The 115343-nt window shown below is 38.5% G+C and carries 101 protein-coding genes and 2 pseudogenes (1 of these 103 cut by a window edge); 21 read left to right on the forward strand and 82 right to left on the reverse strand.

The window, feature by feature from the left end; all coding sequences use genetic code 11:
- The 9 genes from ACIQZI_RS16040 to treP all read right to left on the reverse strand — a co-directional run.
- The coding region (locus ACIQZI_RS16040; RefSeq protein ID WP_403074638.1) for a hypothetical protein at positions 1 to 317 on the reverse strand (317 nt) is incomplete at its 3' end.
- Positions 318 to 416: 99 nt separating this feature from the next.
- Positions 417 to 773 carry a DUF3992 domain-containing protein gene (locus ACIQZI_RS16045; protein WP_403074640.1) on the reverse strand — a complete coding sequence of 119 codons (357 nt, stop codon included), beginning with the start codon at positions 771 to 773 and terminating at the stop codon, positions 417 to 419.
- Between the two features lie 88 nt (positions 774 to 861).
- Entirely contained in the window at positions 862 to 993 is a 132-nt protein-coding gene (locus ACIQZI_RS16050) for a hypothetical protein (protein ID WP_403074642.1), read from the reverse strand.
- Positions 994 to 1056: 63 nt separating this feature from the next.
- The gene (locus ACIQZI_RS16055; protein WP_403074644.1) at positions 1057 to 2520 is read right to left on the reverse strand and encodes an aminoacyl-histidine dipeptidase; all 1464 of its coding nucleotides are present in this window, start codon (positions 2518 to 2520) and stop codon (positions 1057 to 1059) included.
- Positions 2521 to 2810: 290 nt separating this feature from the next.
- Positions 2811 to 3329, reverse strand: a complete 519-nt coding sequence (locus tag ACIQZI_RS16060; protein ID WP_062184387.1) for an LURP-one-related family protein — start codon at positions 3327 to 3329, stop codon at positions 2811 to 2813.
- A 123-nt stretch (positions 3330 to 3452) separates the two neighbouring features.
- A complete protein-coding gene (dacB, locus tag ACIQZI_RS16065) occupies positions 3453 to 4934 on the reverse strand; it encodes a D-alanyl-D-alanine carboxypeptidase/D-alanyl-D-alanine endopeptidase (RefSeq protein WP_403075203.1) in 1482 nt (493 codons plus the stop codon).
- 372 nt (positions 4935 to 5306) lie between these two features.
- Complete coding sequence (gene treR / locus ACIQZI_RS16070; protein WP_062185089.1) at positions 5307 to 6002, reverse strand: trehalose operon repressor; 696 nt, start codon at positions 6000 to 6002, stop codon at positions 5307 to 5309.
- Positions 6003 to 6131: 129 nt separating this feature from the next.
- The gene (gene treC / locus ACIQZI_RS16075; protein WP_403074647.1) at positions 6132 to 7811 is read right to left on the reverse strand and encodes an alpha,alpha-phosphotrehalase; all 1680 of its coding nucleotides are present in this window, start codon (positions 7809 to 7811) and stop codon (positions 6132 to 6134) included.
- 372 nt (positions 7812 to 8183) lie between these two features.
- The gene (gene treP / locus ACIQZI_RS16080) at positions 8184 to 9626 is read right to left on the reverse strand and encodes a PTS system trehalose-specific EIIBC component (RefSeq protein ID WP_403074649.1); all 1443 of its coding nucleotides are present in this window, start codon (positions 9624 to 9626) and stop codon (positions 8184 to 8186) included.
- Between the two features lie 993 nt (positions 9627 to 10619).
- Between treP and ACIQZI_RS16085 the strand changes: the two genes are divergently transcribed.
- Positions 10620 to 11171, forward strand: coding sequence for a 3D domain-containing protein (locus ACIQZI_RS16085; RefSeq protein WP_403074651.1), 552 nt, complete (start codon positions 10620 to 10622; stop codon positions 11169 to 11171).
- A gap of 329 nt (positions 11172 to 11500) precedes the next feature.
- Entirely contained in the window at positions 11501 to 12412 is a 912-nt protein-coding gene (locus ACIQZI_RS16090; RefSeq protein WP_403074653.1) for a ketopantoate reductase family protein, read from the forward strand.
- Between the two features lie 104 nt (positions 12413 to 12516).
- Here ACIQZI_RS16090 and ACIQZI_RS16095 read toward each other — a convergent pair whose 3' ends face one another.
- The 4 genes from ACIQZI_RS16095 to ACIQZI_RS16110 all read right to left on the reverse strand — a co-directional run bounded on the left by ACIQZI_RS16095 (position 12517) and on the right by ACIQZI_RS16110 (position 17573).
- On the reverse strand, positions 12517 to 13488 hold the full coding sequence (locus ACIQZI_RS16095) for a PfkB family carbohydrate kinase (RefSeq protein ID WP_403074655.1): 972 nt from the start codon (positions 13486 to 13488) through the stop codon (positions 12517 to 12519).
- Between the two features lie 21 nt (positions 13489 to 13509).
- A complete protein-coding gene (locus tag ACIQZI_RS16100) occupies positions 13510 to 14979 on the reverse strand; it encodes a glycoside hydrolase family 32 protein (protein ID WP_403075207.1) in 1470 nt (489 codons plus the stop codon).
- Between the two features lie 52 nt (positions 14980 to 15031).
- Positions 15032 to 16468, reverse strand: coding sequence for a sucrose-specific PTS transporter subunit IIBC (locus ACIQZI_RS16105; protein ID WP_403074657.1), 1437 nt, complete (start codon positions 16466 to 16468; stop codon positions 15032 to 15034).
- A 118-nt stretch (positions 16469 to 16586) separates the two neighbouring features.
- Positions 16587 to 17573: a LacI family DNA-binding transcriptional regulator gene (locus ACIQZI_RS16110; RefSeq protein ID WP_403074659.1), complete on the reverse strand. Its 987-nt coding sequence runs from the start codon at positions 17571 to 17573 to the stop codon at positions 16587 to 16589.
- Between the two features lie 355 nt (positions 17574 to 17928).
- Between ACIQZI_RS16110 and ACIQZI_RS16115 the strand changes: the two genes are divergently transcribed.
- Positions 17929 to 19347 carry an NAD-dependent succinate-semialdehyde dehydrogenase gene (locus ACIQZI_RS16115; RefSeq protein ID WP_403074661.1) on the forward strand — a complete coding sequence of 473 codons (1419 nt, stop codon included), beginning with the start codon at positions 17929 to 17931 and terminating at the stop codon, positions 19345 to 19347.
- 127 nt (positions 19348 to 19474) lie between these two features.
- Here ACIQZI_RS16115 and ACIQZI_RS16120 read toward each other — a convergent pair whose 3' ends face one another.
- From ACIQZI_RS16120 to ACIQZI_RS16140, 5 genes are all read right to left on the reverse strand, one after another.
- Entirely contained in the window at positions 19475 to 20398 is a 924-nt protein-coding gene (locus ACIQZI_RS16120) for an SDR family NAD(P)-dependent oxidoreductase (protein ID WP_403074663.1), read from the reverse strand.
- A 49-nt stretch (positions 20399 to 20447) separates the two neighbouring features.
- Entirely contained in the window at positions 20448 to 21023 is a 576-nt protein-coding gene (locus tag ACIQZI_RS16125) for a TetR/AcrR family transcriptional regulator (RefSeq protein WP_403074665.1), read from the reverse strand.
- Positions 21024 to 21549: 526 nt separating this feature from the next.
- A complete protein-coding gene (locus ACIQZI_RS16130; RefSeq protein ID WP_403074667.1) occupies positions 21550 to 21726 on the reverse strand; it encodes a hypothetical protein in 177 nt (58 codons plus the stop codon).
- A gap of 129 nt (positions 21727 to 21855) precedes the next feature.
- Positions 21856 to 22218 carry a P-II family nitrogen regulator gene (locus ACIQZI_RS16135; RefSeq protein ID WP_403075210.1) on the reverse strand — a complete coding sequence of 121 codons (363 nt, stop codon included), beginning with the start codon at positions 22216 to 22218 and terminating at the stop codon, positions 21856 to 21858.
- A 17-nt stretch (positions 22219 to 22235) separates the two neighbouring features.
- On the reverse strand, positions 22236 to 23450 hold the full coding sequence (locus ACIQZI_RS16140) for an ammonium transporter (protein WP_403074669.1): 1215 nt from the start codon (positions 23448 to 23450) through the stop codon (positions 22236 to 22238).
- Between the two features lie 268 nt (positions 23451 to 23718).
- Here ACIQZI_RS16140 and ACIQZI_RS16145 point away from each other — a divergent pair, with 268 nt between their 5' ends.
- Positions 23719 to 25140, forward strand: coding sequence for a TerD family protein (locus tag ACIQZI_RS16145; RefSeq protein WP_403074671.1), 1422 nt, complete (start codon positions 23719 to 23721; stop codon positions 25138 to 25140).
- Between the two features lie 93 nt (positions 25141 to 25233).
- On the opposite strand, the gene ACIQZI_RS16150 is transcribed toward ACIQZI_RS16145, so the two are convergent.
- From ACIQZI_RS16150 to ACIQZI_RS16195, 10 genes are all read right to left on the reverse strand, one after another.
- Positions 25234 to 25476, reverse strand: a complete 243-nt coding sequence (locus ACIQZI_RS16150) for a helix-turn-helix domain-containing protein (protein WP_062184432.1) — start codon at positions 25474 to 25476, stop codon at positions 25234 to 25236.
- A 41-nt stretch (positions 25477 to 25517) separates the two neighbouring features.
- Positions 25518 to 26333 (reverse strand): HAD family hydrolase, encoded by an 816-nt coding sequence (locus ACIQZI_RS16155; RefSeq protein WP_403074674.1) that lies wholly within the window; start codon positions 26331 to 26333, stop codon positions 25518 to 25520.
- Positions 26330 to 27451: a cysteine protease StiP family protein gene (locus tag ACIQZI_RS16160; RefSeq protein ID WP_403074676.1), complete on the reverse strand. Its 1122-nt coding sequence runs from the start codon at positions 27449 to 27451 to the stop codon at positions 26330 to 26332. Before ACIQZI_RS16160 ends, ACIQZI_RS16155 begins: the two co-directional genes overlap by 4 nt.
- Complete coding sequence (locus ACIQZI_RS16165) at positions 27441 to 28865, reverse strand: phosphoribosyltransferase family protein (RefSeq protein WP_403074678.1); 1425 nt, start codon at positions 28863 to 28865, stop codon at positions 27441 to 27443. Before ACIQZI_RS16165 ends, ACIQZI_RS16160 begins: the two co-directional genes overlap by 11 nt.
- Positions 28810 to 30006, reverse strand: a complete 1197-nt coding sequence (locus tag ACIQZI_RS16170) for an HpcH/HpaI aldolase/citrate lyase family protein (protein WP_403074680.1) — start codon at positions 30004 to 30006, stop codon at positions 28810 to 28812. The genes ACIQZI_RS16165 and ACIQZI_RS16170 overlap by 56 nt, the downstream gene beginning before the upstream one ends.
- A 759-nt stretch (positions 30007 to 30765) precedes the next feature.
- On the reverse strand, positions 30766 to 31344 hold the full coding sequence (locus ACIQZI_RS16175; RefSeq protein ID WP_403074682.1) for a TerD family protein: 579 nt from the start codon (positions 31342 to 31344) through the stop codon (positions 30766 to 30768).
- A gap of 203 nt (positions 31345 to 31547) precedes the next feature.
- On the reverse strand, positions 31548 to 32126 hold the full coding sequence (locus tag ACIQZI_RS16180) for a TerD family protein (RefSeq protein WP_403074684.1): 579 nt from the start codon (positions 32124 to 32126) through the stop codon (positions 31548 to 31550).
- A 233-nt stretch (positions 32127 to 32359) separates the two neighbouring features.
- Positions 32360 to 32971: a TerD family protein gene (locus tag ACIQZI_RS16185; RefSeq protein ID WP_403074687.1), complete on the reverse strand. Its 612-nt coding sequence runs from the start codon at positions 32969 to 32971 to the stop codon at positions 32360 to 32362.
- 89 nt (positions 32972 to 33060) lie between these two features.
- Positions 33061 to 34155 carry a toxic anion resistance protein gene (locus ACIQZI_RS16190; protein ID WP_062184454.1) on the reverse strand — a complete coding sequence of 365 codons (1095 nt, stop codon included), beginning with the start codon at positions 34153 to 34155 and terminating at the stop codon, positions 33061 to 33063.
- A gap of 129 nt (positions 34156 to 34284) precedes the next feature.
- Positions 34285 to 35907, reverse strand: a complete 1623-nt coding sequence (locus tag ACIQZI_RS16195) for a YceG family protein (protein WP_403074690.1) — start codon at positions 35905 to 35907, stop codon at positions 34285 to 34287.
- Between the two features lie 243 nt (positions 35908 to 36150).
- Between ACIQZI_RS16195 and ACIQZI_RS16200 the strand changes: the two are divergent.
- Positions 36151 to 36684: pseudogene (locus tag ACIQZI_RS16200) on the forward strand (TerD family protein); the annotation flags it as partial.
- 54 nt (positions 36685 to 36738) lie between these two features.
- Entirely contained in the window at positions 36739 to 37443 is a 705-nt protein-coding gene (locus tag ACIQZI_RS16205) for a vWA domain-containing protein (RefSeq protein WP_403075213.1), read from the forward strand.
- Between the two features lie 379 nt (positions 37444 to 37822).
- Here the strand turns inward: ACIQZI_RS16205 and larA are convergent, their stop codons facing one another.
- The 3 genes from larA to ACIQZI_RS16220 form a co-directional block, all read right to left on the reverse strand.
- Positions 37823 to 39085 (reverse strand): nickel-dependent lactate racemase, encoded by a 1263-nt coding sequence (larA, locus tag ACIQZI_RS16210; protein WP_403075216.1) that lies wholly within the window; start codon positions 39083 to 39085, stop codon positions 37823 to 37825.
- A gap of 153 nt (positions 39086 to 39238) precedes the next feature.
- Positions 39239 to 40363 (reverse strand): 2-keto-3-deoxygluconate permease, encoded by a 1125-nt coding sequence (locus ACIQZI_RS16215; protein ID WP_403074693.1) that lies wholly within the window; start codon positions 40361 to 40363, stop codon positions 39239 to 39241.
- A 15-nt stretch (positions 40364 to 40378) separates the two neighbouring features.
- Complete coding sequence (locus tag ACIQZI_RS16220; RefSeq protein WP_403074696.1) at positions 40379 to 41521, reverse strand: glycerate kinase; 1143 nt, start codon at positions 41519 to 41521, stop codon at positions 40379 to 40381.
- A 145-nt stretch (positions 41522 to 41666) separates the two neighbouring features.
- Between ACIQZI_RS16220 and ACIQZI_RS16225 the strand changes: the two genes are divergently transcribed.
- A complete protein-coding gene (locus ACIQZI_RS16225) occupies positions 41667 to 42758 on the forward strand; it encodes a CdaR family transcriptional regulator (protein ID WP_403074698.1) in 1092 nt (363 codons plus the stop codon).
- A 109-nt stretch (positions 42759 to 42867) separates the two neighbouring features.
- On the opposite strand, the gene ACIQZI_RS16230 is transcribed toward ACIQZI_RS16225, so the two are convergent.
- From ACIQZI_RS16230 to ACIQZI_RS16255, 6 genes are all read right to left on the reverse strand, one after another.
- Positions 42868 to 43908: an ATP-grasp domain-containing protein gene (locus ACIQZI_RS16230; RefSeq protein ID WP_403074700.1), complete on the reverse strand. Its 1041-nt coding sequence runs from the start codon at positions 43906 to 43908 to the stop codon at positions 42868 to 42870.
- Positions 43909 to 44119: 211 nt separating this feature from the next.
- A complete protein-coding gene (locus ACIQZI_RS16235; protein ID WP_403074703.1) occupies positions 44120 to 44317 on the reverse strand; it encodes a hypothetical protein in 198 nt (65 codons plus the stop codon).
- Between the two features lie 35 nt (positions 44318 to 44352).
- Entirely contained in the window at positions 44353 to 44979 is a 627-nt protein-coding gene (locus tag ACIQZI_RS16240; RefSeq protein WP_403074706.1) for a TetR/AcrR family transcriptional regulator, read from the reverse strand.
- A 360-nt stretch (positions 44980 to 45339) separates the two neighbouring features.
- On the reverse strand, positions 45340 to 46707 hold the full coding sequence (locus ACIQZI_RS16245) for an FAD-dependent oxidoreductase (RefSeq protein ID WP_403074708.1): 1368 nt from the start codon (positions 46705 to 46707) through the stop codon (positions 45340 to 45342).
- 274 nt (positions 46708 to 46981) lie between these two features.
- Complete coding sequence (locus ACIQZI_RS16250; protein WP_403075219.1) at positions 46982 to 48724, reverse strand: ABC transporter ATP-binding protein; 1743 nt, start codon at positions 48722 to 48724, stop codon at positions 46982 to 46984.
- A 22-nt stretch (positions 48725 to 48746) separates the two neighbouring features.
- Complete coding sequence (locus ACIQZI_RS16255; protein ID WP_403074710.1) at positions 48747 to 50495, reverse strand: ABC transporter ATP-binding protein; 1749 nt, start codon at positions 50493 to 50495, stop codon at positions 48747 to 48749.
- 657 nt (positions 50496 to 51152) lie between these two features.
- Between ACIQZI_RS16255 and ACIQZI_RS16260 the strand changes: the two genes are divergently transcribed.
- Entirely contained in the window at positions 51153 to 51710 is a 558-nt protein-coding gene (locus ACIQZI_RS16260; RefSeq protein WP_403074712.1) for a nitroreductase family protein, read from the forward strand.
- A 56-nt stretch (positions 51711 to 51766) separates the two neighbouring features.
- On the opposite strand, the gene ACIQZI_RS16265 is transcribed toward ACIQZI_RS16260, so the two are convergent.
- Together ACIQZI_RS16265 and ACIQZI_RS16270 are read right to left on the reverse strand one after the other, a co-directional pair.
- A complete protein-coding gene (locus tag ACIQZI_RS16265; protein WP_403074715.1) occupies positions 51767 to 52747 on the reverse strand; it encodes a sensor histidine kinase in 981 nt (326 codons plus the stop codon).
- 14 nt (positions 52748 to 52761) lie between these two features.
- Positions 52762 to 53460 carry a LytR/AlgR family response regulator transcription factor gene (locus ACIQZI_RS16270; protein WP_062184494.1) on the reverse strand — a complete coding sequence of 233 codons (699 nt, stop codon included), beginning with the start codon at positions 53458 to 53460 and terminating at the stop codon, positions 52762 to 52764.
- A 165-nt stretch (positions 53461 to 53625) separates the two neighbouring features.
- Here ACIQZI_RS16270 and ACIQZI_RS16275 point away from each other — a divergent pair, with 165 nt between their 5' ends.
- Positions 53626 to 54378 (forward strand): ABC transporter ATP-binding protein, encoded by a 753-nt coding sequence (locus ACIQZI_RS16275; protein ID WP_403074719.1) that lies wholly within the window; start codon positions 53626 to 53628, stop codon positions 54376 to 54378.
- Entirely contained in the window at positions 54368 to 55525 is a 1158-nt protein-coding gene (locus tag ACIQZI_RS16280; protein WP_403074722.1) for an ABC transporter permease, read from the forward strand. Before ACIQZI_RS16275 ends, ACIQZI_RS16280 begins: the two co-directional genes overlap by 11 nt.
- 57 nt (positions 55526 to 55582) lie before the next feature.
- Here ACIQZI_RS16280 and ACIQZI_RS16285 read toward each other — a convergent pair whose 3' ends face one another.
- From ACIQZI_RS16285 to ACIQZI_RS16310, 6 genes are all read right to left on the reverse strand, one after another.
- Positions 55583 to 56725 carry an ABC transporter permease gene (locus ACIQZI_RS16285; protein WP_403074725.1) on the reverse strand — a complete coding sequence of 381 codons (1143 nt, stop codon included), beginning with the start codon at positions 56723 to 56725 and terminating at the stop codon, positions 55583 to 55585.
- Positions 56722 to 57918, reverse strand: a complete 1197-nt coding sequence (locus ACIQZI_RS16290) for an ABC transporter permease (RefSeq protein WP_403074728.1) — start codon at positions 57916 to 57918, stop codon at positions 56722 to 56724. The genes ACIQZI_RS16285 and ACIQZI_RS16290 overlap by 4 nt, the downstream gene beginning before the upstream one ends.
- A 10-nt stretch (positions 57919 to 57928) precedes the next feature.
- Positions 57929 to 58864, reverse strand: coding sequence for an ABC transporter ATP-binding protein (locus tag ACIQZI_RS16295; RefSeq protein WP_403074731.1), 936 nt, complete (start codon positions 58862 to 58864; stop codon positions 57929 to 57931).
- A 143-nt stretch (positions 58865 to 59007) separates the two neighbouring features.
- Positions 59008 to 59676 carry a response regulator gene (locus ACIQZI_RS16300; protein WP_403074734.1) on the reverse strand — a complete coding sequence of 223 codons (669 nt, stop codon included), beginning with the start codon at positions 59674 to 59676 and terminating at the stop codon, positions 59008 to 59010.
- On the reverse strand, positions 59673 to 60875 hold the full coding sequence (locus tag ACIQZI_RS16305) for a histidine kinase (RefSeq protein WP_403074736.1): 1203 nt from the start codon (positions 60873 to 60875) through the stop codon (positions 59673 to 59675). Before ACIQZI_RS16305 ends, ACIQZI_RS16300 begins: the two co-directional genes overlap by 4 nt.
- Before the next feature lie 110 nt (positions 60876 to 60985).
- Entirely contained in the window at positions 60986 to 62353 is a 1368-nt protein-coding gene (locus ACIQZI_RS16310; RefSeq protein WP_403074738.1) for an aspartate kinase, read from the reverse strand.
- A gap of 381 nt (positions 62354 to 62734) precedes the next feature.
- On the opposite strand from ACIQZI_RS16310, the gene ACIQZI_RS16315 reads away from it, so the two are divergent.
- Together ACIQZI_RS16315 and ACIQZI_RS16320 are read left to right on the forward strand one after the other, a co-directional pair.
- Positions 62735 to 62917 carry a hypothetical protein gene (locus ACIQZI_RS16315; protein WP_403074741.1) on the forward strand — a complete coding sequence of 61 codons (183 nt, stop codon included), beginning with the start codon at positions 62735 to 62737 and terminating at the stop codon, positions 62915 to 62917.
- 65 nt (positions 62918 to 62982) lie between these two features.
- Positions 62983 to 63114 (forward strand): FbpB family small basic protein, encoded by a 132-nt coding sequence (locus ACIQZI_RS16320; protein WP_082675147.1) that lies wholly within the window; start codon positions 62983 to 62985, stop codon positions 63112 to 63114.
- Between the two features lie 190 nt (positions 63115 to 63304).
- Here the strand turns inward: ACIQZI_RS16320 and deoC are convergent, their stop codons facing one another.
- From deoC to ACIQZI_RS16385, 13 genes are all read right to left on the reverse strand, one after another.
- On the reverse strand, positions 63305 to 63982 hold the full coding sequence (deoC, locus tag ACIQZI_RS16325; RefSeq protein ID WP_062184523.1) for a deoxyribose-phosphate aldolase: 678 nt from the start codon (positions 63980 to 63982) through the stop codon (positions 63305 to 63307).
- 64 nt (positions 63983 to 64046) lie between these two features.
- Positions 64047 to 65348, reverse strand: coding sequence for a pyrimidine-nucleoside phosphorylase (locus ACIQZI_RS16330; RefSeq protein WP_403074745.1), 1302 nt, complete (start codon positions 65346 to 65348; stop codon positions 64047 to 64049).
- 325 nt (positions 65349 to 65673) lie between these two features.
- Positions 65674 to 66285, reverse strand: a complete 612-nt coding sequence (locus tag ACIQZI_RS16335; RefSeq protein WP_062184529.1) for an AmiS/UreI family transporter — start codon at positions 66283 to 66285, stop codon at positions 65674 to 65676.
- Between the two features lie 103 nt (positions 66286 to 66388).
- Positions 66389 to 67570: a NupC/NupG family nucleoside CNT transporter gene (locus ACIQZI_RS16340; protein WP_403074748.1), complete on the reverse strand. Its 1182-nt coding sequence runs from the start codon at positions 67568 to 67570 to the stop codon at positions 66389 to 66391.
- Between the two features lie 124 nt (positions 67571 to 67694).
- The gene (locus ACIQZI_RS16345; protein ID WP_062184536.1) at positions 67695 to 68096 is read right to left on the reverse strand and encodes a cytidine deaminase; all 402 of its coding nucleotides are present in this window, start codon (positions 68094 to 68096) and stop codon (positions 67695 to 67697) included.
- A 621-nt stretch (positions 68097 to 68717) separates the two neighbouring features.
- Complete coding sequence (locus ACIQZI_RS16350; RefSeq protein ID WP_062184539.1) at positions 68718 to 69662, reverse strand: DNA-binding transcriptional repressor DeoR; 945 nt, start codon at positions 69660 to 69662, stop codon at positions 68718 to 68720.
- 1014 nt (positions 69663 to 70676) lie between these two features.
- Positions 70677 to 71012 (reverse strand): iron-sulfur cluster biosynthesis family protein, encoded by a 336-nt coding sequence (locus tag ACIQZI_RS16355; RefSeq protein ID WP_403074753.1) that lies wholly within the window; start codon positions 71010 to 71012, stop codon positions 70677 to 70679.
- 245 nt (positions 71013 to 71257) lie between these two features.
- Positions 71258 to 71452: a hypothetical protein gene (locus ACIQZI_RS16360; protein ID WP_403074755.1), complete on the reverse strand. Its 195-nt coding sequence runs from the start codon at positions 71450 to 71452 to the stop codon at positions 71258 to 71260.
- A gap of 350 nt (positions 71453 to 71802) precedes the next feature.
- Positions 71803 to 73524, reverse strand: coding sequence for a thiol reductant ABC exporter subunit CydC (gene cydC / locus ACIQZI_RS16365; protein ID WP_403074758.1), 1722 nt, complete (start codon positions 73522 to 73524; stop codon positions 71803 to 71805).
- Positions 73521 to 75254: a thiol reductant ABC exporter subunit CydD gene (cydD, locus tag ACIQZI_RS16370; protein WP_403074761.1), complete on the reverse strand. Its 1734-nt coding sequence runs from the start codon at positions 75252 to 75254 to the stop codon at positions 73521 to 73523. The genes cydC and cydD overlap by 4 nt, the downstream gene beginning before the upstream one ends.
- 129 nt (positions 75255 to 75383) lie before the next feature.
- On the reverse strand, positions 75384 to 75485 hold the full coding sequence (cydS, locus tag ACIQZI_RS16375; RefSeq protein ID WP_400626655.1) for a cytochrome bd oxidase small subunit CydS family protein: 102 nt from the start codon (positions 75483 to 75485) through the stop codon (positions 75384 to 75386).
- A gap of 11 nt (positions 75486 to 75496) precedes the next feature.
- The gene (locus tag ACIQZI_RS16380; protein ID WP_403074765.1) at positions 75497 to 76510 is read right to left on the reverse strand and encodes a cytochrome d ubiquinol oxidase subunit II; all 1014 of its coding nucleotides are present in this window, start codon (positions 76508 to 76510) and stop codon (positions 75497 to 75499) included.
- A gap of 15 nt (positions 76511 to 76525) precedes the next feature.
- A complete protein-coding gene (locus tag ACIQZI_RS16385) occupies positions 76526 to 77857 on the reverse strand; it encodes a cytochrome ubiquinol oxidase subunit I (protein WP_403074768.1) in 1332 nt (443 codons plus the stop codon).
- Between the two features lie 683 nt (positions 77858 to 78540).
- On the opposite strand from ACIQZI_RS16385, the gene qoxA reads away from it, so the two are divergent.
- From qoxA to qoxD, 4 genes are all read left to right on the forward strand, one after another.
- Positions 78541 to 79461: a cytochrome aa3 quinol oxidase subunit II gene (gene qoxA, locus ACIQZI_RS16390; protein ID WP_403074771.1), complete on the forward strand. Its 921-nt coding sequence runs from the start codon at positions 78541 to 78543 to the stop codon at positions 79459 to 79461.
- Positions 79462 to 79531: 70 nt separating this feature from the next.
- Entirely contained in the window at positions 79532 to 81478 is a 1947-nt protein-coding gene (qoxB, locus tag ACIQZI_RS16395) for a cytochrome aa3 quinol oxidase subunit I (RefSeq protein WP_049679796.1), read from the forward strand.
- Positions 81478 to 82074 (forward strand): cytochrome aa3 quinol oxidase subunit III, encoded by a 597-nt coding sequence (gene qoxC, locus ACIQZI_RS16400; RefSeq protein ID WP_062184562.1) that lies wholly within the window; start codon positions 81478 to 81480, stop codon positions 82072 to 82074. The genes qoxB and qoxC overlap by 1 nt, the downstream gene beginning before the upstream one ends.
- A gap of 1 nt (position 82075) precedes the next feature.
- Complete coding sequence (gene qoxD, locus ACIQZI_RS16405; protein WP_062184565.1) at positions 82076 to 82357, forward strand: cytochrome aa3 quinol oxidase subunit IV; 282 nt, start codon at positions 82076 to 82078, stop codon at positions 82355 to 82357.
- A 135-nt stretch (positions 82358 to 82492) separates the two neighbouring features.
- Here the strand turns inward: qoxD and ACIQZI_RS16410 are convergent, their stop codons facing one another.
- A complete protein-coding gene (locus tag ACIQZI_RS16410; protein WP_403074779.1) occupies positions 82493 to 82726 on the reverse strand; it encodes a hypothetical protein in 234 nt (77 codons plus the stop codon).
- Positions 82727 to 82958: 232 nt separating this feature from the next.
- Between ACIQZI_RS16410 and ACIQZI_RS16415 the strand changes: the two genes are divergently transcribed.
- The gene (locus tag ACIQZI_RS16415; RefSeq protein ID WP_403074782.1) at positions 82959 to 83174 is read left to right on the forward strand and encodes a hypothetical protein; all 216 of its coding nucleotides are present in this window, start codon (positions 82959 to 82961) and stop codon (positions 83172 to 83174) included.
- Here the strand turns inward: ACIQZI_RS16415 and ACIQZI_RS16420 are convergent.
- The 5 genes from ACIQZI_RS16420 to ACIQZI_RS16440 all read right to left on the reverse strand — a co-directional run bounded on the left by ACIQZI_RS16420 (position 83152) and on the right by ACIQZI_RS16440 (position 88670).
- The gene (locus ACIQZI_RS16420; RefSeq protein ID WP_403074785.1) at positions 83152 to 84363 is read right to left on the reverse strand and encodes a S1C family serine protease; all 1212 of its coding nucleotides are present in this window, start codon (positions 84361 to 84363) and stop codon (positions 83152 to 83154) included. The two genes, ACIQZI_RS16415 and ACIQZI_RS16420, sit on opposite strands and share 23 nt — an antisense overlap.
- 171 nt (positions 84364 to 84534) lie before the next feature.
- Positions 84535 to 85416 (reverse strand): aldose 1-epimerase family protein, encoded by an 882-nt coding sequence (locus tag ACIQZI_RS16425; RefSeq protein WP_403074788.1) that lies wholly within the window; start codon positions 85414 to 85416, stop codon positions 84535 to 84537.
- Between the two features lie 167 nt (positions 85417 to 85583).
- A complete protein-coding gene (gene yidA / locus ACIQZI_RS16430) occupies positions 85584 to 86396 on the reverse strand; it encodes a sugar-phosphatase (RefSeq protein WP_403074790.1) in 813 nt (270 codons plus the stop codon).
- Positions 86397 to 86566: 170 nt separating this feature from the next.
- Positions 86567 to 87973, reverse strand: a complete 1407-nt coding sequence (locus tag ACIQZI_RS16435; protein ID WP_403074793.1) for an ATP-binding protein — start codon at positions 87971 to 87973, stop codon at positions 86567 to 86569.
- On the reverse strand, positions 87963 to 88670 hold the full coding sequence (locus ACIQZI_RS16440; RefSeq protein ID WP_403074796.1) for a winged helix-turn-helix domain-containing protein: 708 nt from the start codon (positions 88668 to 88670) through the stop codon (positions 87963 to 87965). Before ACIQZI_RS16440 ends, ACIQZI_RS16435 begins: the two co-directional genes overlap by 11 nt.
- A 541-nt stretch (positions 88671 to 89211) precedes the next feature.
- On the opposite strand from ACIQZI_RS16440, the gene ACIQZI_RS16445 reads away from it, so the two are divergent.
- Positions 89212 to 90675: an RNA-guided endonuclease InsQ/TnpB family protein gene (locus ACIQZI_RS16445; RefSeq protein ID WP_403074799.1), complete on the forward strand. Its 1464-nt coding sequence runs from the start codon at positions 89212 to 89214 to the stop codon at positions 90673 to 90675.
- A gap of 351 nt (positions 90676 to 91026) precedes the next feature.
- Positions 91027 to 91785, forward strand: coding sequence for an inositol monophosphatase family protein (locus ACIQZI_RS16450; protein WP_403074801.1), 759 nt, complete (start codon positions 91027 to 91029; stop codon positions 91783 to 91785).
- Positions 91786 to 92163: 378 nt separating this feature from the next.
- Here ACIQZI_RS16450 and ACIQZI_RS16455 read toward each other — a convergent pair whose 3' ends face one another.
- The 8 genes and pseudogenes from ACIQZI_RS16455 to ACIQZI_RS16490 form a co-directional block, all read right to left on the reverse strand.
- Positions 92164 to 92802, reverse strand: a complete 639-nt coding sequence (locus ACIQZI_RS16455; RefSeq protein WP_403074804.1) for an HD domain-containing protein — start codon at positions 92800 to 92802, stop codon at positions 92164 to 92166.
- A 114-nt stretch (positions 92803 to 92916) separates the two neighbouring features.
- Positions 92917 to 93840: a LysR family transcriptional regulator gene (locus ACIQZI_RS16460; RefSeq protein ID WP_403075221.1), complete on the reverse strand. Its 924-nt coding sequence runs from the start codon at positions 93838 to 93840 to the stop codon at positions 92917 to 92919.
- Positions 93841 to 94028: 188 nt separating this feature from the next.
- Positions 94029 to 94306: pseudogene (locus ACIQZI_RS16465) on the reverse strand (FMN-binding negative transcriptional regulator); the annotation flags it as partial.
- A 20-nt stretch (positions 94307 to 94326) separates the two neighbouring features.
- The gene (gene paiA, locus ACIQZI_RS16470) at positions 94327 to 94845 is read right to left on the reverse strand and encodes a spermidine/spermine N(1)-acetyltransferase (protein WP_403074807.1); all 519 of its coding nucleotides are present in this window, start codon (positions 94843 to 94845) and stop codon (positions 94327 to 94329) included.
- A 25-nt stretch (positions 94846 to 94870) separates the two neighbouring features.
- The gene (locus ACIQZI_RS16475) at positions 94871 to 95323 is read right to left on the reverse strand and encodes a MarR family winged helix-turn-helix transcriptional regulator (protein ID WP_403074809.1); all 453 of its coding nucleotides are present in this window, start codon (positions 95321 to 95323) and stop codon (positions 94871 to 94873) included.
- A 638-nt stretch (positions 95324 to 95961) separates the two neighbouring features.
- The gene (locus ACIQZI_RS16480; RefSeq protein WP_403074812.1) at positions 95962 to 97122 is read right to left on the reverse strand and encodes a DUF4317 domain-containing protein; all 1161 of its coding nucleotides are present in this window, start codon (positions 97120 to 97122) and stop codon (positions 95962 to 95964) included.
- Between the two features lie 807 nt (positions 97123 to 97929).
- Positions 97930 to 98571 carry a hypothetical protein gene (locus ACIQZI_RS16485; RefSeq protein WP_403074815.1) on the reverse strand — a complete coding sequence of 214 codons (642 nt, stop codon included), beginning with the start codon at positions 98569 to 98571 and terminating at the stop codon, positions 97930 to 97932.
- Positions 98572 to 98731: 160 nt separating this feature from the next.
- Positions 98732 to 100072, reverse strand: a complete 1341-nt coding sequence (locus tag ACIQZI_RS16490; RefSeq protein ID WP_403075224.1) for an alkaline phosphatase — start codon at positions 100070 to 100072, stop codon at positions 98732 to 98734.
- A gap of 535 nt (positions 100073 to 100607) precedes the next feature.
- Here ACIQZI_RS16490 and ACIQZI_RS16495 point away from each other — a divergent pair.
- On the forward strand, positions 100608 to 102017 hold the full coding sequence (locus ACIQZI_RS16495; RefSeq protein ID WP_403074818.1) for a YcdB/YcdC domain-containing protein: 1410 nt from the start codon (positions 100608 to 100610) through the stop codon (positions 102015 to 102017).
- Between the two features lie 189 nt (positions 102018 to 102206).
- Here ACIQZI_RS16495 and ACIQZI_RS16500 read toward each other — a convergent pair whose 3' ends face one another.
- The 7 genes from ACIQZI_RS16500 to ACIQZI_RS16530 form a co-directional block, all read right to left on the reverse strand.
- Positions 102207 to 103547 carry an MmgE/PrpD family protein gene (locus tag ACIQZI_RS16500; protein WP_403075227.1) on the reverse strand — a complete coding sequence of 447 codons (1341 nt, stop codon included), beginning with the start codon at positions 103545 to 103547 and terminating at the stop codon, positions 102207 to 102209.
- 19 nt (positions 103548 to 103566) lie between these two features.
- Positions 103567 to 104322: an amino acid ABC transporter ATP-binding protein gene (locus ACIQZI_RS16505; RefSeq protein ID WP_403074821.1), complete on the reverse strand. Its 756-nt coding sequence runs from the start codon at positions 104320 to 104322 to the stop codon at positions 103567 to 103569.
- A 5-nt stretch (positions 104323 to 104327) separates the two neighbouring features.
- The gene (locus tag ACIQZI_RS16510) at positions 104328 to 104999 is read right to left on the reverse strand and encodes an amino acid ABC transporter permease (protein ID WP_403074824.1); all 672 of its coding nucleotides are present in this window, start codon (positions 104997 to 104999) and stop codon (positions 104328 to 104330) included.
- A 24-nt stretch (positions 105000 to 105023) separates the two neighbouring features.
- Positions 105024 to 105821, reverse strand: a complete 798-nt coding sequence (locus ACIQZI_RS16515; RefSeq protein WP_403074827.1) for an amino acid ABC transporter substrate-binding protein — start codon at positions 105819 to 105821, stop codon at positions 105024 to 105026.
- Between the two features lie 12 nt (positions 105822 to 105833).
- Positions 105834 to 106373 (reverse strand): GNAT family N-acetyltransferase, encoded by a 540-nt coding sequence (locus ACIQZI_RS16520; RefSeq protein WP_062184617.1) that lies wholly within the window; start codon positions 106371 to 106373, stop codon positions 105834 to 105836.
- 80 nt (positions 106374 to 106453) lie between these two features.
- Positions 106454 to 107779: an LLM class flavin-dependent oxidoreductase gene (locus tag ACIQZI_RS16525; protein WP_403074831.1), complete on the reverse strand. Its 1326-nt coding sequence runs from the start codon at positions 107777 to 107779 to the stop codon at positions 106454 to 106456.
- A gap of 397 nt (positions 107780 to 108176) precedes the next feature.
- Positions 108177 to 110885: a GTP-binding protein gene (locus ACIQZI_RS16530; protein WP_403074834.1), complete on the reverse strand. Its 2709-nt coding sequence runs from the start codon at positions 110883 to 110885 to the stop codon at positions 108177 to 108179.
- 579 nt (positions 110886 to 111464) lie between these two features.
- Between ACIQZI_RS16530 and ACIQZI_RS16535 the strand changes: the two genes are divergently transcribed.
- Positions 111465 to 112394, forward strand: a complete 930-nt coding sequence (locus ACIQZI_RS16535) for an aldo/keto reductase (RefSeq protein ID WP_403074837.1) — start codon at positions 111465 to 111467, stop codon at positions 112392 to 112394.
- A gap of 709 nt (positions 112395 to 113103) precedes the next feature.
- Here the strand turns inward: ACIQZI_RS16535 and ACIQZI_RS16540 are convergent.
- From ACIQZI_RS16540 to ACIQZI_RS16550, 3 genes are all read right to left on the reverse strand, one after another.
- Entirely contained in the window at positions 113104 to 113859 is a 756-nt protein-coding gene (locus ACIQZI_RS16540; protein ID WP_403074839.1) for a sugar phosphate isomerase/epimerase family protein, read from the reverse strand.
- A gap of 120 nt (positions 113860 to 113979) precedes the next feature.
- Complete coding sequence (locus ACIQZI_RS16545) at positions 113980 to 115035, reverse strand: Gfo/Idh/MocA family protein (RefSeq protein ID WP_403074842.1); 1056 nt, start codon at positions 115033 to 115035, stop codon at positions 113980 to 113982.
- A gap of 3 nt (positions 115036 to 115038) precedes the next feature.
- On the reverse strand, positions 115039 to 115343 hold the 3' end of the coding sequence (locus ACIQZI_RS16550; RefSeq protein WP_403074844.1) for a Gfo/Idh/MocA family protein. Its footprint extends 706 nt past the window's final position; the window shows 305 of its 1011 coding nt (coding positions 707-1011); the start codon falls outside the window, past its right edge; the stop codon is at positions 115039 to 115041.

The following is a 115343-nucleotide window of genomic DNA, read 5'->3' on the forward strand; positions in this document are numbered from 1 at the left end:
CCCGTTGACCCTGTTGCTCCCGTTCCCCCTGTTACTCCCGTTGGCCCTGTTACTCCTGTTGCTCCCGTTGGCCCTGTTACTCCTGTTGCTCCCGTTGGCCCTGTTGCTCCTGTTTCTCCCGTTGCTCCCGTTCCCCCTGTTACTCCCGTTGGCCCTGTTACTCCTGTTGCTCCCGTTGGCCCTGTTGCTCCCGTTGCTCCCGTTAGTCCCGTTACCCCTGTTGGCCCCGTTGATCCTGTTACTCCAGTTAGTCCCGTTATCCCTGTTGGTCCTGTCACTCCTGTATTGCAGCCAGATGAAAAAATTTGCGCACACATAATAACGCTCTCTACTTTCTAATAATTTTCCAAATTGATAGATTCCAGAATATACAGTCAAAGGGGACAAAATTTCATCCTCCTTTCACTCTCTTGAAATCAGAACTTATAGTTTAACGAGAAAGATACTTTAACATTTGCTGTTGAACCTACTGGAGTTCCTCCTGCTCCTACGATTCCAATTGAATTTATATCATTCATAGTAATGGACCTAGCCTCACCTGGTTCGACAATAAATCCGCCAACTGGCGTTCCATTTACCGTAAGGGAAGCTGTTGGTGCAACCCCAATCGTCCCATTATTCTCTACCATAATTGTTCCATTAATGACAAATGTAGTAGCATCATTCCAAAGATCTATAGCCGTCCCATCTGTATCATCTAAAACAATCGTAAAACATAATGCATCATTCACACCTACAATCTGATCATTACAGCAATTTCCTATCTGTGCCACTATTAGTCTCCTCCTACATAAATGAATATCTATGATCATGTTATGTTCTGCTTATATTTAGGGTTGGACTTTTAAGACGGATTGTGAATTATTTATCTGCCGAAACTTCACCATCATTTACTTTTATTGCTGTTGAATCTATGATAAGAATGGTTTTAAAAAAGGCTATGTTATATAACGCTGTTGATTTTCGGCTCATTTTAACAATATTGTTTAACATATGCCTAAAAATAAGAAAAGCCCTCCAATTCAGAGGGCGCCTTTCTAACTATATTTTTCTGCTTTAGCCAAGTGTATTCATTTCTTCGAGTACAAAAAGCAAGTATTCCCACGTACGGATTGTGGATGGAATGCTAAGATGTTCATTTGGCGTATGGACATCGAACATATCAGGACCGAAAGAAATGGCGTCTAGGCCTGGAATCTTCTCAGTAAAAACGCCGCATTCGATACCGGCATGGATAGCAATGATTTCTGCTTCTTTTCCATATCTCTTTTCATATACTTTTTTACACAGGTCACGAATGGCCGATTCTGAATGATATGCCCACTCAGGATAGTCTCCACTCGTTTCAACCTTGCCGTCTACAGTCTGTGCAATGACCTTTACTTGATTTAAAATATGCTCTTTTAAGCTTCTTACCGAACTGCGAATTTCATTTAGAAAGTATATTTCCGAATCGGTTGCCGTGATAACACCTAAATTGGTTGAAGCCACAACTAATCCGTTAATATCCATACTCATACTTTGGATGCCAGATGGTGTTAACATAATTGCTTGTACAATCCGTTCACACGTTTCTTTTGAAAATACTTTTTCTTCTAGGGAGGATTTTTCAAGATTTACATATACACCTGGGTCAGCAGCTTGTAATTCATTTTTCAACAATCGATTCCACTCAGCTATTTTCTTTGTTAACTTTTCAACAGCCTCTCGTTCAATTACAAGAATGGCCTCTGCTTCCCGAGGAATGGCATTTGGCTTCAAGCCGCCATCAATTCCACTTATTGTATATGCAATTTCATTGGATATGTCATATAATATGCGACCCAGCAATTTATTGGCGTTTCCTCTTTCCTTATCAATTTCCATGCCAGAGTGTCCGCCGCGCAGTCCCCCAATGGTTAGACGATATGAATCGGCAGCTTTAGGGGCAGCTTCCCAGTTGATTGGAAGACTTAGCTTCCCACAAATCCCACCAGCACTGCTAACAAGCAGTTTGCCCTCTTCTTCAGAATCAAGGTTGAGGAATACTTTCCCTTTGAAGTGCGTTGGGTCAACAGAAAGTGCCCCTTTCATTGTCGTCTCTTCTTCTGTCGTAATAACTACTTCTAGAGCAGGATGGGCGATATGATCAGCATCTAATAAAGCAAGTGCATAGGCAACCGCAATTCCATTGTCTGCTCCTAAAGTTGTCCCGTTCGCATACAACATATCGTTCTCGATTCGTAATTCTATTGGATCTTTTTCAAAATCATGGACCGTTCCTTTATTCAGTTCGCATACCATATCCATATGTCCTTGGAGAATGACCGTTGATGCATTTTCATAGCCTTTAGAAGCTGGCTTTTTAATCATGATGTTGAGCGCTTCGTCTTGTACGACTTCAAGACCCCGCTCCCGCGCAAAACCGGCTAAATAATCGCTGATTTGCTTTTCATTTCCGGACCCTCTCGGAATGTTCGAAATCTCCTTAAAAAAATAAAATACCGGATTTTCTATTAATTGTTCTACCGTTTGAAACATATGTATCATCCCTTCTAGACAGATATACTACAATTTGCTTTATGTACACATATTTTTTTCTACTCAAACTTCGTACCCAAATATATGGAAGTAACATTTGAGCCTGTAAGATCATAGCAAGAAAAAAACTCCAAAGCACCACATTCTTTAGTATTGGCTTTTTAGTCAACACGTTGAAGATTACAGATTCACCTATTAATATTGCAGAAGAGAATGTTTCTTGGCAAATTTAGAGAGAGAAATGTAGTATCTCGATGCTATGACCATCCCTCTCTTACAGCCTGGCATCATTACGTAGCACCACCGCTATTCGCCGCCGCGCTGTTATTCCGTTTTATGATCGCATTCACTCCCATCACGACCGCAATCCATTCCAAAGCCGGCATGGATTCCTCATATGAGCTCAAGCGATACGCCGCAGATGAGAAAAATCCGCTCACTTTCTCAAACTTGGCTACAAGCTTGGATTGACTATCAAAGATCTCATATTGGTGGGAAAAAGCTTCAGACTTAATCTCATACACTCCCCGTTCGCCTGCGTTATATTCATATTTTTTGGAGAAGAAAGCAAATCTTTGACGCAATTCTCCGAGCTCATTTTGATGATAATCTGTTACGAGCCATCTATTACGAAGTGTTCGGAACTTTCCACTAACACTGATGCTTCCTGTCTGATTCAACACATCTACACTTGAAGAAAAAGCACTCTTTAAATCCAATTCGCCCACTTGTGTCTTATTCTCATCATAAATAATGGTTTTTCCTGAAGAGAAAAAGTTATCGTTAAAGTATAAAGTTTGATTATCCATTCTGAATCCCCCTTCTATCTATTAATTACGGGTAACTCTTGAAAGGGTTTCTAATTCATTTTCTAACGGTTCAATTGTCACCCTGTTCCCCACGTCAAGATAACCCGGCACGCCGGGGCAAACTTATTCTTGCTCCGCTAACAGGACTACAATATCATCTTGTATTTTTGTAATGGAATCTCCGTCAACGAAATTATTGAATAGGATTGAGAAAATGAAACGTTCGCCGCTTTTCGCTGTAACATAACCGGAAAGAGCACTCGTCGCTGTCAGCGTACCCGTTTTCGCCTGGACATTTCCTGCTGCAAAGGTATGATTCATCCGATTCCTCAGTGTGCCGCCAATGAACCGGTCACTATCGCCTGCCACAGGCAATGAATGTACGAAAGCCGGATACCAACCTTCTGCTTGAACGGCATAGAGTAATTTCGTAAGTTCATTGGCCGGGATTAAATTTATTTGCGATATACCCGAGCCATCGCGAAGTTTGAGAGATGCAGGGTTCATCCCGAGCGATTGAACGGTGTTTTCAACCACTTCAAGCCCTTTTTCGAAGCTTCCCTCACCATGAATGACTTTGCCCATCTCCTTTACCAAATGTTCAGCATGTGCATTATTGCTCAATTTCATGAAAGGGACGAGCAACTGAGCTAACGGCATTGAGTCATGCGTTGCAAGCAATTTTGCCTGAGTTGGTACTTTTCCTGCTTTTACATACCCAACATGTTTAATTCCTTGGGCTTGCAGAGCATGTTGGAACACGTGAGCCGTATAAACAGTTGGTTCCCATACTGCTACCCATTGTCTCGTCCGACTAGATTTAACAGGGATCGTTCCAGTTATCGTAATGGTGTTACTATGATGCTCACGAACGATTTTGATCTCTTTTTCCCCATCTTGCGCCACCGTTTCGGCCAGATTAACGATTTTGACATATTCTGTTTGCGGCGTGACTTTCACAGTCGCTCCCTCACCTGCCTTCATTTCTGGAGTCACATCAACAATGACTGTACCAGAATCATAATCTTTATTCGGCGCTATCGTTAATGCGGAAATGGCTGCACCGTAATATTCGCTTTCATCGCTCCAAATCATATCGGCCGAATATCGTTCACGATCATACCAAGTATCATCACCAATCACGTTGCCGACAACCGTTTTAATTCCTTTATTCTTAATCATCGTAGCTAGTGTTTCTAGATCCGCCTGAAGTAATGTTGGATCCCCTTTTCCTTTAATGTACAAATTACCTGACAAAACATCACCATTCATAACTCCATCTGTCAAAAGTTCTGTTTTAAACACATAATTTTCACCAAGCGTTTCCAGTGCTGCTGCAGCTGTCAGCAGTTTCATATTCGAAGCTGGGTGCAGCCTAATATCTCCACCAGTTTCATAGACAATCTCACCAGTTTCTGAAGAGCGGATACTAATGCCTGAAATGGCTCCAGATAATTTTTCATTTGCTAAAAGTTGGTGAAGTTGTTGCTCGAATGTACTACCACTCGTAGCTAGAACAGGCCCGTTAGCCTGCTTCACATCTTGAACCAAAGTAAACATGAATACAAACAGAACAAGTACACAAATCTTAATTTTACTTTTCAAATTCATCCCCACCACCTTATTTTTCATACTTCCTGTTTAGGTGAATCCCGCTAATAGAAGTTTTATATGTAGCTTTCTCGAAAACCACTTAATTTCTTTAATACAAGTCGTACCACTGTTTGTATGAAGGTTTATATTCAATAGTATTCCTTCACTACCTCTTTATATTATGTGGAAATTCACATACGAATAACAACATGTTCACATTCTTTTAAGTGCCCCAAAAATAGAGTGTGATGAGCTCTTGGATGTTAAGTTGTTGCAGGGTGTACATCGTTTAAACAACAAAAAACACATGACTCATTCATTATGAAAAGCCATGTGTTCATGTATACAATTTAATTATTACAACTTTAAAGTAACCTTGTAACTTTATTTCCTTCTAGCAAAATCGACAAAACGAAATTTATCTGGACGATGGCGGGATTCGGTATATTGAATCATGCTGGCATCATCCAAGTACACATAGTTTTTGACAACTACGATATTATGAAAACCTTCCAAATCTAAATAGAGGCGATCTTCCTTTGACGGTTCTTCTATCGTTATTTCTTTTTTTGCAAAAGAGATTGTGAGTCCTAATTCTCCTTCAAGATATTCATATATGGAATCTTGGCAAATTTCTTTCGTAAGGGTGGGGACAAACTTTTCAACGAGAAATTCCTTATCTAAGATAATTCGCTCACCATCAATTTCTCTGACACGATTAACTTTCCAAATTAGCTCATCTTTTCCAAGCTTCATTTTATGGTTGAGGTCGTGATGCGGCTTTATTTTTTCAAGCTCTTCAACAAAGGTTTTTGCACGCTGACCCATTTTTTTCGAAAGCTCTTTAAAGCTGACGAGTCCTGAAATCGGGAAGTCAAACTTTGTCACATCGAGAACGATGGAACCTTTCCCCTGTACTTTATGAATATAGCCTTCTTCAGAAAGCATCTTCAATGCCTTGCGAATGGTTTCCCTTGATGCTGAATACGAATCAGCTAACTCATTTTCCGACGGTAGCATTGCACCGCCTGCGATTCGACCATCTCTAATTTGACCTGCAATATCTTCATATATTTTCATGAATTTATTCTGTTTCACCCATTATCACCATTCTCATTTGATTCTGGGGAAACAGCCTATACATCCCCGATTGATTCAACTAATCATGCACATTAGGATAAATATCCCTACTGCTGAACTTTCATTTTATCATTTCTTTTTCAAATGATAAACAAAGGATTCGTATGGCCCAATTTTCATATTTGCAGCTAGATTAGGGGCATTCTCTACATTTGAAAGCAACATCTCATTTTGATAATCACTCAATTGTTCAGAAATGATAGATAGATTAGCCGTTTCTCCATAAAAATTATTGATCACAAGTAACCGTTCATTTTCTAACACTCGTTCGTATACAAAAAGTTTAGGATGATTTTCCTCAAGTAAACGGTACTCCCCATCCGTAATAATTGGGTATTGTTTACGCAGTGCAATTAATTTTTTGTAATGATAGAAAATCGAATCCTGATCCTTCATCGCCTTTTCTGCATTGATCTCAGAATAATTGCAAGCAACAGGAATCCAAGGCGTACCCGTTGTAAAACCTGCTTGAGATTCATCGTTCCATTGTACAGGGGTCCGGGAATTATCCCGTGACTTTTCTTGAAAAATCGTAAGGACCTCTTCTTCTGTCCGACCTGCCTCTTTCATGATTCGATAATGATTAAGGGTTTCGACATCACGGTATTGCTCAATATGATTAAACTTCGGATTCGTCATGCCAAATTCTTCACCTTGGTAAATATACGGGGTACCTTGCATCATATGGATCGTTGTCGCAAGCATTTTTGCAGATTGCTTGTGATACGTACCATCATCGCCATAGCGGGAAACGATTCGGGGTTGGTCATGATTACACCAGAATAATGCATTCCAACCACCACCGTGCTGCATTTCAGTTTGCCAGGTTGAGAGGATTTTTTTCAATGCAAAAAAATCAAAATCACCAATTGCCCACTTCTCACCATTCGGATAATCGACTTTTAAATGATGGAAGTTAAACGTCATGCTTAATTCTTTGCGGTCGGGATTGGAATAATAGATACAGTCTTCAATCGAAGTCGAGGACATTTCACCGACTGTCATACTATCATAATGTGACAATACTTCTCGATTCATTTCCTGTAAAAACTCATGAACCCGAGGTCCATCTGTATAAAATTTCCGACCATCCCCTGGAAGTATGGAGCCGTCATCATCTGTGAAGCTTTGATCTTTAGAAATCAAATTAATGACATCAAGTCGGAAACCGTCAATTCCTTTTTCAAACCAAAAATTCATCATTTGATAGATATCTTGACGAAGCTTTTGATTTTCCCAGTTTAAATCTGCTTGTGCCTCATCAAAAAGATGAAGATAATATTGTTTCGTTTTTTCATCATACTTCCAAGCAGGTCCTCCAAATTTAGACAGCCAATTATTCGGCTCACCATTATCTTTCGGATCTTTCCAAATATAATAATCACGATATGGACTATCAAGCGATGCCGCAGCTTCCTTAAACCACTTATGCTCAGTAGACGTATGATTGACAACAAGATCCATAATCACTTTAATGCCTAAATCATGCGCTTTTTCTAGGAGTTCATGGAAATCTTCCATCATTCCATACTCTTCATGTATGGAATAATAATCACTAATATCATAGCCATTATCACACTGCGGAGATTGATAAATCGGAGTTAGCCAAATCACATCAATGCCAAGATTTTTTAAGTAATCAAGTTTCTCGATAATTCCTTGGATATCGCCAACACCACTTCCAGTCGTATCATTAAAACTCTTCGGGTATATTTGATAAACAGTAGACTTTCTCCACCATTCGTTCATTGTGAACACCGCCATTTCTAGGTTGTCATTGTTTTGTAAGTAAACTAAAAAGGTTATCTCAGGAAGGGTCTGACCCCACACTCTATACACGATTATTGTGTTTTAGTGCTAGGTCTGACCCTTTATAGGACATTCTTATTTTAAAAGAAAGGAGTAACCAATGATTAGCTCCTTTTGTATGAAGGACATGGGGACGGGGCTTCGCGACTTACTAATATAGCAATCTATTTATCAGGTATACTGATTTTATCGAGAAAGCATCCAAAATTCCGGCTCCGCACCGCCACCATTGAGACTAGGTGAGTGTTGTGTGCTACATGATACATCCTTCATAGTAAATGGTGGCGTTTTAACGCCATATTTGTTTTGTATTCAAGCTTTTAATGAACGGGATTTCTTAAAAGATATTTTTCCTGTATTTGTTTTAGCGAAAACGATGGTTAACACAAACGGGATGACAATGGCAACAACCATTGCTAGTGCAAATACGACCATATGCTGAGCCTGGATAGACAGGATACCTGGGATTCCCCCAACACCGATTGAGTTAGCCATCACATTGCTACCTACTGAAATGACTGCGGCAACTAAAGATCCAATCATCGCCGCTAAAAACGGAAAACCATATTTTAAGTTAATACCGAACATCGCTGGCTCCGTTACGCCTAAGTAACAGGAAATGGCAGCTGGAATGGATACTTGCTTTTCCTCTTCATTTTTGCGATTAATGAAAATCATAGCAAGCACGGCAGATCCTTGAGCAATATTAGATAAGGCAATCATCGGCCAAAGGTTTGTTCCGCCGAGCTCACTCATAAGCTGTAAATCAATTGCGTTCGTCATATGATGTAAACCGGTGATGACGAGAGGTGCATAGATAAATCCAAATACAGCTGCAAACAACCAGCCAAATGCCGAAGTTAATCCTGAATAAACGATATCAGAAACCCAAGAACCAATTTGCCAACCGATTGGACCAAGAACAATATGGGCAAGTAAAACCGTTGGCACTAATGATAAGAACGGAACGACAATCATTGAAATCGAATTTGGAACTACTTTACGTAACTTTAATTCTAAAAATGAAAAGACTAGACCTGCTAGAATGGCTGGAATGACTTGAGCCTGATAACCGATCATCTCGATTTGCGCAAAGCCAAAGTCCCAGAAAGGAATTTCCGTAGCTTCCGCAACTCCATATGCATTTAGAAGCTGAGGCGATACAAGCGTAATCCCTAGGACAATTCCAAGGATTTGCGAAGCCCCCATTTTTCTTGCAACGGCCCACGTAATTCCAACCGGTAAGAAATGAAATATAGCTTCACCAATCAACCAAAGAAAGGCGTGTACACCCGACCAAAATTGAGATACCTCGACTAATGTTTTGGTCCCATCTTCTAAAAGCTTAATATCCCCAATCACATTTCGAAAGCCAAGAATTAACCCTCCGACAACGAGAGCCGGAATTAATGGAGTAAAAATATCAGCTAGATGGGAAATCATTCTTTGTAAAAGATTCATATTTTGCTTGGCAGCGACTTTTGCTTCTTCTTTTGATGTATCACTGACACCTGCCATTTTGATAAATTCATTATAAAAGGTTGAAACCTCATTGCCGATAATGACTTGAAACTGACCTCCCTGTGTAAATGTTCCTTTTACAAGCTTAATCTCCTCAATTTGATCAATATCCGCTTTTTCAGGATCATTTAACACAAATCGCATTCTTGTCGCGCAATGTGTTACAACAGAAATGTTATCACTGCCTCCGATATGTTTCAAAAGATCTTTTGCTGGTTCTTTGTATTTGCTCAATCTTTTCTCCCCCTAACTTCCTGGTATAAGTTCACTTATAACAAGCTTCTCATAACTTGTATATACATATATTGATCACGCTTTCATATTAACTTGTATATACATCTATGTCAACGATTTTTTAAACCGTTTTCATTCTCATGAAAAAATTCGTAGCAAAATCAATAGATTATAGAAAATACCCGATTTCGGGTCGTTTCCCTCAAAAGCAAAATGTGAAAAAGGCATTTTGCCATTCGGAATTGAGAATATGCGCGGGAATGAGGGGTTTTCAAGCCAGAAATGAGATTTGCACGCCAAAACGGACACTTTTCGAGCCGCAATCAAAAAATAGATATCAAAACGAGTTTTACTAAATTGAAAGTTACGTTGGTATCTGATCTATTCTATCAACTTCTTCTTACGGCACAATATTCCTAAGCAGATTGTTCATTGACAACTGAACATAGGAGGTTAGTACGAGGAAGGCTTCGTACCGTAAAATGTTCCAGCTAAAACTAACAGCCGAGGTACACAACTGTGTGAACCCAATAAGCTGAAAAAAGAAGTCCCAACGGCAAGACCAATGGGATAGAGGGGGTGGGTGTTTATAGCACACCACGATGTCAACGCAACGTACGTTAAGCGTTCAGAAATGTTCGATACGTTAGAACCCCCCACTTCAAACTTTTGTTAGAAAATGTAGTGGCGGGAGTATCGATCAGCGTATTACATATATAAAATGCTAACTAATTAGCGAAGTTATTTGTCGAAATATTTAGTTTAATTTCACAACAACTAATAACCGCCTCCCTCTAACCTCTTACAAATTCGGAAAAATCCATGCTTTATCGCGCTTTTTCTACCTAATTCCATGGAAAAATAATCTGTAATATTACAAAAAAACTAGATTTGTCTCTATTTTGTAACATAATTACTATTAGAATGAAATATAGCTGTCATACTCTCCTGTTATGCTAAGGCTATTAAATTTTAACAAAGGAGACTATCATTTTGAAAAAATATCTAGTCTATCTAACAGCTACGTTTTTTCTAGTATTTGGGTTTTCCGGCGTTGCATCGGCGAGTACATATGAAGTCAAAAAAGGCGATTCACTCTATAGCATAGCTAATAAACATAAAGTAACAGTTAAGCAAATTACAACTTGGAATAATCTAAAGAGTACTACAATCAAACCGAAACAAATTTTAACAGTGTCAGCGACGCAAACACAAGCTAAGAAAGTTCAAGTCAAAGCAGCAACGCAAAACACATATAAAACCATGACCATTAAAGCGACTGCCTACAGTGCAGATTGCAAAGGGTGTAGCGGAATCACATCAACTGGATTGAATTTAAAGAAAAACCCATCACTTAAAGTGATTTCCGTTGATCCTAAAATCATTCCACTTGGTACGAAGGTTTATGTCGATGGATATGGATATGCCATCGCAGCTGATAAAGGCAGCGCCATTAAAGGGAAAAAGATCGACGTATTTATGCCATCAAAAAAACATGCACTCAATTGGGGTGTAAAAAACGTAAACATTCGAATTTATAATTAACGGAAAGAGGATGTCTATAAACATCCTCTTTTTTGTATGAAGGACGCGGTGACGGGGCTTCGCGACCTACTCATATAGCAAAACTACTTTGCAGATGAGGCTGTCCCATAACAAAGGGTCACCCGCTTCAAAATCCGGCTCCGCACCGCCACCATTGTGATTAGGTGAGTGTAGCGTGGTAAATGGTGACGCTTCAACACCATATTTGTTTTGTATATTTGGAAATTAGCTTTTTTTTACAATTTCGCACTTTACAAATCCTATAAATGATAAGATAAAGAAGCTTGGATCGTTTCAAGCTTGAAATAATAAAAGCGGGGTGCTTATCTTTGAATATCGTAATTATTGGTGCAGGCGCAATAGGGGCTTATTATGGTGCAAGGTGGCAAGAAGCAGGTCAACATGTACAGTTTCTCGTACGTGAAAATCGAGCAAGGCTTTTGAGTGAGAATGGTTTATATATTACTAGTTCACACGGTAATTATGTGTTTAATGACCTTCATTTCACAGACAACCTGAATGGGCTAACAGACCCCGATCTCGTCGTCCTTGCTGTTAAAGGCTACCATTTACAGGGAACCATTCCTGTCCTTAAAGCGTTAGTCGATAGGGGTGCTAAAGTGATCCCTCTATTAAACGGACTTGAACATATCGCCATTCTTCAAGAAGAGTTAGGTGAAGAAGCTGTAATTGGCGGCAGTGCATACATCATTACAACACTGGATGAAAAAGGGCATGTTGTCCATACGAGCAGCAGCCATGATTTTTTATTTGGGCCTCTCCACCCCTCTCAGCAAACTATTTGTAGAGAACTTGAAGAAATTTCACACAATGCCATTATGGATGCGCACTACTCTAAAGACATTATGCTCGAATTATGGAAAAAATATATATTCATTACCGCCTTCTCAGGGGTCACGACAGCAACCAACTTTTCAATTGGAACGATACGGAAATATCCCGATACATTCAAACTCATTCACCAAGTACTTCTAGAAATGAAGGAGCTCGCGAATTCAAACGGAGTCGCTATTAATGAGGAACACGTCGCTCAATTTATGAAACAATTCGATAGGCTTCCAGAGGAATCCACCTCATCCATGCATCAAGATCGCCGTAAAGAACACACTCTAGAAGTCGAGCACCTACAAGGCGGAGCACTTCGGCTTGCAGAAAAAGTGGGAATCCAATTACCCGTAACCGAGCAACTATATCGGCAAATTAAACCGTTTGAGAATTAACTAATCATTCAGAATATATAAAAGAACAAGGTGCATTCGTTTGAAACATGCACCTTGTTCTTCTTGATTTTGACTCAATTACAAACCTCTTATCTTAAAAACAATTACCCTTTAGTCACGAGTTCCATGATTTGTTCTTTTGTAGGTAGAGAACCAATGGCTCCTTTTCCCGTCGTCGTAAGTGCACCACAAGCATTTGAAAATGCAAGAAGCTCCTTGTGATGCTTCCTTGAGAATTCCTCAAGCTGAGATGGTTTTATTCCATTTTCTAATAAAATCTGTAGGAATGCGCCAATAAAAGCATCACCTGCTCCAGTCGTATCCTGAACATTTACAGAATACCCCTTTGAAGTATAAGAAAAGTCTCTGCCATAAAGAGTAGCACCCACAGCACCTTTCGTATAGATGACCACTTTAACATGACCCCTAAAGAGCGAAGAAATAGCTTCACTTTCATCTTCAAGCCCTGTAACGAAAGCTAATTCTTCATCAGATATCTTGATTATATCCGCCATGGGGATAAATTCTCGAATGGCTTCTCTGCATGCTTCTGGACGATCCCATAATGGCAGCCTCACATTCGGGTCAAAGCTGATAAGACTTCCTTTTGCCTGTGCTTGTTTGATCGCTTTTTTATGCGCATATTTCATTGGACTTTCCACTAAATCGACAGAGCAAAAATGCAAAATATCTCCTTCTGAAAACCACTCTTCTTCAATTTCAGATTCTGAGAATAACAAATCTGCGGAAGGTTTACGGTAAAATGAAAAATCTCTTTCGCCATCTTCACGCAACGAGACAAATGCTAATCCAGTATTCGCTTCTTTCGTTGTTAATAATTTGTCCGTCCTAACACCTGCTTCTTCCAATTGATTCCTCAAAAAATCACCAAAAGCATCATCGCCCACTTTACTGATCATATGGGCAACACCGCCAAGCTTCGCTACTGTTGCTGCAACATTTGCAGGTGCGCCACCGGGAGCACGTTCGAATGAAACAACCTCCCTTAAGGATAGCCCCTTTTGGAGTGGAATAAAATCAATTAATACTTCACCTATTGAATAAAGTGACCCCATTTTAAAGCCCTCTCTTTCTACTTATATCTCCCATTTTTCAACCGTTATTTCCATACTTCCCTGATTGGCAAAGAACCGAATGTCTTGACCATCTGCTTCTGGGAAAATCCGAGATGTAAAGACTTCCTCACCGTCGTTGATAAATATTTCTACGGAAGAAACGTCAACAAAAAGATGAACCGTTACTAATTCGGAATCCAATGAACAAGCACGTCTTGTTCCGTACTCGATCCCGACAACCTCTCCAGAAAGACTTCTATCTAGAAGTACTCTTTTACGCTTTGCTTCGTACGTCAGCACTGTTTTCGTTGTATCATTTGCGCGAAATTCAATACCGAATTCTGCAGCATCAAGCTTTGCTATCTTTATTTTCATTTCAAAAGCAGTTCCAGTCACCCCCTCAAAGGATTTGCTTTCATTCTCAATATGTGCCTGGATCTCTATCTTTTGTTTCCTTAATGCTTGCAGTTCTTTAACTGGCGTTTGAATTAGTTTTCCATTTTGAATCGATAATTCTCTAGGAATCGTCAGACAATGGGCCCAGCCATTTTTATCTGTCGGATAATCAATCTCCGGTAATCCCATCCAGCCGATTAGTATTCTTCGACCATTCGGGCCTATCATTGTTTGTGGAGCATAAAAATCAAATCCTCGATCAAGCTCTTTAAATGTTCCATGACGAAACTCCCTGCTCGCCACATCCAATGTTTCACCAATCAGATAACCTGATTGGTAGATGTTTTGAAATTCGTCATCCTTTGGTTCAATTCCTTGTGGGGAAAAGATAAGCACACCAGAATGGTCTAGTTCAAAATAATCTGGGCACTCCCACATATAACCGAAGTTTGGCAGATCTGTTTTCAATTCCCCTTCAAGCTTCCAGGTTTTCATATCCGGACTGCTATACAGAAGGACGGTCCCTGTCAAATTTTCACGTTGCGCACCGATAATTGCACAAAAACCTGCCTCTTCCCTCCATACCTTAGGATCACGGAAATGCTCTGTATATCCCTTTGGTGGCTTAGGAATTACTGGGTCTTTCCACTTTGAAATTTCTCCATATTGGTTCATCACAGCGATGCATTGCGAAGGATACCGTCGCCAATTTTCATCACGTTTATTGCCGGTATACATCAGATAAAGCTCACCATCCCGCTCTAATGCACTCCCAGAATAAGCACCATGTGAATCAAAATCTTGATCAGGACGTATCGCAGGTCCTTCATCAATCCAAGTAACAAGATCAGTAGATTTCATATGATACCAATATTTTACCCCATGAACCGGACCTAGAGGGAACCATTGGTAAAACACATGATAATATCCGTCCAAATAAGCCAAGCCATTTGGATCATTCATTAAACCGATTGGAGGTTGAATGTGGAATGTTTGTCTAAAAGGGCAAGCATGAACCGTCTCTATTAGACTTGCTATCTCTTCTGGCGTTGCTTCCTCTAGTCGGCGGTAGCGTTGTTCTCTCGTCCACATAATCGTTCACTCCTCATTATGAAATAGTGGAAAACCCGTGGCTCCCAGTATTGTATTACGATGTAGTTACCCCATTTTTCTTTGTATCACGTTTCCCCAGAATAATTGTCACAGCAAAAGCAACCGCAAAAGTAATGACCATCGCTATAATATAGAATGTGATCGTTCCAGGCTTAATTGAAATAATCCCTGGAAGACCAGCTGCTCCCAAAGCAATCGCCTTTACTTTAAACAATGCAATAAAAGCAGAACCTACCGCCGCACCTACAATCGCTCCAAAAAAAGGATATCTCAATTTCAAGTTTACCCCGAACATTGCCGGTTCTGTAATTCCTAGTAAAGCCGAAATACCTGCGGCAGATGCGACTCCTTTTAACTTTGCATTCGTCGTTAGCAATAATACAGCCAAAGTAGCAGCTCCCTGCGCCACATTGGACATGGCAGCAATCGGGAAAATAAACGAGCCTCCTGTTTTGGCTACATCAGCGAGTAACTGCGTTTCAACCGCGATAAAACTATGATGCATACCAGTAATAACAATCGGTGCATATAATAGACCGAATAACCCACCGCCAATAAAGCCAGCTGAATCATATAACCATACAAGTCCATCTGTCACTGCATTACCAGCACTTCTTGTTAATGGTCCAACTAAGATAAAGGTAAGAATTCCTGTAATAAAAATCGAGAGCAATGGCGTGACCAAATTATCAAATACCGATGGAACTCGTCTTCTTAAGAATGTTTCAATTTTAGCTAAAATAAAAGAGGAAACGAGTACAGGCAATACGGTTCCTTGATAACCAACCTTTTCAATTTCAAAGCCAAATATCTTCCAAATTGGCACTTCCCCACTTGCTACAGCGCTCGCGTACCCATAACCATTCAGCAAATCCGGATGGACCATTAACATCCCTAAAGTTGCACCTAAATACGGATTACCACCAAACCGTTTCGTCGCAGAGAAGCCGATTAATATCGGTAAAAAGACAAAAGCAGCGTTTGCAAATGTATTAATAAGTGCAGCAAGGTCCGCCATGTTTGGATATGCTTCAATTAATGATTTTCCTTCAATGAAGAAATCAGGTGCTGTTAATAAATTATTCAATCCCATTAACAAGCCGCCAGCTACAATTGCGGGAATAATAGGTACAAAAATATCCGAAAGCATTTTCACAAATCGTTGTATGGGGTTCATTTTCTTCGACCCTGCACTGCTTACTTCACTCGTTGACATATCAGAAAGCTCTGTTAATTTAGCGAAATCTTTGTAAACTTCATTAACAATTCCAGGTCCTAAAATAATCTGATATTGACCACCGGTAGAGAATGTGCCTTTAACAATTTCCATTTCATCTAGCTGTTTTTGATCAATTTGACTTTCATCGTTCACGACTAACCTTAACCTCGTCGCACAATGAGCGGCCGCTGCTACGTTTTCTTTCCCACCAAGTGCTTCTAAAATATCTTTTGCGGTACTTTTGTAATCCATTTTTTTCATCACCTTTGAGCGAATTGTGGAACCGGTTCCAAACACCCGTAAAAAATAGTAGTGTTTAGAACTCGTTCCAAACACATTGTTTGGAACCGGTTCTAAACGAAGTATAAGATCAATTAATTATTTTGTCAACGCTTTCTCGTTTGATTATTTCATATTTTGAGAATATAACTCGATCTATTTCTTCTTTGTTTACCAATTTTACGATATTTTTTGCAGCAATATTACCAGCTTCTTTATAAAAAAACTTAGCTGTTGTAATACTAGGATGGATCAAATCCGTTACTTCATACCCCCCAAATCCAGTAATTGAAACAGCCTTTGGAACTTGTAACCCACTCATATAGGCAGCTTTTAAAGCACCTAGAGCTATATTATCAGTCGCACAAACAATGATACTTGGATTGTACTGCTTAATAATTTCAAGAGTTTTATGAATCGCATCTTCACTCTTAAAGCTTGTCTCAAAATATTCCACTTCAATATCTACCTTATTTGCCATCGCAGACATAAATCCTTCTCTACGTTTTACCCCTACTGCGATATCTTCCTTTGTAACGCCTAAATAGGCGATTCTAGTATGTCCTTGTGAAAGAACGTATTCCCCTAATGAATGGGCAGCTTGATAATCATTATGAATCAAGCTATGAAATTCTTCATTTTCTTGGCCAACAAGTAAAATCGGTACCTTTATTTCATGCAAAGCTTTAATATGTTTCTCGGTAACCATAGTTGCCAATAAAATAATGCCCGCCACCTTTTGCTGGGCTAATATATAAATATTTTCAATTTCACGGTCCAAATCCTGACTTGTGTTAGAAATAATTAACTGATATTCCAAATCTCTTAGCTTCTCATCAATGCCAATCAAAGTTTGTGAAGTCGCGTAAGAATCCAATCGGGGAACAATCGTCCCAATAATATTCGTTTTCTTCGCTTTCAAGCTTTGGGCAAATTTATTTGGGGAATATCCTGTTTCTTGAACCATTTTTTCAATTCTTTTCACCGTTTCCTCACTCACAGATCCACCGTTTAAGTACCGTGAAACTGTACTCTTAGCCACACCCGCCATTTTTGCAATATCAGCAATCGTTACCATTTACCCAACTCCATTTTATACAAATCTTCCATTATTATAACAAATGTAGAATGAAGGATGTACCCATTACTCGAATAACCACATCACCCCCAGCCTTTCTTGTATTAGGATCTTAAGAAAAAGGATAACTCATACTGATGTCGAATTATCAACTTACGAAAGTCGTTACATATCGCTTTCACCCCAGTAAATCTGAAATCGCCATTGACATTCAATCTTGATTTTCAGCTTTACATTCATTCTCACATTGCTGATACGCTTGCACTATTTTTTAACTCAAACAAGAAACTTAAACACAGTTTTATTGTTATGCTTAAGAAGCACGACTTTTACTTACTGAATGGAGGTTGCACGTATGAAACATTATGGAATATTTGTGAACGGCGAATGGTCAGATTATGGCTTAGATAAAATTGAAGTAAGGAATCCAGCTACCAATGAAGTGATTGCCACTGTTCCAAACGGAGGCGCGGATGAAGCAAATAAAGCAACAGATGCAGCATACGACGCTTTTAAAGGATGGGCTGGACTGTCTGTTTATGAAAGGTCTGAGTTGATTTGGAAATGGCATCACTTAATAGAAGAGAGTAACGCCGAGCTTGGGTACACCATGACAAGGGAACAAGGAAAGCCGTTAAAAGAAGCGATTGGGGAAATTTCCTATGCAAATGGATTTTTATCCTGGTACGCAGAAGAAGGCAAACGAGTGTATGGAGAAACCATCCCAGCAACTCAGGCTAATAAGCGATTATTCGTGTCCAAGCAGCCCGTTGGTGTCGTTAGTGTGATCACTCCTTGGAACTTCCCAGCTGCTATGATCACAAGAAAAGTTGCACCAGCACTTGTGGTTGGCTGTACAGTTGTCATCAAACCATCAGAATTAACACCGCTCACCGCTTTAAAATTGGTTGAGCTAGCAGAACAGGCAGGAATTCCAAAAGGCGTCATTAATGTTGTAACAGGAGATGCAAATGCAATTGGAACTGCCTGGATTGAAGATAATCGAGTCCGTAAGCTTACCTTTACTGGATCAACAAAAGTCGGCAAAATTCTAATGAGAGGCGCAGCAGATACAGTCAAGAAAATCTCCCTTGAACTTGGTGGACATGCGCCAGTTATCGTTTTGGAGGATGCCGACTTAGATAAGGCCGTCACAGGCGTCTTGAACTCTAAATTCCGAAACGCAGGGCAAACTTGTGTCTGCGCAAATAGAATCTATGTACATGAATCCATTCATGACGATTTTATTGAAAAATTAGTCGCCAAAGTGGGAGCTCTTAAAGTAGGTAACGGACTTGAAGAAGGTACTGATATTGGACCGCTTATTAATCAAAACGCCGTCGATAAAGTATTAGCGCATATTGAAGATGCCATCAAGCAAGGTGCCAAACTAGAAACAGGTGGAACGGCAGCAAACGGACTCTTCCTCAAGCCGACCGTTTTAAGCAATATCGATGACTCTATGCTTTGTATGCAAGAAGAAACATTCGGACCACTTGCACCGATTGCTTCCTTCAAAACAGATGAAGAAGCGATTACACGCGCGAACCAGTCCATCTATGGACTAGCAGCTTACGTCTTCACCGAAAACATTAGTAGAGGCATTCAAATCACAGAAGCTCTTGAATTCGGTATCGTCGGCTTGAATGATGGGGTGCCGTCAACTCCTCAAGCACCATTTGGCGGTTTTAAACAAAGTGGTTTAGGTCGCGAAGGCGGACATCAAGGGATAGAAGAATATTTGGAAGTGAAGTATATTTCGTTAGGGTTGTAATAGACTAGCTCAAGCTAAATTGGTCACAGCTTGAGCTTTTTACGTTTATTCAAGGGGTTAAACTGGGACACTTCACATTTTCTATTTTGAAAATGTATCACTAGACGCCAAAGTATCTCCATTTCTGTTATTGAGTAATACTTTCTAACGTTTTTTGAAACCCTTCTTTATATGGCGTCCTTGGAATGTGACCTATTTCTCTCTCATATTTTCCACCGTCTAATACGACTGGATCTTCGTTTAAGTAAAACATTTCAACCATTTCCCTCATACCAGGGTCAAACACTCCAAGTAGTCGAATCATATTTTTAGAAACGGTGGAAACCTTTTTCTCATACCCCGTCAACTCTCTAACAAGTTCGATGATCTCCTTTCCAGTAATGGTGCTCGTGCCCGGAATATTCCAATGCCCTCCTTCAAAGCGGTCTTGCATAGCCAATTCACAGACGGCCTTCGCGCCATCCGGTGTATAAATATATTCTCGTGGGATCGTTTGATCGCCGACAAACTGGGCTTTTTTATCTTTCATTATCGCTTGAAACATATAATCCAGCAATGTGTTTTCAGCATGAGGTCCATAGAAGTCTGGAAAATGTGCGATCAACATCGGCACACCGGAATCCTTTGCCATCGAATTCAACTCCAGACGAATTTTTCCTTTTTTCGTATGGGGATCCTTCCTTGTCGTTTCAGCTACCAAGGTACCGAGATTTCTTCCGTAAGCATAGATATTGTCGACAATTACAAGCTTTGTTCTCGTTTTTTTGACCGTATTAAGAATATTTTTCATAAGAATGGGCTGTTTATCCTCCCATTCCTGATAAGGTATATTAATAGAGTGAAAAACAATGTCTGCATATTCCGCGGCCCGACTTATTTGTTCTTCGTTAAAGACATCACCTTGAACAAGTCTTACCTGATGATTTTTGAACAATTTATTTAGCTTCTCTAGGTTTCTAGCAAAAGCCGTAACCTCGACTCCCCGCTCCAGTAATTCATACACAATTGCGCTCCCCATGCCACCCGTCGCTCCCAATACAAGTGCCTTCATTATTATCCCTCCTCTTAATGAACCAACGGTCAATAAAATGTTAAAAAAATTAGCGCTGCAAAATTGTCCGTAAAATGACTTCTACATGTGTTTCAGCCATGATTTCCACCTCAGAATAAGGCTGTCTATTTCTACAATAGACTGAAACAAATCCATGGAGCGATAGAAAAACAGACCACGTTTCTTTAATCGGTATGCTCCTATTGCTCAATTGAAGCAGCGCTTCTGAAAATTGCCGATAGCTTTCACTTGGTTCCTGCTGCAGAAAGCTTTGAACCTCTTCATCTCTCGTTAAAAACATAATTTCATAATGATTAGGATGATCGAGACCAAATTTTATAAATCTTAGAAATAAATCTCTGATTTTTTGATGATTATCAGCTTCACTATTCATCACTTTCGCAATCTCGTGATTCAGTAAGGAAAAGTCCAGCGATACAAGACTGTAGAAGATTTCCGCTTTATTTTTAAAGTGATAATAAAGCGCCCCGTGTGAATATCCAAGATTTTGTGCTATTTTTCTCATCGATACATGCTGATAACCTTGCTCTGCAAATAAGTCTCTCGCCGTGTCCATAATCATTTCTTTTGTTAATTCATTATCCACTGCTTTTCTTGGTGACATAGTCTTCTCCTTTAATTGACCGATGGTTAATTAAAAGTTTATCTAGATTCTCACCGATTGTCAATATATTCTAAAAAAAGATGATGAAACGCAATTCTGTCGTAGTGACTACATCCGCCAATACTACTCATCATATTTGTCACTGATACACGAGTCGAATTTCAGAATTACCTTCAGTTATGTGACCGATGACCACGCTCTGATAAGTAAACTCGAATTTGGTTAGTAACTTTACTTAGATGGTTAGTAAATATTTGAAAGTGTTTAGTAATTTTGCATAGTTGGTTAGTAAATTGTAAAAGTGGTTAGTAAACTTGCTTAGTTAGTTGGTAAGGCGATAATAAATTCCAGATTTCGAATATAACATTGAAAAAAATTCAGTTGAATTTTAGTTTCAATCCCTTTCCCTTAGTTTTCAAACAATTGAAGATTTATCCTGGCGTTCACTTCTAAACTATAAGCATCACTGAAAATTTTGATAAAAAAACATCCCTATCTATGGATAAGGATGAAAAACTAGTTGGATTTAATCTTTCTCGGATATTTGGCACCTTTGCTTAAAAAGAAGTAACAAGTCTTCTAAATTTCTCAAAGGTAAATTCATTAAATAAGAATGGTCAGCAGGTTGATAAATATTTTCCGAAATAAGAGTATGAATGATTTTCTCCTTTCTGGCTTTGACGATTTTTTCAAGCCTTCCCATTTAAGAAATTCCTCCTATCCATGCATTACATCTCATCCGATCTGCTGAATACGTTTCTTAGTTTGTTTTCATCCTGTTTAAACGAATTATCAGCGGGAAAGAAGTCCCTCTCACTGTTAGCAATTCACTTCATTGCTCATTTTTCAATGCAGCACGACCTTCTTCACCAGTACGGATTTTAATCACATTGGCCAGTTCATAAATAAAAATTTTTCCATCTCCTGGTTTACCTGTATTGAAGTTTTTCCTTGCAAGGTCGATTACTTGCTGTACTGGTACCTCACAGACAACGATTTCAATTTTGATTCGGTCATGCAGGCTGATTTCACGAGTCACACCACGATAGGTTTCCTTATACCCCTTTTGCAACCCGGCCCCTTTGACTTCTGCGACCGTAATCCCACTGACGCCGATTTTAGCCAACTCCTGTTTGAACACTTCGAATTTCTCTGGCCTAGTAACAATTTCAATCTTTGTTAATACATCTCCCATCATATAGCCCCCCCTTTTTAAATGGATTCGTGGTATGCCTTTTCTCCGTGTAAAGAAATATCCAGACCAAGCGTTTCATCTTCTTCATTCACTCGTAGCGGTACTAAGTAACTAATTACTTTAGCAATGATAAATGTAAGCACCGCTACGAAAATGTAGGTTGCGACGATTGCAATCAGCTGTTTCCAAAATAAATCGAAACCCCCATACAGCAATCCGTTTGCTCCTCCTGGATTAACAGAGGTTGTAGCGAATAAGCCAGTTGCAATCCCTCCCCATGTGCCACCTACTCCATGAAGACCAAACGCGTCAAGTGCATCATCGTAACCAAGCTTTCCTTTTAAATAAGAAACACCCCAGAAACAGACAGCTCCACCAACTAAGCCAATAATAATAGCGGCAGGCACTGTAACAAAGCCACAGGCAGGTGTAATTGCAACTAACCCGGAGATTGCTCCCGATAATGCACCAAGCATCGTAGGCTTTTTATTGCACACATACTCAATTGCAAGCCAGCCAAGAATGCCAGCTGAAGCAGCAACTGCCGTGTTTACAAAAACGACCATGGCTACTTCATTAATCGTCAAAGCGCTTCCGACGTTAAAGCCATACCACCCGAACCAGATTAATGTTGCACCTAAGAATGTTAGCGGCAGATTATGGGGTGAGTTTTCACCTGACAATTTACGTTTTCCGAGCATAATCGCTAATACGAGACCCGTAACACCAGAGGAAACATGAACCACATTACCACCTGCGAAATCCAATGTTCCAAGCTGAGCTAACCACCCACCGCCCCATACCCAATGAGCTAGTGGAGCGTATACTAGCAACGACCAAAAAATTGTGAACAGTAAGAATGCTGAAAATTTCATGCGCTCAGCGACCCCTCCAGCAATAATAGAAACGGTTATTACAGCAAATGTCATTTGGAATAACATGAACAAACTGTGCGGAATCGTATCACTGTAAGGTCCAGGCTCAAACCCAACCCCTTTCAATCCAATCCAATCTAAACCTCCAAAGAAAGCATTTCCCTCTGAAAAAGAAAGCGAATAGCCGATTGTAACCCATAAGATTGAAATGACAGCTAGCGGCATATAACTATGCATCGCAGTGTTTAATACGTTTTTACTTTTTACCATTCCTCCGTAAAAAAGTGCAATCCCTGGAGTCATAATCCAGACAAGCATGGTTGCCACAAACATAAATACTGAATCTGCTAATTCCATTTTTTCTCCCCTTTATAAATGTTATATCACCTAACATCTTGTGTTATATTTAATATCATATTAAATAAACTAACAAAAAGTCAACTGAATTTTATAAATATTCAAAATAAATGTTAGATTAATTAACATTATGTTTTATCCTTTCCAAACAAGATAACAACTTCAACCTTTGACGTATCAGGTTATTAATACATTACACTGTTAGGCTTTTGTGGTACGATAATAGTAATATTTTCAAAATGATAAACTTTTAAGGAGCGTGTAATCGATGGGTGTAACGCTAAGCAAAGGTCAAAAGGTAGACTTAACAAAAGCCCATCCAGGCCTGCAACACGTTGTTGTAGGACTAGGATGGGATGTCGGCAATTTTGGAGCTAGCTATGATTTAGATGCATCAGCCTTTTTAACTGGTGCGAATGGTAAAGTAGCGAGCGATGCAGATTTTGTTTTCTATAACAACCCTTCTGGAGGGAATGGATCTATTCTATATAGCGGAGATAACCGGACAGGTTCAGGTCATCAAGATGATGAACAAATTCAAATTGATTTGAACCTTGTACCGCAGACGATCCATCGTATCGCATTTACAATCACGATCCATGATGCGCATATGAAGCAACAAAACTTCGGACAAGTTGCCAATGCTTATGTAAGAATTTTTAACACACAAACATTTGAGGAATTAATACGGTTCGAACTTGGCAGAGACTTCACAGTAGAAACCGCCATCGTTGCAGCAGAATTGTATCGTCATAACGGAGAATGGAAATTCAATGCCATTGCAAGTGGTTTTCAAGGTGGATTATCTGCTTTATGTAGAAACTTCGGTGTGAATGTGGATGATGCACCAACTCCCACTCCAATTGTTCAACAACCTTATCAACAGCAGCCTATCCCTTCGCAACAACAGCAACAAGGGTTTGGCAATCAGCAAGGTGGATTTGGCAATAGCAATACCAATACATACGGTCATCAGCCCCAACATCAACAGCAACCAACCTACCAACCTCCTATGCAAAATCAAGCGCAAAGAGGTGGAGCCTCACAGCAATACGGTAGCGAAGAGCTGCAATGCCCACGTTGCCATTCAACCAATGTTAGAACTGGACAAAAAGGATTCGGACTCGGTAAGGCAGCAGTTGGCGGGTTAATTCTCGGTCCAGTCGGGTTGCTAGGCGGATTCATTGGAAAAAACAAATTGAAACTTACTTGTAACAGTTGCGGCAATTCATGGTCACCAAATCAAACCGATTATTCCGAATGGGCCGTGCAACAAAAGCGGAAAGCACAGGATTTATTCGCTCGATACAAAAGTCAGGATGTGTTAGACGCCATCGTCGCAGGATGTGCACTTGTTTCCATGGCAGATGGACACCTAGATCCATCCGAGCGCCAGCAAATGATTGATTTTGTCAATCAAAGCGAAGAATTACGCGTCTTCGATACAAACAAAGTGATCACACAATTCAATAACTTTACTCAGAAAATCGAACGAGATATGATTGTCGGTCGCGCTGAAGCCTTCAAAGCATTAGGCCGCGTCCGAACAAAACCGGAAATCGCTCGTCTTATCGCAAGATATAGCATAGCGATTGGGTACGCAGACGGTAACTTCGACGCGAACGAACAGCGCGTTGTCAGCGAAGTTTGCCGGGAACTTGGTCTTAATCCAGCTGAATTTCTTTCCTAACAAAAAAAGCATGAACATATTAGTCATAAAGAAGCTGGACACCATAAAAAAGACAAACGGAAGACTCTATCCAAAGAGTCTTCCGTTTGTCTTTTACTCATACTTAGATTTCCAACTATCGAAACTTGCTTGAGTTTTCTTTTCACCAAATACCGCATACATCCCTTCACGAGTAACCACCCATGATGTTCCGAATTTACGAATAGTTCCGTGGGGGAAATCATGAATTCTCCTTCTTAACGTCGAAGAGTCAATGCCCCATTCCTTGCACGCTTCACTTGAGCTCAATATGTTTCGACTATCTAAGTTTGGTTGTTTTTTAAATAAGTTAATCATCCAGCAAGCACCTTCTCGATTGGCATTTTATACAAAAGCGATTACGAAAGCTCTTTATAAATATGCATAACCTGATTCAATATATCTTCAGCGGCTAAGATTCCTTTTTGCCCTGTTCGGTGAATCGTTCTTTTCACCGCCGAATTCCCCATTTCACTTAGTTCTCCGTGGATAGGGGATATTGCATAGTCCGCAACTTCAAGCATAGGCAGATCAAGTAGCGAATCCCCCGCCGCTGCCACAAATTGTCGATTGCTTTTTTCTTTAATATAAGCGACTGCATCCCATTTATTCACCGCTTTTGGTACAAAATAAAGCTTGCGACCTTGCAGTGACATTTTCCAACCTTGTTGATCGATTACTTCTTTGAATTGCATTAATTCATCCAGCGGAACCAAGTCACGTTCAATCAAACAATAATGGAACAGTTCATCTGCCGTATGTTGGGAATGAACCCACTCATCGTTAGCTATTTCACTAAAATGTTCAAGGATCTTTTCTCCACTTAACGCCTCATTTTCTAGCTTCATTTTAATTTGTCGTTGCCACTCTTCATCTACTTTACCTTTCACAAGAATATTTCCACCATTGCTTGTCACAGCAAAAGGCGGTACAATTTCCTCTTGGAATAGAGTAATATATTGAAACTGTTCTACCGTTCTTGTTGTAACCGGAAGAAACATCATCTTGTGAGCAACTTCTTTTAATAATTCAATTGCAGCTAAGGTCATATAGGAGATTTCCCGTTCACCGCGTTTTTCAACAACACGCATCGCGGGCGCAGAACGATCTTCACTAAGCCTCATCGAACGGATTGAGTAAATTAATGTTTGATCTAAATCACTCGCAAAGATCATAGCTTCTCCTTCAACGACTTAATTAGTCCGCAACAAGTATATGACATTTCTGGATACTCTTCAATCGGAACACCACGATCTTTAGCCAGCAGAATAATATGCTTTAATCGCTGATCATTTCGATTTTTCACAAGTATCTTCCAAGGAACCCTTCGTAATAAAACACGAGTTGTTTCTCCAACACCAGGCTTTATATGATTTATATCATCGATTGAAAAATCAACTTGTATCTTTCTCACACAAGCCTCTCCTGACCAATTCGGAGCTGTGTGCATCAGACGAATTTTCTCAAGATGAGTTTGAATATCTGGCTCAACTCTAGGAAACTCTTTAACGATGGTAGCAATAAATTCATTGGATACATCTTCTTCTTCAAGATGACGATAATATTTTGCACCATGAAAATCCTGATCAGAAATATACGCTTTATTATGAACTGTACGGCTTACAAGACCTGACACAGTTGAATTCAGACAAGCACTCGGGATCAAGAAATCCTCTCTTGTCCCATAAATTTCAGAACAATAACCTGGGTCAGCTAACACGGCAAGACCGTCATCCAGATTATAGCCAAACTTGTCATTCATTTTTTGGCAAGCTTTTGCTAATTCAAGGCTGATCGCACCTTTACCCGTCCACCCATCAATAAATTGAATCTGACGATCTGGATGATTCTCTTTAATATAACGAATTGCCTGCTCATCAATTCCTTTACCACGGATGATAGAAACACTATAATGTGGCACATCCAAGTTATAAGCAAATGATAAATAACGCTTAATGAGGATGCCAACCGGCGTACCTGCTCTTGCTAAGGATACAAGTATTAGATTCCTCCCTTTTTTCGCAAGAATTCCTTCTGTCACTACACCTATTGCTACCGCCATTTTCTGTGCATATTCTACCAATGCTTTTTGATACACTTTCATGTATTCAGATGTCGGCTTGTATTCAATCGGCAACATTTCAGAGTAATGAACACCAGATTGAATCGCTTCTTCCCGGTCCTCCGTTCCCTGTTCCTCCATGACTTCACTTAGATCTTTTAATAGAAACGTCACATCTTCAGGTGGATAACTGCCCATTGGCGTAATTGTAAAGTTCTGTTTAATCGGCATGACCTTCTCCTTCTACTTTAGAATTCATGGTCACCACAAAGAGCCTCTTTGCACCGACTTGTTTGATCTTTTCTAATAAAGATTCCAGGCGAACCTCTTCTACTTCGCGCTCGAGGAATAGATAGATGTCTTGGTAGCTCTTATATGGGATATTGTAAAAATAATTTATGACGCCTGAATCGTCTGGATTCACAAAATCAAACCCATTTGTCACAGCATACCCTTCTTTATCAATTCGATGAATCGGACTTCTCGTCGTTGATTGACAGAAGACATCATTGCCCATATATGAAGCGATTTTCATTGGAAGATACATAAATTCACCCGTCCCTAGACAGAGCGTTTTTCCGCCAGAACGAGTTTGCTTAAGACCCACTCCCACATGAAATGCATAATCATCAATACTCGGGCGATCCCTTGATGATATTCCGTTAAAACGTCCTGTCATTCCGGAATAAGGAACTTGATTCACAAATCCTTCACTACTAATAGATACATACGCAACATCATCAATCTGTTTAAAGCTCTCATATTCTGATAGATTGATAGGATGGATCTCCGTTTCAACAGCAGCACCAGAATGGGCATATTCATAGTAACCTTCCGTATCAACAGGATTTCCATCTACTTCGATCCTACCTGCCAATAATGTTGCGGTTCGAATGCGGATCCCCAGCTTTTCTTCTAATTCCGCGTACGCTGCTTTGTTTGCTTCTGAACGCCAATCCAAAAGAGACAAGACGACATACTCTTTTCGAGGATATGCAGCATGAATGGATTCTATAATATTTAATGCTGTTTTCCCTGTTGTAATTTCATCATCAACAAGAACGATTGGGCCATCTTTTTGCAACAACTCTTTATTTCCATAGCACGCTTGCTCAGTCGCATGAGAATGTTCTTCTTCAAACTCTATGCTCGACTCTAACCCGACAATTTGTTCTCTTGTAGTATGAAGATAATGGGCATTATTAAATAAATCAAACACACTATGCCCAAGTGCTGTCGCAGTCTCCGCAAAGCCGATGAAAAGTGTTTCATCAGGTAAATGAAATGGGTTGTCCATGAGAGAATGGTAGATTTCTTCTTGCCTATTTCCTGATAACAACGCTTCTATCACAGCTTTTCTGCCTTCTATTGAATGGGTATGCACCGTCTCTAAATAACGCATCGCTAATAACGCACCACTTAACAAAGAAGTAACCGGCGCTACCGGGATATGCTTGCCAAGGATTTTACTAACAAACAGAAAGCCACGTTTCTTATTTTTCCGGGCTGCCATTTCGAATAAAAAGTCTAAAGGAAGATTATAAGGATTTTCCGTTACTTCAACTGTTACAGCTAAAGAATCTAATATATTAAATATGGATCTGTTCTTGCTCTGTGAGTAAATCAATGTATGAGCATTGTTCATGATACACCCCGTATATTTTCGCTTTGCTAACGATTTTTATTGCCCAATTATAATGGGGCTTCATTTCATTCATTTTATTGGAAAATTGACTTTTCAGTACACCTGATTCTCCACCAATTCCCTCTAATATACTAATAGCATCCATATATTCTTCGTAGGAAACAACAGAAAACGCGTGAACAGGCTTTATATGGGTCGGATGAATAACCGTTTTCCCAGTAAGTCCATTGTTTTTGTCCAGCAATATTTCCTGAATCAACCCATCCAAATATTCATTTAAAAATTCTTTACGAATCGATAAGCCTTCTTTACCAAGACTGTTCGTAAAAGGGGTTTGGCGAAGCTGTGGCTTAAGCACTCGTTCCTCTTTATAAAAGTACTCCCATACAGGCCCTGACACAACATATTCTTTTTCACTTCGGCCAAATACATTCACGATATCAGCAATACAATCTCTGACGACCGAAATATCATAAATCGTAGAATCACTACTTCTTCTTATCCCATACAATCCACAAAAGTCAGTAGCTCCCATCCGGACATTTAAGATGCAATCATAATTTTCATCAAGCAGCTTCTTAATGCTTAATAATGAAGCTATTCTCGATTCTTTATAAATAACTTCAGCCGATTCAAGAATCGGCATCCCATATAATCGAATACCATATTGCTCATTTACATCGCGAAGAGCCGCAATGTAGCCCGCCCCATTTTCTGCTGTGAATTTTGGAAACACAAAGCCAGTTAGCACATGTATCGAGCTACCAAGATGCTCTGCTACATATCTCATTTGCTTTTCACTTCTCACTCGAATAAAAATGATTGGCAGTTCATCCATCGAAAATAATCCTGATTCAATCTGCATATGAAGCTGCTGAAGCTGAGCAATAACATTCATCTCTGCCTGATAGACTTCATGATCACTTACAGCATCTTCAAGACAAAGGACCATAGACACTAAACCATCATGCTTCTGTTTAACTATATCAGCGCAAATATTCGGACGAGTGCCAGGCATATACAAGCAAGCTCCAAGCGTAAGTGCCAGCAATTCTTTCTCGCTGTCTTTAGAAAATTCTATCGGCGTTCGATAAAAGATTTTCTCCACGCGATCCTTTGTTAAATAATTAAAATGCTTCAAACTTCTACCTCCTATTACGAAAAACCGTCACCGGTGTAAGGTTAGATATATAGTGAGACTCAATCAGCGGCGGGTTTCTTCAACCCTCGCTGACTGTTAGTCCCGTTCTAGTGTTGCTAATACCTACACTTCTTCGATTCCTACTCCTCTAATTCTTGAGGTGGGGGTCTTACCGCCCGTTAATGCGGGATTAAAAATTATTGAAAAAATGTATCCTTTATTTTCACTTAAGACTAGCATAAGACAAGCAAGAAATAGGGAGAGTTGTTTTGTTTTCTCTCCCTATTTCTTGTTTGTCTTAAGAGCGAAAAATTCTATTAGTATAAGACGGTCGACTAAGATTCGCACGTCCCTTTGTCTTCATCGACATATCTCGCATCCTTTGTTCCAAGAAATTTGGGATTAAACTACGAAGGAAATCTTTGCCAACATCTCGTGATCTTTCAGTAAAAGAATCGTTAGCTACATCCCTGCAGGCCTCAGTAAGCTAGCAATTTGCGCCAGACATAAAATATATGAAAAACCAATACTTTATTACTTTTACGAAAACCGCAACTACTCCATTCAGCCACACCAGGAACTTCAATCAATAAGTAGTTTTATTGCGAGATAAATAACGAAAAGGGAAACACAAATGTGTTCACCCTTTTGATATTTGGAACAATTATGAATGTACTATTACTTGTTCATCGTAATTTCTAGAACGGAAGGTTCTTAAAGTTACGATGACAAAATCGTTAAATGATATCTATGTATCCTTTAAACAGATAAACCGTAGTTTTGACATAATGAAGCCAAGCCACCTGAAAACCCACTGCCAATTGCATTAAATTTCCAATCAGAACCATGACGATATAATTCACAAATCACGACTGCTGTTTCAATCGAGAAATCTTCTCCAAGATCATAACGTAAAACTTCTACATTTGTATCTTCGTTTACAACGCGCACAAATGCATTAGACACTTGACCAAAGTTTTGGCTTCGTTGATTCGCATCATGAATTGTAACCGTGATTGCAATTTTATGGATATTTGCAGGAACTTTATTAAAGTCTATTTTGATCTGCTCATCATCCCCATCACCTTCACCAGTACGGTTATCACCCGTATGCAGAACGGAACCACTAGGGTCTTGCAAATTATTATAAAAGATAAAATCAAGGTCGTTGGTGCATTTATCATTCTGATCAACTAAAAATGCTGAAGCATCAAGATCAAAATCAAAGCCCCCAGTATATTTATTCGTATCCCAGCCTAGACCAATAACAGCACGTGTCAAACCTGGGTTTGTTTTCGTTAAATCAATTCGTTGCCCCTTTGATAATGAAATGGACATCAACATCATCCCTTCTATTTCCCTTAAAGATTATCGTGGGTGTGCCAAAAGGGTCTGACCTTGCACTCTATCCACAGTATCCAGTAGTAAAACACCAGATAAAGTCTATATGTAGTAGTTGCGGGGTCTGACCCTTCCATTGGACATCCTCAAATCAATAGAAACTCTATCTTCTACGAGCTTATTTAAAAATTCACTAAAAGTTATACAGATAAACCATAGTCAGTTACAAGTGCAGCCAATCCGCCTTGGTAGCCACTACCAATTGCATTGAACTTCCACTCGCCAGCGTGACGGTATAATTCCGCAACAACAACCGCTGTTTCAATCGAGAAATCTTCTCCAAGGTCATAGCGAATGAGTTCTGAATTACCTTGTTCGTTCACAACACGCACGAACGCATTCGATACTTGACCAAAGTTCTGACTGCGAGCTTCTGCGTCATGGATTGTAATCGTAAAAGCAATCTTTTCAACCTCAGCTGGTACAAGGCTTAAGTCGATTTTAATTTGTTCATCGTCTCCATCACCTTCACCTGTAAGGTTATCTCCTGTATGTACGACAGAACCGTTACCGCCTTGAAGATTGTTAAAGAATACAAAATCTTTTTCAGAACCAACTTTCCCTGAAGCGTTTAGCAAGAATACAGAAGAATCTAAATCGAAGTCGTTTCCCCCATCATATTTGTTTGTATCCCAACCTAAACCAATTACTAAATTTTTAAGTCCTGGATTTCCTTTTGTTAAATCTACTTTTTGTCCTTTGCTTAATGAAATCGCCATAATTATTTTCCCTCACTTTATTAGATTTATTTTGTATGAAGACATGGGGACGGGGCTTCGCGACTTACTAATATAGTCAATTTACTTTGGAGATATACTTCCTTTATTAAGAAATTACTCCAAAATCGGGCTCCACACCGCCACCATTGTGATTAAGCAAACGTAACCTGCTTAATGATAGACCTTCATGGTAGATGGTGGCGTTTTAACGCCATATTCGTTTTGTAAAAAAGTTACGCATACTTGTTTGCAATCTCAGAAATAGATGTGTCTTTAGTTCCGTCTCCGATTGCATTAAATTTCCACTCACCGTTATGACGGTAGATTTCTCCAACAAATAATGACGTCAATCCCGCATAGTTATCTGTCAAGTTAAAATGGATTAATTCTTGACCATTTGAATTATCCACCAAGCGGATAAAAGCATTTTGAATCATTCCGAAATCTTGTTTTCGTTGTACACAAGCATAAATATTCACGACGAATACAAGCTTTTCTATACTAGGAGAAACACGATTTAAGTCGACGATGACTTGCTCATCATCCCCATCACCATCTCCTGTTGTGTTATCGCCTGTATGTTTTACACTTCCATCCCCACTTGTTTTATTACCAAAGTAGATCAAGTTGTTTTTATTCGTTAATTTCTCGTTCTTGTCCAAAAGAATGACAGAAGCATCACAGTCAATGCTCGGAGTACTTCCACCACCAAACAATCCTCCTAAAAGGCCTTTTGGCTTCCCTGAACTTACTGGGTCCCATCCTAAACCTACTGTAATGGATGATAAACCGGCTCTGCCTTTTGTAAGATCTACCTTTTGCCCTTTTTGTAACGAAATCGCCAACAGAAACACTCCCTTACCGACTCACGCCAGCGTGTTTTATTTAATTGTATTGTATCATCATTCTTCCATTCGAACAAATAATAATACTCTTAACTTTTCAATTGTCTTGTTTGAAATTTTTCTTTCAATTCGATTAAACGTTTTGTACCTTCTTCACGTGTTCGTTTATTTTCATCTTCAATTTTCTTTGTTTCTTCTAATCCATTAATAATAATGTTCCATGACTCTTCAATCGTTTCAATTTTGATACTTGGCGCTCCCGCAAGTCGTGCAATCTCTGTGCTTTGTGATGAAATATTTTGTGCATTTCGCACGAGCATTTCATTCGTTCTGCGATCAAGCTCACTCATTGAATCAGCAACAAGCTTTTGACGTTTTGCAGATACCGCCTGAATTAATCCGTTTTTGAAAATTGGAATCGTTGTAACGAAAGCAGAATTAATTTTTCCAATTAGCTTTGTGTTGCCTCTTTGAAGCAATCGGATTTGTGGTGCTGTCTGCAAAGCAACCATCTTTGCCATTTCCAAGTCATATACCCGTTGTTCAAGCGTTTCAATACCATTTCGCAGTGTTTCTAATTCCATTGCTGCAATCTGGTCTCCCGATGTAGCTCTTGCTTCAAACTGCGGCAATAATGTTGCTTTCAATTCCTCTGCCTTCATCGCACCTGCAACACCATATTTTTCAAGAGCTAGGTAGAAATTAAAGTTTTGTTCATACATTTGTTCTAGCGTGTTTGTTGACGTCACCATCTCATTTTGGTACTTAGAAATTTCAACGTAAATCTTATCAATTTCGCCGCCCATTGTTTGGTATTTCCCAAAAATCTTATCGATCACTTTTCCGCCTTTTTTGAATAGTTTCCCAAACAAACCCTTCTTCTCTTCGGCAAAATCCTTCCGATCAAACTGATCCATAACCTTACCAAGCTGCTTTAATAATTCACTGGAATCTTCCATTGAACTGGCCTTCATCGTCCCTAAAATCCGGTCAGAGAACTTCGAAATCTCAACAGCTGGCTCTTTCCCGAACTCCAACAATGAAATCTGATTTTTTACATCAATCTGCTGAGCCAGCTTCTGCACTTCGGGTTCCTGACGAAGTTTGAGTTTAATTTCCTCCGTTTTATTAAGTGACAGCTGGTTCGTATTCTCATCAAGTATTTCTGTACTATTAACCTGCATTCTTTATCCCTCTTTCTTACGTATCTTTTGTGAAAAAGGGGCGGGGCTTCGCAAAATCAACTCGCACCGCCACCTTCATAAGTTGACACAGTTTATAGAACCTTAACGTTTTAGTTTTAGAGCAGGTGCTCATTGATCTTTTTTGAAAAAACGACGCCATATCGGTATCTTTGGTTCTTTATATTCGTAATTGAATTCAAACTGATCCATTAAATGTACATCATAATACTGTTCATCCATGTATTGCTCTATGTCTCTAAGACCTGATGGATTAAGAAGAATGATATCAAACCCCAACTCATTTAACAAAAGCAATAGCGCCGCATCGGAACGTGCTAATCCATTTCCGGAACCACTATTGTATAAAATAATTCTTGGAACGAACTGTGGATAATCAAATTTAAGTAATAAACTAACAATAGACTCAGGCAAGACCGTAAGCTGGGTAAATAAATACAATTTGAGATCCGCTATCGTCTCATGATGCTCCAGAAGAAGCTTCGGATTCGCACAAACTCGTGAAATTCCTGCAGCAAGCGCTTCTTGGACACCAAGTGGTAGTTGCTTTAATTTCCACCATACGCTATTGATCATTTTTTTAGGGTCTAGTACTCCATTATCTAAAAGTGCATGCTGATAATGATAGAGGTAATTACCATTGATGCTGTTTGTAAAAGGAAAGTAACGGATAAACAGCGATAACTCGCCGCCCTTTAGCTCCTCAATTTTCCCCCAATACTCACTCCTATTCGTTGTCACTCCTGATACTTTCGCAAAAAGGGATGGAACATGCACTTCATTTCCTTCAATATAAAAGTTCGGTCTAATGAATGCTCTTTCCCTGCTCATTAAAAATAATTCATCATACGTTGTTTTTAGTGTGATGGAGACAGGGTAATGAGAACGATACTGCCATGGCTTAAATATTGGCGTCTCTTCAGTATGTAGAATCCGCTCAATTTCCTTAGATGCCTGATAGGCAACTGTTGCCTTACGAACCGGACGCTGCGTTGGAAAAGATCTCGGTTCTTTTTTCACTTGAAAATCCTGAACAATCATTTGCTTCCGTTCTGGATCTAGTTCTTTGAAGATATCAGACCCAAGTGGATGGAATATTAATAAATCAAGGCCTAAATGTAGAATGAATGATAAGAAATAAAGTTCGCTTTTCGTTGCGTCACCATACCATAAAACAACTGGAACCTCTTCCCCATCCAGTTTACTAAGGATTTCATCAACATGGTTCCAAAGCCATTTAATTAAATCGCTAATCACTCTACGAAAATCAGGATGCTTAAATCCTGAATCATGTTGTTCGACAAATCGGGATAAAGTTTTATTGAAGCTTTCACGTATATGTCGATGAATCGAAGGATCTTCATGAGACGGAATAAGCTGTCTCCCTTCAAGAAAAGCGATAAAGCGATTAACGGAAAGCTGTTCACTTTGGTTTATTTGTAGCACTTCTTGAAGTGCCTGAAATTTCTCGGGATCATTTTCTTTGTTTAAACGGTCATTCCAGACGTATACATGAGGGTTTTGGGATAATGTAAATAATGTCAGATAATAGTCATCCTCATCTCGGGGAATACCTAAGAAACGAGCCGCCACTTGTCCAAGGCTAATGAAGGGTTCACCGCTTTGATGATTATCTCTTTCCGAGCGTTTCTTTTCGATTAATTGTTTCCATTCATCTTCTGTAAAATCGATCAATACCGGATTGATCTTTGCGTATTGACCAAATGCACCCACTGACAAATCTCCTTTCAAAGAAAAGCGCTAAGTTCTTTGTTCAACCTACGCATGCCTGCCAATTCGGATGACAAGGCTTTAAGGATCTAGGCTGTCAAAAATTACTGAAAAACTCCTGTTTCTATTATAACGTATTTGCCAGCAAAAGGTTTCATCGAAGTTGCTGATTTTTGGATATATTTGTATCAAACAAATAACTAGTTCAGGTACAATGAAAAAAGAAATATTGAAGGATGTGTTCTTATGCTTACTTTAGTTAAAGGCCAGAGATTGAATTTGAGTAAACAATACCCTCTCACGAAAAAATGGCGCATCACCGTAGCTTGGGATCTTTCCATGCCTTTGAATCGTAACCTATATGATGTAGACGTATCCGTATTTATGTTGAATGATCAGCGGAAAATTCCGCTTGAAGAGTATTTTATCTTTTATAACCAGCGAGAATCTCCGGACAAGTCTCTGATCATGGCCAATCAAATGCCAAACAATGCCGAACAACAAATTACCATTCATCTTCCCTACATAAAAGACGACATTCATGAAATCCTATTCGTCGTAACCATACATGATGCTGTTGAAAAAAATCAAAGTTTCCAGCATTTTCGTTCCATCAACATGACCATTGAGGACTTTGACACAAACGACACCTTATTTTCCTTTACTGAAAATCAGTTTTATGACGAAACAGCCTTTGAACTTGGTCAATTATACAAAAAAGAGGGTGACTGGCGTTTTAATCCAGTTGGCAGAGGATATAATGCCGGGCTTCAGGAATTCTTGGATCTTTACCATGTAGAAACCGATGAGACTCCTGATTCTGAGCCCGTTCAAATAGCTGAGCCGTTAAAACTCACTAGTTTTGACCTGCTCAAGAAGAAAGTCGATATCGTGTTGGAGAAAAAGGCATTACAGAAAGGAATTGCCCGAGTAGGCGTGGTCCTTGATATATCAGGTTCGATGCGCAGGCTTTACCAAAACGGCACCGTTCAAAACGTCATTGAAAGGCTCCTTGCATTAGCAACCCGCTTCGATGATGACGGCGTTTTAGATGTGTGGATTTATGATAATGAATTTACAAGGATGCCCTCGATTACCGAGAATGATTTCTCCAATTATATCGACCGCGAAATCCTTTCTAATCCACACGTAAAAAAATTCGGTGCCAACAATGAGCCGCCGGTTATGAGAGACGTATTACAAAAGTACTTAGTTGAAGAAAAAAGTAAACTACCAACCTATTTAATTTTCATCAATGACGGTGGCGTTAAAAAGGCAAGTCGCAAACAAGACAATGTTCCAAAAGTATTAATTGAATCATCCACTCAGCCCTTATTCTGGCAATTTGTCGGAATTGGCAACGGAAACTTTGACGTCCTCAGAAAACTCGATGATTTAGAAGGCCGCTTCATCGACAACGCAAACTTTTTTCAAATTGTTGATATCGAAAATGAAAGTGATAATGATTTGTATCATAAATTACTCAACGAATTCCCGTTATGGATGAAAGAAGCGAGAACCAAGCATGTAATTAATTAAGTGCAATAAGAAGAGGGCGAGTAAGTTTAAGCAGAATCACCGGACTTGATGCGTGCTTCCCCCCACCTTTTTAACCATTGCGAGCTGGAATTCAAATTTGCGTGCCGATTTTCAAATTTGCGCGCCAGATCGGTGGGCTTGCGCGCCGGAACCAACACTTTCCGAGCGAGAATGGAGATTTGCACGCCGGGGCCACTTTTGTCGTCTTAGATCGAAATTACTAATAAAACAACTCTCTCCTGATTACGCTTTTTTATAAACTATATGTAGTAATTACGGGGGATGTTATAGGACATCCCCTTATATGAGTACTTTACTTATAATTATTTATAAAGAGTATACCAGTTCTCTTTCTTTACCATGTTATCCCGGCCTCACTTTACTCTTCTACATAGGGAATCGTGAGTGGACCCATTGGCAAAACAGCTACTGACATATCATCACCATAAATCTGTTTTAATTCCTCTAACGTTTGTTCAATATTATGCGAGCTTTTTAGCATGGCCCCGTTCACCTGCTCATCCGTAAGTTTGGAATAAACGTATACATCTGCCCACACTTGTATCACTGTTTGTTTTTGAACTTGCCATTGATCAAACATCTTAAAATTAGGACTGTTTATCAAATCTAATAGCTCTTGAGGACTTTTCGCCATGTCAAAAATCTTCGAATAGTTGCCGTGGCTCGGAAGCCCATCCGAACATTCGGAAGCAATAATAATTGTACCTCCTTTTTTTACGATTTTATGCGCGGCGCTCATCCCCTTCACCGCTTGGTAAAGATTCTGATCAAGAGGGTAGCCTGAATTTGATGTAATGACTACATCAAATCGCTCGGCACACTGTATCATCGCATGTTCCTTAACAAACACACACCCTTTGTCATGTGCTTCGTACAATTCACCGGCAAATACAGCAGTTATTTCTTTGTCTTTATTTAAAGTGACGTTCAACATGAAGTCTGGTTTGCACAGTTGATTTATTTCACGCGTCATGTCTTGAACAGGATTGTTCTCCATGTTTCCCCATGTAGCTTGGGGGTCCCCGATCATTCTTGCATTATGAAATGTCATGATTGTCTCTATCCCAGCAATCCCTGGCATAATACCTTTTGGTCCCCCAGAAAAACCAGCAAAAAAATGGGGTTCAATAAAGCCCGTTACAATCCGAAAATCAGCTTCGACATACTCTTTATTTAAATAAACATCACAACCAAACTTGCTCTGCCCCAAATTAACTAGCGTTTCTTTATCATGACAATTATTGTTAATGATCCGAATATTGTCTACGACCCATTCGCCAAGCATCGAAACAAACTCTTCCCTTGTCTGGTCCCGGTGAGTACCAGTGCCGTTTATTATGACAAACTTCTCTAGTGGAACATGGTTCAATTCCTCAATCAGCCAAGGTACTAGTTTATGATTAGGTGTAGGTCTTGTAATATCACTGATAACGATTGCGACAGTATCCGTCGCTTTAACGGTCTCCTTAAGAGAGTGAGCACCTATTGGATGTCTAAGAGCATGTGTAACCGCCTCTTTTTCTTCCTCAATTCCTGGTAGATGGTTTGGTTCAACCAAGAATATATCATCAGGCAACTCAAGTAACAATCCATCTTTTCCGTACAATAAATTTGTTTTCATATCCATTTCCTTTCCCTGTAAAAATAAGAGTTTCAAAGTAAACATTCAAAAGAAGAGGGTCTTTAAGTAAAAGACAAGAGGGGGTTAGAGCAACCCCACATCTATCTTATATACAGTTCAAGATTTCTAAGTCAGCCGCTTTTAAACATCCTCTTAATGGATAGATGATTGAGTCGCTTTGTTGATGTCATTATTTAGGCCTACCTCTTCAATCGTCCCATCGATCCCACGTTTCTTTTGATATTTATCTACTAAAATAACAGCGATTGGACATAAAATTGCCGTTGTTAACGTAGCAATTGAGATTTGCGCGGTAGCAACGTTTACGATACTGGCATAGCCAGCAGCCTCCGCATTACTCATCATGCCAGAACTTGCTGCAACTGCAGATGCAGCTGCTATCGCTGCCGGGGTAGCTGCGGCATTTCCTGCTGTGGATGCTTCAGCAACAGGACCAATATAACTTTTTTCTTTGAATAACTTGAATACTAGAATGCCAGTCGCAGCAGTAAGCACAGTTGTTAAAATACCGATTGTGAGGCCTGCAGCGACAACGGAAGGGTTGAAGAAATTAGCAAGGTTCATCCCCGCCCCTAAAGCAAAGGCGAAGAAAGGAACAGGCAGGATTTCACCCGGTTTTAAAAAGGCTCGGATTTCAGGATCTAAATTCCCAAGTAACATCCCTAAACCAATTGGCAGTAAAACAGCGATAAATGCAATAACTGGAAAACTAGAACCTAATAAACCTAGAGACATTAGAGTGAGAAACGGACCATCGTTTAAAGATAGGACCGACACCGCGCCAACATCCGAACGGTTTCCATACTGACCCGTTAAGGCTACATACATTCCACCGTTTCCATTTGTCATAGCGGCAATAATAGCCAAGGTAGACAATCCAAGAATCCCATTCATTGGATCGAAAAAGATGCCAAATAGTAGTCCTATTGTAAGACCTGTTAAATATTTTGAAGATGTGAGCAAGACACCTTTCTTAAGCGCTCGCCCTCCCACTTTCAAATTCATCTGGCTTCCGGCACAGAAGAGAAAGAGTGCAATTAATACGAGTGAACCATTTTTAAATAAAGCTTCCGAAAACCCACCGATTCGTAAAAATTCATAAAATCCCTCTGGTGTTTCGGCGACTCCAAGCTTCTTCAAGAAATTCATGACAACAGGGATATGCATTTGATCAATCGTGTTTAGTAGCGCCCCAAACAAAAGAGGAACAACCATTAACCCACCCGGAACTTTTTCTATCGTTTTTTTTATTTTCATATGCCAAACCACCCTTTATCCATTTAGTTGATTATAAAAAAATGAACGAATAACTTGCTCTGAACAATGTTCTAATAATTCACTTGCACGTTCCATTGCTTCACTCAGCATCATCGGTTGATTAATAATACTGTTCACACTCACTACCCCAAATGGATATAAAGTTTCAACGCCAGGTCCAATAGATCCTGCCAGAATGATAGAGGGAATTCCTTGTGATTTAGCGGCTTGTGCTACTCCCATTGGTGTTTTTCCAGATGCTGTCTGAAAGTCAACCTGACCCTCTCCAGTAATCACAAGATCCGCCCCGATAAGCGCTTGCTGTAATTTCGTATATTCAATCACAATGTCGATCCCTCGCCTCATTTCAGCAGGAAAGAACGCTTGAAAAGCTCCGCCAAGGCCTCCGGCTGCCCCAGCACCTGGTCGGTTATGAAGATGGATTCCTGTGACTTTTTCCACTTCATTTGCAAAATGGGCTAAACATTGATCCAACATTTTTACATCTTCTAAAGTCGCTCCCTTCTGTGGGCCAAAAACAGAAGAAGCCCCATCTGGTCCAATGAATGGATTCTGTACATCGGAAGCTATTAGAAAATTCCTCGCTTTAATTCTTTTATCAAATCCACTCATATCGATTGAGTGTATCCGGGCTAATTCAGCTCCACCAAAGGAAATCTCCTTCTCTTCTTCATCTAAAAGCTTCATCCCTAGAGCCTGTAACATTCCAGCTCCTCCATCATTCGTAGCAGAGCCGCCTATTGCTAAAATGAAAGATTGAAACCCATCATCTAAAGCTTGCTTAATTAATTCTCCAGTTCCATAAGTAGTTGTAAGTCTTGGATTAAGCTTGTCAGAGGTAATGTGTGCAAGTCCGGATGCAGACGCCATTTCAATGACACATGTTTCTCCATCACCTAATACGCCGTATTCAGCTTCCACCGCTTCTCCGAATGGCCCAGTAACGGATACATGCTTTCTGCTACCGCCTGTAGCTACAACCAATGTCTCCATCGTCCCTTCACCACCATCAGCTATAGGCAGCAAGACAGTTTCTGCAGCAGGAAATGCCTTTTTAATGCCTTTTTTGATAGAGTTGGCTGCTTCTACTGCACTTAAACTACCTTTAAATGAATCTGGTGCTATAACGATTTTCATAATCCCCCTCCTTTTAAGAAAACGCTTTCATTTTCTAGTTAAATTATAACTGAACTTGACTATTAAAAGCTTCATGTTTAACGTATAAAATACGAGGTTAATTTTCCGAATATTTTGTTCGTAGTAACTAAAACGGGGAGGAATTATGTTAACAAGGAGTATTGCTCATACAATTGTTAAGGAAACTTCGATACGACTTAACCGAAATATTAATATTATGAATGATTCTGGTATTATCATCGCTTCCCGTGATGTTGAGAGAATCGATGATATTCACGAAGGAGCACTTCACGTTTTAAAAACCGGACAGACACTAATAATATCCTCTAATCAGAGTGTCTCTTGGAAAGGTTCTCACCCTGGTATCAACCTCCCTATTGTTTTTCATGACAAGATTGTTGGAGTCATCGGCATTACAGGTAATCCAGATGAAATGGCTGATTTAGGGGAATTAGTAAAGATGACAACAGAGTTAATGATAAAGGCTGAATATATGGCTTCCCAGATGGAATGGAAGAAACGGACAAAAGAAATGATCATTGAAGAATTATTAAAAATTCATCCCTCCTTTGATCAGATTCGTCGTGGTCTTAATTTACTTGGCATTACCTTGCATCCGCCATACAATTCCCTTGTCATTCAAATGGCTGAAGGTACGATTACGAATCATACTATTGTTGAAAAGATAGAAAAAATACTAGGTGAGAACAGCGGAATTGTTGGTTTTATTAACACGAATCGAATCTTTTTGGCTTTTTCCAACCAAACAGAAATGATGGTTAATCAAAGAATTCGGGAAATTTATCATGCATTAAAAAAACGGCAGCTAACATTTCGCCTAGCATTCAGTATTCCGTTTGATTCCCTAAATAGGTTCAGTCAATCCTATCAAGATTGTGATCTAGCACTTGCAATCAGTGATCCTTCTGAAGAGATTATCTCTTTTGCTGACATTGAGCTCAAAGTTTTAATTCATCAACTGAATCGATATGAATCTGAAAGGTTTTACCAAAGAGTCATGACGAAAACACTCATAAAATATGCCGACACTCTTGAAAGTTTTTTTAAAAATAACTTTAACATCCAACAAACCGCGGATGAACTATTTATCCATAGAAACACCTTGATTTATCGTTTGAAGAGAATTGAAGAGGAAACCGGATATAATCCTAAACACTTCAAAGATGCCATCACTTTACAGCTTGCGATTTGGATATCACACAAAATGAAGAATTAAACAAAGTGGATCTTATTTAATGACTCCATTTCGAAAGAACAGGAAGAGGGTATCCCAAAAAGAAAGGTTCTGGCCTTTCTTTTTGGGATACCCTTTTCTTTATATAGAATTAAATAGCTTTTTTCATCTGCCCATCTGCTAAAATAACGGCATTCTCAATATGGGTAGCTCTTATATCGAATACTGGCTTGTCTACTTGTGCCTCACCTGTTAATAACAATTTCACGGCAAGATAAGGGAAGTTTACCCCTGAAAGCGTTGAAATGTGTAAACCACCTGACATACGCGGATTAATTTCTAAAAGCTTCGGAATGCCTTGATTATATTTTACTTGTACATTATACACGTACGGAATGTTGTAAATGTCATGAATCGACTGGGCTAATTGGAGTAGCTCAGGTACTTCCTCAAGCTCACGAATCCTTCCCCCCGCTTTCTTACGAGGTACAGCTGCAAGAAGTTCTCCTCCATAAGCCAGGCAATCAATGCTATATTCAAAATCAGCCAAATATTCCAATACCATTAATGATTGAAAAGAAGGTTCTGTTGACAAAATTTTATAGGCTTCAGTAAACGAAATTTTATGTGATACATTACCAAATAAATCTTTCAACCCGTCCTCTTCATCTTTAATTACTCTGAATCCTTCACCGCCCCTACCGTCAACCGGTTTGAGGCAGACCGTTTTCCCACTGCTATGTAATTGATGGTATGCTTTTGCAAATTGCTTAGCGGTTGTTACAATATGATAGTCCGGTATAAATTTCGCTAATCCATTTTTCTCGAAAGATTCATAGAGCTTTCCTTTATCCGATATTGTCTCCATTAACAAATAATCATGAATCACTAAGACGCGCGTCCCTACCTCATCGAATCGTTTAAGCTGCTTCGAGATTTCCAATGCGTGCTGATATGGTATGAATACATCAATCTGATTCTTTTTACAAAAATTAACACAATATTGGATATACGCTTCGCCATCTATGTCAGGCTCCGTTTCTGAATGGTCACACACATGAAAATACACCGTATTTGAATTAGAATGCGTCCCGAAAATCTCGAACTCCATTCCATCAGGATTATTTTTTATCGCTTCAATAAAATGATACGCTGTCGAAAACCAGCGATTGAACCAAATTCTTTTCTTCATCTAATATTTCCTCTCTTACACTTATTAGGCATCATTATGATATAGTTTTACCATTTTCATAATAATTTATTCTATAATTCTCCAAGAAAGCTTTTCTCCACAAAAGCATGGATGCCGATTTAATGGTAAGAAACGATTTACACATGTATCTGATGTACAAAAGGTTTATCCCGGTTTAACCTCCCACTGTCCCACTGATTGAAGTTCCACTTTATTTTTTATTCCCTTTCATCATTTGCGAACCGATTGCACCAACTATTAAAATGATAAATGAAATGATATTCGTGTCTTTAAAAAAGGTTGTAAAGGGAACATTCAGAAATAAAAACACAGCCGTCATAATGCGTCCTACTAATAAGACAAGCCCGATTACTAACATCCAATTAAATAGTTTCTCTAAAAAAACCATCGAATTCCCCTTTATTATTTATTTAATAACTTCCCTCATCCAGTCGCTTTTTGTACAATTTTAATTAATTCATTACTATATGTTTCTAAATCTACTTTTTGAGTATGGTTTGGATGAACCATCATGTATTCTCCAATTGCTCCTTGAATCATATTCGCCATGACATGGATATTAAACGCACCAAATTCTCCTTTTTCTTGGCCCTCACGTAAGATTTCTCGAAGTTCATGCAAAATGACATCATCTTCTTCTTCATCATTTAATTTATAATACGGAATATTTTCTGGTGTTCTTGCATTGAAAATAATTTCTAATAAAGCTGCATTATGACTAGGGTGAGTGCCTTGATAAGCCAAACTAGATTCGATAAACACATGCAATTTCTCTCGAGGGGTGCTTTCCATTTGTACTCGAGTAAGTATGTAAGTCGAAGAACTTTCAACCAGCTTCATAAGAAGTTGATTCATTAAATCACTTTTATCAGAAAAATGATAAGAAATTAATGCTGTACTAACACCAGCTGTTTTTGAAATTTTTGACAAACTTGTCTTCACATAGCCTATTTCATCGAGCGTTTTAATCGCTGCCTTAATGATTTGCTCACGTCTTGCTTCTGCTATAAATGACTGGTTTCCCTCTACAGGTGGCTTATTTTCATTCACAAAATATCTCCTCACTTTTGTTCACAAGATCAGGAATCAAAATAAATACTTCTGATAAATATTAATTGATCGTTTAATTATTTATTTGATTAATCAATCAAAGAATATCATAGGTGATGAGACAAGGGCAAATAAAGTAAATCTTCAATCAGTAGGGAGTTCTTCATCCCCCACTGATTGAAGTTTTACTTTTATTAGACTCATCTTTTACAACAATCTTCGACTTGCCTGTATAGAATAGGGCCTCTTGGGATGTACCGACTTACGATTCAATGGTTTCATCGGATCTTTTCGTAGAACCAATCCATTAATTATCTAAATTTTCGATCAATTTTATAATCATTTTTTATTCTAAATTGACTATACAAGTTCATCAAACAAGTAATTAAGGCTTTCAGTCATCGATGGATGGGTATAGATTTGATTTTTCAAAGTATAATAAGTATCTCTCGTATCCATATTATATTTAATTAAATTTATGATTTCATACGATTCTGCACAAAAAAGAGCTGCACCCAAAATTTTATCTGAATCTTTCTCAACAATTACTCGTAACATTCCTTCAGTTTCACCTATTAATTTCGCCCTTGGAATATCAGCCGCTGCCAAAGTAAACAGATCGAAGTTCAGATTTTTCTCTGTTGCTTCTTTTTCAGTCAAACCAATTCTGGATAGAGGAGGGTCAATAAATACCGAATAGGGTAGATATCCTCTTTTCTCTTGGTTATATTCCTTTCCTCCAGTTAATTGATCCGCTACGATTCGGTAATCATCTAAGGAAACATACGTAAATTGTGGTCCACCCTTCACATCACCGATCGCAAAAATATGAGGTGTAGATGTTCGCAACTGATTATCGACAACAATCTCTTTTCGCTTACCCGTTTTAACGCCTGCTTTTTCCAACTGTAAACCATCGGTGTTTGGCTTTCGACCTGTTGCCAGTAATATAGCGTCAGATTGAAAAATTCTTTCAGATTTTTCCTTCGTAAACTCGATAACTAGTTGATCTCCTTCTACTTTTTTACTTTGTGCTTGTAGATAGATTTCGATCCCTTTCTTTTCCAATGTCTCTCGAACAGCTTTAGCGACATTTTCATCCTCTTTTGGCAGGAATGTGTCCCCTCGATCAAAAATGCGGACTTTGGAGCCAAAATCTGCATACATTGAAGCAAATTCCAAGCTGATATATCCACCGCCAATAATGGATAAAGTTTGTGGCAATCTTTCTTCATTAAGAAGTGTATCGCTCGTATATACAACCGGGTTATTCTTAATGCCAACAATATCAGGAAGAACTGGCGTTGCACCTGTATTAATAATAATCGTTTCCGCTTTTATTTGAATCATTCCATTTTCTTGTTCGACAGAAAGAGTATGTTCATCAACAAATGAAGCAAATCCATCAATCACTTCTGCCACTTCCGATTTATTCACTTTTTTATAGTTGCCAAGACGCAATTTATCGATAAATTCCTTCTTACTTACCATCACAGAAGCATATGCCTTTGCTTTTTCGTCCCACTCTTGATTTTTATGAACTTGTAATTTTTTCGCTTCATGAATCAAATATTTGGTCGGAATACAAGCCACATTAATGCATGTCCCTCCATACATTTTCTTCGATTTTTCAACTACCGCAATTTTCCTCCCCCGTTTACCAAGAAAGGATGCCAGTGTTTTCCCACCTTTACCGAATCCAATAATAGCCACATCATATTGTTTCATTTAAACTCTCTCCTTTCCTTTTTCGCACTCTTTCTTACTATTCCCCTAATAATAAGAACCACAAATGTGATTGTGTATTCTAAACTAGATTCTCGCTCCCAAAAACATCCTTTCAGTCAACTGATCGTGCTTATACATCAATACCCACATCCTCCATAAATAAACGGTTCATTTTCTTAACATGTATGTTTTATATTTAAGTTTAACGCATGGAATACGTATAAAAAAAGATGACTCAACTAGGGATTTCTCCCGTTTAAGTCATCTTGTCAACTTAATTTGCCGTGTCTTCCAATTGTCGGTTGTAGAGTCCATAGTAAAATCCTTTTTCCTGAAGCAATGAGCTATGTGATCCTTTTTCAATAATTGCACCGTCTTTTAGTACAAGGATTTGGTTTGCTTTTTGAATCGTATTCAATCGATGTGCAATGACGAAACTAGTTCTTCCTTTCATTAGTCGTTGCAGGGCTTCTTGGATCTTCACTTCAGTAATCGTATCAATACTGCTAGTTGCTTCATCTAAGATTAAAATGATCGGATCAGCCAAAATCGCTCGAGCAATGGAAAGGAGCTGCCTTTGTCCTTGACTGATTCCGCCTCCGTCTTGCATCAGCTTTGTTTCATACTGATTCGGGAGCTTCATAATAAACGAGTGAGCATTTGCCTGTTTAGCAGCGTTCAGTACTTCTTCGTCGGTTGCATCCAGTCTGCCATAACGGATATTTTCTATGATCGTTCCTTGGAATAGGAACGAATCTTGCAAAACAAAGCCCATATGCCGACGTAAACTCGACCGCTTTACGTGTTGAATATCATGACCGTCGACAAGAATACTGCCGCTGTCTGGATCATAAAAACGAGATAGCAAATTAATAAGGGTTGTTTTTCCTGCTCCAGTCGGACCTACAAGTGCAATCGTTTCTCCTGGAGATACGCCAAAACTTACATCATGTACAGTATTCCCTGACTTTTCATAGGAAAAAGAAACAGACTGAAAGGCAACGTGTCCTTCTACAACGCTCAACTCTTCCGCATCCTTCTCATCCCGTTCTTCAATCTCTTCATCTAAAATTTCAAATACACGTTCAGCCCCTGCAACAGCAGATAACAATGTATTAAATTGGTTAGCTAAATCATTTAACGGCCGAGTAAATTGCCTAGAATACTCGGTGAAAATTACGATGGTTCCAATTGAAATTTGCCCTTTTAATGCCAGATACCCGCCAAATCCAGCAACAATGGCAAAGCTGAGGTTATTGAGCATATTCATTAGTTTCGGGATAAACCCGGAATAGGCTTGAGCCAAATAACCTGACTGCTTCAATTTTTTACTACGTTCAATAAAGTCCTCAATCACTTTATCTTCTTGCGAAAAAGTTTTCACGATTCGTTGTCCAGAAATCGTTTCCTCAATAAATCCATTTAAAGAGCCCAGATTTCGCTGTTGTTCTTTAAATAATTTTCCTGTCCGTCCTGTAATCCATCTCATTCCGTAAAACATGATGGGTACGATGATGAGCGTTAACAAGGTTAATAACGGACTAAGCCAAAGCATAACTGCTATCGTCCCACTTAACGTCAGGACACTTGAAAAAATTTGAATGACCGAGCTGTTCAAAGTCGAACTGACATTTTCAATATCATTGGTTACTCGACTCATTAGTTCACCATGCTTGCGGTGGTCGAAAAATGGAATCGGCAGTTTATGCAAATGCCCAAAAAGCTGTTGTCTCATCTGATAAACTGAATCTTGAGCGATGCCGATCATCCAGTAGTTTTGTAGCCAAGTCGATAGTGAGTAAAACACGTAGACGATAAATAAGCCTATAAGCATCATTGTTAATCCGTTAGACTTTTTCATTACAATAAATTCGTCAACGGAGACGCCTACTAAATACGGACCAAGTAGCCCCAACCCTGAGCTCACCACGACCATGAATAACACGAGAAACAGCATCGTTTTATTCGTTTCCAGATAGCTCCAGATCCGTTTAACGGTCCCCATCCAATTTTTCATTTTCACTTTTGATTTCTTATCATTATGATGAGTGGGAGGTACTCTTTTCAACGGTCAGTCCCTCCTTTCCCATTTGAGACAGCACAATCTGCTGATATAATGAATGACTAGCCACAAGCTGTTCATGCGGGCCTTTTGCAATCAGTTCCCCTTCTTCAAGCAACAAAATTTGATTGGCTTCCTTAGCGGTACTCACCTTTTGCGTTATGATCAATGTCGTACATGTATAGCTTTTTAATGCATTCAACAGCTTAGCTTCTGTTTTTAAATCCAGCGCACTTGTACTATCATCTAGTAGCAGTATTTTTGGCTTTCTAACTAACGCACGGGCAATAGCTAATCGCTGCTTTTGCCCTCCGGAAAGATTGACCCCTTTTTGACCAAGTGGCGTGTCATATTGATTCGTAAGCGCAGAAACCGTTTCATGAATTTGCGCATCTTTGGCCGCCGTAATGATTTCCGCTATACTCGCATCATCTTTTCCCCATGCGATATTATCTTGAATCGAACCTGAAAAGAGCAGTGCCTCCTGTGGGACAAAGCCAATTTTTTTCCGCAATACGTCTAGCTTCATGGTCGTAATATCTTCACCATCGATTGTAATTTGACCTTGGTCGACATCAAATAGCCGCGGGATCAATTGAAATAGCGATGTTTTTCCTGAACCAGTAGCCCCCATAATTGCAATCGTTTCGCCTGCTTTTGCCGTAAAGGTAATATTCCGTAAAGCATCCGTATCCGCTGTTGGATATCGGAATGAAACATCTTTGAATGTAATTTCCCCGCTATGAATCTCATTTCCTCTGCTTTCTTCTTTCGTGTCAAGTAAATCAACTTTTGTGTCCAATACATCGTTAATTCGACTCGCGGATGCTTGAGCACGAGAAATGGACATAATTAACCAGGATAATACAGATAACGAAGATGTGATTCTTGTCGCATAGTTGACAATAGCAACCACTTCTCCAACTTGAACAGTACCAGTAGCCATTTTCTTTTGCCCAAGCCACAGAATGATAATAAGTCCCACATTCATGACAAGTAACAGAATCGGTGTTGACACTTCAATGAATCGTAGTGAAGATGCTGTTTTCTTTTGTAAAGCATCATTTGCCTCATTAAATCGACTTGCTTCATGTTCTTTACGTAAGAAAGCTTTAATGAGGCGCATTCCCATTAAATTCTCCTGCATGACTCCATTTACGTTATCCAGCTTTTCTTGAACAAATCGAAACATCACCGATGCCCGCTTCATTACCCAGGCTAAAAACAAGATGAGCACAGGAATCGAAATTAAGAGGACCAACGCCAATTTCCAGTTAACAAGCAAAGCCATTACTGTACCGAGAATGATAAGTAACGGCGCACGGAGCATGATCCTCATCGCCATAAACACAGTATTCTGCAAAACTGTAACGTCATTCGTCATCCTAGTAATCAGTGATGATGTTGGATATTTTGTTAAGTTGGTGAATGAAAACGCTTGTACTTTCTTGAACAAATGACTTCGAATGTCATAGCCAAAACTTTGGCTCACATGTGACGCAGCAAACGAGTTAATGATTCCACCGATAAAGGAGAAGATAGAAATCCCCACCATTACACTTCCCCATTTGATGACAACGGAAAGATTCTCCTGCATAATACCATCATCAATTATTTTTGCCATTAACAGCGGTTGCAGCAACTCCACACCTAATTCAGCCAGCATAAGGAAAAGAGCGAGCGCCACCATCATTCGATAAGGCTTTAAATACGAATAAATCTTCATACACTTCACCATGATTTCCTTTCGCAAAATTTCTATTTCAAAGTAAACAAGTGTAAGTTCTGTGAGCAATGAACTTTGACTAATCTGTTCCTGTTCCCGGCCTTGGTTTTACACCGGCCTGTCTCGCATCATGCAAGCCTTCATTTAAGGAACTATTTAGTGAAACGAAAGATCGATTCTTTTATCATACAATTATTTTCGATATTTTTAAATAGTCTGAATTATACTTTATCATCCTTCTCTTAAAAAACCGAATAACTTTTCTATTATTCCCTTGACATATTTGATAAAATAAGAGAAGATTTAATTGATAATGATTTTCAATATCATTATCGACTTCTGAATCTCGAAAAATTATGCTCTTAGCATAATAGATTGCTTAAATGGTGAGCCTACTTATTAGTAGCCACTATAGATGAATTGCTGATTCCCATATGTGTTTCATGCTTATAACTTAAAAATAACTAGAATATTGCCCCCTCTTTATTCCAGATGTTTTTACCCCCTACTTTTAAGCATATATGGGATCAGCATTTTCTTTTGAATATTTACTGAATTCTTTATATACTACAGGTAACATACATATTAACAGTTATGCTATGTAATCCGTTTACACACAGTTCTTCAATCACATTCAGATGAAGGAGTCTATTAAAAATGAGCTTATCGACCATTATTAAAGAGAGACGTACAGTGAAACGCTATAAGGATACACCGGTTTCTGTTGACTTGATTCAAGAGCTGCTAGAGACGGCTGTTTGGGCGCCGAACCACAAGATGACGCAGCCTTGGCGCTTCATCTTTGTTCAAGGAGACAGCCTGATCGCGTTAGCTGAGGCTGCTCGTAATGCAGCCATGACTAAGGAAAAAGATCCTGCGAAAAAGGAGGCTGCGGGTCAACGTGAGTTTAATAAAGTCAGTACCCCTCCCTCCATTCTTCTTGCTGTCATGAAGGAAGATCCTAACCCTGTTACTCGTGAAGAAGATTTGGCAGCTATAAATTGCGTCATTCATAATTTCACATTATTGGCATGGGAACAAGGACTAGGAACATTTTGGGCGACCTATGCCACGATTTTTGCTACGCAATTCCGGGAAACTGCAGGCGTGCAACCAGGAGAAAAAATCGTTGGTAGTATTCATGTCGGTTATCCAGATATGATTCCAAATCCACGTGAGCGCAAATCTATTGAAGAAATTTTCACTGTTTTATAATTTTAAAAGGGTAAACGCGAACAAGCGCTTACCCTTTTTTGAACTTTAAAATACACTTAACGGATTGCCGGGATTTTAATTTTCACCGTAAACTCTTCTTCTTTATATACAAAATCCAGGAAACCATGATGTTCCTTAATAACATCATGAATCAATTTGGTTCCGAGCCCTTCATGCTCACCCGTTTTCGTTGTTTTTCCATACGTTTCAAACAATGAATCTAAAATGGGCGTCGGAATCGGTTTACTATGATTCTTGCAAATTAATACATATAACCCACTTCTTTTATACAATTGCAAACTAAGCAAAGCTTCTTTCTTATGTTCACTTTGCCATTCCTCGCAAGCATCAATACTATTGGATAAAAGATTGCCTACCAGTGTAACGATCTCTTTATCTGACAGCGGCAATGTAGATAATGGCAAATCCAAATCATAGACGACTGAAATTCCAGCATCTTGTGCCCGTTGATACATTTGATGCAGTATTCCCGCGACCATCCCTTTCTCTCCTTTAATCGACAGATTCGTTTCTTTATATCCATCGACTAAATCATCTAAATAAGCCTTAGCCTCTCCATTCTGTTCATTTTCCAGCATAAAGTGAATTGCTGAAACATGCTTAAGGAAATCATGCCTTTCACTGCGAACTACACGAAACGTTTCATTAAAGTGAGTACGTTCTTCTTCAAATTGCTTTCCCTCTACTAACAATGCTGAAACTTTCCATGCGCAGTTTTGCCTGACTGTTTCAATAGCGACAAATAATAAAAACGGAACAAGATAAATGAACGATGGCTTATTAACTGCATAAATAGATAGCAACAAAAGCTGCATAACCAGTAACATTCCATTGAAACTTCTTCCTAAACTCGCTATCTGTATGAATGTTTTTTTAAAGAAGTAATAAATGATTCCTATCACTAGTACACATGGTATATAGATAGGTATTCCCCAAGGTAATAGCATCAAAAGCGCATGCAAATGAACAATCCCAAGCACTGCGATAAATCCCCAATACATCAGAAACGGTTTCAAGTCTTCTCCATCCTTTAAAAATAATGATTTTGTAAAAACTCTACTTTTTCCTTTGTAATCATCGCCTGTTCTTCCATTCCTTCAAAGGTGACGATATAAGAAGTTTTTGCATAGAGCGAGAAGTTTTTCACATAGTGAATATTAATGATGAATGATCGATGGGAGCGAAGGAAATCCCGCTCACGCAATTCACCTTCTAATTCATTAAGAGTTTGATAGGTTTTTATCGGACCTGACTTCGTATGTATCGTTGTCGATCGGCCAGACCTTTCGATAAAAACAATATCCTTCTTTTGAATAATATGTATATCGTTTTTTTGCTTTAAGTATAGTCTACCTGTAATCTCAGCCGATTTAGATTTCTCCATCAACCGCTCAATCGATTGTATTAATCGATCCTTTGAGTAAGGCTTCATGATATAGTCGTGTACATTCAATTCAAAAGCATGCACCGCATATCCACTCGTACCTGTAACGAATATGACCGAAATGTCTAGCGCATGAGAATGAATAATATCCGCCAGCTCATAGCCAGATAAATTCGGCATTTCAATATCCGCAATCAATAAATCAATCGATTCCTTCTTGATCTGATCATACGCTTCTTCCGCGGAAACGGTCGAGAACACAACCTCTACGTCTGAAATTCCTTGCACAATAGCAAGTAACTTATCTAAATCGATCATTCGATCATCTACAAGACCAACCTTCATACAATCACCCTCATTTGCCTGTTGCTTCTTCTATTTTACCATCTCAACATGGAAAAATGACCTTTTCGCGACAATAAATGGTATTTTTACGACATAGTTGCAGATTCCTTCCAGAATTCTTTGTATGATAAGAACAAGAAAACAAACGAGTCAGGAGGAATGAAAATGATTGAAATTCATGAAGTGACAAAAAAGTTCCAAGATAAAAAAGTATACATTACCGCATTAAAGCATGTTTCTTTTTCTGTAAAAAAAGGCCAGGTGGTTGGTTTACTCGGTGAGAACGGTGCTGGAAAAACAACTTTGTTGCGAACGATCGCAACTCTGCTTACGCCAACAGACGGGCAAGTATTCGTAGCGGGATATGACACATTGAAACATGCAGATCAAATCAAAAAAAGAATTGGGGTATTGTTCGGTGGTGAAACTGGGTTATATGATCGCTTAACTGCCCGTGAAAACCTCGAGTATTTCGCCATGTTATACGGATTAAGCAAACATGAAACGAAGGTACGTATCGATGACTTGGCAAAAATGTTCGGGATGAAAGACTATCTAAATAGGAAAGTAGGCGGTTTTTCCAAAGGGATGCGTCAAAAGGTCGCCATCGCAAGGACGCTGATTCATAATCCTGATATTATCCTGTTTGACGAACCGACAACAGGTCTCGATATTACATCATCCAATGTCTTCCGTCAGCTCGTCCATCAGCTAAAGCGCGATGGAAAGACGATTATTTTCTCAAGCCATATCATGGAAGAGGTTTCTATGCTTTGCGACACAGTGGCGATGATGCATAAAGGAGAACTTGTCTATCATGGCGACCTAGAAAATCTTTACAAATCTGAAGGTAGCCGCGATTTAAACTATATTTTCATGAGCAAACTTGTAAGGGGGAATGGAAACTATGCTTCTTAATATCTATCTAAAAGAAATCAAGGATTGCTTCCGAGATCGAAGGACTTTATTGCTGACTGTTCTTCTGCCGATTGTCATGATGACTGGTTTAACATTATTTTATGAAAAATTAGTCTCCGATGGTGGCGATGATACGTACAAACTTGCTGTTGATACCTCTTTCGGTACAGATGAAGCGAATATTTTTGAGGCCTATAAGAATATTGAACTTGTTAAGTCTATAAATCCCGAAAAAACCGTACAGGATGGAGACGCACAAGCTGCCCTTTTATTAACGCCTGGTTTTATCCACAATATTGAACACGCTAATGAAGCGTCGGTAACACTTATTGGCGATTCTTTCAGCCAAAACTCAGCTAACCTAATGAACATCGTTACGAATGCTTTATCCAACTATGAAATGTCTGTTATTTCAGATCGTTTGCAAGCCCAAGAAATAGATTCAGCATTAATCGAGCCATTTACGATTCATCAAAAAGAAATGTCCGAAGAAAACCCTAACATTAATTTAATTGCGATGTTAATTCCAATGATGTTAGCTCTTGCAATTGGTATAGGTGCAGGTCCAGCAGCTTCCGATTTATTCGCTGGTGAAAAAGAAAAGAAAACGATGGAAGCTCTATTAATGACACCAGTAAAACGTTCCACCTTGCTTCTCTCAAAATGGTTAACAATCTCAACCATTGGTGCCATAACTGGAATCATCACGTTAGTCGTTGTAGCATTAGAAATTACCCTTTTAACAGAAAACCTAAAAAAAGCTGTTTCATTTGGTGACAACGCCTACCTGGTCATCAGTCTAGCTATATTAGTTTCGATCATCTATGCTATGTTCATTGCATCCCTTCTTATGGTGACAAGCATCATTGGGAAAACTATCAAGGAATCACAAAGCTACAGCACACCAATCCTAATGGTTGCAGTCTTCCCAACTTTATTTACTTCAACTATAGGGATTAATGAACTTTCATACCAGCACTTTGTCATTCCAATCCTAAACATATTCAGCCTGCTAAAGGAATTAATCTTTGGCATCATCAACTATGAACATATTATGCTTACAATCGGCAGTAACCTCATTTGCATGATTCTCTTCTTCATCATCGGAAGAATCATGTTCATGAAAGATAAATGGGTAATGAATTAAATTAAAAGGATGACTCTCGGTAAAAAACTTCCCCTGAGTCATCCTTTTTCTTATTTATTAAAATTTAATTTTCCTTATTCCGAGTAGCAAAAAAACACACCCAAATAGTAGTAAAATACCCACATTGTCTAAAATAGCAAAGAAAGTACTCCCACTCGCAATTTCCTCAATTCCTCTCATCGCCCAGGTTTGCGGTAAAAACTCAGCCATTTTTTGCATAAAAACTGGCTCAATTTCTAGTGGCCAGTATACGCCTGCAATCATACATGTGGAAATTACAAGAAGATTACTAAGCATCGATTGCTGTTCAATGGTCTTTACTGTTGTGGCAATCAGTAAACCCAGTCCGACAATTGCAAGTATTAGTGCAGATAATAAAATCAGGAGATAGAAAGGATTACCCCAGCTAACATCAAACAAAAAATGAGTAGTAAGAATTAATACACCAAATTGAATCCAGCCGATTAAGAAGAAAGATAATAAATAGCCAACAGCAATTTCAGTTCTGCTGGCAGGCATAATCATTAACCTCTGCCAGACACCATTCGTTCGTGCCTCTAGAATCGTTCCGGTCACACTCAGCACACTTATCATCAGAAACATGATGGAAAATCCTGAAGCACTTCTTGATAAACTGTCTTGTGAATGCTGGTTTATTTCTAGCGTCGTCTTTTTACTAACTGTTGCTTCTTTTGCATCATCCCTTAGTTTCGTAAACATTGTCTCCCAGTTCTCCCCTGTCAACTTGCTCCATTCTTTAGAAGCCACAGCTCGGATACGCGTTTCCGCAAGTTTGTTAGCAATAAACTCCGTTAGCACTTCACTCCCTGTAAATTCAGGTACCCGTTGCAGGGACAATACCGGTATTTTCGCATTCATTTCTTCTTCAAACCCTTTATCAATTGTAAGTACGACAGGAGTAGTCTTTTCTTTTAATTGCGATAATGCAACAGTTTTTGATTCCTGTTCTACTTGAAATAAGCGTTGATCTTCTACCATTGCAGTGACAAACGAAGAAGACAACATCGATTGGTCTTGATCAACCACTAGTACCCTTTGAACCGGTTCCTCATCAGTTGTGAACAAATGCCCAAACAGCAATGTAAACACTAATGGCATGGCAAACATGACCAGATAATTACGTCGGTTGGAAAACACCATTTTTATCTCCCACATACAAAGCGCCCATATCTTCTTCATTTGGCACCACCTTTAAATCCTGATTCCAACCTTAGGATTGCAATCAGTAAAGAAATAATTCCAATCGACAATAAGACCATAATAGGCGTGAGTAGTTCCGCCCAAGATACACCGCTCATACTATCTAACCAGCCGGTCAGTGCCCAGCGATTAGGTGTGAACTTAGATAAACTCTTTAAGGCATCAGGAAATTGTGATAACGGCAGCATGGAACCCCCTATTAATGCGAAAATTTGTACCCCAACTCCACTAATTAGATCTAATGTTTTCAATTCGGTAATAAACGCAGCTAGAATCATAGATATTCCAGCAACGGCTACTCCGTATGCAAGACCCGTCGCAATGACCTGCCATGCATGATTTCCCCAATCCACTTGAAATACGATCAAAGTTGCCAAATAGAAAAGCAGAAATTGTATCGATGCGAAAAGAAACGTGCCATAAAATTTACCAAGAATAATAGATGTATTGCTGATAGGGGCACTTCTAAGCCTTGCTAGCGTATTACTTTCCCTTTCTTTCGTAATGGACTTCGCTCCTATTGTCACATTAAATAATAAAAACATCGCCGCCATTGCCGCTGTATAATATTGCATGGCAGAAACGGACTTCTCACCAATAGATGTCTCTCTAAACGTGACTTCTTGATTACTAGCCGATTGAATGGTTTCGATTATATGTTCCATAGAAGCAGCTTGGTTTGTTTCTCGTAAATGAGCAACAACCGTATTGGTCGTATTTGAAATGACTTGGCTCCTTTTAATAAATGAATCAATAATAGAAGTAATGACAGAGGCTTTGAGCTGTTTTTGGGGATCTGTCAGCAGTTCTGCTCCTTGAAGCCTTCCTTCTCCTAACTGAATACTCCAATCACTCGGTATCATGACAGCAACGTCAATTTCTCCTGATTTCAACATTGTCTCAAGTTTCTCTCTTGTCATTGCTGTTTTCAATTTTACAAAGGACGTTTTCTTTAATACTTCATTTTTCAATGACTCACTTAATGGATCCGATTCATTACTGATCAATCCAACAATTGTTTCTGGGAATTCAGTATCTTCACCAAAAACATTCTTAAGTGCCGATCCTAAAATCGCTGTTAATAGCAATGGCATGATTAGCATCATAATGATTCCACGGCGGTCTTTAATCCGAATCAAAAAATCATTCCAAGCGATAAGTAAACTCTTCATTCTATCCCTCCTAATCTCGTAATGAACGTCCGGTTAATTGTAAAAACAGACTCTCTAAATTAGGTTCTTTTCGATTAAAGGAAAGAATTTGAATATTCTCTTGAACCAATTTGGCAATCACATCACTCGTTGTATTCATTCCTGGCGCTACCAATAATTGTAATGTATGATTCTCATGATCCACTTGAACACTCTCTACTTTTGATATATTTTTCAATTCAGTTACTACCGCTTCGGTGATCGAACTAACATGCAAATCCAGTAGTGTCCCACTTGAAAGGCGATTAATTAATTCAGTTTTCGAGCCAACTGCAATCATCCTTCCATGATCGATAATCCCAATTCGATTACATAAGAAATCGACTTCTTCCATGTAATGACTCGTATAAATGACCGTCATGCCATTCTGGTTTAATTGTTGCACCGTTTCTAGAATATGATTGCGCGATTGTGGATCAATGCCGACTGTCGGTTCATCCATAATTAATAATTCGGGTGCATTCATAAGAGCGGCACCAATATTAATTCTTCTTTTCATTCCACCAGAAAACGTTTCAATTTTCTGTTTCGCTTTTTCCTCTAGTCCGACTGTTTCCAGAACCTCTGCTGCCTTTTTTCTAGCAGCCGATCGGTTCAACCCATACATTCTTCCCCAGAATACTAAATTGGAATATGCCGACATCGTCGGATACAATGCGATTTCTTGAGGAACAATGCCGATTTTCTTCTTAACAGCCATGGGATCCTGCTTCACCGATCTGCCCCCTACTAAGATTTCTCCTGTATCATACGGAAACAATCCACATATGAGTGAAATCGTCGTGGATTTACCCGCACCATTAGGACCTAAGAGCCCAAATGCCTCCCCTTTCTTTACTGAAAAAGAAACATCACACACTACTTCATTTTTATGAAATGACTTACTTATCTGATTAACCTGCAACATTTGCTTCCCTCCCTCTTCCTATTTTCATCATATGAGAGGTGGCGAGACTTTCCATCTAGCTTCCGATAGAAATTGAAGCATAAAAAAAAGACCTTCACTATGCTGAAAGTCATGAATGCTTGGGTCAAGATAGTGCTCAGAACTTAAGGAAAAGTAACTACCCCATATCGAACAGCAAAAATCGCCGCTTGTGTTCGATCGCGGAGCTCTAACTTATTAATAATGTTCGATACATGGTTTTTTACTGTGCCTTCGGTAATAAACAGGGTATTAGCAATTTCTTTATTGTTGTACCCATAGCCTAAATATTTCAACACGTCCACTTCACGACTTGTTAATTCATGAAAAGTAGCGGGAACCTCCACTTCATTTGACGCAGAATCGAGATGCTTAATTCTCTTCATTTCTTTCACCATTTGACCAGTTGCTTCTGGGGGAAGGACAATTCCTCCTGACTGGACCGTCAACATCGCCTGGACAATTGTGTCAGTCGACATATCTTTCAATAAATACCCACTCGCTCCTTCTTCTAGTGCTGAAAAGATTAATTCACTATCATTAAATGTCGTCAGCATCAAGACCTTCATCTCCGGAAAATGAGATTTGATTAGCTTTGTTCCATCAACCCCATTTACACCTGGCATCCGGATATCCATTAAGATCATGTTCAGTTGTTTTCGTTTGGCGCATTCGTATGCTTCTTGTCCGTCAGTTGCCGTTCCAACAACATCAACCTCTGAACGCAAACTTAAGAGTGCAGCCAACCCTTCTCGTATAAGCGGTTGATCATCTACAATCAAAACCTTTATCATATGTCTCCTCCAATGATCCATTGCTTTTTTGTAAGCGCAAATTCAATATACGTGTAAAATCCCTTTCCCTCGATACTCTCAAATCGCAGTGTCCCATCATGTTCCTTCATCCGTTCTTTCATATTCCTTAGCCCGAACCCTGGTTTGATTTCATTTATGCCTATTCCGTTATCTGTAATGTTCAATGTAATTTTCTCTGGGAAGCAGCCAAGATGTATCGTGCTCATTGTTGCTGCACCATGTCTTTTCGCATTCGTTAGCGTTTCCTGAATGACTCTACTTATCGTAAGCTGCAATGACGTGGGGATGATAGCTGGATCCCCTTCTAATTCTAGAACGGATTGCATATCAGTAGAATGATGAAAGTCTTCAAGCATGATACGGACTGATTGAATAAAAGATATCGATTCAGTCGTATCATTTTCAAGTGTTTTTACCGAAAAACGAATCTCTTCTAAAGCACTCCGAACCAAGTTATCACAAACTCCTACTATTTCTTTTGATTTCTTTTCATCACGATTCATAAGTTCTTTTACCAGCTCTAATTGGACAAGTAAGGCAGTCATTTTATGCCCCACCGTATCATGAATCTCTCGTGCAATCCTATTTCGCTCACGAATTAATGTTAATTGCTCAAGTTGCTGTGAATATTGAGTCAACTGTTGGTGAGCTTGGGATAGCTCTGTATGGGACTCATTTAATTGTTTATACTGTTTACGGACCGTTTCGCTTGCAGCAAACAGCCTGTGAATTAAATTCCCAACAACCGCTCCAAATACGACAAAGCAAAAATTGGCTACATTTTCAAAGAAAAGAATTTGACTGGTGTGAATATACGCGAAAAATAACGCAAAGCTCCATAATAGGAAGAAGACAAAAATATGGACTCCCAGTATTTTTTTTCTTGCTTCTACAATAAATAATGTAATAGCTGTAACGCCAACAAGTATTAAATATAGAGTCGTTCCTGGAAAAACAAAGGCAAACAGAAAACTTAGTACCCCGTCAACATTAATAGCTGCAAGGCGCCACTTTCCTGGGTCAAAATAAAATTGACACACATGATTGGCAATAAATACTAGAGCAGCGATTCCGATAAAGATTTGTACACCACTATTATTTGAGGGAGTACTCGTAAAATAAATTAAACTGATTAATAGAAACATGACAATTCTGAGATTCGTTAACCAAATTCCCATACTTCCCCTCCCCTTCCAATGTTTACTTTTTTCATAACAAGAAAATCATATCATGAAAAGGGGTTTCAAAAATAAAAAGACAAACACATCAACTGTGTCTGCCCATTTTGTTATACATTCACCGCTACATTTGTGAAAAACTCCTGATATAATGCACGAACGGCTTTTTCTTCATCTCGCGCTTTGATACCAAACATCATGCTTACTTCCGAGGAGCCTTGGTTAATCATCTCAATGTTTACTTTTGCATTAGCAAGAGCCTTCGAAGCCCGAGCTGTCGTACCTACATTATGCTTCATTCCTTCACCGACAACCATAAGCAAAGCGAGATCATGCTCCACCTTCACTTCATCGGCATGAAGTTCATTCATGATTCTCTCCACAATGTTAGTCTCAATTTCTTTGTTCAATCGGTGCTCTCTTAAAATAATCGTCGTATCATCAATTCCTGATGGAATATGTTCATAAGAAACATGAAAATCTTCTAAAATTTGTAGTAATTTGCGTCCAAACCCAATTTCACGGTTCATTAAGTACTTTCCTACATAAATGCTACAGAATCCTTTGTCACTAGCAATCCCAACAACAGGACCATTCTCGTTTTCACGAGTATTGACAACTTTTGTCCCAGGTGCAGATGGATTATTCGTATTTTTTATTTGCACGGGAATTCCTGCACGAAAAGCCGGGAAGAGCGCTTCATCATGGAAAACGGAGAATCCTGCGTAAGATAACTCGCGCATTTCACGATATGTAAGTTCCTTGATTGGCTTCGGATTTTCAACGACAGAAGGGTTAACTGAATAAACAGCATCCACATCCGTGAAATTCTCATACAAATCCGCTTTCGTTCCATTGGCGAGAATTGAACCCGTAATATCTGAGCCACTTCTAGAAAAAGTTACAACTTCTCCAGCGTCGTTATAGCCAAAGAAGCCTGGAAAGACAAGAATGCCTGATTGATCACGAAGCTTTGAGAGCTGTTCATACGATTCTGGGAGGACTTGCGTATAGCCTTCTTCGTCCGTGACGATGAGCCCTGCTGATTGTGGATTAATGTAATGGGCCTCGATCCCCTGTTTACGAAAATAAGCGGCAACCAGCTTCGCATTATTATCTTCTCCACTCGCTTTAAGTGCGTCAATATATCTTGTTGGCTTGCTTTGATTACCATGAAGTAGACTGATGAAGTGTTCACGAATTTCCGCAATTACCTGTTCTTCCAGCTCTAATTCTTTAGCTATTTCAGCATATCGGCCCATAACCATCTCTAATAAATCCATTGCATCATCGCCAGCAAGCTGAGCCTCTGCACAAGCAATTAATAAATCCGTTACTTTTATATCTTCAAAATTTCGTTTCCCTGGAGCCGATACGACAACAATTTTCCGTTCCGAGTCCGAGATCACGATATCAAATACTTTTTTTAATTGTTCACCCGATGCAAGTGAAGAACCACCAAATTTCACAACTTTCAAATCATACAACCCCTATAAATAGAATTATCAGTTAATATTATCTTATTATTACGCTAAACGACTAAATAAGCAAGAGAAATTCTTTTCATGTGTACATTTGTACTTTTATAGAGGACACCCATTCCCCCCATAGAATTGATTTAGGAGCTAAATCATCTTATAACTATGAAAGTTTTCATACATTCATTTTAGGTAGCGGGCGTTATCAATGTGGGTATTATTGGCCATTCTCACGAGTTTATGCTTTGGGGTTAATAACACGGTGTTTAAGATTAGTAACGGAAAAGCCATTTCAAAAATTCATGTTCAGTTTTTCTTTTACTCAGTAGCTTTTATCCTGACAGCGAGTTTCGGACTTCTAAGCGGTCAGTTTCATCCGCATTGACTTTCATTCAAGAAATAGGCGTATTTTGCATGCTCGTTGCTGCCGTCGTGATTCAATATGCACCACACGCAAAAACAGACATTCGGGAAATGGGGTCTGACCCCAAAGGACACAGAATTGTCGAAATTTCCCCAATTAAATTATCAGAATTATTGTATTATTTAGATAGGCTACTTTAATAACTTAGTTATTCCTTTACCTACTTCTCAGAATCAAAAATAGATTAGAAAGGAGTATCGTGTTTATGAGACTCATCAAAAAATCATTTAAAGAATTATTGCAAGAGAATAAACAAGAATTACTTAACGATAAAAAAGCATTAGAAAAAATTGAAATACGTATTGAAGAACGCCATGAACTTAAAAAGCTAGCTTAACAAAGCTAGCTTTTTGGATGTTTATCAAATTCTTTTCACCAAAGATCAGACTTAATACCAAAGATTTTTTACGGTGGGTAGGAATAACAGTAACAAAACTTCATTAAAACCCAGCGTTTTTTGCTAATTCACATATTATAGAATGTGTTTTTCAGTGCTCTCGGTGTTTGCCTGCATCATCATTAACCAATCAATAAGCTGAGTTGGATTGTTGACCATTTACAATCGCAATACCGGAGCTTGCACCGATACGAGTTGCACCCGCTTCTACTAACGCTTCCACATCAGCAAGGTTGCGGACTCCACCTGAAGCTTTAACGCCTACATCCGATCCAACTGTTTTACGCATTAATGCGATATCAGTTACTGTTGCTCCTCCTGTAGAGAAACCAGTAGATGTTTTGACAAAGTCTGCACCTGCCTTTACAGAAAGCTCACATGCACGTACTTTTTCTTCGTCTGTCAATAAGCATGTTTCGATAATGACCTTTGTTATTGCTTTTCCTTGTGCCGCATCAACTACTGCTTTAATATCGTTCAAAACAAGTTCATCGTTTCTATCTTTTAAAGCACCAACATTAATAACCATATCCACTTCTGTTGCACCTTTTTCAATAGCATCTCTCGTTTCAAATGCTTTTGTTTCAGGAGTAGAAGCTCCTAATGGGAAACCGATGACTGTACATACTTTTACATCCGGCGTATCCTTCAATATTTGGAAAGCAGTTTCAATTTGTGAAGGGTTCACACATACAGATGCAAAACGATGCTCCTTCGCTTCTTTCGCCAATTGAATAACGGCTTCACGGCTAGCATCTGCCTTTAATATTGTATGGTCAATCAAGCGAGCGATTTGTTCTTTATTCATATTCATTCCTCCGTTAATTTTAGATTAGAAATAACCATTACAGTAAGTTCCGCAATGCTTAATATCAATGAATTTCTGCATGTACAAGAACAGGGTCCGCTACTTTTGTAAGTGAAAATCTGTATGATTCATAAATGCGTTCTATAACATCATCGACATTTTCGCGATTGCTATAAATAGTAACAATTGTGTCGCCTTTTTTCACTTCATCACCGATTTTCTTATGCAACATTAATCCGACAGCCAAATCCACAACTGAGTCTTTTGTAGCGCGTCCCGCTCCAAGAATCATAGCTGCTGTACCGATGCTATCCGCTTCGATTTCTGCTACATATCCATCTTCTTTTGCCAATACCGGAATTTCATATTGAGCTCTTGCCAGTTTAAATGGATCGTCAATAACAGAAGCATCCCCACCTTGCGCAATCACGAACTCCTTGAATTTTTCAAGTGCTTTACCATTCGCAATGACTTCTTCAAGCATTTCACGTGCTTCTTCAACCGTTTCTGCATGCTTAGCCAAGACAACCATCTTGCTGCCTAATGTCAAGCAAAGCTCTTCCAAATCTTTAGGTCCTTCGCCACGAAGAGTATCGATTGCTTCTTTCACTTCAAGTACATTACCAATTGCGAATCCAAGCGGTTGATCCATGTCAGAGATAACTGCCATTGTATCACGACCGACATTTTTACCAATCTCAACCATTGCATGAGCCAGTTTTTTAGCACTTTCCACATCTTTCATGAAGGCACCGGCACCCACTTTTACATCAAGCACGATTGCATCAGAACCTGAGGCAATTTTCTTACTCATAATGGAGCTTGCCATTAATGGGATGGAATTAACGGTAGCTGTAACATCACGCAGACCATATATCTTCTTATCCGCTGGAGTCAAGTTTCCCGTTGGCCCTGTAACAGCGACTTTCACTTCATTTACTTGATTGATGAACTGGTCAGCTTCTATTTCTGAGCGGAAGCCAGGGATAGATTCGAATTTATCCACTGTACCGCCAGTGTGACCAAGCCCACGTCCAGAAAGTTTCGCAACTGGAACACCAACCGCAGCAACTAGTGGAGCAAGGACGATTGTCGTTGTATCGCCGACACCACCAGTGCTATGCTTGTCGACTTTAATACCGTCAATAGCTGACAGATCAATTTGGTCACCTGAATTAACCATTGCCATTGTCATATTTGCTGTTTCTTCAGCCGTCATCCCCTTAAAGAATACAGACATTAAGAAAGAAGACATTTGGTAATCAGGAATAGAATCACTTGTATAACCTTCAATTATAAAATTGATTTCATCTTTCGTTAATTCACCACCATCGCGTTTTTTCTCGATTAAATCTACCATTCTCATGTAATCCAACTCCTCTTGTATATGTTATTTTGCTCTTTATGAATTGTTTGATTTATTGTGCGCTGAATAATGCTGCCCTTTTGGTTGTTCCGAAAGCGTCTTTCAATTAAAAAGTATTTCGTTGATTTATCCCTGCCGAGCATTAATGCTTCCGCCTTCAAGAACGGAAAAAGATATTCGTCGTAAAACTAGCTTTGATATGGGACGATGACATTCTTTGAATTTTATTTAATCAGTTTTGAACAAACGTAAAAAACCACTTGAACGTTTGTAAAAAAGGGCATCGCGTGATCCGTAGTGTTCCTCTTTGGGATCCTTTCCATATTTAAGAAACTGCTTGTTTTTGCTGACTTGCTCTAAGATCGACAGCTCCCTTGATGAAATACAGAATGGAAACTGACAAAACTACCAGCCACAAACGCTGAATCACCAAGTCTCCCCACATTCCGATAAACGAAAGAAGGGCCGGGAAAGTCAAAGTCACAAAAGACTGCACAAGAGCCACTTTACCGACATACTCTTCAATCGGTTTCTTTAAAATATTAAGAGCATAGAATAAATACCATAAAAATGCCCACATCAGCCAAGTCAACGCTGTCACATAATCATGAAATTGAACGATTGAAACAAGCGTATAGAAGATAGCGATCATTGTCACCCAAGCGGAGAACCATCCTAAGCCACTACCGTCCATTCCTTTATAGAATGTGACGGATACATATAGAAATGTTAGGCCAAATAAGAAGGTAGCCGCAAGTCCATAGATTGTCCAATTGCTCTGATCCGAGATCATAATTAGATAGAAGGGGATGACGATTTGCAGAATCCCCACTAAAAAATTTAAGATAGCCACACTCTTAGCTTCTGCCTTTCCTTTTAACATTAAACCATTAAGGAATAATACAGCGCCTGAAAGCAGTATCCCTACATTTATCATAAACAAGTACCTCCTGTTGGTGCATCGTTCTCTTGCAGAGAGACGAATGAAGAAAAAAGTAACATATACCCATTTTTCAGGAGTTACTTTTTTCCTTTTCTATTTAGATGATTAATCCGACGATTGTAGCTGTCAAGATACTCACAAGTGTAGCTCCATAAAGAAGTTTCAACCCGAAGCGCGCAACAACATTTCCTTGTTTTTCATTCAAGCCTTTTACCGCACCGGCAATAATACCGATGGAAGAGAAGTTAGCGAATGATACAAGGAATACTGAAATGATGGCTAGCGTATGAGTACTAAAAGTGTTAGCTACATCCCCTAGACTTATCATAGCAACAAATTCATTCGTTACAAGTTTCGTCGCCATAATACCGCCAGCTGAAATAGCCTCTGCCCAAGGAACACCCATTAAGAATGCAATCGGCGCAAACAGGTATCCTAAGATTTCCTGGAACGAAATACCAAAGATCATATCAAACAATGCATTAATCAAGGCCATCAATGCAACGAATCCAATAAGCATGGCACCAACAATAACGGCCACTTTGAATCCGTCCATGATATATTCCCCAAGCATTTGGAAGAAGGACTGCTTCTCTTCATCTTCAATAGTAAGGATATCTTCATTTTCATCTACTTTATACGGGTTGATAATGGACGAAATAATGAACCCACCGAACAAATTCAGCACAATCGCTGTTACGACATATTTCGGTTCAATCATGGTCATGTAAGCACCGACAATGGACATCGAAACCGTTGACATTGCAGATGCACACAGTGTATACATCCGTTGAGGCGAAATTTTAGCTAATTGTTTCTTGAGTGTGATAAACACTTCCGATTGACCTACCATTACTGACGCAACAGCGTTATAAGATTCCATTTTCCCCATTCCATTGACCTTACTTAACAACCAGCCAACCCATTTCATGAATATAGGTAGGATTTTAAAGTGTTGCAAAATACCAATTAATACAGATATAAAGACAATTGGCAAAAGTACATTGAGAAAGAATGAATATTCACCTTCATTAGCCAATCCTCCGAATACAAATGAAACCCCTGCACTAGCATATTCCAATAAACGATCGAATACATTCGATACCCCTTTAATTAAAGTGTAACCGAAGCGTGTATTCAATAGTACGGCAGCCAATACAAATTGAATGATTACCATAAGAATGATGTTCTTATACTTAATTTCCTTTTTATTTTTGCTTACTAAAAATGCCAAACCGAAAACTAGTAATAATCCACAAAATGATATTAGGTATCTCATAAGTCCCTCCAAATGTTACGGTGTACCACCAGCAAAACGCGAGTTGCTAGCGGTATCCCTTTATGTGCAATCTTTTAATGATAGATATAGCCGAATAATACATCACTATTTATCGAAATGGCGTTTAGCCTCTCTCCATATCCTTGGATGTAAAATAACCAGGCAACAGTTGTTCAATTGTCGTTTCATGAATATCACCATTTAGGTTTGCAAGATAGATTTTTGTATCTTGATTTGCAAACTCTGCGATTACTTGCCGACAGGCTCCGCATGGAGATACTGGCCCGTCCGTATCAGCCACAATCGCAATCGCCTTCATTTCTGTTTCTTTCTCTGAAACCGCTTTAAAGATAGCCGTACGTTCAGCACAATTCGTTAATCCGTACGAAGCGTTTTCAATATTGCATCCAAGAAAAACCTGATCATTTCCTGACAAAACGGCTGCTCCTACATTAAATGTAGAATATGGTGTATATGCACTTTCTCTAGCTTTAATTGCCTGATTCACTAATGCAAACTTGTCCATTTCAATTTCTCCATTTCTACTTTTATAATTTTCTGTTTTTCAGATAATAACTGGTATCACAACCATTGTGATTAGGCTAGTGTACGGTGCTTAATGCTACATCCTTCATGGTAACTGGTGGCGTTTTAACGCCATTCAGGTTTTCTAGGAAAGGTTGTAATATTTCAACATCCTCCTAAATACGATAAATAGCGATTTTAAAGGTCAGAAGTCAGACAACTAAAATTTAGTACGAACATCTGTAATCCACGTATTTTACATTTCGCACACAATTAAGGATTGAAAACATTTAAGTATAATCTATACTTTTCTTTTCACTTCCTTCGCCTTTCTATCTCGATTTGCTAAACAATTGAAAGAACTTTACTCCCAAGGGGAAAGCGCTGTCAAACCGCATTAGCCAAACCCAGATAAATTAAATTCATTTGATTTCACTATAGCAAATCATTAAACATTTGTAAAACACTAAATTAACTTATGTAAAATTACCACAATATCCTTATATTGCCTTTTATGTTTCTCAAGCCAAAAAACCTTAGTAAATCTACCATTTAGCAAAGCCTGATTAGGATGGCACCTGAAAAAACACGGGAACCAAAGGGCTACCGCGTTTTTCCAATCTTATGTTTCTTTATTTAAAAGTATTTTTGCCGTGTTAGCATCTGTAATCAATACATTACTCATTTTCGACTTAATCGCTCCCCTAATACCATCGACCTTCTTCAAACCGCCGGCTACAAGAATGGAGTGTTCTTTGTTCTTCAAGTCTTCCAATTCAACGCCAATTGTTCTAGCATTTAAATCTGTATTACAAATATGACCATCTTTATCAAAAAAACGGGAAGCAATATCACCGACAGCATGCTCTGAAATGACCTTTTCATCTTCTTCTGTAAAATAACCTAATTGAAAAAGAAGCGAATCGTTTTGCGGTACTCCAACCGTATAGATAGCAATATTCGCTTCTTTTCCAAGCGTAAGCAATTTACGAATATGACGGTCTGCGTCTATGGCTTGTTTAACAACGACATGATCAACAATTGCCGGTAAAGGGAGGTGATAGAGCATGGCATCGAACGCTTTCTCGAATAAATTTAATGCTTCTGAAGCATAGGTTTTATTTTGAGAATGGCTGACCCCGCCCTTCAACTGGACAATTTTCACGTCCCGTACTGATTTATGCTTAAGATGCAACGCTACTTGGTACATAGTTGTTCCCCAAGTGATACCGATAGTATCACCATCATTGACAATACTGCTAACATAGTCGGCAGCACCCTTGCCGATCGCCTGTTTTACAACATTCTCTTCGTATAGCGGTACAGAAACGACAATTGCCTTTTTCAGACCAAATTTCTCTTCAAGTTCCTCCTCCAACATTCGACAGTTCTCTGATGGATCCATAATCTTGATCTCAACAATTCCTTCTTCTTTCGCCTGTTGCAGAATCTTTGATACAGTTGGTCTGGAAACACCAAGTTTCTTGGCAACTTCCATTTGGCTAAAATCCATTAAATGATAGAGCTTTGCCGCTTCAACCATCTTTTCAATTTTTTCAGAATTCATTATATTCAGCCTTTCGCATGCACATTTGTACTTATATTGTTACACATATGTATTTATCCACGCAAGACCATTCCTCTTTTTGTAAGTCTCTCCATCTAAATTCTCGATTTAGGCGGATAAGTTCACTGAATTTCCGGATAACTAATCTACTCTTTACGTTAACGTGGTTATCAAACGCAATTTTGATAAATCTTTCACCTATTACTAGTCGAATATAATAGAAAAAAGGAATTTTACAGAATTAGAAATTGTTAGTTGGAAAATTAGATATTTGTTCACATAAAAGCCAGTGATTCCTTAACATCGGAAAATCGTCTTTTTCATCCAAAATTTGTTCTATATGAAACGCATTAAACAATCAATAAAATTACGCATAACCGATCAATATCCTTTTTAGGAGTTTGATTGATCTTTGCAATAAAGTCTTGAACATTTTTACGAATTTCCTGCACCGGCTCGTAAAACACACGATAAACAGCAGATGTTTCCACCCACTTCCATAGCCCTTTAATCGTGTTTAGATTAGGACTGTTTGGGGAAAAAAAGCTATAGGCGTTCTTGATGTTCCTCTATAAAGGGTGGGATCAACTTAGCATGATGAATTCGGGCATGAATAAGCACACCAAATAATTTTACACTTTGGTGTTGATCTCAAGCACGATCTACCTTCATCGTAGGAATATTAAGGAAATGTAAATGAAATAATTTATCCTCTTTCTCAATGATCCCTATCTTTTTAGCATCTTGATTTCCCCACGATGAGGACATCATAAGATATGTTTGACATTTCTTGAAGTGTTTTTATCGGTATCCAATTATTCTTATATTGCACAACGGTATACACTCTCCCCCTCATAATCTTACAATTAAAATGTATGTAATACCGCTTACCTTATATGTCAAATTGTTTAATAAACTATTCGCCAATAAAGTAGGCTTTGCTACCTTGAGCAAAAGCTACTTTTTTGACGAGTTTCTTCTATGTTAATTCCAATTAATAACAGTATTGCTATCCTATTTAACTTTATTAATAAAGGCCATTCTGCCATTTATGATTCGCTCCGGGCTCACTAATTGAAAACTATTAGCTGTATGTGAAAAATCAATTTTAAGTTCTTTTTCAAAAAAGAGCAGTTTTGACTTTTCCATTAAAACAGCACGGTTATTCGTATTAAATAATTGATCGTTATTTTCTTCCGCAGAAGAGACAAACCATAAAGTCGGGATGCCGCCAGCACATCCAAAAAACTCGTTATCATCGATTTCGTATTTTATTTTCAATATTCCTTTTTGTTCCCCAATTTTTTTGTTCAGTTCTTCTATCGCATTGTCTGTTATGGTGATATTCAACGGGCACACTTCCTTTTACTCGCTTCCTTATTAAATAGGTTAACCTATATTGTACGGAATATTTTGTACCTACCATTCGGTACAACTTTAGTTTAGCACTCTCGTTTATTGATTGCAAGTATAGAAACCACATGTTTATCTAAACAAAATGATACTGCAAATATTGCATTCAAAAAAACACTCCATCTAAATTGTTACAACTAGATAGAATGTCGTATTTTAGTAATTTGTTAGCCATGCAGACTTTAAGCCCATTTAATAAGAATATACGCAATAGCGATTACTGAGATCACACCTAATCCTACATAGATTAGTGTTAAATTCGTTAGATTTCTTTTTGTAGCTGTGCTATAATTTTGATCACTTTTCCCAGCTAGTTTAATTGTAGAAATAGCTGCAAATACGCTGATAATAATGACTAGTATCATACTAACCTTCATGAAAATCTCCCTCCGAGTACTTTTTCTATTTAGTTCACTCCAGTTTTCTCTATCTTCAGAATATTTTTCTTTTTCTTAATTATAATAGAACCACTTTATCTTATGTCATCCACTTTTCAATAAAATTGACCAACCACTTAAGTACAATCATGATCACTCTTGCTACAGTAATCAAGAAACTACACATTACCTTTGGATATGGGTCCTAGTTCCGAAATACAAAAAAGGAGAGCATCACTACCAGTTTCTCTCCTTTTTAACAGAAAAGCAATTTCCCCTCTCTGTTTCCCTATAATATTGTAAAAGGATTCCCCGAATAAGCTGTATGTATATAGCTCCAATCCCACTCATTAAAAAAGAACACTCTTCTCAATTTGCTTCATACTGTAAAAGTATCCTCTTTTCTCCATAAGCTCTATGAACGAGCCAGATTCGACGACCATCCCTTGGTCCATTACGATAATCTGATCCATTTTGTCTAGGCCTGTTAAGCGGTGACTTACAAGAACGAGTGTATCGTTTTTAGCTTGATTAAATAGGTGCCTATACATGTTTTGTTCCGTCCATGCATCCATTGACGAAGTCGGTTCATCTAATAACCATAAATGGCCTCCCTTTAATAGAGTGCGAGCAATTGCCAGCTTTTGTTTTTCTCCCCCAGATAGATTTTCTCCTTTTTCATAAACGGCTTGATCTAACGTGTATCCGTCAAGCTGGACCTTTGCTAACGCTGCTTCTAATTCCTCATCTGTTGCATTCCCTCTGGCAATCAGTAAATTTTCTTTGATGGTCCCGTAGAAAAAATGATTTTCCTGCAGAACCACATTCATGCTTTTCCAAATGCTTTCTTCTGGAATCATATCAACGGAAATATCATTTAGTAATATCCTTCCATCATCAGCAATCTGCATTTTCATAAGCAACTGTAGCAATGTCGATTTCCCTGAGCCGGATGGGCCAACAATCGCTGTCTTTGATCCAGGTGGCAAGGTTAGCGAAACCTGATTCAGTACCGGTCGGGTATGATCAGGAAAAGCGAAGGATACCTTGTTTATTTCAATCGCGATGGCACGTTGATCCAATTCACGAGTCTCGCTACTGAGCTCCGATTTCACTGGAGCATCCTTCCCCACTACCGAAAAAAGGCGGGCTGCCGCTCTTCGACTGTCTTCGAAATGAACAGGGAAGGCGGCCAATGGAATCGAGTATTCAAACACATTCAGGGAAATCATCACAAGCATGGCAAGATATAGACCATCCAATTTACCGCTGACAACTTGGTAAGCCCCTAGCGCAACTATAGCCCAGGACACACCATTGGCGATTAACGTATTCAACGTTTGACTGAAATTGGCCAAGCCTTCCTTTCGCTCTTGCTCTCTTATGTACAGATTGGAAAGCTCAAGCAACCGCCGTTCTCTTTCTTCCAACTTCTGATAGATTTTCAAGTCACGGAATCCGTAAAGAAACTCGGTTACTTCAGTAGACAATTCGCCGCGCTCACTTTGAATTCCCTGCTCAATATGCCTTTGCCTTAGTGCGAATAAAATCGGGACGATAAAACCAGTTAAAATCATACCTGCAAGTAATGACAAGGCAACATAAACCGAGTAGAAAGAAGTAAAAACAATCGTACTTAAAAACACAAGAACGAAAACAATGGGCGGATAAAAAACGCGGAGAAAGAAGTTTTGCAAACTTTCCACATCGCCAACAATGCGAGAAAGAAGATCGCCGCTTCGATACTTTTGTAAAATACCTGATGCCAGTGGTTCCAACTTCTCAAAAAAGGCAACACGTAAATTACCTAAAATAGAAAAAGTCGCCCGATGTGAAAAAAAACGCTCTGCATAACGACTGAGAGCACGAAGAATCGAACATAGTTTCAATAACGCCAACATCACCGTCATCGTATACAAAGGTGGTACAAGGGCTGCTTTTGAAATCAAATATCCACTGGAAGCAAATAAGCTAATCGCAACGATCCCTGCGAAAAATCCAAACAAAATGGTATACAGGATGTCTTTCTTCTCTATCACCACTAACCGAACGACAAGTAATAAATCCTTCATTTTGCACCCGCCCCTTGTTGCGCAAACACCATATTACGATATTCTGTGACTGTTTCGATAAGCTTCTTATGTTTTCCAGTCGCAACTAGTCTGCCATTTTTCAAAAATAAAATTTGATCGGCATCTTGAATCGTATAGAGACGGTGAGCAACCGTGATCACGGTCGAATTCTGGCTCAGTTCGCTCATCGATGCTTGCAATATTTGTTCTGTATATAGATCAAGCCCTGTCGTAGGCTCATCAAAAAGAATAAGGGAAGGTCTCTTTAAAAACGCCCTTGCGAGTGCAACCCTCTGCTTCTCGCCTCCAGACAGGCCCCTTCCTGCTTCGCCAATCACTGTATCAATCCCACGTTCAAGCGATTGAATCATCCTTGATAGCCCCGCTTTTTCAGCGGCTTTTTCTACTTCCTTCATGGAGGCTCCCAGATCCCCGCCAATACGGATATTTTCTGCAATCGTTCCAGAGAAAAGATATGGATTTTGAGAAATATAACTAACTTGATTAAACCAGCTCGCTTCCTCGTACTCAAAACGCGGCTTCTTATTCATCTGGATCACTCCTGCAGTAGGTTCCAACAATCCAGCTATGATATGCAAAAGTGTTGTTTTCCCAGACCCATTAGGACCGACAATTGCTGTCTTCTCAAAAGGAAGAATCGAGATATTCAAATCCTTTAACGAAAAATCCCCTTCATCATAAGTAAACTTTAGTCCCTGGATTTCTATAGCAGGCGGGGGACTACCTTTAGGCAAATGCAAGGTCCCCCATGAGATTGATTGCTCTTCTTGTGTTAATTCGTCTGCTATCTTTTGAGCCGCCCCCATACTCCCACGTCCAGCATGAAAGGCACTTCCCAGGTCTTTTAGTGACAAGTAAAAATCTGGTGCCAGTATTAATATGAAAAAGGCGGAGAAAAAGGTGATATTTTCGAAAACAACAAGGCGAAGACATAGCTCAAATGCAATCAAGCCAATACTAAGCGTCGAAATGAACTCTAATGTAAGCGAAGATAAAAAGGCGATTTTGAGTACTTCCATAGTAGCATCGCGGAAATCAAAGCTACTTTTTTTAATGGCTTCTTTTTGCTGACTCGCTCGACCAAAAAGCTTAAGCGTTGTTAGACCTTGTAGAATATCGAGAAAATGACCCGAAAAAGCGGCCATCTTTTCCATCTGGTTTTCTGCTTTTTTTTGCGTTTTCATCCCGATAATGATCATAAAAACCGGTATAAAAGGTGCTGTAATCAGCATAAGAAGACCTGAATAAGCAGGTTGGGTAAATACAGCAAGCAAAATAGCAACAGGCACAATTGCGGTTTGGATAATTTGAGGAATGTAACTGCTGAAATAGCTGTCGATTTCATCTACCGCATCCATTACCGTACTTACCTTCCGCCCCGTCTGCCCACTCAAGGAAGTCTGGATCGGATTTTTGGCATATTTTACAAACAACGTTTCCCTTACTTCCCTTTTCACTTTTGAAGCAAGTTTGATGCCCATTCTTCTTCCCACATACATGAATACCACCCTGGCGAAAAGTACGGCAAGCAAAATGCCTAACGGAAGCTCAATAGCACTAAAGGAAGCAGCTTTTAGAAAGACCAAATCAACAATTTTCACAAAATAATAGGCTTGTATAATTATTACAGCGCCTGTCAAACAAGCGAAAAGAACCAAGAACAACATGGTTCCTCTCTTTGCAAACGCCATTTTTTTTAGCTGATTCATAACATTGCCGATCTCCCAACTTTATCCCGGTTTACCTAACCATCAGTGGAGGCTAACAAATCCCGACTGATGGAAGTTTCACTTTATCATTCCTGCTTCCTTTGCCTCATAATCCGGGTACCTTTCAAGTCAACGGTATGTGTCTTTCCCCTTCGCCCCCCAGACAAATAATAGGACGATGGCGATTACGACAATAATCCATGGTGCTACCATAATTAAGAATGTAGTCAAGAACCCACCTCCTATTTCTTTCCTTGTACATACTGGTTGCTAAATACAAACAATCGCATAAGCAGAATTAGCGATGGAATAAGCAATAATAAACCGGCAACAAAGGTAATGATTAAAGCGATGGCCATTGCTTCATTCGTAAATCCGTCGTAAATCGAAAGATACGGGTAAAGTAGGTAAGGTAAGTGAGCAGCCCCATATCCAGAAAAGGCAAAAGCATATTGAAGCATGACGAATATGAACGAAAGACCCAACCTCTGTTTTTTCCAAATGAGATAGACCGCACCAAGAAAAAAAAGGCTCGATAGAATGAACATCCAGGAGAGGTCAAGCATACGGCTGAAATGCTCCCAGTTATGGTGACTGATTGATAAAAATACAAGAAAACTTGCTAAAATGGTGGGCAAACTCCAGGAAAGGGCATATTTTCTCAAAATATCAAAAGCCTCTGTGTCTCCAGCTTTGTGTGCATAATACGTTAAAAAGCAGGCAGAGATGTACAATACACTCACAATTGCCAAAATAATTACGCTCCAAGAATAGAAACTTGTAAATAACTCCCCATAATCCAAAGAAACATTGCCATTACTAACGTTGATATATCCCCCTTCGGAAATGGTTAAGACTGTGGATAAGGAGGCAGGAATAAAAAGACCTGTTGCACCATACAAAAATTGCGTCCACGTTGCCTTCTTTGGACCGTAGTGGTGGAATGCATAGTAGGAGCCACGAATGCAAAGCAGAATCGTCGCAATACTACCTGGTATTAGTAAGGTTGTCCCGTAATAATAGGCAACTGACGGAAAAAAACCAAGTAAGCCTACATAAAAGAATACTAGGAATACATTTGTCACTTCCCAAACGGGTGATAAATAACGATTAATCACTTTATGAACAATGGGTCCTTTTCCCGTTATCGTTGTATAATAGTTAAAAAAACCAGCACCGAAATCAATGGACGCCACAATGACATAGCCGTATAAAAAGGTCCATAGCACCGTAATGCCGAGTAGTTCATAGCTCATATCAACGTTTCCTCCTTATTCGATCCCTTGTTTTTTTAATTCCTTCTCAAGCGGGCTCGCTTTGAATACCCTTTTGAGTACAATAACGATAGAAATGGCCAATACGAGATACAACAAAATAAATAGTATGAGCATCGTGTCAACATGATTTGATGTTGTCGCAGCTTCTGCAGTGCGCATAACCCCTCTAATGATCCATGGTTGACGTCCTTGTTCTGCCATAAACCAACCGGCTTCAATCGCAAGCATAGCAAGCGGCCCTCCCACGATAATAGCGCTTAATAATGGCTTGTTAAATTCATTCCACTTTTTCCTGTACTGCATACAAAAATAGATAAAGGCAACAAGAGCAAGAAACATGCCGATTGTAACCATCCAATCAAAGTAATAATGGACGACCAAAGGAGGCCAATCCTCGACTGGAAATTCCTCTAACCCTATTACTTCTGCCCCTGGAATTCCATGCGCCAGAATGCTTAGTGCATATGGAATTTCGATGGCCTGATTAACTTTATTGTTTTCATCTAAAGAACCGGCAAAGATTAGCGTCGCTCCTTTCTCTGTTTCAAAATGCCACTCGGCTGCAGCGAGCTTTTCCGGTTGGTATTGAGCGAGGTATTTCCCTGATAAATCCCCAATCAAGGCCGTACTTATAGCAAAGGCAAGTGCGACAGTCATTGATAATTTCAATGCTTTTTTATGATATACATGGTCCCTCCCTCTTAAAATGGAAAAGGCCGCTATCATCGCCAAAATAAAGGCTGCGGTTAAATAAGAGGATGCCAAAACATGCGTTACCTTTGTTGGTGTGGCTGGATTGAACATCGCCATAATCGGATTCACATTTGTTAAAATGCCATTTTCATAATTAAAACCGATCGGTGAATTCATGAAGGCGTTCACAGTCGATATGAAAAAAGCTGAAGCTCCACCACCTAAAAAAACAGGGAGTAACAAGAGAAAATGAGCATATTTGCTCTTAAACCGATCCCATGTATAGAGATAGATCCCCAGGAAAATGGCTTCAAAGAAAAAGGCAAATGTCTCCAGGAATAAAGGAAGGGCAATGGTATGACCAGCTGCTTCCATAAAATTCGGCCACAATAAGCTGAGTTGTAAGGAAATCGCCGTCCCGGTAACGACACCAACAGCAACAGAGATGATATACCCTCTAGTCCAGCGCCTTGCAAGCACATGGTAATGCAAGTCATTTCGTTTAATTCCGATCCATTCTGCTAACGCAATAAGAAGTGGAATCCCAACCCCTAGAGTGGCAAAAATGGTATGAAAACCTAATGTAACACCGGTTAAAATTCGGCTATATAAAACGGGATCATACTCGACCAATCGTGAATCCTCCTTTACTTCATATTAAAAAACAGGACTTGGGTAGAAACAGCGTACTCTAACTCATTCATATATTCTTCAGAAATCGTCTAATGACAATAGGGCCTTCAAAACAAGTTGTACATGGTCAAGCAAACACTCTAGTGATTCTACCAACCCTTTTTTATTGCCACTTGTCCGCTATCCAAGACTGTACATGTTACTTTTTGACTTTTCTATAAAAATTATTCATATCCCATAAAGTTACCCATTTTTTATTCTTAAAACCTCTTTTATATTGTTAGCATCACTACTCTTACTAGTACCTCTTATAAAGTGAGGCCTCCATTAGTAAACAATATTTGGGCGGATCAAAGAACAAAAAAAAGCAGAAAACCTTTACGGTTCCTGCTTATATATATATATTATATTAATGTAATTTTTTCTTTGATCCATCCATTAGATATCACATGATTTCAATCAGAAATACCTCTGAACCCCACCATTGTATTCCATCATTTTCAATTAATCCAATTTATCTCCTCAACTGCCACTATTTCTCAACATCTTCATGAACTTTTTGTGACATATTTATCTTTTGATTGTATTTTTATATAGATGGTAATAAGATAGAAACGTCAGTTTGTGAAAAGATTAACACTTTATCTAAATAACTAAGAAATATAAGGGAAAGGGGTACTACTATGAAGTTAAAATGGGCTCTATTAGCCATGATTTTCACGGTTTCTGCTGTGCTATCTGGTTGTGAACCACTATTGGTCTTGGACCCTAAAGGGCCGCAAGCCAAAGTGCAAGCCGATGATATTATGTTATCCATCTGGATCATGTCTGGTATTGTTATTGCTGTTTTTGCAATTTTAGTATTCGTGTTAGTTAAATACCGCGCTTCTAAACAGAGTGCAGATTATGAACCTCCACACATTGAAGGAAATATGCTTGTTGAAGCAATTTGTATTGGTGTTCCAATTATCATTGTCATTTTCCTTTCTGTTATGTCTGTTAAGAGTAACTATGAAGTAGAGGCCACACCGAAGGGATACGAAGGTCAAGAACCAGTAGTTATTTACGCTTCATCCTCTAACTGGAAATGGCATTTTAGTTATCCTGAAGAAGGTATCGAAACCGTTAACTATGTAAATATTCCAGCAGGTCGCCCACTTGAATTCAAACTTTATTCATACGGACCAATTACTAGCTTCTGGATTCCACAACTTGGTGGACAGAAATACGCAATGGCTGACATGGTTACAACATTACATTTAGCAGCAGACGAACCTGGTGAATTAATGGGCCGAAATGCAAATTTCAGTGGAGCAGGATTTGCTGAAAATACGTTTGATGTTCAGGCAATGTCCCAAACTGACTTTGATAAATGGGTAAAAGAAGTGCACGATACAGCTAAACCTATTACTGAAGAAAAATTTAATGAGTTATTACAACCTGGACATCTTGGACGATCCACATATACTGGAACGCATTTAGAATTCTCACCAGCTCCAGAACATAATCATGGTTCAGCCGATTCTGATAAGGATTCAGAAGAAGGCGAACACCATCATGAATCAAGTGATTCTGAGAAAGAAACAGATCATAGTCATCATTAATAAGTTACAAATATACTAATCACTCGTTTTATATGACAAGCAATATAATCTTGGAAGGAGTCAAAAAAGTATGGATTTCTTTGATCGCTTTGCCGTACCGCATCCCAGCTTTTTGATATACGCATCAATGGTTGCCATCGGTCTTACTGTTATTGCGGTACTCGTAGGCATAACCTATTTTAAAAAATGGGATTATCTATGGCGTGAATGGTTAACAACAGTAGACCATAAACGGATCGGTATTATGTATCTAATTTCTGCTTTACTTATGCTATTCCGGGGTGGCGTAGATGCTATTATGTTACGTGCTCAACTTGCCATTCCTGATAATAAATTACTAGAATCTCAGCATTATAACGAAGTATTCTCAACTCATGGGGTCGTTATGATTCTCTTTATGGCTATGCCATTTATTATGTTCTTTTTTAATTTCGTCGTACCATTACAAATTGGTGCCCGTGACGTAGCCTTCCCACGCCTAAACGCCATAAGCTTCTGGCTATTCTTTATGGGTGCGATGCTATTCAACATCTCATTCGTAATTGGTGGTTCACCTGATGCAGGTTGGACTTCTTATTTTCCGCTTGCAGGGAATGATTTTAGTACTTCTGTAGGTTCGAATTATTACATGATTGCAATTCAGATAGCTGGTATCGGTACTTTAATGACGGGTATCAACTTCATCACGACTATTTTTAAGATGAGAGCACCTGGCATGAAATTAATGCAAATGCCGATGTTCACATGGTCTGCTTTAATCTCTAACTTAATCATTGTTTTTGCTTTCCCTGTATTAACCGTATTACTTGCAATGGGTACAATGGATCGTTTATTCGATACAAAATTCTTTGCAATTGGTGACGGTGGTTCAGATATGCTTTGGGCCAACCTATTCTGGGTTTGGGGACATCCTGAAGTATATATCTTGATCTTGCCGGCATTCGGTTTATTTAGTGAGATTATCTCGACCTTTGCACGTCGCAATCTTTATGGGTATAAATCCATGGTTGCTTCAATGGTTGTTATCTCTGCCTTTTCATTCTTTGTGTGGGCTCACCATTTCTTTACGATGGGGCAAGGGGCACTTGCAAACAGCTTTTTCTCCATTACAACGATGGCGATTGCTGTTCCAACTGGGGTTAAAATCTTCAACTGGTTGTTCACCCTTTGGAAAGGGAAAATTGAATTTACTACTCCAATGCTTTACGCGATGCATTTCCTTCCGCTGTTCACACTTGGTGGGGTAACAGGGGTTATGCTTGCGATGTCAGCTGCGGATTATCAATATCATAATACAATGTTCTTAGTTGCTCATTTCCATAACGTGATTATCCCTGGTGTTGTATATGCAATGCTTGGTGGTCTTACGTACTACTGGCCAAAAATGTTCGGATTCATGTTAAATGAGAGAATCGGTAAATGGACAGTATGGTTAATGTCCATTGGATTCGTTTTAGCATTCATCCCAATGTATATTACTGGTTTAGACGGTCAAGCACGCCGAATGTACACGTACTCTGAAGCAACTGGATTTGGTCCATTGAATATGGTTGCATTTATTGGAGCAGGTATTATGGCCATTAGTTTTGCGTTACTTGTGTACAATATCTATTATAGCGTTCGTTACTCACCACGGAATATTGGTAACGATCCATGGAATGCCCGTACTCTTGAGTGGGCTACTCATACTCCAGTACCGGAATACAACTTCGCGGTTATGCCGCAAGTTAAATCAACTGAAGCATTCTGGGATGCTAAGAAAAATGGCCACGAAATATTTAAAGGTAAAATCGAAAAAATTCATATGCCCAATAGCAGCGGTTTACCATTTATTATGAGTTGTATCTTCTTCGTCTTTGGATTTAGTATGATCTTCAGTATCTGGCCTCTTGCCATTATTTCGTTACTCGGTATCCTAGGCTGTCTGGTATACCGTTCGTTCGAAAAAGATCATGGACATTACATCCCTGTAGAAGAAATTGAAGAGACAGAAACAAAATTGCGAGGTGCTAAATAATGAAAATAGATCACTCGCTTCCACTCGAATATAGCACGGAAGAAAACCGGTTAAAAATCTTTGGTTTTTGGATTTTTCTAGGTGCCGAAATTATGCTTTTTGCAACGCTCTTCACGTCATACTTCGTGTATGAGCACCGTACAGGCAATGGTCCTAGCGGTGCAGAAATCTTTGAAATAACACCAGTATTAATGGAAACAATCTTGCTTTTAGCAAGTAGTTTTACCATCGGTCTTGGTATTCACGCCATGCGCTTAGGCAAACAAAAAGCCATGATGACCTTCTTTTCGGTAACTCTTGTTCTAGGTTTAGGGTTCTTAGGATTTGAAATTTTCGAATTCGTAACATATATACACGAAGGCGCTGGACTGAGCACTAGTGGATTCACATCCATGTTATTAACAACATTAGGAACACATGGACTGCACGTAACATTTGGTTTCTTCTGGGGATTATCTATTATCCTACAAGTGAAAAAACGTGGATTGACTCCTGAAACAGCCAATAAATCATTCATTTTCTCTCTTTACTGGCATTTCCTAGATGTAGTTTGGATCTTTATCTTTAGCTTCATCTACTTGAAAGGAATGATGTAATATGAAAGAATTATTCCCAATAAAACAAGTAATGGGCTTTGCATTCTCGTTAATCCTTACAGCAGTGGCTTTATTGGTTTACTTCTTAGATATGTCATTTACAGCAGGCATAACTATACTTCTTGTGACAGCATTCATACAAGCAGGCCTGCAACTCGTTGTATTCATGCATGCTGGTGAAACAGAAGATAAAGGCGCCATTTATTCAAACGTTTATTTTGGTATATTGGTTGCTTTAGTTACCATTTTCGGGACATTGTTAATCTTTGTCTGGGATATGTAATCCAAAAAGATCCACTTAAAAGAGGGCGTATTACGCTCTCTTTTTTTTTAAAGGCGCAGCCATTTGTATCCTCATGTCAACTACGCCTATATTAACATCTATATGACCAGTTAATATTATTTAACCAATCCATTATCAAGGCAGTATCTTTTTCCCCTGCTTACAATTTGTCACCATCTCTTCAGAAGCTACTAGAAACATTCCCATTAAGAAGATAAAAACAGCGCCCATTACTGTACCAATCCCAATCCCCATCACAGGTCTGTAATCGCTTACAAAGGATCCGTATAAAAAAATTGCAATTCCCATTGTAAGTAGGATTACCCCTACATACTTCGTAGCGTTTAACAATTTCAATCTAGATTCCATTTTAATCATCCTCCTTTATATATATTATTCATCTAGTTCACAGAATTGTCAAACTTTTTATATATTTTTGGAACCATTTTATTGACATTTATATGTGAATCGCATTTTTCACTTAGTGGCACCCTCCTACTATTATAAACTTGAACCATTATTCTTATACAATCATTCAGTTTTGTTCTTGAATTGATCACTACACTACAGTTGACACCTTATATTTAAATTTCTTCAGTAGATGATTGATACAATAATATTTCTTGTAGAGCAAATGGCTGATAAGATCGTAAAGACCGCTGATATAGTGACAGCAATGACCGATATATGTTTCAATGCAACAACCTATTATTTATTCAAATTAAGGAGTTATAGCTGCAAAGAAAAATGGCCCCAGCTACTAATTGCAGCTAGAACCATTCATTTCAATATTGTTATTGTGATTGTCCTAATGTAACCTGTAATGTCACTTTCTTATTTCCACGATACACTTCCACACTTACTTTTTCATTCACTTTTGCTTCTGTATAGAGATATTTTCTAAGTTCCATAGCGCTCTTTATTTCTTTCCCATTCATCGCAGTAATGATATCCTCCTGCTGTAAGCCGCCTTTTTCTGCAGCAGATCCAGTTGCCACATTTGTGACCATGACTCCTGCCTTCACATTTTGAGGAATGTTTTGTACGTATGCTGGCGGAAGTTCTGCTAAATCAGCAAGACCCACTCCTAAATATGGACGTGTCACTTTTCCTGTTTTAATCATTTCATCCACAATTGGAATCACATCATTACTTGGAATAGCAAATCCGAGGCCTTCAACACCATTTACGGATATTTTTAAGCTATTAATTCCGATTACCTCGCCTTTAGAATTGATTAGGGCTCCCCCGCTATTACCTGGATTGATTGCGGCATCAGTTTGGATGACGTTTAATCCCCATGTACCGCTTGATGTATCCACGTCAATAGTTCTTTCAGCGGCACTAATGATTCCTTCAGTAACCGTTCTAGAAAAATCAAGTCCAAGTGGATTCCCAATTGCCACCACCTGTTCACCAGCGCGGATCGCATTTGAATCGCCAAATTTAATCTCACCTGGAGCTAATGAAGCATCGATTTTCAAAACAGCCAAATCGGTTAAAGCATCGGAACCGACGATTTCTGCCGTTGTAGTCTTGCCATTATATAACGATACCTCAACCTTTGAAGCCCCTTCAATGACATGATTATTCGTGACAATATAGGCGTTCTTTCCATCAATTTTATACATGACTCCTGAACCTGTGCCACTTTCTACTTCCTGCGAATTTAGTGCAAATCGGTTGGCCGATTGTTGATAATTGACGACTCCGACAATGGCCTTCGAAGCCGATTCAACCATATCTGCAAGGCTTGTTGTTCCTGTGTATGAGGTATTTTGAACGTTCACACCATTATCTTTCGTTATGTCTTTTTCTACCGTAGTAGAAGTTGGATTTTCAGCTGGGGTGTGTGGGAAAAGCTGATCTCCCGCCGTTGTAAATATCGTTGCCGTTAATACGGAACCGATTAATCCAGAAACAATCGTCTGCCCCCAGCCCGCTTTTCCTTTTTTCTGCGGTTCTTTTTGTAATGATGTATTTGTTTCAATTTGATGTTCCTCCATACGGACCATCCTCCTTGTTTCTTTCAATTTATTTGTTACATTCATCATAGCCAACAAATATGACGAAATTATTAACAATGCATGAAACAAGGATGAAATATTATCTAATTCAATTCTCTATGATGTAAGTATAAAAAAGAAGGTTCGTAAATAAAAAGAATCTTTGTTCCCTTAATTAAACTTCATGCCATACTCAGCTCGGAACGTTTCCCCTGCTTCTAGCCGATTCACTCCAAATTTCTCCTTCAAGTTCCCTGATGTATCATGAGTGTCGGCAATACCGTACCATGGTTCAATGCAGACAAATGGTGCCATTGTACGATCTGTCTCGTTATATTTCGACCATATTCCAACGAATGGAAAGTCCTTGAATGTTAGTTCGACACCATGACTCGATTTTTGAGATGTCAATGTCATATGATCAATATGGCTGTATACGAGAGCGTCCTGTGCAAATAAAGAAGGAGTGAGTGGAATCTCTTGAAAATCATGAGCTGGGCCTTTCTCATGGATTAAAGAATCCATGAGCTCATATTCAATGACTTCATTATTTGATGCAGGTGTAAGCTTCAATATGTAGTCCTCAATCTTCTCATTTTCTAAAAGAGGAAGCTTAAACGCTGGATGTGCACCAATGGAAAAATACATTTCTTCCTTATTTTCATTCACGATTTCCCATCGTACAAATAGAGAATCTTCTTTAAGCTTATAATGGATACATGCCTTAAATTCATATGGATATACATGTGTGAACTGTCCAGCAGACTCGATTACAAAGGAAACATAATCTATTTCCTTTTTGTCCACTTCGAATACATTATCACGTAAGAAACCGTGCTGTGACATTTTATATGTGTTGCCATCTAGCTGATACTGGTTTTCTTTTAAACTTCCGACAATCGGAAACAAGACAGGAGAAACGCGTCCCCAGTAGGTGCTATCCCCTGTCCACATATAGTTCAGTCCATTTTTCTTATGCTTGACTTCCCGCACCTCTGCTCCATTTTGTGAAATACTTACCTTCAACCAATTATTTTCTATTTCAACTATCATCTAAAATCCCTCTTCTCATTAGAAGTTACTTATTTTTATCATATCAAAAAACTCCTTCCGAGTTAAAGGAAGGAGTCTAAATTTGTCTTAAATTGTCGATCTTTATTAAAATACGGCAGAACCTCAGTTTAAAACCAGCACTTACTAATCCATCCCCTAGCTAAAGCTTAACGCGTCAGTACAAGCTCGTGAATGGCGTACGCAACCCCATTTTCATTATTAGAGCGAGTTTGAAAATCAGCCGACTTCTTAACTTCTGGAATCGCGTTCTCCATGGCCACGCCACAGCCAGCGTACTCGATCATTGATAAGTCATTACCATTATCACCTATACTCATCACCTCTTGCTGGTCGATCCCTAGTTTTTCCGCCAGTTTCTTGACAGCATTCCCTTTGCTAACTTCTGGATGTAAGATTTCTAAGAAATAAGGCGCACTCTGAACCATCATGTACTTTTCTTTTATTGACGCTGGAATTTGTGCAATCACTTTGTTTAATCGCTCAGGTTCATCAATAAACATGATTTTCGGAAGTACAATATTTGCTGAAATGTCTTCAATTTTACGATAACGTAAGGGGATTTGATTAATAAACGATTCTAGAACTGTGTATTCACTAATATTTGAATTCGGTGTATAGACATTCTCTGCATCAAAAAATTGCATAGGAGTATCTAACTCGAGACTTAGTTCATAAAACAACTTTAAATCGTCATATCCAAGTGACAGTTCAGATACGATCTTATTGGTATGAGTATTTTGAACGAGAGCGCCATTATAGGCAATCACGTAATCTTCCTCTTCATCTAACTTAAGATCTTTCAAGTATCGGCGCATACCACCGATAGGACGGCCCGAACATAGAACAATTTTCACACCTTGCTCTTTTGCTCTATGTAGCGCGTCTCGTACGTCTGCTGTTACTTCATGATGATCATTTAATAAGGTCCCATCCATGTCGATGGCAATAATTTTATACACAATTCCCCACTCCTCTTACTCATTTGACACTATCTCTATGGAGAGAGTCTCTACAACCTCTTCACCTAAAGCTACTTCATATTATAGGCCATAGTGCTTCGTATTATCTACATATTGGATCCTATTAGCTGCTTTGTTCCAACTCAATAACAATTCACCTTTACAACGATTTATTTTGCTGGCAGTTGAATCGTAAAGATCGTTCCCTTGCCTTCCTCACTTTCCACCTCAATTTCACCATCATGAAGCTGGACAAGCTTCTTAACGATGGATAAGCCGAGACCGAATTCTCCGTAAGGATTGCTAGTTCGAGACAAATCAGCTTTATAAAAGCGATGCCAGATTGCCTCAATATCTGCTGGATTAATCCCAGAACCTGTGTCTTCAATTTCAATGATAACCCGATCTTTTCCCGCTTTGCCACGGAGCCATATCGTTCCATTTTCGGTAAATTGAATACTGTTCTTTGTGATATTAATTAAAATTTGCATCAATCTGTCGTAATCCGCAAACACGAGCAAATCTTTGGGAACATCAAGTTTAATCCTATTATTCTTACCTTCAGCCTGAATGGAGAGATGATCTTGAATGACTTCCAACACTTCTTGAAGCTGGATTTTTTCTTTCGCTAACACGACTTGATTGGATCGGATTCTTTCATAATCTAGATTTTCATTCACTAACCGGATTAATCGTTTCGTTTCCTGATTCATCAGATTAATGCCTTTCATTTTTTCTTCTTCAGGAATTAAGTCATCCCGCAACCCTTCTATCATTCCGCTTATCGTGGTCAATGGCGTTCGCATTTCATGAGATACATCTGCCATGAATTGCCGTCTACGATTTTCAAGACTTTCAATTTCTTCATTGGAGTTTTTTAACTTCTGTGCCATCTCGTTGAAATCATTGCCAAGATCACCGATTTCATCAAAACTGGAGGATGGAACATGGACATCATAGTTCCCAGAAGAAATCATCGAAGTTGCTTCACGGATACGTTGAATTCGATTCACATGAAGCTTAGACAAAAACCAGCTTAATAGTAAAGATACCGCTAAAGCGATGACTACAGTAATGAATAGATAATTATTCACTTCACTGATCATTTCTCGTGTGCCGCTTACCGGGGCATACAGAACAATGACTCCGAGTAAATTCGCGCGTTGGATATACGGTAACAATACCACCGACATTTCTTGTACAAATCGTTTGCCTTCATGGCGTATAATGACTGTTTCACCGTTTGATAGCTGTGAATACTCTTTAGCAGTCAGCTCAAAACTTTCAAGTGGGCCAATATTAGGTGTTAGCAAGTTCAAGTGTTGATCAAACACACTAAAGTAAATTTGTCGTGCATCTAACACGTTTGCATATTGATTTAACGTTTGAATCTGCCCTCTTGGATCGGCTTCAAATTTCGCTAAAATGGTTTGTCCATATTCAATCAGTTCATCCGTTTTACTTTTATAGACTAGATTTTCGACATAATTAGCGAACAGTAAACTTAAGATAACAAACGCCACAAGTAAAATGCTAATATGACTTACAAGCAATTGATACACATACTTAATTCTCATTAACCGTCACCGTTTCATCAAACTTATAACCGACTCCCCAGACAGTATGAAGCATCGGCTTAGTGTTTAAGCCAATCTTGCCCCGCAGGCGTTTAATATGCACATCAACCGTGCGCTCATCACCGTAAAACTGATAGCCCCATACCCGTTCAAGCAATTGCTCACGCGTGAAAACCTGGCGTGGTGATTGTATAAAATAGAGAAGTAAATCAAATTCCTTCGGTGTTAAGTTCGGAATTAATTCACCGTCTAGAAATACCTCCCGTGTATCACGGTTTATTTTAAAATGGCTTGTTTCAATAATCTGATCCTCTGATAGCTCTGACTGATTATCCTTCTGCGATCTTCGCATCACTGCCTTAATTCGCGCCATCAATGCCAGTGGACTAAAAGGCTTAGTCACATAATCATCCGCCCCTAGCTCAAGCCCAAGGACTTGATCAGATTCACTATCTTTTGCAGTCAGCATAATGATTGGGATTGTACGATCATCTTCCCTGATTTTACGACAAATACTGACCCCATCCATCCCTGGCAGCATCCAATCCAAGATAATTATATCCCAATCCCCCGTTTTGTAACGATTGTACCCATCTAACCCATTCATCACGAACTCACCGTGCAATCCTTCTTTCGCAAAAAACATTTCTAACATCGAACAAACTGCTTCATTATCTTCTACAACTAAAATGTTCACGTCTACACTCCCCCTGCCTAGTCCTTCTTTCTTTTACGTTACGTCTAATTCTACATATTTTCAACTACTATCTACTGGTTTGTTTCATTGAGAAGGTAGACTATCGTATGGACACTTTAAATTGGACCTTGTAGTGGACGTACTTATATAGGAAAGCAGTTCGATACAATGAAACTTCCATTAGTGGGGGCTCCTCCACCTATTTTTATCTTGGTTCTCTCACCATAATTGAAGTTGGGGGATTACAGCCTGTTAAATCAGGAGAAAGATTTTAATTTCCAGCAGTCCATTTAGCTTCACTCTAACATGGACGCTTGTTTGGCGAACGAAGAGGATATTCCCTAGTTTCTTGGAAATAAGTAACTTTTCTCTACTCATCCCCTTCTATTTCTATCATTTTTGCCAAGAGTACCCCTTCTTCAAATTTTTGTTAAAAAATGAAGGAGGGGGTGAATGGGCGGTTTTTATTTTTCAAAACAAATCGTATTATTAGTGTTTTAGAACATATGTTTGATATGATAAATATAGGAGGTGAGAAAATATGACAAAGGAAAACGAAGAAAAAAAGAAGTATAGAACGCACCAAATTTGGATTAAAAAAGGACATCGTATGTATGGGTATTTTCAAGGTATGACTCAAAACGCCAAAAATTTGCATAACACCACTAATTTCTATATCCGCCAGGTTTACACAGGACTTACACAAGGTAAAGAATTGCAGCCTTTACAAAAAGAAGTCTTGGATACAATTGATAAAAAAATAGATAGTATGAATGATGTTCAACTTTTAGCTTATCAAAAGAGTGTAATGAGACAAAAAGACAAACCGAAAGAAAAACAAACAGAAGTGACATGTAATCTTTTTTCCAAACCATCAAAAGAGCACCCCTACGTAAACTATCATTTTTTGGATGCTTTATTTAAGGTCGTTTCACAAAAAGATTATCGCTCTCTTCCGGCGCAATCCAGTCAATCTGTAATGAAGGGTGTTTTTCAAAACTGGAAGTCTTTTTATGCGAGTTTAAAAGATTACAAACAAAACCCTTCTAAATACAATGTGAAACCAAAAATACCTAAGTATAGTCGTGCAACAGAAAAAGAAACGGCTTTCACCAATCAAGATTGCGTCATTAAAAACAAGAAGTTCTTAAAGTTCCCCAAAACAAAGAAACAATTAAATATCGGAAAACTCGGCTTTGCTGAAGGTCGATTAAAACAAGTTCGTATGATTCCGAAGTACAACCAATATGTTGTAGAGTTAGTGATGGAGATCTCTTTTGAAAAAACGGAATTAGAAGATAACGGTAGATTTATGAGTATTGATTTAGGAATTGATAATCTTGCAACCATTGTGACAAATACGGGACGAGCACCCCTATTAGTCAAGGGCAAACATGTCAAATCCATCAATCAATACTACAACAAAAAGAAAGCCCATCTACTTGGTATTTTACGACAGGGAAAACAAGCGAATGAAGGTTCTTTTACTTCTGAACGATTAGAAAGATTACATCAAAAAAGATTCCTTAAAATAAAGGATATTTTTCATAAGGCAAGTTCAGAAGTGATAAAAATTGCGTTAGAAGAAAACACCCATACCATCATCATTGGACAAAACAAAGCGTGGAAACAAAAGATTAGTATTGGTAAACGCATCAATCAATCGTTTGTGAATATTCCACATAGTTTGTTGATCAGCATGATTACATATAAAGCTAAACAGCACGGAATGAAGGTGATGGTGACGGAGGAATCCTACACATCCAAAGCAAGTTTTCTTGATGGTGACGATATCCCAACTTATGGTGAAAGCGATAGAAAGAAACACTTCTCAGGCAAGCGTATAAAAAGAGGATTATATCTTTCAAGTCGTAATGGGTTCATCAATGCGGATGTAAATGGAGCAGCTAATATTTTGAAAAAAGCTTGGTTGCGATTAACAAAAGAAACGGATTTCAATATGGAAACCGTGAATGTTTGGAACCCCCAAACAATGAGTATGTAAAAAAGAAGTTCCAACGGCAAGACCAATGGGATAGAGGGTCTGGGTGTGTGTAGTCCACCGATGTGACAGCCCCACTGCTCGTTAATCGTTTAGGTTCACGAAGAAATTTTGGGTGAATACATCGATACGACAGAAACCCCTTCCTCAAAAATGCGTTAGCATTTTAGGTGGGGGAGCATTCATTGGATTTTAATTACTGTAATCAATAGTGATCTTAGGCCATTTCTCATTTTCTACTTCATTTTGCAGGATTCTATACAGAGATTTGTCGAATTAGTAAAGGAGAGAAACGACACATGTAAAAAACTAAATAAAGAGTCAGTAGGATTTTTTGAAAAAGGAGAAAAAGACATGTATCAATCATATTTAGATTTTGCTATTCAACTTGGTAAAGACGCAGGACAATTTATTCTTCCACACGCAGGAAAAGCGGGTCAACAAACTGTGAAATCTGCAAAAGATTTTGTAACAGAAATGGATATTCAGGTGGAAAACCTGATCATCCGCCGTATTAAAGAACAATATCCTACCCATCGGATTTTCAGTGAAGAAGCGGGGAGCATTGAAGGCACTGAGGATTTTGAATGGGTAATCGACCCAATTGACGGTACGGTGAATTACAGTGTCGGAATTCCGTTGTACGGGGTTTCTATTGCGCTGACTTATCAGGGAGATCCCGTTGTTGCTGTCATATCACTTCCTGGTTTGGATGAATTGTTTTGGGCGGCGAAAGGAGAGGGTACTTTTTTAAACGAACAACCGATTCAAGTTAGAGATGTTGCTCTATCAGAAGCCTTTGTTTCAGTAGGAGACTTCGCAAAGGATGGAAACAAAGAAAGCAATAAGGAACGATTGCAATTGTTAGATAACATTGTAAACGATGTGTACAGAATTCGAATTATTGGTACAGCCGCTGTTACGTTAGCTTATATTGCAGCTGGTCGATTAGACGCAGCTATTTACCTAAACCCTAACTGGTACGATATCGCAGCTGGTCAGCTACTGATTACCGAAGCTGGTGGTACACAGAGCACTGCGGGAAATCATACAATCTATGCCTCTAATAACATAGTAGATGAGTTAATAAACCTCATTCTTGTGCAAAAATAACTCTTTGCCCAATCCAATGATTTGATACTAATCGAAACCGTCTGTCATTGGAACAGGCGGTTTCGTTTAATCCTGTATTTACCTATTTTTTTACGTTGTAGCTTTGGAATAAAGTATGATTAAAAATACCTCGTAAGCCCATATTTTACGATAAATTAAAAGAATCCATTTTGAAAAAAAGATTGATCAAAATGGATTCTTTTTCAGCAGATTTAAATTTGGTTTTTATAAAAAGCTTTGATTATTTTCTACCTGATCTTCAATCAATAGCGCCCTATTCTGGAATAAGTATATGGATGGATCGCTCACTAATAAAAAAACCTATAGAACTGCGTCACATGTTTAATTCCTACCACGTTACGTTGACATTTCTGTTTCTTATTCTGACCATGGTGAATGTAAAATACACTGACAAAAATTCTTATTTTTATATTCTGGTCTAAAATATTTAATAACATCTTCTTTCATATTGCCAAAAGTAGTTTCTGGCTTATGCTTAAAGCCCTCATAAAATCCTGAAATAATTTCCCTTTTGAAATTGTTACGAGGGAACGCTTTTATAATTTCTTCACGCAAGTCGTCGGGGAATTGTTCAAAGCCATCTCCCATCACATCTAAACCAACACCCGAAAAGAGTAGTGCTACTTCAGACTCTTTATGTTCTGCAACACCGGGTGTAGTATGTAATGCAATAGCATCCCATACAAGACGAATTGACTCATCCGGAATTTGATACTGCTGTAAAAAACTTCTTGCTGCGTTGGCACCGTCTACTTCAAATCGTAAATTGGGACTACTGAACTTATTTGTTAAGCCTAAATCATGGAATAAAGCACTGACATATAGCAATTCTAAATCATAGTTTTGCTTCGCTTTTTTTCCGTTGACTGCACCAAATAAAAACACACGATTTGAATGATTCCACAACAAGTCGTCCCCATGCTCACGTAAAATATCGGCTGCATCTTTCGCCAATCGAGAATCTGGAATTTTAATACCCGCTACTGCCTGAAACATAATTGAACATCCCCTTTGCAATTTATAGTTCTCATTTTATGAACTTATCTTCATTGTAAAGGGAAATTCATTATCGTCCTATGCGATTAATTCTATGATAATGATAGATAAAAACTATAATATAGCACTTCGTAAAGAAGTAATTGAATCTTTCTCTGTGTGAAAATGAAGCTTTTCGATTTCACGTACTAATAACTTAATATATTTACGTGCTGGATAATTAATAAAACAATTCTTTTTCATCACGAGATAGACTGCTCTTGTCAAAGATGGTTTCTCAATATGTTGGAAAAATAAATCCTCTGTATCATAAAATTCATATAATGTACGTGAAACAACACTACGCCCCACACCACTTCTAACTAGATTCAAGATAGATTGAATACTAGACGTTTCCACAATAGGCTCTAATTGCTTGCCAACCTCATCACTCGTTATATCAAGTATTTTTCTACATTGATGCAGACCGGGAAATAAAATCAGAGGACCATCTAAAACAGAAGAAAATGAAATCGTCTGCTCTTCATGACTCTGATTACTAATTAGGTAAAATTCTTCATCATACAACTTCGTCACTTGCAACATATCATATTGATTAAGTTGAAAACCAATACCAAAATCGGCTCGATTTTCTATAACGGCCTTTTCCACCTGATCAGTAGTTTCAATGAGCACTTTAATGTTCGGATATAAATGGTTAAATTGAATACACAAAGTAGATACCAAATCAGTTATTTCCCCTGGTAACACGGCAATTTTCAATTCTCCGATTTCTACCTTTGTAAATGCAGCAATTTGAGAGGTAATACTTTGTATGGAACCTTGAATATTCAATGCTTCCTGTTGTACAATTTCTCCTACCTTAGTAAGCTCAATTCTCTTGCCAACGCGGTTAAAAAGTGGGTATCCTACCTCTTGTTCGAGCATCTTAATTTGATGACTTAAAGTGGGTTGAGAGATTCCTAATTTTTCAGCTGATTTTGTAAAATGTAGTTCTTTACTAACCATTAAAAAATATTCTAAATGTCGTAATTCGATACTAGTTCAATCCTTTCTAATACAATTATTATTGGCACTCTGCTATCAAAGATGGATTACCCATCTTTCTACATTCATATAACTATTAACGCCTTTTTGTCCTTTTTTAATTTCCTTTCCATCAATTGTGCCATTTGTTGAGAATTCAAATTCTTTTCTTCATAGAGTTTATTAACGATGTTATGATAGTCCTCTTCATACCAGGAGGAAGAGATATAAGCGTGTCGTCCTTGGAGCATCACCAGTACTTCTTCACAGGTTTCGAATGTTCTCCATTAAGAGTTCCCATAAGCCATATGCCCAGTTATATAATATAAGAATCTCCTTCTGTAATTAACTGCAATGGCAAATGAGTGGCAATTGGTTTCCCTTGTCCTGTTGTGACAATCGTAACAAAAGAGTTATGTTGAACGAAATCCCAAATCTCATCAAGATTTGTAACCTTAAAATATTTTGGAATATACATAAGAGCCCACCTTTAAAAAGTTATATGATTGTTTTGGTCATGATCAAGTCCGTTTGTTCTTCATCTCCCATATAAAAAGAGTGGGCGCCAGTTTGAACAAACCCTGTTTTCTTATAAAAAGCAATCGCATTTTCATTTTTTTCCCATACGCCAAGCCAGATTTTCTTTTTATTTCGTTCCATCGAAATTTCTATAGCTTTATTTAGCAGATATTTACCAAGCCCGTGTTTTTGAAATTTGTCCTTTATATAAATCCTTTCGACTTCAAGGGATTCATCACCCATTTCTTCAGACTGGGCATCATTGGTATTGACCTTTAAATATCCAGCAACTTCATTATTAAAATAAACAAAATAGAATTGCGAAGAAATATTAGATAATTCTTTTTCTAATTGTTTTAAGTTAAATGCCCTTTCCAAATAGGTATTCATATTTTCGGGTGAATTTTGATGCTTAAATGTCTCATTATATGTTTCATGACTAATTTCTTGAAGTTTACGTGAATCTTCAAGGGTACACATTTTTATATTTATAGCCATTTAAATATATCGCTCCTTTATATAATCAATAATTCCTTTTGTTTCCCCTTTTTACAAATTCCCAGTCTTTTTCTACATTTTTTCTTACTCTTTGAAGAAGATTGAAAATGGTTTCTGCTTCTTTTTCAGACAATCCCTCTAATGCAACGGTATTGGAATAATCATTTTCTTTGTTTATAAATGGATAAACATTTTTCCCTTTCTCTGTTGGAAAGAGTTTCTTGATTTTTTTGTTATATTCATCATCTTTCTTTTCAATAAAGCCATTAATTTCAAGTTTCTTTATAGCACGAGATGCTGTTGTTCGGTCTACTTTTATCATCTCAGCTAACTTTTCTTGAATGATTCCTGGGTTTTCAAATATTCGCACAAGGTACAAATACTGCCCTTTTGTAAGGTCATATTCCTTAAATTCTATATTGCTTATTGAATCTAATGCCCTGGAAATCATTCCAATCTCACGAAGAATTTCCTTCATAATTAACTCCTTAGTACATATTTTTTTGCAACTGCAATAAAAATGGCATACATTAAATTTAATTCATTTTTGTTGCATATGCAACAAAAATGGTAAAGAGGTCGAGTAAAGTGAAATACTTTTAAAATGATCTTTAATCGGTATTATTACTTTTTCTGTTTCCTCTACAATCTGGCCCTTTAACGGAACAACTTTATTGTAAATCAGCAGTTCCTTAATACAATTTTCAATTCAAATATTCCTTTCCTTTTCACTATAACCGCCCATTTAGCGTGGGATAAAGTTTGATCATTCTCTACTTGTGTGCGTCACAGTTGAGCCTGTTTGGGGAAGATCGAAAAATGTAAAAGAGCTTCAAAAATTGTTCTTTAATTATTGCTCATACGTAATCCATTCGTTTACGTATGATTCTTCACAAATTTATAAGCTCCTTAAGCAGGATAATCCTCTTCCGCCTAATCAAGTAAATTTCATTCACAAACATTAAATCCAGCGATTTACTTCTCTAACCTGGTATGCTGTATGATCATGTTGTCTGGAACCAATCCTAAAAAAAGTTGGTTTCTACTATTTGTAGAAATCCAACTAAAGTCATTAATAGATTGCAATGTATTAAGGAATCTGTTCCTCAAAAACCACTAGAGTGTCTTCGTTTCCAGTCGAAATCCTTCGACGACTACATCTTCATCGATTTCAACTAATAGACACCGTTTTCCATTGTAAGTAATATATTTTACATTTTTCAGGTCTTTCGGGCTGACGGATACATCTGCCACCTTCGTATTGATTTTAATGGTTTTAGGTATAATACTGCTTGCTTTGATTTCATGTTTTTCGTCATCTACGACACTCTTGAAGGCATGTTCCACTTTGGCGGTATCCACATTTTCGACGCCGCTTACCTCTAAGATGCGTTCAATGTCTCGATAATCCAACATAGGCGATTCACTTTCTTCATCTTCTTCATTTTCCTGTACCATCTTATCAATTTCCTCATAGACATTAGAAATGACCCTGGAATCCACTTCGTCTCCCATTACAATTTTTAAGATTTGCTCAAAGCTATCCTTATCTTCCATAGCGGTAATAATCTCTTCACAGTTGAGAACTTCTTCTATAAATGAATCGTCTGGTTGATTCACTTTCCCTCCACAATAGAGAATATGATTCACATCTGCCGAATTTTCATTAAAGGCAGGAAACAAAAAACCTGTTAACGGAGTGGTCAAATTAATAATGGGATCCACTGCGTTATTCGATTTGAATTCTTTCTCGATATAATCAAACAACAAGGCTTTTTTCGGCTGATCGGTTTTATTAAGACTGCAAAGGATAAACTCACTGGAATAAACTTTATCGTCCCCTCCTTCTTCGGATTCCGAATCTCGTTTCCCAGCCGCCTTTAGATATTCTCCTCGGATAAATGTCACCACAGTATCAAAATCATAAACAGCATGAGCAAACATCTTCCCAACGATTTTGAGCATGCCTTCTTTCCAATCTTCCGTTGATCCTGCTCGTAATCCTTCGTAGAGGATCATTTGGGTGCTGTCTTCCACATCACGTTTAAATTTCAGCTCAAACAGTTTGGCATCAAGATGACCTGTCAAAACTTTTTTAAAGTTTGCTAAAAACAATTCTTGTGCTTCCTGCTCTAACATTTGAAACGGTTGACTGACTTGATGATAAATCTCACCTGATTCTTTCTTTACATAAACAGTAAAGATTTCACGAATATTCATAGACTGATTGTCTAATTTAAATTGCTTTCGGATATTAGCGATGTCTTTTTTATTCATTTGTTTCATCTCCCATTCCTGATTATAGTGGTCAGTCAAGAAAATAGTAATACTTGATATTTTTTTTAATTTTAATAGCTAAATGAATTTCCGTTTTACTTAACCACTTTTTAAAGGAGAAATAATAAGCAGCGGCTTTTACTGCATCAACCTTAACTCCGAATACAATTTCTTATCATACGGTATTTTAAATGAATGAGTCACAAACACAGTGTTTTCCTCTTTTTCTATTATTTAAATATTACCACAATCCAATCACCAGGAACATCAGTTCTACTCGCAAATGATACCATTACTTAAAACACAAAAAATCGAAACATGAACTCGTTTAAAGACATGCCTATTCAACCTCACTATCATCCCACCTCTGAAGAAGTCGGCTCTCTCGTTCGGAAAAGTCTGTAAAACATAAAATGACGGAGTTTCTCACGCATTATTTAGCACCTGACATGAGTCTGAATCGTTTAAATGATATGGACATATAGCCCACTTTATCAGAAGAAAAGGAAAAATCCCTTTATCGAGGACCTCAATTTTGAATGAACATGGAACAAAAATTACGAAGAAAACCAGCATGAATAGTTCGAATTTCTCTATCGTGTTTCGTTTTCGAAGCTTAATGGTGACATTTGCTTTATTGATGCTCGTTCGGGTGGAAAGATTACAGAAAAAATTCGAATGATGTGTTAAAAGAATGATTCGCTATCCCTTATTCTTAGATTCAAATTGAATGATAACCAGAGACTAAAGGTTTTATCGTTGAGCCACAAAAAAAGCATAGAGAAAAATCTCTACACCTTTTATTGGTTAAAACTTAATTTTTATTATTTGAGAGTCATGTATTTTATTTTCACCTTTATCGAATACATCGCTTGTTGTTAGTTCAATCCATTCAAGGTCTTTTGACGAGTCAATAATAAAACCTAGATTTCCCTTTTTTGTCGTATTTCCTTCTATTTCACCGTTTAATTCTTCTAGATAGATGTCTTTCTCCCAATCTAATTTCTTGCCTAAGCTAGTTTCAATCATAGCGATTGGTGCGAAGTTTACTTTTTCATCAGAAGTGTTTTCGATTTCGACAAATACTTTTACGAAGTCAAATTCCTCATCATGTGTCAACACATGAAAATAATCAATAAGACTATAATCTGGTCTTAAATGGATAAGTTTCATATCTTTCACACTTAGTCGGATTGGACCAATTTCGTAAGTTTCATTGACGGGATTGATTGCTTTTAAAGTTGCTTCACCTTTTTCATCGGAAACGGATTGGCCAACTTCAAGTAATGTTCGGTCATCTGTTACCTGTGGGTTTGAAACGTAATCATTCAAATATTCATTTTTGGGTTGTTTTTCTTTTTCTGGAGTTTCACTGTTACTTACTTCATTCGAACACCCAAATAAGAATAATAGAGATAAAAGTGTAAGTGGTCCGATACATTTTTTCAAGAGAAACCCTCCAATTAATCCCGGTTCAACTAACCATCAGTGGGGATGAAAAAAACGCTGATGGAAGTTTCACTTTATCATTTAAAAAAAGAAGGGCTGACTTAAAGCTACTTGTCAGCTCCTTCAACGATCTTTGTTATGCTTTTTTGTACAGCCAAACTTATTTATCGTTAATAACTGTTTGTTTTTTTCCCTTTTCTAGAATATCGAAGATAATTTTCGCATTATCCGTGTTATCAATTTGTCCTGCAAATCGTTCAGATGAAGGTCCATAAGCAAATACAGGTACATCTTCACCCGTATGACCACCAGTAGTCCAACCAGTGTTAGAACGCGTGTCAAAGATTTTTTCGATTGCATTATCAATATCGACTTCTTTTTTACTAGCAGCATCTTTCACAGATTGAATTTCCTTAGCCGTTAAATCAAGATCAATATATTTTTTCAGTATTTCTTCTACACCAGCACCATTTGCGATTTGATTCGCCATGAAATCAGGTGTACGTTTTGCTGCTTTAATTGGTTCACCAAACCAGTTGTAAATACCATTTGCACCAATCGAATAACCGCCAGTAGAGTGATCGGCCGTCGCAACAACCAATGTATGCTTATCCTTCTTCGCAAAATCAATTGCTGCTTTAAATGCTTTTTCAAAGTCTTCCATTTCACTCATTGCGCCAACGATATCATTATCATGACCAGCCCAATCAATTTGGCTTCCTTCAATCATTAAGAAAAAACCATCTTTATTTTTATTTAAACGATCAATTGCAGAATTTGTCATTTTTTCTAAAGAAGGAACGTCTTTCGTACGATCAAGCATTTTTGGTAGTCCTCGACCTGCAAATAATCCAAGAACCTGTTTATTTTTGTCTTTTGATAGCTCGTCTGTATTTGTTACATAGCTAAATCCATCTTTTTTGAATTCATCTACAAGATTACGATCTTTGCGAATAAATAGATCTGTTCCCCCTCCAAGAAGAACATCTATCTTATGTTTCCCATTTACTAATTCATCAAAGTAATCATCCGCAATCCCATTCATGTTTTGACGGCTAGGATCATGCGAACCAAATGCTGCTGGAGTAGCATGAGTAATTTCTGATGTAGCAACTAGTCCAGTCGCTTTCCCTCTTTCTTTTGCAGCTTCAAGAACCGTTTTCACTTCAGTTTTATCATTATCTACTGCTATAGCATTGTTATATGTTTTAATACCAGCTGACATAGCTGTTGCAGCAGAAGCTGAGTCCGTTACATTTTGCTCTGGATCTTCTGGATATGTCATTTGTTGACCAACAAGATATTTATCAAGCTCCGTACGATCAACAAATTTTGAATTAGGACTGTCCTTCAAATAACGATAAGCAGATGTATACGAAACGCCCATCCCATCACCAATAAGGAAGATAACATTTTTAATTTCAGCATTGTTCTTCTTTGTTTCTTTTGCTTCAGCATTAGAAAAGGGGATTCCTAAACTACTAAAAGCAACAGTGGACATAACGGCTAAAGGGAGTAGCTTCTTCTTAAAATTTTTACTAAACAAGGGATCATTCCTCCTGATTTTATGTTATAAGCGTATTGTAAATTAATAACCTTAATTCCTTATCATAGGTTTGTAATGATATTGTAAATCCCACTAATTGAGTAAATGGATCCAAATTAAGGGGAATTTTTTACTGTGACTAATACGAAAACGAGACATTATACCTACAAAAAAAACACTTTATTTATTTAACAATATCTAGTTTTTGAGAAGTGGTAGTACATTATGAATAGATTTTACTTTAAAAGGATTTACACAAATTTACGTAATAGTTATTCTCTTTACAAAAAAGGACAAAAAAAACTGCTCGGGGCACCAAAATCTGTTCATCTTTTATATCTTACTCTACTTTTACTTTATAGAATTAAGAGGGAACTCCATATATTTTACATTTAAACTGGATATATTTAGTTTAACCATGTCTTTCTATTACCTTATAATAGGATATAAGACTACAGCAGATAGACCATTTAAGATCGGGGGATTAAATGTGAATAAAGAAAGACTCAAGTTACGTGCACTACAAATAGGGAACGTTTCAAATGGCTTCGATCTTGAGATTGAGGATTTTAGAGAAGAGCATCAAGTGGCACTGTTTGTATGGAAATCAATTCACGACGCGGAACAAGGGATATGGATTGAATTAGACGGTGAGGGTCATTTACTCCATTACAATCAATACGAGGCAGTGTTACACCATTTACCTCTACAAGAAGAAGAACTTTTAGAAAAGTCCCTTCAGTTTGTCTCCGAGTATTATCCGGATGCTCTAAAAACGTTTGTCCCGGAAAAAAGTAAAACACTTTCCAATGGAATGCGGTTTTCATCTGTTCAAATGGAGCTTGGATTGCCGCTTGAAATGACTGGATTTTATGTAGATGTGGCATTTAGCGGAGACATTCTTTCATTCCGTTATTATGGTGAAGCTATGGATATTAGGCTACCTGGAGAAATTTTGGACAAGGGATGGGTAAAGCAATCGTTTTTGGCTGAGGTAAAAATGAACCTACTTATAATGAATCTAAGTCCTGACGTATATGAAAATGTCAGTCATTCACCTCTCCTTGTCTATCAACCAAATTCCCCCTTTTACACCCAGACTGCAAATCGATTAGCAAAAAGCAACGTTGAGAATGAAAACGAAGAAGATTACGAAATTAGCTATCTTCCACTTCCTGAAAAGTTACCGGGTTATTCTGATATTTATAAGGCTATTGGATTCGATAAACATACATTAACGAAGCTCCGAGAAGTAGATATAGGGGATGAAATTGTGACCGTATGGCATCCAGCCCGCCCTCTTTCTGTAAACAATGACCTTAGTCTTGACAGCTATTTTCAAAGAAAAACAGAAAATACGTTGAAAATTAGAACCGAGAAACAAACGGGCAAAATATCGGGTTTGTTTAATTTTAGGGATGATAAAGGTCTTCTGTCATTATCGGTCGAAGAATGCAGAACAATCGCTCTAAAATTTCTATACACATTATATCCAAATGCAGATCGGTATTTCCGTATTGCCTCCCAAAATGGAGATGAAGATGAAGAAACGACTCAGTACGGGTTCCATTTTTCCATCTTTCATAAAGGAATTTCAACATATTTTGGTCTCTGCCACATCACTGTCAATAAAACGACAGGGTTCATCACGCATTATTCAGTCCCTGACATTGATGTGAATCGTTTAGAAGAAATGGACGTACAGCCCACGTTGTCTGAAAAAGAGGCAAAGTCCCTTTATCTTGAGGACCTCGATTTTGAATTAACATGGAATAAAAATTACGAAGAAAATCAGCATGAATATCACGAACTCATCTATCGTGTTTCATTTCCAAAGCTTAATGGTGATATTCGCTTTATTAATGCTCATTCGGGTGGAAAGATTACAGCAAAGATTTAATACAAATGCATAGAGAAAGTATCGCTGTTCCTTTTTCTGAGGTTCAAATTGAATGATAAACAGAGGCAGACTAAGTATGTTGATTTTACTTAGCAGACCTCTGTTTTTACGTAGATGCATAATTCTAATTCGAAGCATATGTTTCGATTTTGACGCATATAGTTTGATTTTGAGTCATACCGATTCGACTTACATATTCTGTTCAATTTCTTGAAAAACTCCAAGTGTTGTCCGATATAGATTGTGGGTAGCTGCGATCAACATCTTCGTTTTCACTCCATCCCCAACCGCGTGCAACAGCTTTTCTCGTAGTTCTGCCTTAGTCAAAGGATTTCTAGGACTTCCCTTAGGCGTATCGACCCTCTTTGACAATACTTCTCCGCTTTTAGTCGTCACATCAACAATCGTAAAACGTCCCGCAGGTATCGCATCTTCCGAAATTTTGATGGACGCGTCATTCTCTCGAGTTATTTTCTGAACGGATTCTCTCCACACAGATGGGATCGGCTTGGATTCAAAGGAAGAAAAAGTTAACGGTCTACCTGTCAGAGCAAGCCAGACAATATACTCAATCGAAAATCTTCCTTCCTCTCCAGTCGCAGGATTCTTGTAAATCAAAGCCGCATCTCCATTCGGTGGGAAGCGAATGTGGATCTCCTGAATAGCTTCCTCCGACAATTTATACTTTTCATGCAAAAACACTGCTGCATCCGCGCCGTGCGCGGCCGCTGAACAAAACGGGTACTGTTTAAACCATAATCCTGGCGTGACAATACGCCACGAATCTCCCCAATTCACCGTCACGTCATGCACAACGTTTTCCGTATAAACCTCGAAAAAACCAAGTTTTTCATTTAAAAAATCTGGATTGCTATGCAATCCAGCGCGAATCCAATCAGCGGACTTTACAGCATTCTGTGCGGCAATCCCAACATGAAGCGGCTTCACCACAGTACCAAATTGAATGCGCAAACCGCAAGCCTGAGTTGCGGCTAAACTCATCGTTTCTGCAATCAACCGTGGCGAATACTCTCGTAAGTACGCAATCGCTCCAGCTGCGGCAATTACGCCAAGTGTAGCTGTATTATGCCACCCTTTTGTATAATGATAGGGATTCATCGCTTCACCGAATCGAGCCATAATCTCCACACCAACCACATATGCAGCTAAAAACCTCTCCCCAGATGTATCAGGATCACCTGCTGCAAACAAAGCTGCTAAAACAACAGCACTCGGATGTCCACGTACATCTGAATGGACATCATCATAGTCCAATAAATGAGCTTGTAGGCCATTGAAAAGAGCGGCTTGTGCTCTGGTTGCTTGAATGCCTTTCCCAATTAGCCAGCTCTTCCCGTTTCCACCTTCCTCCAAAATCATTTCTATCAAAAGAGTCGTTTCTTTTTCGTTTTTTGCTTGATAAGATGCTGCAAGAAAATCTATAATGCCTGCTACAGCTGCTTCTCTAACTTCAGCATTTACTAACGGATTAGAATGATAAATCGCTTCTACTAAACTTTCAGTTCTCATCACCAGCACACTTCCTTTGTTACCTCTCAGTTACTTCCATCTCCTCTACCAGCTGTCGTAAAAATCGCTGTGTCCTAGGGTTCGCTGAATGGTCAATCACTTGCTCTGGTGTACCTTGTTCAATGATTTTTCCATCGGCCATAAAAATAACTTTATCTGCAACTTCTTTTGCAAATTGCATTTCATGCGTCACAATAGCCATTGTTGTATCTTGCTTGGCCAATTGCCGGATTACTTGTAACACTTCGCTTACCAATTCTGGGTCAAGCGCTGACGTAGGTTCATCAAATAAAATAGCATGCGGATTCACCGCCAACGCTCGGGCAATACTAACACGTTGTTGTTGTCCGCCAGACAATGTAATCGGGTATTGTTTTGCTTGTTTTTCTAAGCCGACTCGCTTCAATAACTCTTCCCCTATTTTAATAGCATTCTCTTTTTTCATCTTTTTACTGACAATTAATGCTTCAATGACATTCTGCAAAGCTGTCTTATTTTTAAAAAGGTTATAGTGTTGAAATACCATCGCTGTTTGCTGTCTTAATTGGTAGGCGTCTCTTGATTTGTAGTTTAGTGTATCTAATTTCACGTCATTGATTTCAATTGTGCCTCCATTTGGCTCTTCCAATAAGTTCAAACAACGTAAAAGCGTGGATTTCCCAGAACCTGACGGACCAATAATGGCCACAACTTCTCCCGTTTCTATGTCCAAATTAATGTCATTCAACACAAGTACATTGCCAAATTGTTTTTTTAAATTTCTTACTTTTATCATCAGGATCACCTTCTAAGTGGTTTACTAAGCCAAATTTCCAAATATTTTTGTCCCCATGAATAAAGAATAATCAATAACCAATAAACCAAGCCAACTGCCAAATACGTCTCGAAGAAGCGCATAGAAGCGGAAGCGATCATTTTTCCTTCTGCAAATAGCTCTGTTATACCAAGTGTAAAGGCAAGCGATGTTTCTTTAGTTAAGGATATAAACGTGTTCCCTGTTGCTGGTAAAGCGTTTAAAGCTGCTTGTGGTAAAATAATTCGGAAATAAATTTGCGATTTCTTCATCCCAATCGCTAAACCAGCTTCCATTTGCCCTTTTTCTACAGAATTCAATCCAGCTCGAAAAATTTCTGCTAAATAAGAAGATTCTTTCAAACTAAAACCAATAATCGCTGCAGTCATGGCCCCCATCGTAGTCAATGATGGGAATATTTGTGGCAAACCATAATAAATGATAAACAGCTGCACCAATGTAGGCATTCCCCGAAATAAGGAGATGTACAAACTAGCCAAGTGTGAAAGTCCAAAAATATTGCTGTTTCGTATCAACGCAATGACGAGTCCAATCACAATTGCGAAGAACATCGAAACCACTGCCAAAAGCAGAGTAATAGGAATATATTTAATTATTCCAGGTAAAACCTCCAACATATAACTAAGATCAAAGTTCATTACTCTATAAGACCCCCGCTAGGTTTATTCTTTGGTGATATCTTCGCCAAAATACTTCTCGGACAATGTAGCCAGCGTTCCATCTTCTTTTAATTTTTCAATTTCCTTCGTGAATTCTGCTTGTATTTCCTCCCCCTTTTCCGTTTTAGCAAAAGGATATCCCACACTTTCAAATGCAACGGGATCACCAACTAATTTCAAAGGAAGATCATTTTTTTTAATTTCTGCAAGTAAGATTGGACGCGAATTAATATAACCTTCTACACGATTGTTAATTGCATCCTGCATAGCTCCATCACGTGTTTCATAAGTACGAATTTCAATTTCACCTTTTGTGTCATATTTTTGTAAGTTTGCAAGATTGTTCGAACCTAGTACACCTGAAACTGTTTTTCCTTTTAAATCATCTAATGATTTGATCGCTTCATTTTTTGTGCTTGTTACAATTTGTGCCCCATAATAACTATATGGTTCTGTGAAGCTGAATTTCTGTTGACGTTCCTCCGTCATCGCAACAGCATTTGCTACCGTGTCTAGTTTGCCAGAATCTAATTGTCCCATTAAACCACTAAAATCTGTTGTCACCCACTCTACTTTGTATCCAAGGTTCTTAGCGATTAATTCTGTAAGTTCTACGTCAAAACCAGTTAACTTGCCATTATCTTTATACCCATTTGGGAAACTTTGACCGGTTGACCCCACTTTAAGTGTTTTTTCTTGTTTCGCATCCACTTCTGTCGCTTGCTCTTTATCAGAATTTCCACATGCAGCAAGCAACACCACCATAAGTAAAGTCAAAGCAAATAATAATGTCTTTTTCATCGTTTTTCTCCTCTATTTCGTAATTGTTTCATCATGTTTTTCTACCCATGCTTGATATAAATCCGGTTGCAAAATTTTCCGCAAATATATCGTTATATGACCTTTTCCCAAGTCTTTTTGACCAATTTCTACAAACCCATTTTTTTCGTACATTTCTTTAAGCCACGGATGATTATCTGCTGTACCTAGTGTCACCGCCGGAAGTTTCAGCTGTTGCTTTAAAACTTCTTCTTCTAATAATGCCAGTGTTTTCTTTCCTATCCCTTGACGCTTATAATCCGGATTGGTGGCAAACCACCCAATGTGTGGCAATGCAAGTGGACCAGGATTTAATCCCCAAGGAAAGCGAAGCGATATAGTAGAGAGGAACGTTCCATTTTCCTCCAATACATACGCAGTATTTTCTGTTAGATGTTTAACGACTTCCTCTTTCGTTGCTGTTGCTGCCGAGAAATGAATATCCAATTCTCGTATACTCGCATAGGCATCTAGGGTTAAACGTAAAAATTGATCCGCTTCTTCTACTTGTACTTCCCTAAATATTTGGCTCATCGCGGCCTCCTTTACTCCAGTGGCTTACTCTTTTGACCATCATTTTAATTGGATTATCCTACAATGGATAATACCGACTATCACTTAGTTATAAACTGATTTTCTGGTTTAACCAAACCAAGATTCCCTCTTAACGTGGTACTCTCATACTGAGTTCTAAAAATCCCTTTTGATTGCAATTCAGGAACAACCTGTTCAACAAAATCTATTAACGAATCTGGCAAAAGTGCTGGCATAATATTAAAACCGTCCGCAGCTTCTGACATCACCCAACTTTCAATTTTGTCTGCAATTTGTGTTGGTGTACCAATCGCAATATGGTGTCCACGTGACCCCGCAATCCATTGATAAGTCTGACGTAAAGTTAGATTTTCATTTTTCGCTCGTTTGACTATCAAATCATGTTTACTTCGAATACTGTCCACATTGTCCGGCAATGAAATATCAGCAAAAGGTGTATCCAATGGAACACTTGAAAAGTCCACATTTCCAAAATATCTCCCCAAAATCGCCAAGCCCATTTCCGGAATAATTAATTCTTGCAATGCTTCATACTTTTCTTGTGCTTCTTTCTCCGTCTGTCCCACAATCGGGAACAATCCTGGCATAATACTCATACTGCCTTTTTCTCGTCCTAAAGCAATCATTTGACTTTTCAACTCACGATAGAACGAAACAGCGTCCGCTTGATTTTCCTGAGCAGTAAATACAATCTCAGCATGTTTGGCGGCGAGTGCTTGTCCATCACCGGAAGATCCAGCTTGTACAATGACCGGATGCACTTGTGGAGATTGGGAAATATTTAAAGGTCCTTTGACGGAGAAAAATTCACCTTTATGATTGATTTCATGAAACTTACTTTCGTCCAAAAACTGGCCTGACTTTTTATCAATACGTAAAGTGTCTTCTTCCCACGAGTCCCACAATTTCTTAGCTACTTCAACAAATTCAGTCGCTCTTTTATAACGAAGACTGTGCTCTAAATGCTCTGATTTATTGAAGTTCTCTGCCGTTGAACTAAGTGAAGTTGTGACTACATTCCAACCTGCACGGCCTGAGCTAATATGATCCAAAGAAGCAAATTTTCGCGCAACATGAAATGGTTCTTCATAGGTGGTCGATGCAGTTGCAACTAAACCAATATTGGAAGTCTCAGCAGCAAGATAGGATAACAATGTCAACGGCTCAAATCTTGACAAGATATTCGGATGCGAATCTTTTGCAACCGATAAGCTATCTGCTAAAAATAATAAATCAAATAAGCCCTTTTCAGCTGTTTGTGCTAATTCTTTAAAATAGTCTAAGTTCATTGCCGCATTCGGAATGGCATTTGGATGTCTCCATGAAGCAACATGATGCCCTGTTCCAGCCAAAAATACGCCAAGTTTTACGGATTTCTTCTTCATATGCAAATAGCTCCTTCATGTACTAACTATACAGTATTCCGATAAATCTTCCTATACTTACTGTTTTACTATGAATTATCATTATAATAAAACCCACTCCGAATTTGAAGAGGGTTTCCTCTACCTATTATTTGCTTAATTATCCCATCGGTACTTACTTTACCGTCATTAGACACTTTTGTAGCTTTTTTAATATAGAAATATACCTTTAAAGATTAGCATTCCGAACAACAGATTGTCAATTAATAATATTCTAAATAGATAACCTATTCTAAGTAAACAGTTTCCTAGATTCTATTTCTCTACTGAATTTGAAATCAACTAAACGCATTTGCAAAAGTTTTACTTTAATATTTAAGAAAGAGAATGTCCCTTTAGAGACACCCTCTTCTTTCTCTTACCTACTCGCTTTTTGCATCCATTCATACTGATGTAGACGGACTTCAAAAAGCGTAATTGGATCACGGTATTGCTCTGGACGTTCACGCATTTTATCAAGTGCCGCTTGGTTTTCTTTAATTTCATATTCTGATTGTTCAACAGCTGCATGGAGATTGCCTTTTGCGCCGCGGAAAAACATCGTAATATCACGATCAAGTGATTTCTCGAACAATTCAAATTGGGAAAGGAATTTTCGAGCAATCATTTCAGCTACATTATCATAATCCATCGTTTCCAGGTATTTTTTGTAACGCGTATACATCCCTGCTTTGTTTTGCCCAATTGAACCAAATAGTTTACCTGCTCCTTTGAGCAACAATTGGGAAGGAGTATGACGAAGTAGGATATTCACATGGTCTATGCGAACTCCACTTGTCATCCGATCTGCATCACGACTCCAATCATCCAGTACTTTAAAGTCACATTGCAAATCCATGCGATTATCCCGATATAAGACATTAAATCCTTCTGCCATTTCGTTCAACTCATATTGACATTGGGTGAAATCTTGTTTAGATTCCATAATCCAATGTTGAAGAGAATTATAAAATCTTGGCAGTACTCGGCGATTCATATAATCTTGAATTCGGACATTCATTTCGTCATTCAAAGTGAGATGGATTTGGCTGAAATCACTATCTTCCTTCACTAACTCTGAACTTTCACGGAGAAGTTTAGGAATGGTCACTTTCAAATCATTTTTCACTTCTTCTTTAATCAAGCGATAGTTCTTGGAAATAGTTTTTATTTTTTCTTTTTCAAGATCCTTCAGCTGGTTAATTGCACCGTTCACCTTCACAACCATCTCTTCATTCCAAGCAATGGACTCTACTCGTTCGTTTTCCATTTCAACCCTTTTTTCTAAAAGCGATGTTAATGTTTGGCGAATATAGTATAAAAGAGCATCCGTTCTTAGCTGTTCAATAAATATCCCTGTCTGACTTGCCGCGACGAATTCAGATGCGTCCTGCATTTGTTTGCGGCTATTATATTCAGAAGAATAAGCAACAACATTCGATCTAGGGAAGTCCGCCACAATACGCTCAGTCGTTTCATCGAGTATCCGCCTTGCCTCACTTTCGCTAGAAATCTTATCCATCCGATTCATCACAAAATGAATAGACAGATGAGGAGCCCGCTTCTTTATCTGTAACAACATATCACGCTCATAATCTGTAAATGGCGACACCGCATCCAGGACAAATACCATGCTGTCCGCCGTATGACTGATACTTAGAAATTCGGGGCTCATCACTGTATGTCGATCAATAGGAGGTGTATCAATAAGTGTGAGTGAATGATCTTGTAAAAAAGGTGACGGATAGTTCAGCTCTATGAACGCATTCGGTGAAATATCACGTAAATCCAGCAATGGAATTCGCTCTATTTCCGTAACCTCAAGGATGTTAGGCTCATCACTATCCCGAACGATTAAATAGGCAGGTGTTTCTTCTTCACTAAGCTCAGCACCAAGTAAGTTGTTAACGAATGAAGATTTCTCTGATTTCTCAGTTCCTGTAATTAATAGATGTTGAGTCTCTAAGTCCTTTAATACTTCAACGAGCCATTTTGTTTTTTCTCCTGGATCAACATCATGCTTAGTAGACCATTGAATCACATCTTCATAAAGTGTAGAGCTTGCTTGGAACGATGGTTCACTTACTCGAATTTGTGCTAATCGATTTTCTGCATCCCCTACGACTAGTGGATTCATTTGTTCATTAAAGATTTCATTCCATGACAATACAGCTGCTGAGGCAAACATGACTTGGGATGAATCCGCCAACTTCAACCAATTGCTTAGAAGCTCAGGGACGATTGGTTGTAGTTCATGAACTAAGAAATGTCCATCTATTAATTCTAAATAGGTATCTTTAAAAGTATTCGCTAAATCATGCCAAGAATGGGTCTCGTCAATTTCATTCATGTAAAAGAATGTATTAATCGAAGTTAGCCATTCGAAATAGACGTCTTGCTGGCGATATTCCTGCCAAAGTGAGGTTACTAGCTTCTCAAATCGTTTCTGATCGGTTAGTGATAACAATTCCAATACTTGATTGAAATACACAGGTAATAGGTTTTTCGTATACCCAAGGTCTACATATCCTTGAAGAACATCAAACCATTTTAATACACCTGTTCTAAGACTCTCATTAACAACAAGTTCAATTGCACTCTCCCAATCATTTTGACTATCAAAAAATGAACGAGCAAGGTCCGTAACATTCGGATAATCTGGATGAAAGGATACCACGTTTTTAATCGTTCCAGATGCAAGATCAAACCGCTCTTCTTCTATGTAAAGTGTAAACAATTGCAGTGCTACTTCAGCCCTTAAGACCAAGTTCTCTGAAGTAATTGATTTATAGAGTTCTTCAGCTGTAGAATGCATCCCAAGCTCGTAATAGGCATCAGCAACATTCTTCTTCGCCCAAGGCTCAAGTTCTGTCCCAATATTCTCCCATTTAAAGATCGCTGCTTCAAAGTCCTTATAATGAAAATATAATTCTCCTTGTGCATAGCGGATCGTTGACAGTTCAGGAACCTCTTTCTTTTGTTCTTCTAAATACGCCTCTCCCAACAGTTGAATCGGTTCTCCGTCTTTACCATCGTTCACGAATGTCTCATAAAATTTTTTGTGAATTAAAAGAGTTTCCGAAACCATTTTAGTCCCCCGTTACCTCATATTTTATCAATCTCAAATGAGAATTTCTTTATAACTACTAACATACTATTTTAACAAAAATTCACGTATGATAAATTTCTTTCTACTTACAATTGTAGAACAATATTAACCATGTGTGTAAAAAACTTAATAATTCATCCATTAATTTGGTTCAAATCCCATTTTATTACATAATAATGCATTTTGCGAAGAAAAGAATCCTCCCTAAGCAAGATTACGCTTAAATTCATAGCCCCCCTATTTACGAATTTTATAAAAACCCTGAAGCTAAGTGATACGGTGTGGTCAATTATTAGCCGAAACTAAGGATAAGTAGCGTGCACGCCCCCTCCTATTCTAATATTACGATCCAGAAATCAAATTTTCGCGCCAGTATTGAAAAATACATAGCCAAACGTGTGGTATCAATCTTAGACGAGTGTTTCTTTTATTATTGATGCCATACTCCAAATCCAACCTATTTTTTAAGAATAATCTGAATTAAAAGCATACTATTTTATGTATGAACTTACTTTTTGTTATGATACATGTGAATGAAAAAAAGGGAGATGAGTGGAAATGGTGCAACAAGTAAGAATTGGAAAAACAGATTTATATGTAAACCCGATTGGACTTGGGACAAATGCAGTTGGCGGTCACAATATTTACCCTCATTTAAATGAGGAAACAGGAAAAGATGTAATCAGAACTGCTTTTGAAAGCGGGATTAATTTTCTGGATACAGCCTATATTTATGGACCAAAACGTTCTGAAGAATTGATTGGTGAAGTGATTAAAGAAAGAGGAAATCGTTCAGATATTGTGATCGCTACAAAGGGTGCTCATAAATTTGTCGATGGAAAAGTGATTTTTGATAATTCCCCAGCATTCTTAAGAGACGCAGTGGAAAGTAGCTTAGAACGGTTGCAAACGGATTATATTGATTTGTTCTATATTCATTTTCCAGATGAAGCTACACCAAAAGATGAAGCAGTGGGCGCATTAAAAGAGTTAAGAGACCAAGGGAAAATCCGTGCAATTGGCGTTTCTAACTTTTCATTGGAACAATTAATCGAAGCGAATAAAGATGGTTATGTGGATGTATATCAGGGGTGGTATAATCTTTTTAAACGCGAAGCAGAAAAAGACTTACTTCCTTTTACAAAAAAGAATCATATTTCCTTTATTCCTTATTTCCCACTTGCTTCCGGCTTACTTGGTGGGAAATATGATAAAAACACCATTTTTAATGATGGACGAGCCAAAAATCCGCTTTTCCAAGGTGACACATTTATTAGTAACCTTGAAAAGGTCGAACAAGTTCGTGAAATTGCTAACAATAAAGGAGCAGAGGTTGCAGATGTTGTCCTCTCTTGGTATTTGCAGCAACCAGCAATTGATGTGTTGATTCCTGGTGCCAAGAAGCCTGAACAAGTAAGTCGGAATCTCAACACTTTACAAGTTGTGCTGACACCAGATGAAATCGAAAGAATCAGTCGAATTTTTTAATAATGATAATAAGAACGGTTCTCAACGAATGACTTCTCTTCAGGAAGAGATTTTCATAAGTCCTCCTAAATGACACGACTTTCAGCATTTAAAATAATTGATCAAATAACAATCGATTTATGTTTAACGTTGAAAAGATGACTTCAAATCGTTTTGTTGATTCCACTTCATGTAACTCTTGCATACCAAACAAGTTTCCTTTCGTATAATAGACTTAGGGAGTCCCCCTCCATTCTGATATCGTTTAAGTGTCGTTACTAAACATGATAGAGGAATTTGGGGAGGTACTCCTTTTTTTGTACACGGAGACTTTCAGGAAGCAAAGGTTTCATATTATGAAATTCTTTCATCCTTCTTATTATCTGGACCATACTTTCATTGTACTTCTCATTCTTAATTATTCCTTTCTTTTTCTGCGTTTCTACTGGCTCTATTTACTGGATCGCTGACCTTAAATCCAAAGAATTAATCATCCAAAAAATTCAATTACTCACTTAAAAAAACGCTGTTAAGTGAACCGAATCTTAACAACGTTTTATATATCGCGACAAAAGATTTCAATGCAATCCCATTAAAAATAAAAACAGATGCTTCATGAATTTTTTTGAACTTCTCCCTTTATTAAATTTAAGTGTGCGTTTCTCATCTTGTCACAACTATTTCATAATGCTTTTAGTGCAGCAACCTTTTATTCCGTTTATTACTAATCTCATTTTAAAAGTTGAGCTAAATGATCAATGTTCAACTTTGCGCTCACCATCGGATCACCATCAAATTGCTCTTGTTCAACGACAAACCAATTTACGCCATACTCATTGCCTACTTGAAGCAAACCGTCAATATCAAGTGTTCCCGATCCTATTTCACTACTTCGTTTATTACCATTTTCCTCTTTCATATCTTTAATATGAAGAGAAACAACACGATTTCCATATTTCTTAATTATATCTCTTGGATCATAGCCAGCATACGTGGCCCAATAACAGTCTAATTCAACTTTCACAAGGGCGGGGTCCGTATTTCCAAATAACAGATCAAATCCTGTGATCCCATCATAAGTGTCAAATTCAAAATTATGATTATGGTAAGCAAACATCAACCCATTATCCTTACATATTTGACCTATTTTATTAAACTGCTCAGCCGTTCTCTGGTAATCATCGCTCGTGTTTCTTGATTCCTCTGGTAGAAATGGACAAATAATCAGATCATTACCTATGTCAAGATTATAAGAGATAGTTTCTTGGATCTTGTCACCTATCAATACATCCAGTCCTACATGACTTCCTGCTGTACTAATCCTCCTTTCATTCAAAATCCTTTTCAAATCCTTTGCAGGTGTTTTAAAAAAGCCCGCAAATTGAATTCCCTCATACCCCATATCAGAAACTCGACTAACTGTACCTAAAAAGTCTTCTCCTGCCGCTTCACGAACTGAATATAACTGAAGTCCAATTTTCCCCATCGCCATTCTCCTCTGTAAAAATTTTTAGGCATTACAAATCCCCCAAAATACTCGTGACTTGGTGGCCCTGATTCATTGCGTGGCATAGTTTGAGAATCAATTTTAATTATTATTGGTTGGTTAAACTGTCCTAGATAGCTTAATAGCCTTTCCTTTTTCGGCAGATTCATATAAACTGTTGATAATTTTTTGCAGCGCTACCCCTTGTTTTGCATTACTTATCGGTTGATTTCCCGTTAAACAACAATTAACAAAAGATTCCATCTGAATTCCGTGTGCATCCACTTTGGGAAGATATGCTGGAGTAATATCGATAAGTGTATGATGTTTTTCCTGATAAATCTTCAGTGGGAATACATCTGCACCACCTTTATCTCCCATCAAGGATACGGACATTTCTTCACGTTGTTCGATATTTGCAGCAAATGCTGTTTCTAGGATAATTGATGCACCATTTTTAAAGGTAATCATTCCACGTACCATATCCTCTACAGAAAAGTTCTCCCAATCCCATTCGCCTGAGAGGCCTACACCTTTTTTGTTCCCAAGCTTTTGATATGCCACACCAAATACAGTATCTGGCTCTGGATATCCCATTAAGTACAAGGCAGTATCTAACATATGAACACCTATATCGATAAGTGGTCCCCCACCTTGTAATTCCTTGTTGGTAAAAACACCCCAACCGGGAATGCCACGCCTGCGGATCGCATGAACACGAGCAGCATAAATACCACCCAATTCATCCGCATCAATAAACCTTTTTAACGCTTCAACTTCTGGTGTATGACGATAATGCAGACCATATGTTAATATTTTTCCAGCCTGTTGTGCCGTTGCAGCCATTTTCTCCGCTTCTTCAACTGTCATTGCAGGTGGCTTCTCACAAATAACATGACACCCTGCTTTTAGTGCAGCTATTGTCGCTTCTGCATGGAATTTGTTCGGTGTACAGACACTTACTGCATCAAGCTCCACAGTATTTAACATTTCGTCATAGCTCGTAAAGACATTATCAATGTCGAATGTGCTCGCCAACTGTTCTGCGTTCTCTCTTACGACATCAGCAACAGCTACTATTTTCACTTTATCAACGTGCTTCAGATAATTAGGTATGTGTGCAACTCTTGCAATACCACCTGCTCCGATAATCCCAACTCGAAGGACATTGTTCATTTTTCATTCCCCCGTAATTTCTTTTATTTCAATTCGACGACTCTCTTGATCAGACAATGCAGCGGCTTCATTGATTAGAGTCAAATGAATCACATCTTCTTTTGTAATCGTGGGTACCGTTCCATCTTTAATGAACGCTGCCCATTGTTCTAGTGGCATTGGTAAAGACGAGTCGATTTCTTCTGGATGTATCCATTCTCCATCTCCTAGCTGACTACTTTTCAAACGAATGTCTTCATCTTCAATGAGCAGTGTTCCTTCTGTCCCATACAGTTCTAACTGAAACGGACTTCCATTTGATAAAAAGC

It is taken from the genome of Peribacillus sp. NPDC096379 (assembly GCF_044762875.1).
Taxonomy (GTDB): domain Bacteria; phylum Bacillota; class Bacilli; order Bacillales; family DSM-1321; genus Peribacillus.

Coding starts and splice junctions, on each gene's coding strand:
- ACIQZI_RS16290 (WP_403074728.1), bottom strand. CDS start 57,918: ATGAAGAGTTTACTTATCGCTTGGAATGATTTTTTGATTCGGATTAAA.
- ACIQZI_RS16515 (WP_403074827.1), bottom strand. CDS start 105,821: ATGAAAAAGACATTATTATTTGCTTTGACTTTACTTATGGTGGTGTTG.
- qoxA (WP_403074771.1), top strand. CDS start 78,541: ATGAAGTTAAAATGGGCTCTATTAGCCATGATTTTCACGGTTTCTGCT.
- ACIQZI_RS16335 (WP_062184529.1), bottom strand. CDS start 66,285: ATGATAAATGTAGGGATACTGCTTTCAGGCGCTGTATTATTCCTTAAT.
- ACIQZI_RS16330 (WP_403074745.1), bottom strand. CDS start 65,348: ATGAGAATGGTAGATTTAATCGAGAAAAAACGCGATGGTGGTGAATTA.
- larA (WP_403075216.1), bottom strand. CDS start 39,085: ATGAAAACAAATTTATTGTACGGAAAAGATGGATTGTTACTTGAGTTG.
- ACIQZI_RS16180 (WP_403074684.1), bottom strand. CDS start 32,126: ATGGCGATTTCATTAAGCAAAGGACAAAAAGTAGATTTAACAAAAGGA.
- ACIQZI_RS16055 (WP_403074644.1), bottom strand. CDS start 2,520: ATGTTTCAAACGGTAGAACAATTAATAGAAAATCCGGTATTTTATTTT.
- ACIQZI_RS16050 (WP_403074642.1), bottom strand. CDS start 993: ATGTTAAACAATATTGTTAAAATGAGCCGAAAATCAACAGCGTTATAT.
- treR (WP_062185089.1), bottom strand. CDS start 6,002: ATGAAAATATATGAAGATATTGCAGGTCAAATTAGAGATGGTCGAATC.
- ACIQZI_RS16270 (WP_062184494.1), bottom strand. CDS start 53,460: ATGAAGGTTGGTCTTGTAGATGATCGAATGATCGATTTAGATAAGTTA.
- ACIQZI_RS16245 (WP_403074708.1), bottom strand. CDS start 46,707: ATGAAACAATATGATGTGGCTATTATTGGATTCGGTAAAGGTGGGAAA.
- ACIQZI_RS16115 (WP_403074661.1), top strand. CDS start 17,929: ATGAAACATTATGGAATATTTGTGAACGGCGAATGGTCAGATTATGGC.
- deoC (WP_062184523.1), bottom strand. CDS start 63,982: ATGAATAAAGAACAAATCGCTCGCTTGATTGACCATACAATATTAAAG.
- ACIQZI_RS16360 (WP_403074755.1), bottom strand. CDS start 71,452: ATGAAGGTTAGTATGATACTAGTCATTATTATCAGCGTATTTGCAGCT.
- ACIQZI_RS16160 (WP_403074676.1), bottom strand. CDS start 27,451: ATGCCGATTAAACAGAACTTTACAATTACGCCAATGGGCAGTTATCCA.
- ACIQZI_RS16235 (WP_403074703.1), bottom strand. CDS start 44,317: ATGGTTTTTTTAGAGAAACTATTTAATTGGATGTTAGTAATCGGGCTT.
- ACIQZI_RS16250 (WP_403075219.1), bottom strand. CDS start 48,724: ATGAAAAATTGGATGGGGACCGTTAAACGGATCTGGAGCTATCTGGAA.
- ACIQZI_RS16540 (WP_403074839.1), bottom strand. CDS start 113,859: ATGGGGAAAATTGGACTTCAGTTATATTCAGTTCGTGAAGCGGCAGGA.
- ACIQZI_RS16285 (WP_403074725.1), bottom strand. CDS start 56,725: ATGAAGAAGATATGGGCGCTTTGTATGTGGGAGATAAAAATGGTGTTT.
- ACIQZI_RS16520 (WP_062184617.1), bottom strand. CDS start 106,373: ATGAGCCAAATATTTAGGGAAGTACAAGTAGAAGAAGCGGATCAATTT.
- ACIQZI_RS16475 (WP_403074809.1), bottom strand. CDS start 95,323: ATGAAGGAAATTCTTCGTGAGATTGGAATGATTTCCAGGGCATTAGAT.
- ACIQZI_RS16455 (WP_403074804.1), bottom strand. CDS start 92,802: ATGTTTCAGGCAGTAGCGGGTATTAAAATTCCAGATTCTCGATTGGCG.
- qoxB (WP_049679796.1), top strand. CDS start 79,532: ATGGATTTCTTTGATCGCTTTGCCGTACCGCATCCCAGCTTTTTGATA.
- ACIQZI_RS16420 (WP_403074785.1), bottom strand. CDS start 84,363: ATGGAGGAACATCAAATTGAAACAAATACATCATTACAAAAAGAACCG.
- ACIQZI_RS16410 (WP_403074779.1), bottom strand. CDS start 82,726: ATGGAATCTAGATTGAAATTGTTAAACGCTACGAAGTATGTAGGGGTA.
- ACIQZI_RS16225 (WP_403074698.1), top strand. CDS start 41,667: ATGTTAACAAGGAGTATTGCTCATACAATTGTTAAGGAAACTTCGATA.
- ACIQZI_RS16450 (WP_403074801.1), top strand. CDS start 91,027: ATGTATCAATCATATTTAGATTTTGCTATTCAACTTGGTAAAGACGCA.
- ACIQZI_RS16125 (WP_403074665.1), bottom strand. CDS start 21,023: ATGTCACCAAGAAAAGCAGTGGATAATGAATTAACAAAAGAAATGATT.
- ACIQZI_RS16145 (WP_403074671.1), top strand. CDS start 23,719: ATGGGTGTAACGCTAAGCAAAGGTCAAAAGGTAGACTTAACAAAAGCC.
- ACIQZI_RS16110 (WP_403074659.1), bottom strand. CDS start 17,573: ATGGTAACGATTGCTGATATTGCAAAAATGGCGGGTGTGGCTAAGAGT.
- ACIQZI_RS16135 (WP_403075210.1), bottom strand. CDS start 22,218: ATGGGAGATGTATTAACAAAGATTGAAATTGTTACTAGGCCAGAGAAA.
- cydC (WP_403074758.1), bottom strand. CDS start 73,524: ATGAAGGATTTATTACTTGTCGTTCGGTTAGTGGTGATAGAGAAGAAA.
- ACIQZI_RS16230 (WP_403074700.1), bottom strand. CDS start 43,908: ATGAAGAAAAGAATTTGGTTCAATCGCTGGTTTTCGACAGCGTATCAT.
- ACIQZI_RS16165 (WP_403074678.1), bottom strand. CDS start 28,865: ATGAACAATGCTCATACATTGATTTACTCACAGAGCAAGAACAGATCC.
- ACIQZI_RS16500 (WP_403075227.1), bottom strand. CDS start 103,547: ATGAGAACTGAAAGTTTAGTAGAAGCGATTTATCATTCTAATCCGTTA.
- ACIQZI_RS16120 (WP_403074663.1), bottom strand. CDS start 20,398: ATGAAGGCACTTGTATTGGGAGCGACGGGTGGCATGGGGAGCGCAATT.
- ACIQZI_RS16190 (WP_062184454.1), bottom strand. CDS start 34,155: ATGCAGGTTAATAGTACAGAAATACTTGATGAGAATACGAACCAGCTG.
- ACIQZI_RS16510 (WP_403074824.1), bottom strand. CDS start 104,999: ATGAACTTTGATCTTAGTTATATGTTGGAGGTTTTACCTGGAATAATT.
- ACIQZI_RS16215 (WP_403074693.1), bottom strand. CDS start 40,363: ATGAAAATAAAAAAAACGATAGAAAAAGTTCCGGGTGGGTTAATGGTT.
- ACIQZI_RS16480 (WP_403074812.1), bottom strand. CDS start 97,122: ATGAATAAAAAAGACATCGCTAATATCCGAAAGCAATTTAAATTAGAC.
- ACIQZI_RS16175 (WP_403074682.1), bottom strand. CDS start 31,344: ATGTCCATTTCATTATCAAAGGGGCAACGAATTGATTTAACGAAAACA.
- ACIQZI_RS16300 (WP_403074734.1), bottom strand. CDS start 59,676: ATGATAAAGGTTTTGATTGTAGATGATCAACCGCTTATACGAGAAGGG.
- ACIQZI_RS16435 (WP_403074793.1), bottom strand. CDS start 87,973: ATGAGAATTAAGTATGTGTATCAATTGCTTGTAAGTCATATTAGCATT.
- ACIQZI_RS16490 (WP_403075224.1), bottom strand. CDS start 100,072: ATGTCCACTGTTGCTTTTAGTAGTTTAGGAATCCCCTTTTCTAATGCT.
- ACIQZI_RS16260 (WP_403074712.1), top strand. CDS start 51,153: ATGAGCTTATCGACCATTATTAAAGAGAGACGTACAGTGAAACGCTAT.
- ACIQZI_RS16345 (WP_062184536.1), bottom strand. CDS start 68,096: ATGGACAAGTTTGCATTAGTGAATCAGGCAATTAAAGCTAGAGAAAGT.
- treC (WP_403074647.1), bottom strand. CDS start 7,811: ATGAACGAATGGTGGAGAAAGTCTACTGTTTATCAAATATACCCGAAG.
- ACIQZI_RS16150 (WP_062184432.1), bottom strand. CDS start 25,476: ATGATTAACTTATTTAAAAAACAACCAAACTTAGATAGTCGAAACATA.
- ACIQZI_RS16530 (WP_403074834.1), bottom strand. CDS start 110,885: ATGGTTTCGGAAACTCTTTTAATTCACAAAAAATTTTATGAGACATTC.
- ACIQZI_RS16060 (WP_062184387.1), bottom strand. CDS start 3,329: ATGGATAATCAAACTTTATACTTTAACGATAACTTTTTCTCTTCAGGA.
- ACIQZI_RS16445 (WP_403074799.1), top strand. CDS start 89,212: ATGACAAAGGAAAACGAAGAAAAAAAGAAGTATAGAACGCACCAAATT.
- qoxD (WP_062184565.1), top strand. CDS start 82,076: ATGAAAGAATTATTCCCAATAAAACAAGTAATGGGCTTTGCATTCTCG.
- ACIQZI_RS16425 (WP_403074788.1), bottom strand. CDS start 85,416: ATGATAGTTGAAATAGAAAATAATTGGTTGAAGGTAAGTATTTCACAA.
- ACIQZI_RS16105 (WP_403074657.1), bottom strand. CDS start 16,468: ATGGATTACAAAAGTACCGCAAAAGATATTTTAGAAGCACTTGGTGGG.
- ACIQZI_RS16130 (WP_403074667.1), bottom strand. CDS start 21,726: ATGGGAAGGCTTGAAAAAATCGTCAAAGCCAGAAAGGAGAAAATCATT.
- ACIQZI_RS16295 (WP_403074731.1), bottom strand. CDS start 58,864: ATGTTGCAGGTTAATCAGATAAGTAAGTCATTTCATAAAAATGAAGTA.
- ACIQZI_RS16305 (WP_403074736.1), bottom strand. CDS start 60,875: ATGGGAATTTGGTTAACGAATCTCAGAATTGTCATGTTTCTATTAATC.
- ACIQZI_RS16415 (WP_403074782.1), top strand. CDS start 82,959: ATGATTGATACAATAATATTTCTTGTAGAGCAAATGGCTGATAAGATC.
- ACIQZI_RS16140 (WP_403074669.1), bottom strand. CDS start 23,450: ATGGAATTAGCAGATTCAGTATTTATGTTTGTGGCAACCATGCTTGTC.
- ACIQZI_RS16525 (WP_403074831.1), bottom strand. CDS start 107,779: ATGAAGAAGAAATCCGTAAAACTTGGCGTATTTTTGGCTGGAACAGGG.
- qoxC (WP_062184562.1), top strand. CDS start 81,478: ATGAAAATAGATCACTCGCTTCCACTCGAATATAGCACGGAAGAAAAC.
- ACIQZI_RS16220 (WP_403074696.1), bottom strand. CDS start 41,521: ATGAAAATCGTTATAGCACCAGATTCATTTAAAGGTAGTTTAAGTGCA.
- ACIQZI_RS16380 (WP_403074765.1), bottom strand. CDS start 76,510: ATGAGCTATGAACTACTCGGCATTACGGTGCTATGGACCTTTTTATAC.
- ACIQZI_RS16505 (WP_403074821.1), bottom strand. CDS start 104,322: ATGATAAAAGTAAGAAATTTAAAAAAACAATTTGGCAATGTACTTGTG.
- ACIQZI_RS16535 (WP_403074837.1), top strand. CDS start 111,465: ATGGTGCAACAAGTAAGAATTGGAAAAACAGATTTATATGTAAACCCG.
- ACIQZI_RS16155 (WP_403074674.1), bottom strand. CDS start 26,333: ATGATCTTTGCGAGTGATTTAGATCAAACATTAATTTACTCAATCCGT.
- ACIQZI_RS16095 (WP_403074655.1), bottom strand. CDS start 13,488: ATGGGGTCACTTTATTCAATAGGTGAAGTATTAATTGATTTTATTCCA.
- cydD (WP_403074761.1), bottom strand. CDS start 75,254: ATGAATCAGCTAAAAAAAATGGCGTTTGCAAAGAGAGGAACCATGTTG.
- ACIQZI_RS16350 (WP_062184539.1), bottom strand. CDS start 69,662: ATGAATTCTGAAAAAATTGAAAAGATGGTTGAAGCGGCAAAGCTCTAT.
- ACIQZI_RS16255 (WP_403074710.1), bottom strand. CDS start 50,495: ATGAAGATTTATTCGTATTTAAAGCCTTATCGAATGATGGTGGCGCTC.
- ACIQZI_RS16275 (WP_403074719.1), top strand. CDS start 53,626: ATGATTGAAATTCATGAAGTGACAAAAAAGTTCCAAGATAAAAAAGTA.
- ACIQZI_RS16280 (WP_403074722.1), top strand. CDS start 54,368: ATGCTTCTTAATATCTATCTAAAAGAAATCAAGGATTGCTTCCGAGAT.
- ACIQZI_RS16320 (WP_082675147.1), top strand. CDS start 62,983: ATGAGACTCATCAAAAAATCATTTAAAGAATTATTGCAAGAGAATAAA.
- ACIQZI_RS16340 (WP_403074748.1), bottom strand. CDS start 67,570: ATGAGATACCTAATATCATTTTGTGGATTATTACTAGTTTTCGGTTTG.
- ACIQZI_RS16545 (WP_403074842.1), bottom strand. CDS start 115,035: ATGAACAATGTCCTTCGAGTTGGGATTATCGGAGCAGGTGGTATTGCA.
- paiA (WP_403074807.1), bottom strand. CDS start 94,845: ATGGCTATAAATATAAAAATGTGTACCCTTGAAGATTCACGTAAACTT.